The sequence below is a fragment of the Hydrogenophaga crocea genome (assembly GCF_011388215.1).
In the GTDB taxonomy this organism is placed as follows: Bacteria; Pseudomonadota; Gammaproteobacteria; order Burkholderiales; family Burkholderiaceae_C; genus Hydrogenophaga; species Hydrogenophaga crocea.
Genome location: NZ_CP049989.1, coordinates 3786115 through 3895796 on the forward strand (window position 1 = coordinate 3786115; position 109682 = coordinate 3895796).

Annotated in this window: 109 protein-coding genes (2 of these 109 only partly in view); 27 read left to right on the forward strand and 82 right to left on the reverse strand. The window is 69.9% G+C overall.

The genetic code is table 11. The features are described 5' to 3' along the window. Positions 1–173, forward strand: the 3' portion of a protein-coding gene (locus G9Q37_RS17940; RefSeq protein ID WP_166229360.1) for an ABC transporter substrate-binding protein. The gene continues 559 nt to the left of window position 1, outside the view; only the last 173 of its 732 coding nucleotides appear in the window; its start codon lies beyond the left edge, outside the window; the stop codon is at positions 171–173. Between the two features lie 21 nt (positions 174–194). On the opposite strand, the gene G9Q37_RS17945 is transcribed toward G9Q37_RS17940, so the two are convergent. From G9Q37_RS17945 to G9Q37_RS18000, 12 genes are all read right to left on the reverse strand, one after another. Then, on the reverse strand, positions 195–1124 hold the full coding sequence (locus G9Q37_RS17945; RefSeq protein WP_166229362.1) for a hypothetical protein: 930 nt from the start codon (positions 1122–1124) through the stop codon (positions 195–197). Beyond that, on the reverse strand, positions 1114–1581 hold the full coding sequence (locus tag G9Q37_RS17950) for a Panacea domain-containing protein (protein ID WP_166229364.1): 468 nt from the start codon (positions 1579–1581) through the stop codon (positions 1114–1116). Before G9Q37_RS17950 ends, G9Q37_RS17945 begins: the two co-directional genes overlap by 11 nt. A gap of 101 nt (positions 1582–1682) precedes the next feature. Then, complete coding sequence (locus tag G9Q37_RS17955; protein ID WP_166229366.1) at positions 1683–3239, reverse strand: ArnT family glycosyltransferase; 1557 nt, start codon at positions 3237–3239, stop codon at positions 1683–1685. Beyond that, positions 3236–3607 (reverse strand): SMR family transporter, encoded by a 372-nt coding sequence (locus tag G9Q37_RS17960; protein WP_166229368.1) that lies wholly within the window; start codon positions 3605–3607, stop codon positions 3236–3238. The genes G9Q37_RS17955 and G9Q37_RS17960 overlap by 4 nt, the downstream gene beginning before the upstream one ends. A gap of 3 nt (positions 3608–3610) precedes the next feature. Continuing rightward, positions 3611–5065: a UbiA family prenyltransferase gene (locus G9Q37_RS17965; RefSeq protein WP_166229370.1), complete on the reverse strand. Its 1455-nt coding sequence runs from the start codon at positions 5063–5065 to the stop codon at positions 3611–3613. 60 nt (positions 5066–5125) lie between these two features. Beyond that, a complete protein-coding gene (locus tag G9Q37_RS17970) occupies positions 5126–5761 on the reverse strand; it encodes an exopolysaccharide biosynthesis protein (RefSeq protein WP_166229372.1) in 636 nt (211 codons plus the stop codon). A gap of 102 nt (positions 5762–5863) precedes the next feature. Further along, the gene (locus tag G9Q37_RS17975) at positions 5864–6868 is read right to left on the reverse strand and encodes a sulfate/molybdate ABC transporter ATP-binding protein (protein WP_166229374.1); all 1005 of its coding nucleotides are present in this window, start codon (positions 6866–6868) and stop codon (positions 5864–5866) included. After that, a complete protein-coding gene (cysW, locus tag G9Q37_RS17980; protein WP_166229376.1) occupies positions 6865–7755 on the reverse strand; it encodes a sulfate ABC transporter permease subunit CysW in 891 nt (296 codons plus the stop codon). The genes G9Q37_RS17975 and cysW overlap by 4 nt, the downstream gene beginning before the upstream one ends. Further along, on the reverse strand, positions 7752–8627 hold the full coding sequence (cysT, locus tag G9Q37_RS17985; protein ID WP_166229378.1) for a sulfate ABC transporter permease subunit CysT: 876 nt from the start codon (positions 8625–8627) through the stop codon (positions 7752–7754). Before cysT ends, cysW begins: the two co-directional genes overlap by 4 nt. A 2-nt stretch (positions 8628–8629) precedes the next feature. After that, positions 8630–9622: a sulfate ABC transporter substrate-binding protein gene (locus tag G9Q37_RS17990; RefSeq protein ID WP_166229380.1), complete on the reverse strand. Its 993-nt coding sequence runs from the start codon at positions 9620–9622 to the stop codon at positions 8630–8632. An 81-nt stretch (positions 9623–9703) separates the two neighbouring features. Next, positions 9704–10276 (reverse strand): RBBP9/YdeN family alpha/beta hydrolase, encoded by a 573-nt coding sequence (locus tag G9Q37_RS17995; RefSeq protein ID WP_166229382.1) that lies wholly within the window; start codon positions 10274–10276, stop codon positions 9704–9706. Positions 10277–10441: 165 nt separating this feature from the next. Then, positions 10442–12850 (reverse strand): hypothetical protein, encoded by a 2409-nt coding sequence (locus G9Q37_RS18000; protein ID WP_166229384.1) that lies wholly within the window; start codon positions 12848–12850, stop codon positions 10442–10444. A 92-nt stretch (positions 12851–12942) separates the two neighbouring features. Between G9Q37_RS18000 and G9Q37_RS18005 the strand changes: the two genes are divergently transcribed. Further along, the gene (locus G9Q37_RS18005) at positions 12943–14106 is read left to right on the forward strand and encodes a putative sulfate/molybdate transporter (protein WP_166229386.1); all 1164 of its coding nucleotides are present in this window, start codon (positions 12943–12945) and stop codon (positions 14104–14106) included. Here the strand turns inward: G9Q37_RS18005 and G9Q37_RS18010 are convergent, their stop codons facing one another. Beyond that, positions 14107–15171 (reverse strand): cytochrome-c peroxidase, encoded by a 1065-nt coding sequence (locus G9Q37_RS18010; RefSeq protein WP_166229388.1) that lies wholly within the window; start codon positions 15169–15171, stop codon positions 14107–14109. It lies immediately after the preceding gene. Between the two features lie 13 nt (positions 15172–15184). Beyond that, positions 15185–15988, reverse strand: coding sequence for a transporter substrate-binding domain-containing protein (locus G9Q37_RS18015; protein WP_166229390.1), 804 nt, complete (start codon positions 15986–15988; stop codon positions 15185–15187). A 235-nt stretch (positions 15989–16223) separates the two neighbouring features. Between G9Q37_RS18015 and G9Q37_RS18020 the strand changes: the two genes are divergently transcribed. The 4 genes from G9Q37_RS18020 to G9Q37_RS18035 are packed head-to-tail and all read left to right on the forward strand — an operon-like array spanning position 16224 to position 19385. Beyond that, positions 16224–17285, forward strand: coding sequence for an ABC transporter substrate-binding protein (locus G9Q37_RS18020; RefSeq protein WP_166229392.1), 1062 nt, complete (start codon positions 16224–16226; stop codon positions 17283–17285). Then, a complete protein-coding gene (locus tag G9Q37_RS18025) occupies positions 17282–18121 on the forward strand; it encodes an ABC transporter permease (RefSeq protein ID WP_166229394.1) in 840 nt (279 codons plus the stop codon). The genes G9Q37_RS18020 and G9Q37_RS18025 overlap by 4 nt, the downstream gene beginning before the upstream one ends. A gap of 14 nt (positions 18122–18135) precedes the next feature. Beyond that, a complete protein-coding gene (locus G9Q37_RS18030; protein WP_166229396.1) occupies positions 18136–18912 on the forward strand; it encodes an ABC transporter ATP-binding protein in 777 nt (258 codons plus the stop codon). Further along, positions 18912–19385, forward strand: a complete 474-nt coding sequence (locus G9Q37_RS18035; protein WP_166229398.1) for a tetratricopeptide repeat protein — start codon at positions 18912–18914, stop codon at positions 19383–19385. The genes G9Q37_RS18030 and G9Q37_RS18035 overlap by 1 nt, the downstream gene beginning before the upstream one ends. Here the strand turns inward: G9Q37_RS18035 and G9Q37_RS18040 are convergent. From G9Q37_RS18040 to G9Q37_RS18140, 21 genes are all read right to left on the reverse strand, one after another. Further along, positions 19336–20814, reverse strand: a complete 1479-nt coding sequence (locus G9Q37_RS18040; RefSeq protein WP_166229400.1) for an FAD/NAD(P)-binding protein — start codon at positions 20812–20814, stop codon at positions 19336–19338. The two genes, G9Q37_RS18035 and G9Q37_RS18040, sit on opposite strands and share 50 nt — an antisense overlap. After that, positions 20811–21773: a CysB family HTH-type transcriptional regulator gene (locus G9Q37_RS18045; protein WP_166229402.1), complete on the reverse strand. Its 963-nt coding sequence runs from the start codon at positions 21771–21773 to the stop codon at positions 20811–20813. The genes G9Q37_RS18040 and G9Q37_RS18045 overlap by 4 nt, the downstream gene beginning before the upstream one ends. Before the next feature lie 8 nt (positions 21774–21781). After that, a complete protein-coding gene (locus G9Q37_RS18050; RefSeq protein WP_166229404.1) occupies positions 21782–23056 on the reverse strand; it encodes an NAD(P)/FAD-dependent oxidoreductase in 1275 nt (424 codons plus the stop codon). 19 nt (positions 23057–23075) lie between these two features. Next, positions 23076–23378 (reverse strand): c-type cytochrome, encoded by a 303-nt coding sequence (locus tag G9Q37_RS18055; protein ID WP_166229406.1) that lies wholly within the window; start codon positions 23376–23378, stop codon positions 23076–23078. A 38-nt stretch (positions 23379–23416) separates the two neighbouring features. Continuing rightward, on the reverse strand, positions 23417–24217 hold the full coding sequence (locus G9Q37_RS18060) for a MetQ/NlpA family ABC transporter substrate-binding protein (protein ID WP_166229408.1): 801 nt from the start codon (positions 24215–24217) through the stop codon (positions 23417–23419). Positions 24218–24260: 43 nt separating this feature from the next. Then, positions 24261–24860 (reverse strand): methionine ABC transporter permease, encoded by a 600-nt coding sequence (locus tag G9Q37_RS18065; protein ID WP_476702849.1) that lies wholly within the window; start codon positions 24858–24860, stop codon positions 24261–24263. Between the two features lie 82 nt (positions 24861–24942). Further along, positions 24943–25986, reverse strand: a complete 1044-nt coding sequence (locus G9Q37_RS18070; RefSeq protein WP_166229412.1) for a methionine ABC transporter ATP-binding protein — start codon at positions 25984–25986, stop codon at positions 24943–24945. Beyond that, the gene (locus tag G9Q37_RS18075; protein ID WP_166229414.1) at positions 25986–26201 is read right to left on the reverse strand and encodes a TOBE domain-containing protein; all 216 of its coding nucleotides are present in this window, start codon (positions 26199–26201) and stop codon (positions 25986–25988) included. The genes G9Q37_RS18070 and G9Q37_RS18075 overlap by 1 nt, the downstream gene beginning before the upstream one ends. 35 nt (positions 26202–26236) lie before the next feature. Then, positions 26237–27046, reverse strand: coding sequence for an ATP-binding cassette domain-containing protein (locus tag G9Q37_RS18080; protein WP_166229416.1), 810 nt, complete (start codon positions 27044–27046; stop codon positions 26237–26239). Positions 27047–27050: 4 nt separating this feature from the next. Continuing rightward, positions 27051–28013, reverse strand: a complete 963-nt coding sequence (locus G9Q37_RS18085; RefSeq protein WP_166229418.1) for an aliphatic sulfonate ABC transporter substrate-binding protein — start codon at positions 28011–28013, stop codon at positions 27051–27053. A gap of 125 nt (positions 28014–28138) precedes the next feature. Next, a complete protein-coding gene (gene ssuC / locus G9Q37_RS18090) occupies positions 28139–28921 on the reverse strand; it encodes an aliphatic sulfonate ABC transporter permease SsuC (RefSeq protein ID WP_166229420.1) in 783 nt (260 codons plus the stop codon). 12 nt (positions 28922–28933) lie between these two features. Continuing rightward, positions 28934–30097 carry an FMNH2-dependent alkanesulfonate monooxygenase gene (gene ssuD / locus G9Q37_RS18095; protein ID WP_166231467.1) on the reverse strand — a complete coding sequence of 388 codons (1164 nt, stop codon included), beginning with the start codon at positions 30095–30097 and terminating at the stop codon, positions 28934–28936. A gap of 17 nt (positions 30098–30114) precedes the next feature. Continuing rightward, positions 30115–31068 (reverse strand): sulfonate ABC transporter substrate-binding protein, encoded by a 954-nt coding sequence (locus G9Q37_RS18100; protein ID WP_166229422.1) that lies wholly within the window; start codon positions 31066–31068, stop codon positions 30115–30117. 38 nt (positions 31069–31106) lie between these two features. Next, positions 31107–31301: a hypothetical protein gene (locus tag G9Q37_RS18105; RefSeq protein ID WP_166229424.1), complete on the reverse strand. Its 195-nt coding sequence runs from the start codon at positions 31299–31301 to the stop codon at positions 31107–31109. Between the two features lie 126 nt (positions 31302–31427). Next, positions 31428–32012 carry an NADPH-dependent FMN reductase gene (gene ssuE, locus G9Q37_RS18110; RefSeq protein WP_166229426.1) on the reverse strand — a complete coding sequence of 195 codons (585 nt, stop codon included), beginning with the start codon at positions 32010–32012 and terminating at the stop codon, positions 31428–31430. Between the two features lie 39 nt (positions 32013–32051). After that, a complete protein-coding gene (locus tag G9Q37_RS18115) occupies positions 32052–33074 on the reverse strand; it encodes a sulfate ABC transporter substrate-binding protein (RefSeq protein WP_166229428.1) in 1023 nt (340 codons plus the stop codon). A gap of 98 nt (positions 33075–33172) precedes the next feature. Beyond that, entirely contained in the window at positions 33173–36520 is a 3348-nt protein-coding gene (locus G9Q37_RS18120; protein ID WP_166229430.1) for an AAA family ATPase, read from the reverse strand. A gap of 14 nt (positions 36521–36534) precedes the next feature. Beyond that, positions 36535–36990, reverse strand: a complete 456-nt coding sequence (locus G9Q37_RS18125; protein WP_166229432.1) for a hypothetical protein — start codon at positions 36988–36990, stop codon at positions 36535–36537. Between the two features lie 108 nt (positions 36991–37098). Then, entirely contained in the window at positions 37099–40293 is a 3195-nt protein-coding gene (locus tag G9Q37_RS18130; protein ID WP_166229434.1) for a hypothetical protein, read from the reverse strand. A gap of 10 nt (positions 40294–40303) precedes the next feature. Beyond that, entirely contained in the window at positions 40304–40789 is a 486-nt protein-coding gene (locus G9Q37_RS18135) for a hypothetical protein (protein ID WP_166229436.1), read from the reverse strand. A 111-nt stretch (positions 40790–40900) separates the two neighbouring features. Beyond that, a complete protein-coding gene (locus G9Q37_RS18140; protein ID WP_166229438.1) occupies positions 40901–41863 on the reverse strand; it encodes a LysR family transcriptional regulator in 963 nt (320 codons plus the stop codon). 111 nt (positions 41864–41974) lie between these two features. On the opposite strand from G9Q37_RS18140, the gene G9Q37_RS18145 reads away from it, so the two are divergent. Both G9Q37_RS18145 and G9Q37_RS18150 read left to right on the forward strand, forming a co-directional pair. Beyond that, positions 41975–43492 carry a CoA-acylating methylmalonate-semialdehyde dehydrogenase gene (locus G9Q37_RS18145; RefSeq protein ID WP_166229440.1) on the forward strand — a complete coding sequence of 506 codons (1518 nt, stop codon included), beginning with the start codon at positions 41975–41977 and terminating at the stop codon, positions 43490–43492. A gap of 70 nt (positions 43493–43562) precedes the next feature. After that, a complete protein-coding gene (locus G9Q37_RS18150; protein WP_166229442.1) occupies positions 43563–45224 on the forward strand; it encodes a GMC family oxidoreductase in 1662 nt (553 codons plus the stop codon). Positions 45225–45635: 411 nt separating this feature from the next. Here G9Q37_RS18150 and G9Q37_RS18155 read toward each other — a convergent pair whose 3' ends face one another. Then, the gene (locus G9Q37_RS18155; protein ID WP_166229444.1) at positions 45636–45959 is read right to left on the reverse strand and encodes a hypothetical protein; all 324 of its coding nucleotides are present in this window, start codon (positions 45957–45959) and stop codon (positions 45636–45638) included. Positions 45960–45966: 7 nt separating this feature from the next. Beyond that, entirely contained in the window at positions 45967–47295 is a 1329-nt protein-coding gene (locus G9Q37_RS18160; protein ID WP_420810296.1) for an ammonium transporter, read from the reverse strand. 346 nt (positions 47296–47641) lie between these two features. Between G9Q37_RS18160 and G9Q37_RS18165 the strand changes: the two genes are divergently transcribed. From G9Q37_RS18165 to G9Q37_RS18180, 4 genes are read left to right on the forward strand one after another with little or no spacing between them, the layout of a single operon-like run. Continuing rightward, on the forward strand, positions 47642–47983 hold the full coding sequence (locus G9Q37_RS18165; protein ID WP_166229448.1) for an ArsR/SmtB family transcription factor: 342 nt from the start codon (positions 47642–47644) through the stop codon (positions 47981–47983). A 14-nt stretch (positions 47984–47997) separates the two neighbouring features. Beyond that, positions 47998–48507, forward strand: coding sequence for an arsenate reductase ArsC (locus G9Q37_RS18170; protein ID WP_166229450.1), 510 nt, complete (start codon positions 47998–48000; stop codon positions 48505–48507). Further along, positions 48504–49532, forward strand: a complete 1029-nt coding sequence (gene arsB, locus G9Q37_RS18175) for an ACR3 family arsenite efflux transporter (protein ID WP_166229452.1) — start codon at positions 48504–48506, stop codon at positions 49530–49532. Before G9Q37_RS18170 ends, arsB begins: the two co-directional genes overlap by 4 nt. Positions 49533–49574: 42 nt before the next feature. Continuing rightward, on the forward strand, positions 49575–50339 hold the full coding sequence (locus G9Q37_RS18180) for a TSUP family transporter (protein ID WP_420810297.1): 765 nt from the start codon (positions 49575–49577) through the stop codon (positions 50337–50339). Positions 50340–50360: 21 nt separating this feature from the next. Here the strand turns inward: G9Q37_RS18180 and mrdA are convergent, their stop codons facing one another. The 4 genes from mrdA to G9Q37_RS18200 form a co-directional block, all read right to left on the reverse strand. Further along, complete coding sequence (gene mrdA, locus G9Q37_RS18185; RefSeq protein ID WP_166229454.1) at positions 50361–52334, reverse strand: penicillin-binding protein 2; 1974 nt, start codon at positions 52332–52334, stop codon at positions 50361–50363. 106 nt (positions 52335–52440) lie between these two features. After that, a complete protein-coding gene (gene mreD / locus G9Q37_RS18190; protein ID WP_166229456.1) occupies positions 52441–52971 on the reverse strand; it encodes a rod shape-determining protein MreD in 531 nt (176 codons plus the stop codon). After that, positions 52968–53873 (reverse strand): rod shape-determining protein MreC, encoded by a 906-nt coding sequence (gene mreC / locus G9Q37_RS18195; protein ID WP_166229458.1) that lies wholly within the window; start codon positions 53871–53873, stop codon positions 52968–52970. The genes mreD and mreC overlap by 4 nt, the downstream gene beginning before the upstream one ends. A gap of 40 nt (positions 53874–53913) precedes the next feature. Then, on the reverse strand, positions 53914–54957 hold the full coding sequence (locus tag G9Q37_RS18200; RefSeq protein WP_166229460.1) for a rod shape-determining protein: 1044 nt from the start codon (positions 54955–54957) through the stop codon (positions 53914–53916). A gap of 291 nt (positions 54958–55248) precedes the next feature. Between G9Q37_RS18200 and gatC the strand changes: the two genes are divergently transcribed. Genes gatC through gatB form a run of 3 tightly spaced genes read left to right on the forward strand, consistent with a single transcriptional unit; the run spans position 55249 to position 58534 of the window. Then, positions 55249–55548, forward strand: a complete 300-nt coding sequence (gatC, locus tag G9Q37_RS18205; protein WP_166229462.1) for an Asp-tRNA(Asn)/Glu-tRNA(Gln) amidotransferase subunit GatC — start codon at positions 55249–55251, stop codon at positions 55546–55548. Beyond that, positions 55545–57047 (forward strand): Asp-tRNA(Asn)/Glu-tRNA(Gln) amidotransferase subunit GatA, encoded by a 1503-nt coding sequence (gatA, locus tag G9Q37_RS18210; RefSeq protein ID WP_166229464.1) that lies wholly within the window; start codon positions 55545–55547, stop codon positions 57045–57047. The genes gatC and gatA overlap by 4 nt, the downstream gene beginning before the upstream one ends. A gap of 2 nt (positions 57048–57049) precedes the next feature. Beyond that, positions 57050–58534 (forward strand): Asp-tRNA(Asn)/Glu-tRNA(Gln) amidotransferase subunit GatB, encoded by a 1485-nt coding sequence (gene gatB / locus G9Q37_RS18215; RefSeq protein ID WP_166229466.1) that lies wholly within the window; start codon positions 57050–57052, stop codon positions 58532–58534. A gap of 21 nt (positions 58535–58555) precedes the next feature. Here gatB and G9Q37_RS18220 read toward each other — a convergent pair whose 3' ends face one another. Both G9Q37_RS18220 and pyrE read right to left on the reverse strand, forming a co-directional pair. After that, positions 58556–59212: a DUF4124 domain-containing protein gene (locus G9Q37_RS18220; RefSeq protein ID WP_240936429.1), complete on the reverse strand. Its 657-nt coding sequence runs from the start codon at positions 59210–59212 to the stop codon at positions 58556–58558. A 14-nt stretch (positions 59213–59226) separates the two neighbouring features. Next, positions 59227–59925 (reverse strand): orotate phosphoribosyltransferase, encoded by a 699-nt coding sequence (gene pyrE / locus G9Q37_RS18225; RefSeq protein WP_166229468.1) that lies wholly within the window; start codon positions 59923–59925, stop codon positions 59227–59229. Positions 59926–59937: 12 nt separating this feature from the next. Here pyrE and G9Q37_RS18230 point away from each other — a divergent pair, with 12 nt between their 5' ends. Then, positions 59938–60732 (forward strand): exodeoxyribonuclease III, encoded by a 795-nt coding sequence (locus G9Q37_RS18230; RefSeq protein WP_166229470.1) that lies wholly within the window; start codon positions 59938–59940, stop codon positions 60730–60732. A 1-nt stretch (position 60733) separates the two neighbouring features. Continuing rightward, positions 60734–61375, forward strand: a complete 642-nt coding sequence (locus G9Q37_RS18235; protein ID WP_166229472.1) for an MBL fold metallo-hydrolase — start codon at positions 60734–60736, stop codon at positions 61373–61375. 95 nt (positions 61376–61470) lie between these two features. On the opposite strand, the gene G9Q37_RS18240 is transcribed toward G9Q37_RS18235, so the two are convergent. The 7 genes from G9Q37_RS18240 to G9Q37_RS18270 are packed head-to-tail and all read right to left on the reverse strand — an operon-like array spanning position 61471 to position 68509. Next, positions 61471–62454, reverse strand: a complete 984-nt coding sequence (locus G9Q37_RS18240) for a Bug family tripartite tricarboxylate transporter substrate binding protein (protein ID WP_166229474.1) — start codon at positions 62452–62454, stop codon at positions 61471–61473. A 43-nt stretch (positions 62455–62497) separates the two neighbouring features. Further along, positions 62498–63097, reverse strand: a complete 600-nt coding sequence (locus tag G9Q37_RS18245) for an SRPBCC family protein (protein WP_166229476.1) — start codon at positions 63095–63097, stop codon at positions 62498–62500. A gap of 17 nt (positions 63098–63114) precedes the next feature. Beyond that, complete coding sequence (locus G9Q37_RS18250; RefSeq protein WP_166229478.1) at positions 63115–63849, reverse strand: enoyl-CoA hydratase/isomerase family protein; 735 nt, start codon at positions 63847–63849, stop codon at positions 63115–63117. Between the two features lie 32 nt (positions 63850–63881). Further along, positions 63882–64703, reverse strand: a complete 822-nt coding sequence (locus G9Q37_RS18255; RefSeq protein ID WP_166229480.1) for an alpha/beta fold hydrolase — start codon at positions 64701–64703, stop codon at positions 63882–63884. Positions 64704–64705: 2 nt separating this feature from the next. Beyond that, entirely contained in the window at positions 64706–67120 is a 2415-nt protein-coding gene (locus tag G9Q37_RS18260; protein ID WP_166229482.1) for a xanthine dehydrogenase family protein molybdopterin-binding subunit, read from the reverse strand. After that, positions 67117–67608, reverse strand: a complete 492-nt coding sequence (locus G9Q37_RS18265) for a (2Fe-2S)-binding protein (protein ID WP_166229484.1) — start codon at positions 67606–67608, stop codon at positions 67117–67119. The genes G9Q37_RS18260 and G9Q37_RS18265 overlap by 4 nt, the downstream gene beginning before the upstream one ends. Positions 67609–67621: 13 nt before the next feature. Then, positions 67622–68509, reverse strand: coding sequence for an FAD binding domain-containing protein (locus G9Q37_RS18270; protein WP_166229486.1), 888 nt, complete (start codon positions 68507–68509; stop codon positions 67622–67624). A 191-nt stretch (positions 68510–68700) separates the two neighbouring features. Here G9Q37_RS18270 and gcvA point away from each other — a divergent pair, with 191 nt between their 5' ends. Beyond that, complete coding sequence (gcvA, locus tag G9Q37_RS18275; protein WP_166229488.1) at positions 68701–69648, forward strand: transcriptional regulator GcvA; 948 nt, start codon at positions 68701–68703, stop codon at positions 69646–69648. 33 nt (positions 69649–69681) lie between these two features. Here the strand turns inward: gcvA and G9Q37_RS18280 are convergent, their stop codons facing one another. After that, positions 69682–70548 (reverse strand): M48 family metallopeptidase, encoded by an 867-nt coding sequence (locus G9Q37_RS18280; RefSeq protein WP_166231476.1) that lies wholly within the window; start codon positions 70546–70548, stop codon positions 69682–69684. Positions 70549–70606: 58 nt separating this feature from the next. Here G9Q37_RS18280 and G9Q37_RS18285 point away from each other — a divergent pair, with 58 nt between their 5' ends. The 3 genes from G9Q37_RS18285 to G9Q37_RS18295 all read left to right on the forward strand — a co-directional run bounded on the left by G9Q37_RS18285 (position 70607) and on the right by G9Q37_RS18295 (position 74618). Continuing rightward, a complete protein-coding gene (locus G9Q37_RS18285; RefSeq protein ID WP_166229490.1) occupies positions 70607–71968 on the forward strand; it encodes an AmpG family muropeptide MFS transporter in 1362 nt (453 codons plus the stop codon). Between the two features lie 192 nt (positions 71969–72160). Continuing rightward, positions 72161–72835 carry a hypothetical protein gene (locus G9Q37_RS18290; RefSeq protein ID WP_166229492.1) on the forward strand — a complete coding sequence of 225 codons (675 nt, stop codon included), beginning with the start codon at positions 72161–72163 and terminating at the stop codon, positions 72833–72835. A 97-nt stretch (positions 72836–72932) separates the two neighbouring features. Next, positions 72933–74618 carry an ATP-binding response regulator gene (locus G9Q37_RS18295; protein WP_166229494.1) on the forward strand — a complete coding sequence of 562 codons (1686 nt, stop codon included), beginning with the start codon at positions 72933–72935 and terminating at the stop codon, positions 74616–74618. Positions 74619–74654: 36 nt separating this feature from the next. On the opposite strand, the gene G9Q37_RS18300 is transcribed toward G9Q37_RS18295, so the two are convergent. After that, positions 74655–76151: a class I adenylate-forming enzyme family protein gene (locus G9Q37_RS18300; RefSeq protein WP_166229496.1), complete on the reverse strand. Its 1497-nt coding sequence runs from the start codon at positions 76149–76151 to the stop codon at positions 74655–74657. A gap of 108 nt (positions 76152–76259) precedes the next feature. Here G9Q37_RS18300 and G9Q37_RS18305 point away from each other — a divergent pair, with 108 nt between their 5' ends. Next, positions 76260–76979 carry a response regulator gene (locus G9Q37_RS18305; protein ID WP_166229498.1) on the forward strand — a complete coding sequence of 240 codons (720 nt, stop codon included), beginning with the start codon at positions 76260–76262 and terminating at the stop codon, positions 76977–76979. Positions 76980–76994: 15 nt separating this feature from the next. After that, positions 76995–78230 carry a HAMP domain-containing sensor histidine kinase gene (locus G9Q37_RS18310; RefSeq protein WP_166229500.1) on the forward strand — a complete coding sequence of 412 codons (1236 nt, stop codon included), beginning with the start codon at positions 76995–76997 and terminating at the stop codon, positions 78228–78230. A 215-nt stretch (positions 78231–78445) separates the two neighbouring features. Here G9Q37_RS18310 and G9Q37_RS18315 read toward each other — a convergent pair whose 3' ends face one another. From G9Q37_RS18315 to radA, 29 genes are all read right to left on the reverse strand, one after another. Further along, a complete protein-coding gene (locus G9Q37_RS18315; RefSeq protein ID WP_240936430.1) occupies positions 78446–80413 on the reverse strand; it encodes a polysaccharide biosynthesis protein in 1968 nt (655 codons plus the stop codon). Further along, on the reverse strand, positions 80410–81003 hold the full coding sequence (locus G9Q37_RS18320) for a PglD-related sugar-binding protein (protein WP_240936431.1): 594 nt from the start codon (positions 81001–81003) through the stop codon (positions 80410–80412). Before G9Q37_RS18320 ends, G9Q37_RS18315 begins: the two co-directional genes overlap by 4 nt. Before the next feature lie 41 nt (positions 81004–81044). Beyond that, positions 81045–81605: a sugar transferase gene (locus G9Q37_RS18325; RefSeq protein ID WP_166229504.1), complete on the reverse strand. Its 561-nt coding sequence runs from the start codon at positions 81603–81605 to the stop codon at positions 81045–81047. Then, positions 81602–82558 (reverse strand): NAD-dependent epimerase/dehydratase family protein, encoded by a 957-nt coding sequence (locus G9Q37_RS18330; RefSeq protein WP_205710674.1) that lies wholly within the window; start codon positions 82556–82558, stop codon positions 81602–81604. The genes G9Q37_RS18325 and G9Q37_RS18330 overlap by 4 nt, the downstream gene beginning before the upstream one ends. 2 nt (positions 82559–82560) lie before the next feature. Beyond that, positions 82561–83325 (reverse strand): glycosyltransferase family 2 protein, encoded by a 765-nt coding sequence (locus tag G9Q37_RS18335; RefSeq protein WP_166229507.1) that lies wholly within the window; start codon positions 83323–83325, stop codon positions 82561–82563. Beyond that, the gene (locus G9Q37_RS18340; RefSeq protein ID WP_166229509.1) at positions 83322–84512 is read right to left on the reverse strand and encodes a glycosyltransferase family 4 protein; all 1191 of its coding nucleotides are present in this window, start codon (positions 84510–84512) and stop codon (positions 83322–83324) included. Before G9Q37_RS18340 ends, G9Q37_RS18335 begins: the two co-directional genes overlap by 4 nt. Before the next feature lies 1 nt (position 84513). Beyond that, positions 84514–85470 (reverse strand): NAD-dependent epimerase/dehydratase family protein, encoded by a 957-nt coding sequence (locus G9Q37_RS18345; RefSeq protein ID WP_166229511.1) that lies wholly within the window; start codon positions 85468–85470, stop codon positions 84514–84516. Between the two features lie 6 nt (positions 85471–85476). Then, the gene (locus G9Q37_RS18350) at positions 85477–86343 is read right to left on the reverse strand and encodes a class I SAM-dependent methyltransferase (RefSeq protein WP_166229513.1); all 867 of its coding nucleotides are present in this window, start codon (positions 86341–86343) and stop codon (positions 85477–85479) included. Further along, positions 86333–86917, reverse strand: a complete 585-nt coding sequence (locus G9Q37_RS21970; RefSeq protein WP_166229515.1) for an acyltransferase — start codon at positions 86915–86917, stop codon at positions 86333–86335. The genes G9Q37_RS18350 and G9Q37_RS21970 overlap by 11 nt, the downstream gene beginning before the upstream one ends. Next, complete coding sequence (locus tag G9Q37_RS18360) at positions 86914–88005, reverse strand: glycosyltransferase family protein (protein WP_166229517.1); 1092 nt, start codon at positions 88003–88005, stop codon at positions 86914–86916. Before G9Q37_RS18360 ends, G9Q37_RS21970 begins: the two co-directional genes overlap by 4 nt. Positions 88006–88023: 18 nt before the next feature. Next, positions 88024–89442, reverse strand: coding sequence for an oligosaccharide repeat unit polymerase (locus G9Q37_RS18365; protein ID WP_166229519.1), 1419 nt, complete (start codon positions 89440–89442; stop codon positions 88024–88026). Continuing rightward, positions 89439–90539: an N-acetyl sugar amidotransferase gene (locus G9Q37_RS18370; protein ID WP_205710675.1), complete on the reverse strand. Its 1101-nt coding sequence runs from the start codon at positions 90537–90539 to the stop codon at positions 89439–89441. Before G9Q37_RS18370 ends, G9Q37_RS18365 begins: the two co-directional genes overlap by 4 nt. Positions 90540–90571: 32 nt before the next feature. Then, on the reverse strand, positions 90572–91333 hold the full coding sequence (locus G9Q37_RS18375) for a HisA/HisF-related TIM barrel protein (RefSeq protein ID WP_166229523.1): 762 nt from the start codon (positions 91331–91333) through the stop codon (positions 90572–90574). After that, the gene (gene hisH, locus G9Q37_RS18380) at positions 91330–91944 is read right to left on the reverse strand and encodes an imidazole glycerol phosphate synthase subunit HisH (protein ID WP_166229525.1); all 615 of its coding nucleotides are present in this window, start codon (positions 91942–91944) and stop codon (positions 91330–91332) included. Before hisH ends, G9Q37_RS18375 begins: the two co-directional genes overlap by 4 nt. After that, a complete protein-coding gene (locus G9Q37_RS18385; protein WP_166229526.1) occupies positions 91941–93476 on the reverse strand; it encodes a lipopolysaccharide biosynthesis protein in 1536 nt (511 codons plus the stop codon). The genes hisH and G9Q37_RS18385 overlap by 4 nt, the downstream gene beginning before the upstream one ends. Continuing rightward, positions 93473–94579, reverse strand: coding sequence for a DegT/DnrJ/EryC1/StrS family aminotransferase (locus G9Q37_RS18390; RefSeq protein WP_166229528.1), 1107 nt, complete (start codon positions 94577–94579; stop codon positions 93473–93475). The genes G9Q37_RS18385 and G9Q37_RS18390 overlap by 4 nt, the downstream gene beginning before the upstream one ends. 22 nt (positions 94580–94601) lie before the next feature. After that, complete coding sequence (locus G9Q37_RS18395) at positions 94602–95726, reverse strand: acyltransferase family protein (RefSeq protein WP_166229530.1); 1125 nt, start codon at positions 95724–95726, stop codon at positions 94602–94604. 5 nt (positions 95727–95731) lie between these two features. After that, positions 95732–96205, reverse strand: a complete 474-nt coding sequence (locus G9Q37_RS18400; RefSeq protein WP_166229532.1) for an acyltransferase — start codon at positions 96203–96205, stop codon at positions 95732–95734. Then, complete coding sequence (locus G9Q37_RS18405; protein WP_166229534.1) at positions 96202–97260, reverse strand: Gfo/Idh/MocA family protein; 1059 nt, start codon at positions 97258–97260, stop codon at positions 96202–96204. The genes G9Q37_RS18400 and G9Q37_RS18405 overlap by 4 nt, the downstream gene beginning before the upstream one ends. 44 nt (positions 97261–97304) lie before the next feature. Further along, positions 97305–98435, reverse strand: a complete 1131-nt coding sequence (gene gmd, locus G9Q37_RS18410; RefSeq protein WP_166229536.1) for a GDP-mannose 4,6-dehydratase — start codon at positions 98433–98435, stop codon at positions 97305–97307. Continuing rightward, positions 98428–99417 carry a GDP-L-fucose synthase gene (gene fcl, locus G9Q37_RS18415; protein ID WP_166229538.1) on the reverse strand — a complete coding sequence of 330 codons (990 nt, stop codon included), beginning with the start codon at positions 99415–99417 and terminating at the stop codon, positions 98428–98430. Before fcl ends, gmd begins: the two co-directional genes overlap by 8 nt. Beyond that, the gene (gene rfbC, locus G9Q37_RS18420; protein ID WP_166229540.1) at positions 99414–99992 is read right to left on the reverse strand and encodes a dTDP-4-dehydrorhamnose 3,5-epimerase; all 579 of its coding nucleotides are present in this window, start codon (positions 99990–99992) and stop codon (positions 99414–99416) included. Before rfbC ends, fcl begins: the two co-directional genes overlap by 4 nt. Then, positions 99989–100894 carry a glucose-1-phosphate thymidylyltransferase RfbA gene (rfbA, locus tag G9Q37_RS18425; protein ID WP_166229542.1) on the reverse strand — a complete coding sequence of 302 codons (906 nt, stop codon included), beginning with the start codon at positions 100892–100894 and terminating at the stop codon, positions 99989–99991. The genes rfbC and rfbA overlap by 4 nt, the downstream gene beginning before the upstream one ends. Further along, complete coding sequence (gene rfbD, locus G9Q37_RS18430) at positions 100891–101787, reverse strand: dTDP-4-dehydrorhamnose reductase (protein ID WP_166229544.1); 897 nt, start codon at positions 101785–101787, stop codon at positions 100891–100893. The genes rfbA and rfbD overlap by 4 nt, the downstream gene beginning before the upstream one ends. Continuing rightward, positions 101784–102848, reverse strand: coding sequence for a dTDP-glucose 4,6-dehydratase (gene rfbB, locus G9Q37_RS18435; RefSeq protein ID WP_166229546.1), 1065 nt, complete (start codon positions 102846–102848; stop codon positions 101784–101786). The genes rfbD and rfbB overlap by 4 nt, the downstream gene beginning before the upstream one ends. A gap of 57 nt (positions 102849–102905) precedes the next feature. Continuing rightward, positions 102906–103112 carry a zinc-finger domain-containing protein gene (locus tag G9Q37_RS18440; protein ID WP_166229548.1) on the reverse strand — a complete coding sequence of 69 codons (207 nt, stop codon included), beginning with the start codon at positions 103110–103112 and terminating at the stop codon, positions 102906–102908. 2 nt (positions 103113–103114) lie between these two features. After that, positions 103115–104053 carry a branched-chain amino acid transaminase gene (locus tag G9Q37_RS18445; RefSeq protein ID WP_166229550.1) on the reverse strand — a complete coding sequence of 313 codons (939 nt, stop codon included), beginning with the start codon at positions 104051–104053 and terminating at the stop codon, positions 103115–103117. Positions 104054–104114: 61 nt separating this feature from the next. Beyond that, positions 104115–104528, reverse strand: a complete 414-nt coding sequence (locus G9Q37_RS18450; RefSeq protein WP_166229552.1) for a glycerate kinase — start codon at positions 104526–104528, stop codon at positions 104115–104117. 33 nt (positions 104529–104561) lie between these two features. After that, positions 104562–105941, reverse strand: coding sequence for a DNA repair protein RadA (radA, locus tag G9Q37_RS18455; RefSeq protein ID WP_166229554.1), 1380 nt, complete (start codon positions 105939–105941; stop codon positions 104562–104564). Between the two features lie 42 nt (positions 105942–105983). On the opposite strand from radA, the gene G9Q37_RS18460 reads away from it, so the two are divergent. Continuing rightward, positions 105984–107114 (forward strand): coiled-coil domain-containing protein, encoded by a 1131-nt coding sequence (locus G9Q37_RS18460; protein WP_166229556.1) that lies wholly within the window; start codon positions 105984–105986, stop codon positions 107112–107114. Here G9Q37_RS18460 and G9Q37_RS18465 read toward each other — a convergent pair. Further along, positions 107098–108147, reverse strand: coding sequence for an NAD(P)H-dependent flavin oxidoreductase (locus G9Q37_RS18465; RefSeq protein ID WP_166229557.1), 1050 nt, complete (start codon positions 108145–108147; stop codon positions 107098–107100). The genes G9Q37_RS18460 and G9Q37_RS18465 overlap by 17 nt on opposite strands. Before the next feature lie 100 nt (positions 108148–108247). Here G9Q37_RS18465 and hpaR point away from each other — a divergent pair, with 100 nt between their 5' ends. The 3 genes in view from hpaR to G9Q37_RS18480 are tightly spaced (each overlapping or abutting the next) and all read left to right on the forward strand, a layout consistent with a single transcriptional unit that may run on beyond the window. Then, on the forward strand, positions 108248–108733 hold the full coding sequence (gene hpaR, locus G9Q37_RS18470) for a homoprotocatechuate degradation operon regulator HpaR (RefSeq protein ID WP_166229559.1): 486 nt from the start codon (positions 108248–108250) through the stop codon (positions 108731–108733). Beyond that, positions 108730–109374, forward strand: a complete 645-nt coding sequence (locus tag G9Q37_RS18475; RefSeq protein ID WP_166229561.1) for a fumarylacetoacetate hydrolase family protein — start codon at positions 108730–108732, stop codon at positions 109372–109374. The genes hpaR and G9Q37_RS18475 overlap by 4 nt, the downstream gene beginning before the upstream one ends. After that, positions 109371–109682: the 5' end (the start) of a fumarylacetoacetate hydrolase family protein gene (locus G9Q37_RS18480; protein ID WP_166229563.1), read on the forward strand. The gene runs 456 nt beyond the window's last position; the window shows 312 of its 768 coding nt (coding positions 1–312); the start codon lies at positions 109371–109373; its stop codon lies off the right edge, out of view. The genes G9Q37_RS18475 and G9Q37_RS18480 overlap by 4 nt, the downstream gene beginning before the upstream one ends.

A 109682-nucleotide genomic window follows, 5' to 3' on the forward strand; every position in this document is an offset into this window, starting at 1 on the left:
TGCCCGGCCACTTCATGGTGATCCGCCAGGCCATGGGCTGCCCGCGCGGCCGAGGCGAGGCCGCCGCGCGCTACCTGAGCGATTACGTCGAGGCCATGAAGGCCGGGGGGTTCGTGGCGGCGGCGCTGCAGCGCCACGGCATCGAAGGCGCGGCGGTGGCGCCCGCGGCCTGAGGGCGGCCGCGCCGCGCGGGCTCAGTCGTCGTCGACGTCCAGCCGCAGGTGGGCGTAGCGCGTGTCGCGGATCGCGGTGTTGAAGCGCCGCGCCAGCCAGTCGGTCTTGCGGTACCAGTTGGGCGTGTCGGCCGCTTCTTCCATGTGGTGGGCGATCGCGTCGCGGAACTGGCGCGCTTCGGTCAGGTGGTCGCGCGCGAGCGCCAGCCCGTTGCGGCGCAGGTGCGCGAACACGTCGATGCAGTGCGGGCCGTCGGCGCAGCGGCGCACCAGCTGGCGCACGAAGCGCCCCGCGGGCGCGGCCTGCTCGGCGAGCTGGTCGCATTCCTTGCGCACGGCCTGCGACAGCACGATGCGCGGCAGGTCGGCCACCTGGCTTTCGAGCTTGTAGGCGCTGAGGAAGGCGGGCCCGAAGACCATGGGCGCGGCCCCGGGCTCGAGGCGGTGCAGCACCTGACCGCGCGCGATGCCGCCGCGGCTCAGGTACTTCTTGGACAGCCACTCGCGCGAGATGTCGAACGCGGTGAACAGCACCGTGGCCAGGCCGGCGGGGGTGGCCGGCGCGGTGGCCACCACGAAGTCCGAGAAGGTGTGGACCCGGAGCGCGTTGTCGCCGAGGCTGCCGAGGTCGAGCGTGTCCAGGAAGTCGTCGACCACGCCGCCCAGGCCGTCGAAGTGCCAGTCGAGCGCCTGGAAGATCGCCGACACGCTGCCGTGCAGCGGCGGGTTCTCGCCCGCGGACTGGTGGATGAGTTCGCTGAAGCCCAGGATGTCGATGAACAGGACGTAGCGGTCTTCGTAGGCGGTGAAGCCCTTGGGCGCGTCGTCCTCGCGCAGCTCGGGCGCGGGATCGGTGTCGCCGGTGGCCGCGGGCAGCGGACGGAACACGGGGCCGAGGCCCGTGCGGCGGGCCGTGCGCCGGGCAGGCGTGGGGCCGGTCTTACGCGGCATCGACGAGGTACTGGCGGAAATAGTCCTCGATGCTCTCGTCGCTGATCTCGCTCGACGCGGTGTCGGCCGTGTAGACCCGCTCCCAGGGGCCCTGGGGCGCGTGCGAGAGGTTCACCAGGCCGCTGCTGGACATGCGGCCGAACTGCGCCAGCACGTCGGCGATGGCGCGCCGCGCGTCGGCGGCGTCGGCGGGCAGTTCGGGCCAGGGCTTGATGAACGGGTCGTCGGCCGACATGGCGTCGGTGCCGAAGACCTTGATGCGGTGGTAGAGCGATTCGAGCACCGGGCCGTACTTCCAGGCCTTGAAGGTCTCGTTGACCAGGGGCCGCCCGTGCCGCGCGAGCATGAGGCCGTGGGCCAGGTACAGCAGCTTCTGCAGCTTGAGGTTGGTGAGCGCCAGGCCCGCACGGTCCGCTTCCACGAGCATGGTCTTGGCGGCGGTTCGGGGTTCGTGCATGGCGGTGGGGGGTGAAGCGGCCGGGCGCGGGCCAGGGATGATCGCCCATTTCGTTCGCACCGAACAGCCCGGGGGTATGCGGACCCCACCGCCGCCAGGGTTCAGCGCCCCGGGGAGCAGGCCGCGAAGCCGTAGCGTTCGCAGAAGGGGTTGCCCAGCACCGGCAGCCAGCGCGGGATGTCGTGGAAGTCGCGCGCCACGGCCGCGAGCACCTCGTCGCGGTAAGGCTGGTAGCGGAAGCCCTCGCCGTCCACATACCAGAAGCGCACGCCGTCGACCTCGTAGGACTGCTTGCGCACGCGCTCGAAATACGGCGCGTAGCGCGCGAGATCGGGCTCGTCGTAATGGAACACGCGGATGGGCCGGCCGTCGTAGGTGCGGAAGTCGACGATCTGGTCGTCCTGGCGCGCGTGGTGGCGGCCCGGGCCGAACACCGGGATGTACACGCCCGCGCGGAACGCGAGCATGGCCGCGGGGTTGTAGGCCTGGGCCATGAGCGTGGCGCCGGCCGGCAGGCCCTGGCGCAGGCCCGCGACCACGGCCGCGTTCTCGCGCAGGAACACCGCGCGGTCGGCCCACTTGGTGTGCGCGAACCACGACAGCGGCGCGAGCGCGATCAGCAGCACCGCCACGAGGTGCGGCAGCGACAGCAGCGTGGTGTAGGTCAGCAGGCGGCGCAGCGGGCGCACGTCGGTGCGCAGGCCGGCCCACACCACGAACACCGGCACGAAGCCCAGCACCCAGTGCAGGCCGATGGTGCGGCGCATGGCCAGCAGCGCGAACACCGCGAACGGGAACAGCCACAGCACCGCGAGCGTGGTGCGCGCGGTGCGGCTCACGCCCTCGGGCGCGCGCGAGCGCGCGGCGCGCCAGAGCCACCAGGGCGTCACCAGGTAGAGCGCCATGGCCACGTAGGTGAGCCAGGTGGTGAGCGACCAGGCCGAGGCCTCGTTGCGGTTGAACACGTTGAACATCACGTGGCTCCAGCCGTGCGTGGCGTTCAGGTACAGGTTGGCCGCGATCGCAGGCAGCGCGGTGGCGAAGACCAGGAACGGCGCCCACCAGCGCTCGCGCCGCCAGCCCCAGGCGTGGGCCGCGTAGGCAAAGCCCAGCAGCGCGGCGAAGTACTTGCTGAAGAAGGCCGCGCCGAGCAGCGCGCCGCACAGCAGGTACCACGCGGTCGCGCGGCCGCCGGCGTCGGCGGTGTCGGCGCCGTCGGCGCGCACATAGGCCCAGAACGACAGCGCCATGAACAGGATCAGCAGCGTGTCCGTGGTCACGAGCACGAACATCCAGCTCCAGGGCATGGCGAGGTAGACCGCGCCCGCCAGCCAGGCCTGGGCCTCGCGCTCCTCGGGCAGCAGGCGGCGCAGCAGGTCGACCACCAGCAGCGCGATCGCGCTCGTCACGAGCAGCGTCACGCTGCGCAGCACCAGGGGCGCGTCGCTCACCGCGTGCAGCAGCGCGAGCAGCCAGCCCACCAGCGGCGGGTGGTCCGAGTAGTGCCAGGCCGGGCGCACGCCCCATTGGTAGAAGAAGGCCTCGTCGCCGGTGAACGGGAACACGCCCGCGAGCAGCAGCTTGAGCGCGAGCGTCGCCGCGAACACCCACCAGAAGACACGGCGCGCGGCCGCGAGGGTCAGGGTGTCCCGGCTCACGCGCGTGTGTCCAAGGCGAGCAGGCTCACGCCCAGCACGATCAGCGTGCAGCCGGCCACGCGCACCCACGAGAAGGGCTCGCCCAGCCAGAGCACGCCCAGCAGCATGGTGACCACGAAGCCCAGGCTCACCAGCGGGTAGGCCAGCGACACATCGAGCCGCGACAGCACCCACAGCCAGAGCACGGCGCTGGCGCCGTAGAGCACCAGGCCCAGCCACACCATGGGGCTGGTGAAGGCCTGCACGTAGGTGCCGGCCACGTCGGCGCCGGCGCCCGAGCCCGGGGCCAGGCCGCGTTTCATGGCCAGTTGCGCGGCCGAGGAGAGCAGCACGCAGAAGACGGCGAGCGACAGGGCGATGGTTTTCATGCGTCAGAGTCCCACGGTGGCCAGCAGGCCGATGCCGATCATCACGGCCAGCGTGGCCCAGCTGAACGGGTCCTTGAGCGCGAAGGCCAGCGGGTCTTCGCCGTGCAGCTCGCGCCGCCCGGTCTTGAGCCACACGCGCATGATCCACAGCAGCAGCACCGGCGCCGCGGCCCACAGCAGGTCGGGCTGGTGGTAGAGCGCGCGGCTGTTGGGCGAATCGATGTAGAGCGCGAGCACCATCACCGCCATGAAGCCGCTGGACATGCCCATGGCGCGCAGCGAGGGCAGGTCGCGCGGCTGGTAGCCGCGGCCCGGTGCGGGGGCCTTGTCGGAATCGACCGCTTCCTCGAGCTCGGCGCAGCGCTTGACCAGCGCCAGGCTCAGGAACAGGAAGATCGAGATCGCGAGCAGCCAGTTCGACAGGTCCACCCGCGTGGCCAGCGCGCCGGCGCCGATGCGCAGCGTGTACAGCGTGGCCAGCAGCAGCACGTCGAACAGCGCGATGCGCTTCCAGCGCATCGAATAGCCCAGCGTGAGCGTGGTGTAGAGCGCGAGCATGGCGGTGAACGGCCAGCCCACCCAGACCGCGAGCGCGAAGGCCACGGCGATCATGCCCAGGCCCAGCGGCACCGCAGTGGCGATGCGCACCGTGCCCGCGGCCAGCGGGCGCAGCCGCTTGATGCGGTGCACGCGGTCGTTGGGCAGGTCGAGCAGGTCGTTGACCAGGTAGGTGGCCGAGGCGCACAGGCCGAAGGCCACGAAGGCCACGATCACCTGCCCCCACAGCACCGGGTCGAGCGAGTGCGCGGCCAGCAGCGGCAGGAAGATCAGCCCGTTCTTGGACCACTGCTTGAGCCGGATCGCGCGCAGCAGCGTCTTGAGCGAGGGCGAGCGGTGCTCGAAGGTGTGGGCCACCGGCTGGCGCGCGCGCAGCGTGCGCAGCACGCCCGCGGGCGTGTTCACCGCGATCGCCTGCGCGCTGCCTTCCCACACCGGCAGGTCGTCGGCGCTGTTGCCCGCGTAGGCCCAGCGCTCGTGGCCGTTCGCGCGCGCGTGCGCCGCGATGGCCTCGCGCTTGTTCGCGCGGCTCAGGTTGTGCTGGCCGTCGGACGTGCCCAGCACGTCGCTGAAGAAGCCGAAGTGGTCGGCCACGCGCTGCACGATGCGGCGGTCGGCCGCGCTCGCCAGCACCAGGGTGCGGCCGCGCGCGTGCTCGGCGCGCAGGAAGGCCACGAAGTCTTCGCGCCAGGGCAGGCCCTCGGGCTCGGGCACCACGGCGTCGGCCAGCGCGCGCTTGAAGCCGGCCTTGCCGCGCGGCAGCCAGCCGATCATGCGCAGCAGGTTGCCCGGGTGCTGGCGCAGGAACAGCATCACCGACTCGTGCAGGGTGTCGCTGGGCGTGAGCGAACCGTCCAGGTCCACGTACAGCGGACAGTCGTCGGGCGAGGGCGTTTGCATGCGGCGGGGGAGTATCAAGGGGGGTCGGGCGATTCTAGGGGGCCCCCTTGACACGGCCGCCTACCCGAACAGCCAGTTCCACCCCCGTTGTGTGAGATCGATCGCGACCTGGCCGAACGCCACCGTGTAGGCCACGGCGCCCACGCCCGCCGCGCTGGCCGCCAGCAGGGCCAGGCCGTCGCGGAACATCCAGCCCAGGCCCAGCAGCACCAGGCTCAGGCTGGGCAGCACGTTGCCGAAGGGCAGCGGCAAAAAGATGATGAAGGCCATGACCGCGATCCACGCGCCCCACCAGCCGCGCGTGCCTTCGTGGCGCCAGGCCTGCCAGCGCGGGCGCAGCCAGCGGTTGGCGCGCTGGTAGAGCCAGGCCAGGCCGTGCAGGCTGCGCAGCGACCAACGCTCGTTGAGCGAGAGCCGGCCCAGCGAGGCCGGCAGCGCCACCTGCTCGCGGCCGCGGGCCCAGTACCAGCCCAGCGCGCCGATGAAAAAGCTCACGAACCAGCCCGCACCGCCCACCGGGATCAGGGTGAACAGCGACAGCAGCATCACCAGCACCGGCAGCGAGCCCTCGCCGTGCAGGCTCAGGAGCTCGGCCAGCGACAGGCGCAGCGGGCCGTCGGCGGGGCCGGGCGTGCGCGCACGCCGCTCGTGCCGGATGGCGGCGCGGCGCAGGTGGCGGGCGAGTGGTGACTTCATGGGGCGGCGATGCTGGTGTGCTCCCATGACCCTTTGAAGACGCGCGAGGTTCCCGCGCGCGCCTGTCGCGCCCGCGCCACGCTGGCGCGGGCCACGGCGCGGTCAGGCCAGCGCGGCGTCGGCCGCGCTGCTCGCGCGGCGTGGCGTCACCAGCACCTGTTCACCCTCGCGCAGGCCCAGGGCCTGGAACTGGGCCGTGCCCAGCCGGGCCTCGATCAGGTCGTGCCCGCCCGAGGCCGGTTCGAGCTCGAGCCACACCACCGGGTCGAGCACCAGGGCGCGGCGCAGCGTGGCCACCACGCCGCCGTTGCCGGCCTCGCCGGGCTGCAGGCGGCGCACCTCGAGCTCGTGCGGGCGCAGCGGGCGCGTGCCGTCGCCCACCAGCGGCACGCCGCCGAGAAAGCGCGCCACGAAGGGCGTGGCCGGGTGTTCCCAGACCTCGCGCGGGCTGCCCACCTGCTCGATGCGGCCGCGGTTCATCAGCACCACGCGGTCGGCCACCTCGAGCGCCTCCTCCTGGTCGTGCGTCACGAAGATGCTGGTCACGTGCAGCTCGTCGTGCAGGCGGCGCAGCCAGCGGCGCAGCTCCTTGCGCACCTGGGCGTCGAGCGCGCCGAAGGGCTCGTCGAGCAGCAGCACCTTGGGCTCGACCGCCAGCGCGCGCGCCAGGGCGATGCGCTGGCGCTGGCCGCCCGAGAGCTGCGCGGGGTAGCGGTCGGCCAGCCAGTCGAGCTGCACCAGCTTGAGCAGCTCCTGCACCTTGGCGCGGATCTGCTTCTCGCTGGGGCGTTCGCCGCGCGGCTTCACGCGCAGGCCGAAGGCCACGTTGTCGGCCACCGTCATGTGGCGAAACAGCGCGTAGTGCTGGAACACGAAGCCCACGTTGCGCTCGCGCACGTGCACGTGCGTGCTGTCTTCGCCGCTGATCACGATCTGGCCCGCGTCGGCCGTTTCCAGGCCCGCGATGATGCGCAGCAGCGTGGTCTTGCCGCAGCCCGAGGGGCCGAGCAGGGCCAGCAGCTCGCCGCTCTCGATGTCGAGCGAGATGTTGTCGAGCGCGTGGAAGTTGCCGAAGTGCTTGGCGATGTTCTGGACGTTGATGCTCATGGGTGGACTCCGGCGATGGCGGGCGCGTCGGTGCGCGGGCGTTCGGGCGGCAGCTCGGCCAGGGCCTTGAGCTCGCGCTCCATGCGCCACTCGGCCACGGTCTTGATCACCAGCGTGACCAGGGCCAGCAGCGCCAGCAGCGAGGCCACCGCAAAGGCCGCCACCGACTGGTATTCGTTGTAGAGCACCTCGACGTGCAGCGGCATGGTGTTGGTCTGGCCGCGGATGTGGCCCGAGACCACCGAGACCGCGCCGAACTCGCCCATGGCGCGCGCGTTGCACAGGATCACGCCGTAGATCAGGCCCCACTTGATGTTGGGCAGCGTGACATGCCAGAAGGTCTGCCAGCCGCTGGCGCCCAGCACCTGCGCGGCCTGCTCTTCGTCGTTGCCCTGGGCCTGCATCAGCGGGATCAGCTCGCGCGCGATGAAGGGAAAGGTCACGAACACCGTGGCCAGGATGATGCCGGGCACGGCGAACACGATCTTGATGTCGTGCGCGGCCAGCCAGGGGCCCAGCCAGCCCTGCGCGCCGAACACCAGCACGTAGATCAGGCCGGCCACCACGGGCGAGACCGAGAACGGCAGGTCGATCAGCGTGGTGAGGAAGGCCTTGCCGCGGAACTCGAACTTGGCCACGGCCCAGGCCGCGGCCACGCCGAACACCAGGTTGAGCGGCACCGCGACCGCGGCCGTGAGCAGCGTGAGGCGGATCGCGGCCCAGGCATCGGGCTCCTTGAGCGCTTCCCAGTAGGCGTCCCAGCCCTTGCGCAGCGCCTCGGTGAACACGGCCGCCAGCGGCAGCACCAGGAACAGCGCCATGAACACCAGCGCGAGGCCGATCAGCGTGCGGCGCACCCAGGGCGCCTCGTTGCGAACCACGCTCATGCCATGGCCCCCCCGGAGCGCTTGCGCTGCCAGGCCTGCAGGCCGTTGATGACCAGCAGCAGGATGAAGGAGATGCCCAGCATCACCGAGGCCACGGCCGTGGCGCCCGCGTAGTCGTACTGCTCGAGCTTGGCGATGATGATCAGCGGCGTGATTTCCGAAACCATGGGCATGTTGCCGGCGATGAAGATGACCGAGCCGTACTCGCCCACGGCGCGCGCGAAGGCCATGGCGAAGCCCGTGAGCAGCGCGGGCGCGATGCCCGGGAAGATCACGCGCGAGAAGGTCTGCCAGCGCGTGGCGCCCAGGCAGGTGGCGGCCTCTTCGAGTTCCTTCTCGGTGTCTTCGAGCACCGGCTGCACCGTGCGCACCACGAAGGGCAGGCCGATGAAGATCAGCGCGATCACCACGCCGTTGGGGTTGAACGCGAGCTGGATGCCCAGCGGCGCGAACACCTGGCCCACCCAGCCGTTGTCGGCCAGCAGGGCCGTGAGCGAGATGCCGGCCACCGCGGTGGGCAGCGCGAACGGCAGGTCCACCAGCGCATCGACGATCTTCTTGCCCGGGAAGCGGTAGCGCACCAGCACCCAGGCCACGAGCAGGCCGAACACCACGTTGACCAGCGCCGCGATCAGCGAGGCGCCGAAGGTCAGGCGGTACGAGGCGAGCACGCGCGGCGAGGCCACGGCGTCGACGAACTGCGCCCAGCTCATCGAGAAGGTCTTGAACAGCAGCGCCGACAGCGGGATCAGCACGATCAGCCCGAGGTAGAACAGCGTGTAGCCCAGCGTCAGCTTGAAGCCCGGCAGCACGCGGCGCGTGGCGCGCCGCGCGCCGGGCGCTGCCGGCAGGGGCAGCGTGGCGGCGGTCATGGTCAGCGCACCGTGTAGAGCTGGTCGAACTTGCCGCCGTCGTTGAAGTGCACTTTCTGCGCTTCACCGAGCGAGCCGAAGTACTGGTCGACGGTGAACAGCTTGATCGGCTTGAAGGCGCTCGCGTATTTCTTGAGCAGCGCTTCCGAGCGCGGGCGGATGTTGTGCTTGGCGGCGATCTCCTGGCCGGCCTCGGAATAGAGGAAGTCGAGGTAGGCCTTGGCCTCGGCGGCCGTGCCCTTCTTGGCCACGGTGCGCTCCACGATGGCCACCGGGTTCTCGGCCACGATGCTTGCGCTCGGGTGCACCGCGTCGACCTTGCCGGCGCCGAATTCCTTGTCCACCGACACCACCTCGGACTCGAAGGTGATCAGCACGTCGCCGATGTTGCGTTGCAGGAAGACGCCGGTGGCGTCGCGGCCGCCGCGCGCGAGCACCGGCACGTTCGCGTAGAGCTTCTTCACGAACTCGGCGGCCTGCTCGTCGCTGCCGCCCTTGGCGCGCACCTGGCCCCAGGCCGCGAGGTAGGCCATGCGGCCGTTGCCGCCGGTCTTGGGGTTCACCACCACCACCTGCACGCCGGGCTTGATCAGGTCGTCCCAGTCCTTGATGTTCTTGGGGTTGCCGTTGCGCACCAGGAACAGCATGGTCGAGGTGGTGGGCGCGGCGCCGTTGGGAAACTTCTGGCGCCAGTCCTTGGCCACCACGCCCTTGTCGGCGAGGAAGTCGATGTCGGTGGTGGTGTTGAAGGTCACCACGTCGGCGTCCAGGCCGTCGGCCACGGCGCGCGCCTGCGCGCTCGAACCGGCGTGCGACTGGTTCACCACCACGGTCTTGCCGGCCTTCTTCTGGGCCTCGACGAAGGCGGTGTTGATGTCCTTGTAGAACTCGCGCGCGACGTCGTAGGACACGTTGAGCAGCGTGGTCTGGGCCGAGGCCAGGGTGCTGAGGGCCAGGCCGAGGGCGGCCACGGTGGAGCGAAGAGCGGTGTTCATGGTCGTTGCGCGGTGTTTCCGGGAAGGACGCGGATTCTGGAAGCGCAGGCCCCAAAACCCAACGAACTTGTTTTTGTGTCCTTATGCCGCTGAGGCATGTAGCACGGCGGGCGCCGCGGGCTGCGGCACCTCGGCGCCCAGCGACTGCAGCAGCGCCAGGCCCAGCGGCCATTCGCCGAAGCCCGAATCGACGTTGATGTGGCCGGCGCCGGGCAGGCGCACGAACTCGCTGCCCCAGGCGCGCGCATAGGCCCCCGCCAGGCGCACCGGGCAGAAGGGGTCGTTGTCGCTGGCCACGAGGATGTGGCGGTAGGGCAGGCGCTGGTAGGGCACCGGCGCGAAGTCGGCCAGCGCGCCGCGGCGCTCGGGGTCGGCCGGGGCCACCAGCAGCGCGCCGCTGATGCGCTGCGCCACCTCGGGCGGCAGGTGCGCGGTGGCGATGCAGCCCAGGCTGTGCGCCACCACCACCACAGGGCCTTGCGCACGCAGGATGGTTTCGCCCAGCCGCGCCACCCAGGGCGCGCGCAGCGGCGAGACCCAGTCGTCCTGCTCCACGCGCAACACACGGGGCAGGCGCGCGGCCCACAGGCTCTGCCAGTGCGCCGGGCCGGAATTGCGCCAGCCCGGCACGATGACCACGGTGGGGGCGTTCATGTTCGGGAATGCTCTTGAGGTGATGGGCCGGCCATTCTGTTGGCCGGGCCTGCGTTCACCAACGACCGTGTTTTTATTTGCTTATGTGATCCGGCGCCGGGCCGCCCCAAGCCGGATCAGCCCCCTCGGGGGGCAGCGACCCGCGCAGCGGCGGAGCGTGGGGGCTCACGCTTTCAGGGCATATGCGGGCAGCGGCGGTTCGCAGGGAAACGGCGCGCCGCTGGCCGATTCGGCGGCGTCGTCGAACGGGGGCGGCTCGACGCTGGTGCCGGGTTCGTCGTCGGGGGCCGACGGCAGCAGCGGCTCCCACCAGGGGTCGGCCGCGCCGCGCTCGCGCCGCACCACCGGCTCCAGCGTGCGCGCCAGTTGTGCGAGCTGGCGCTGGCGGCGCGCGATCGCGCGCCCGCTCGCGCGCAGTTGCGGCGAGGCCAGCAGTTCGTCGGCCGCGCCGTCGCAGGCCCGGGCCAGCGCGGTGAGCCGGCGCGAGAGCCGCTCCACGCTGTCGCCGGCGGGCGCGGCTTCGCCGGCCGGCAACTGGGCGATCCATTGCAGCAGCAATGCACGCAGCAGCGTGTCGTGCGCTTCCTGCGCGCTCGCGCCGCCGCGCGCCTCGAGCGCGCGCAAGCGCCGCAGCACGCGGCCCGGCGTGGCCAGGCGGTGCCTGCCGGCGTGGCGCAGTGCGCCCCAGGCCGAGTGGCGGCGGTCGTTCGCGTCCAGCGCCTTGAGCGCGGCCATCAGCGGCGAGGCCGGCGCCGAGACCGCGCGGGGCGCGCCGGGCGGCGCGTCCAGCGGCACCACGGGCGGGTGCGGCCAGGGCGGCGCCGGGTCGGCGCCTTCGGTCGGGGCCTCGTCGAACAGCCGCAGCCCGAAGCGGTCGGCCAGCACCGCGCGCAGCAGGCGGCGGTGGCCGTCGGCGGGCAGCACCTGCGCGGCGTCGCGCAAGGCCTCGAGCGTGTCGGGCGGCAGGTCGAGCCCGCGCAGCAGGTGCTCGCTCGCGCAGGGCGCCGTGCCCTTCGGCGCCAGGGCCACGGCGTGCAGCTGGTGCAGGTGCCATTCGAGGCTGAGGTAGGGGTTGTGGCACAGGGCCTCGCGCGCCGCGCCATCGAGCGCGGGGTCGGCGTCGAACTCGCCCAGGCAGAGGCGTTCGATGGCCTGGGGCCCATGTGCCTGCACGAAGCGCAGCGCCGCGCGCTGCTGTGCGCGCGCGCGCCGCTCCTCGCGGTGCAGGTGCCACGCGAACGCGCCGAGCGCGAACATGAAGCCGGCCGCCATCACGCCCCCGATCAGCGCCCCGGGCAGCGTGGCCAGCGAGGCCACGCCCGCCAGGGCGAGCGCGCTGCCCACCACCACCAGCGGCAGGTTGAGCGCGCCCACCAGGCCCTTGAGGCGGCGCAGGCGGCCCACGGCACCCAGCCGGCGCTGGGTGCGCCAGCGCCGCGCGCGTGCGTGCGCCAGGTTGTCCAGGGTCTGGCGCAGCATGGCGCGCCGCAGCGGGTCGGGATCGGCCTGGTGCCACTGGCGCAATGCCACCAGCCGGGCCACTGCATCGTGTTCGGCGAGCGCGAGGCGGCGCGCGCGGCGGTTCAGGCGCGCGCCGCCCTGCACGTCGAGCCAGGCGCTCAGCGCGCTCAGGGGCGCGAGCACGCAGGTGATGCCGCCGGCCGCGCCCGCGAGATCGCCCGCCAGCGGCGCTGCGGCCGTGGCCTGCACCGCCTTGGCCGCGAGGCTGCAGGCGATGCCCGTGAGCTCGGCCGGGGTCTTGGCGGGCTGCAGGCGGCCGTCGCGCAGCAGCACGAGCTGCTCGTCGCTGAGGTGCTCGAAGGGCCCGTGCTTCAGGCCGCGCAGGCGCTGCGGCAGCGGCACCCGCTGCGTGGCGTCGAGCGCGGCGATCTGTTCGGCCAGGGCGTCGCGCTCGGCCGCGGCGTCGCACGCGGCGCGCTCGCGGGGGGCCTCACCGGGCCGCTCGAGCCAGGCCGCGCGCAGGCACAGCGCGCGCTCGGCGAGCACCAGGTGGTCCAGCCGCAGGCCGCGCAGCCGCGCGGCCGCTTCGCGCTCACGTTCGGGCAGCAGAGCCTCTTCGAGGCCCGCGAGCAGGCGCAGCAGCACCTGTTGGTTGAAGCGCCCCACGCCGAGCGCCGCGGCGAGCGCGGGTTCGGTGTCGCCGCCGTCCACGCGCTGCTGCAGCCGGTGCAGCAGCAGGTGCTGGCGGCCCAGCAGGGCGCAGAAGCGGCGGTGCTGCTGCTCGGCGTCGTGGTGGCTGCGCTGCGTGAGCCAGCTGTCGTAGAGCGAGAACAGCGCGCTCGTGACGCCGAACACCCCCGCCACCCAGGCCTCGCCCGCGGCCGCGCCGAGGCGCGTGGCCACCACGCTGCCGCCCCAGCTCGCGCAGGCCGCCGACATCACCCCGAGTTGCCGCAGCAGCCCGTGCGAGACGGCCGTGGTGCTGACGACCAGGGCCTGGCCGGTGACCAGGCGATCGGCGGCGCGTGCGGGCGGCGGGTCGAGTTCGACCAGGGCCGACGCGGCACGCGGCCGGGCGGCGCGGGCCGGGCCCGACGGCGGTGACTTCATCATGGTGGACGTCTCCTGGGTGGGGGCGGCAGGGCCCGGCGCTGCGCATGAGTGGCCGCGCGCCGTGTCTCGTCATCGACCAGAATGGCGCCCGCATGCCCACGCCACGCCCGTCCGCACCGCGCAACCGCTACGACCGCCTCGAATGGGCCGGCGCCTTCGGCGACCTCGGCACGCTGATCCCGTTCGTGGCCGCCTACATCGGCGTGCTCGGGATCGACCCCTTCGGCGTGCTGTTCGCGTTCGGCCTGTCCATGGTGGCGTGCGGCCTGGTCTACCGCACGCCCTTTCCGGTGCAGCCCATGAAGGCCATCGGCGCGGTGGCCTCGATCCAGGCGGTGCAGAGCGCGGTGGTCACGCCCGCCGCGGTGCACGCCGCGGCCTTCGCCACCGGGTTGCTGTGGCTGCTGCTGGGGCTGAGCGGGCTGATGGCCCGGCTGGCGCGCTGGGTGCCACCAGCGGTGGTGATCGGCATCGTGCTGGGGCTGGGCATGGGTTTCATGCTGCAGGGTGTGCGCATGGCGCTGGGCACGCCGGGGCAGTGGGGCGTGGCCGCGGTGGGCGCGGGGCTGCTGCTGGCGCTGCGTGGCCAGCGCCGCGTGCCCGCGATGTTCGTGCTGCTGCTGTTCGGCGTGGGCGTGGGCGCGTGGCAGCGGCCCGAGCTGCTGCAGCAGCTCGCCACCTTCTCGCCGTCGCCGCGGCTGCCGGCCTTTGCGCTCGGCGGCGTCGGCGCCCAGGAGCTCTTCGTGGGCGTGGTGCTGCTCGCGCTGCCGCAGCTGCCGCTCACGCTGGGCAACGCGGTGATCGCGGTGACCGCCGAGAACAACCGGCTGTTTCCGCAGCGGCCGGTGAGCGAGGGCCGCGTGGCCGTGTCCACCGGCCTCATGAACCTGTTGGGTGGCGCGGTGGGCGGCGTGCCCATGTGCCACGGCGCGGGCGGCATGGCCGCGCACGTGGCCTTCGGCGCGCGCACCGGCGGCTCGGTGGTGATCCTGGGCAGCGTGCTGCTGGTGCTCGCGCTGGGCTTCAGCCACGCGGTTCAGACCTTGTTCGCGCTGTTCCCGCCCGGGGTGCTCGGGCTGATCCTGTTCGCCACCGGCCTGCAGCTCGCGCTGGGCAGCAGCGTGCTGCCCGCGGCGCGCGGCGAGCGCGCGGTGGTGCTGGCGTGCGCGGGTCTGTGCCTGTGGAACGTGGCCGCGGGCTTCGGCGTGGGCCTGTTGCTGCATGCGCTGTGGCGGCGAAGCGGCGGGCGCGGCTGATCACAGCGCGCGCAGGAAGGCCAGCAGGGCCTCGGTGTCGGCGGCGTCGAGCGCCACCGGCCGCAGCAGCGGCGAGAGCGTTTGCGCGCAGGCGTGCAGCGGGTCGCGCTGCGCTTCGGGCCGCCCGCGCGGTTCGCCACCGCCGCGCGTGTACAGGTGCAGCACGCCGCGCAGCGAGCCGAACAGGCCGTGGTGCATGTAGGGCGCGGTGAGCGCCACGTGGCGCAGACCCGGCGTGCGAAAGCGCCCCACGTCGTCGCAAGCGCCGGTCACGCTGTGGCGGCCCGTGTCCTGCGAGGGCTCGCCGATGAAGGCGATGCCCAGGGTGTGGAAGCGGCCGTCGCTGAGCGTGGGGCCGAAGTGGCAGTTGGCGCAGCGCGCGCGGGTGCGGAACAGGTGCAGGCCGCGCAGCGCGGCGTCGCCGAGCGCGCGCGCATCGCCCTGCGCGAAGCGGTCGAAGGCGCTGCGGCGGTGCAGGCCGCGCTGGTAGGCCGCGAGCGCTTCGCCGAGCAGCGCCGGGCCGTTCGCCGCGTCGGCGCCCAGCGCGCGCCAGCGTCGCGCATCACCGGGCGCCTGTGCCACGGCGCGCCACGCGGCCGCGAGCGAGGGCTGGCCCATCTCGCGCGCATCGGTGAGCGCACGCAGCGACTGCGCCGCGAGCGAGTCGCTCGCGCCGTCCCAGCCCCAGGACGCGCGGGCCGCGACGTCGAGCAGGCCCGGCGGGTTGCGCAGGCCCCGGCGGCCGTGCACACCCGCGGCGCGCGCTGTGCGCACGGTCCAGCCCTGGTCGGGGCGGTGGCAGCTGGCGCAGGCCACGCGGCCCGTGGCCGACAGGCGCGGGTCGTGGAACAGGCGCTCGCCCAGGCGCGCGAGCGCGGCCTCCCGGCCGGTGGGCGCAGGCGGTGCGGGCAGCGCGCCGAGCTCCACGAAGGCCACGCCGGGGTCGATCGTGGGCGCGGGCCAGGTGGCGGGCGGGCCCGCGTAGGCGCGCCGCAAGCCCTCGTCGGCCGGTGCCGCCGAAGCGCCGCACAGCAGCGCGAGCGCGCAGGCCAGGGGCTTGAACACGGCGGTGCGCGCCTCAGTGGCAGTCCGGCCCGGTCTGGTCGAAATAGACCTCGAAGGCCACGTTCGAGGCCCAGGTCTGGCGCCGCCGCGCCCACTGCGGCGGGTCGTCGAGCGCGGCGACGGCGGCGCGCACCGGCACGTCGAGCGCTGCGCGCGCGGGCGACAAGCGCAGCCAGAGCGCGTCCGGCGCGGTGGCGGGCAGGCCGGCCGCGAACTTGGCCCATTCCTTCTGCGACAGCAGCGGCGCGAGCTGTGCGTGATCGAGCAGGGCCGCGTCGCAGCCGCCCGTGCGCACCTGCACCAGCGCCTGTGCAGGCGCGGCGAGCACGCGCAGCCGGGCGCCCAGGCGCTCGGCCCGGGCTTGCGCAGCGCGGTTGTCGGCCGAGGTGCAGACCACGCGCCCGCGCAGGTCCTCCCAGCGGCGCACCGGCGTGTCGGCGCGCATGGACACGCCCAGGCCCGAGCGGTAGCCCGTGGCGATGCCCGTGGCCGCGTGCGCGTCGCCGCGCCCGAGCACCAGGTCGACCTCGCCGCGCTGCAGCGCGGCGGCCTGTGCCTCGGGCGCCAGCGGCACCAGCGTGAGCGCGGCGCCCAGGCGCTGCGCGAGTTCCTTCGCGTAGACCGCCTCGAAGCCGCCGCTGGTGTAGTCGCGCTCGCCGGTGCTCACCGGCAGCGCGCCGGGGGCCACGCCCACGCGCAGCGTGGCCGGCGGTGGCGCGGGATCGGGCGCGCGCGCGGCCACGGCCAGCGCGGCGAGGGCCGCGGCCGCCGACAGCCAGGGCAGCGCGCGGCGCAAGAAGGGGATGGGGCTCGTCATGGCGCGGCGAGTGTGGGGCGCGGCGCGTGCGGGCCCAAGCGCGTTATGCGCATATGCAATCGCGGCGCTGATTCGCGCAGCAGCATGGGCGATTTGCTTCGTTGGCGCGGCGCGCCCGGCCACGAAGAATGGCCGCCAGCCCCGGGCCCGTGTGGGCCGGGGGGAGGAGGCGGCGTGGCGCGTGTGGGGCGCGCCACGCCCGCGTCTGACCACACCCCTGTTTCTGGAGAGACCCATGACCCATCCGCTTTTCCGCCGCGCCGCCGCCGCGCTCGCGCTCGGCCTCATCGCCCCCCTGGGCACGGCCAGCGCCGAGGTGCTGCCCTCGATCAACCTGCAGCTCACGCCCTGGACCGTGGTGGCGCGCGAGAAAGGCATCTTCAAGGAGGAGTTCGGCAAGGTCGGCACCCGGGAGGTCAACCTGATCGCCTCGGGCGGCGCCGAACTCATCGGCGCGGAAACCGCGGCCGTGAGCAAGGGCGCGATCTCGATCGCGCAGCGCATGATCTACCCGGCCACGGTGCACCGCGCCAACGGCCTGGACGGCGTGATCGTCTGGGTGTCGGAGCCATCCAACCGCTACCGCGCGCCGGTGCTGGCCGCGGCCTCGAACAAATCGGTGAACACGCTGGCCGACCTCGACGGCAAGAAGTTCGGCAGCAGCCGCATCAGCTGCTACTGGTCGGCGCCCACCGAGGCGCTCAACGCCGTGGGCCTGCCGCTGGACACGCGCCAGACCAAGGGCCGCGTGCGCTACGAGTCGATCGACAACGCCTCGGTGGCGCTGTCGGCCGTGCTCTCGGGCGCGACCGACGCCACCACCACCCACCTGGCCGCGGGCAACGCCACCGGCGCGTGGCTCTCGGGCAAGTTCAAGGTGGTGGGCCACGTGCCCGACGACGGCGTGTACGTGAACCACGCGGGCCGCGTCACCTACTTCGCCAAGCGCGAGTTCGTGAACAAGTACCCCGAGGCGGTGAAGGCCTTCCTGGCCTCGCGCGAACGCGCCATGGCCTGGACCCTGGACAACGTGGACGAGGCCGCGAAGATCGTGGCGCGCGAGCTGCGCCTGCCGATCGAGGTGGCCAAGTTCCAGATCACGCACCTGGGCCAGTGGGAGTTCATGTCGGGCGAGCCCAATGCCGAGCGCGCCCGCCACTCCATCAAGACCTTCATCGACTATTACGTGAAGCAGGGCGACGACATCCTCGGCGAGCGCCGCCTGACCCCGCAGCAGATCGACGCCTTCGTCGACGGCCGCTTCTTCGTCGGCGGCACGCACTCGATCTACCAATGAGCAACAGCCTCGCTTTCGACCTGGGCGATCCCGCGCTCGCCCGCCCCGTGCCGCTGCTGCCCCGGCTGCGGCGCTGGTTCCACCCGGGCCGCCTGATCGGCTTCGTGCTGCCGCTGGGCGTGCTGCTGCTGTGGCAACTCGCGGCCAGCCGGCAGTGGATCGACCCGGTGTTCCTGCCCGAACCGGCGAAGGTGGTGCAGGCCTTCTTCAAGATGCTGGCCGAGCAGAAGCTGCTGCTCGACTTCGGCGTCAGCCTGGCCATCGTGTCGCAGGGTTTCGCGTACGGCGCGGGTGCCGCACTGCTGCTGGGCATCGGCGCGGGCCTGTCGCGGCGCTTCGAGCAATTCCTCTCGCCCACCTTCGACACCATCCGCCACATCCCGGGCATCGCCTGGTTCCCGCTGATCGTGCTCTGGCTGGGCCTGGGCGCACCGGCCAAGATCCTGGTGATCGCCAAGTCGGTGTTCTTCCCGGTGTTCCTCAACACGCTGCAGGGCATCCGCAACGTGGACAAGGCGCACATCGAGCTCGCGCAGGTGCTCACGCTCACGCGCTGGCAGCTGGTGCGCAAGATCGTCCTGCCCTCGGCCATGCCCACCATCCTGGTGTCGCTGCGCTACGCGGCGGGCCTGGCCTGGGCGCTGGTGGTGGTGGCCGAGGGCCTGAGCGGGCTCGAAGGCCTGGGCTTCCTGATCTTTCGCGCACAGGGCCTGCTGCTGACCGACCAGTTGCTGGTCTGCATGGTGGTGATCGGCCTGGTGGGCTTCGCGATCGACCGCGGCATGTTCCTGCTGCAGCGCCGCGTGCTGCGCTGGAAACAGGGCTTCGAAGGCTGAAAAAGGAGATTGCCATGGCAGAACCCGGTCGCCTCGAAGTCAAGGGCGTCTCCAAGCGCTACACCACCCCCGGCAGGCCGCCGCTCGACGTGCTCGTGAACGCGGGCTTCGACGTCGAACCCGGCGCCTTCGTGTCCATCGTGGGCCCGAGCGGCTGCGGCAAGTCCACGCTGCTGCGGCTGATCGCGGGCCTCGACCCCGATCACCAGGGCGAGATCCGGCTGCACGGCGAGCGCATCGTGGGCACCAGCCTGTCGCGCGGCATCGTGTTCCAGGACCACCGCCTGCTGCCCTGGCTCACGCTCGAACAGAACGTGGGCCTTGCGCTGATCAACGCGGGCCTCACGCCAGGGCAGCAGCGCCAGGCGGTGCAGCAGCACATCGACCTCGTGGGCCTGCAGGGCTTCGAGAAGGCCTGGCCGCACCAGCTCTCGGGCGGCATGGCGCAGCGCGGCGCGATCGCGCGCGGTCTGGTGGGCCAGCCCGAGATCCTGCTGCTCGACGAGCCGCTGGGCGCGCTCGACGCGCTCACGCGCGTGCGGCTGCAGGAGGAGCTGCAGCGCATCTGGCGCGCCGAGGGCGTGACCATGATCCTCGTGACGCACGACGTGGACGAGGCGCTGTTCCTGAGCGACGAGGTGATCGTGATGAACGCCAACCCCGGCCGCATCGTGAAGCAACTGCGCGTGGACCTGCCGCGCCCGCGCGACCGCGTGAGCCCGGCCTTCGCGGCGCTCAAGCGCGAGGTGCTCGAGGCCATGCACGAGCAGCCCGCGCCCGTGGCGGCCTGATGCGCTGCCCGACCCGGCGCACCGCGCGGGCCGCGGCGTCCGCGGCCCTGCTCGCCGCGGCCCTGTCGTGTGCGCACGCGGCCGGGCCGCCGCCTTCGTCGGACCTGCCCGACCTCGCGCCGCTGCGCGCCCAGGTTTACGCGGGCGAGTACGCGCGCGCCTGGCCGCGGCTCACCGCGCTTGCGCGCACCGTGCACCACGCCGAGCTCTACAACCTGCTGGGCTACACCGCGCGCCAGATGCGCCGCTTCGACGAGGCCGCGCACTGGTACCGAGAGGCCCTGCTGTACGACCCCGAGCACCGCGGCGCGCTCGAGTACCAGGGCGAGCTGTTCCTCGCCCTCGGCGATGTCGCGGCCGCGCAGCGCAACCTGCGCTACCTGGAGCTGCTGTGCGGCACCGGGTGCCGCGAGTACCGGCTGCTCAGGCAGGTGCTGGACGCCGCGGTGCCGTCCGCGCCGGCGGCGCGCTGACCGAGCCCCCCAGCGCGGCCAGCAGCCCCGGCACCATGCGGTGGATCTGCGCCGCGATGTACATCGCGCCGCCCGGGTCGCCGAAGGTGCCCAGCGTGGGCGGGCCGACCAGGCGCAGGTGCTCGCGCGCCGCGCCGTCGCGGCCGATCGGGCGGCATTGCGCGTCCACCGCATAGCCCACGCCCACGGCGTCGGCTTGCAGCCAGCCCTGGGCCACGAGCGAGCGCAGCAGGGGGTTGCCCGCGGTGCGCGAGGCCACGTCCAGGCCGGTGCAGTTCACCACCGCGTCGAAGCGCGCCGGGTGCGGCGCGTCGGCGCACGCGGCCTGCAGCTGCGCCACCAGCGTCCGGCCCTCGGCACGCAGGCCACGCAGTCGCGCGGCCAGCGGCTGCACCCGGCCCGCGGCGATGGCCGCGTTCACGATGGCCTCGGTGGGCGGCGGCGAGCGGAAGCGGTGCACGTCGTACCAGGGCCGCAGTCGGCGCAGGAAGCGCTGCTGCTGCGCCAGCGGCAGGCGCGGCCAGAGCTGCCACACGGTGTCTCGCAGCGCGTCGAAGTCGGGGTACCAGTGACCACCGGCCGCGCGCACCTGGGCGCGCAGCGCGCGGAGCCAGGCGCGCGCGCTGGGCTCGGCCTGCAGCAGCCAGTCGGGCGCGGGGCCGAGCACACGGTCGAGGTTGTCGCGGCCCTCGGGCACCGGCAGCGGGCCGCTGAAGGGCGGCTGCGGGCGCGGCCGCAGGCCGCGGCGCGACAGCAGCACCGCGCCGCCCGCGTGCCCCTGGCGCTCCAGGGTGCAGACCACGTCGAGCGCGGTGAGCCCGCTGCCGATCACGAGCACGCGCGCGCTGCGCGGGATGTGGCGCAGGCGCTCGGTGTCGAGCGGGTTCTCGATCACGCCCGGGTGCGCGGCCAGCGCCGGTTCGAGCGGCGCGGGCAGGCGCGGCAGCGCATTGCCGGTGGCCAGCAGCAGCAGGTCGGCGGCGATGGTCTGGCCCTGGTCGGTGAGCACCACGGTTTCGGCGCCGCGCTGCAGCGCGCCGATCGCGCGCGCCTGCACCGTGTGCAGCGTGCTGCCCGAGGGTGTGGCCTGCGCGTGCACGCGCACCTGGTCTTCGAGGTAGGCGCCGAACACGGCGCGCCGCACGAAGGCCGCCCCGCTGGGCTGCCGCGCGCGCGGGTCGTGGTCGAACACGCCGTGCGCCTCGCACCAGCGCGTGAAGTGGCCGCCGTCGAGCGGGTCCACCGAGTGCACCCAGGTCGGTCCGTTGAGGCGGTGGTCGGGGTCGTGCGTGGCATAGGCCAGGCCCGGCCCGATCCGCTCGCGCGCCTCGATCAGCGTGATGGCCAGCGGCGCCGGGCTGCGCCGCACGAGCTGCACCGCCGCGCTCACGCCGGTGAAGCCGCCGCCCACGATCGCGATGCGCTTCATGCGCTGGTCACCGCTTCGGTCGTCGCCTCGGCGCCGATGGCCAGCGCCAGCGCGTCCTCGACCACCGCGCGGGTGAGGCTGGGCGCGAAGTGCTCGATGAAGGCGAACGCGTAGCCGCGCAGCAGGCTGCCGCGGCGCACCGCGAGCCGGGTCACGTTGATCTCGAACAGGTGGCGGGCGTCGATGGCCTGCAAGGGGCGGTCGCGCTCGGGATCGACCGCGATCGAGGCCACGATGCCCACACCCATGCCGAGCTCCACGTAGGTCTTGATCACGTCGGCGTCCATGGCGGTGATGACCACGTCGGGCCGCAGGCCCGCGCGCGCGAACGCGTCGTCGATGTGCGAGCGGCCGGTGTAGCCGCGGTCGTAGGTGATGATGGGAAAGGCGGCGAGCCGCTCCAGGCTCGGCGGCCCGCCGTGCAGCAAGGGGTGGTCGTGCGGCACCACGATGCTGTGCGTCCAGCGGTAGCAGGGCAGGGTCACGAGCTGCGGGTAGCCCGCGAGCGCCTCGGTGGCGATGCCGATGTCGGCCTCGCCGCCGAGCAGCATTTCGGCCACCTGCTTGGGCGAGCCCTGGTGCAGGTTGAGCGTGACCTGCGGGTAGTGCTGACGGAAGTCGCGCACCGCGTGCGGCAGCGCGTAGCGCGCCTGCGAGTGCGTGGCCGCGATCGAGAGCGTGCCCTCGGCGCGGTCCACGAACTCGCGCCCCGCCACGCGCAGGTTCTCGGCCTCCTGCAACAGCCGCTCCACGATGGGCACGAGCACGCGGCCGGGCTCGGTGAGGCCGGTGAGCCGCTTGCCCGCGCGCGCGAAGATGGTGATGCCGAGCTCGTCCTCGAGTTCGCGGATCTGCCGGCTCACGCCGGGCTGCGAGGTGTAGAGCATGGCGGCCACCTCGGTGAGGTTGAAGCCGCAGCGCACCGCCTCGCGCACCGAGCGCAGTTGCTGGAAGTTCATCGGGCGGCTCAGAGCAGGGCGTCGGCCCAGATGTTCTGCGCCCACGAGCGCGCATAGCGGCCTTCGAGCGCGTTCGCCTGCGCCGACAGGCCGCCCGCGCCGGTCACCGGCGTCAGCGTCTTCTGCTCGGCGTTCCACTGGTGCACCGAGGCCACGTGCACCACGTCGTCCGCGCTCACGAAGCTGTAGCAGGTGTTGGCGATCACGGGCTCGGCATTCACCGGGCGGCCCTGGATCAGCGCCACCACCGCGTCGGCCGCGACCTTGCCGTGGTTGTTGGCCATGAAGCCCGACTTGGGCATGCCCGGCGCCGACAGCGTGGCGTCGCCCAGCACGTGGATGCGCGGCGCCACGGTGGACTCGAAGGTCTGGAAGTTCACGCCGCACCAGGCGTTGTTGGCCGTGATCAGGCCCGCGGTCTGCGCGATGCGGCCGGCCTGCTGCGGCGGCACCACGTTGAGCACGCCCGCGCGCACCGTGTCGAACTGCAGCTCGATCGTGTTCGTGGCCGCGTCCACGCGCACCAGCTCGCTGTTGGGCCGGTACTCGATCAGGCCCGGGTAGCGTTCGTTCCAGGCCTTGAGGAACAGCGCCTTTTTCGAGGTGATGTCGGGGTTGGCGTCGAGCACCAGCACCTTGGCGCGCGGCTTGTGCCGCTGGAAGTAGCCCGCCACCAGCGAGGCGCGTTCGTAAGGCCCGGGCGGGCAGCGGTAGGGCGCCTTGGGGATGTGCAGCGCGTACACGCCGCCATCGGGCAGGGCCTCGAGCTGGCGGCGCAGCGCCACGGTTTGCGGGCCGGCCTTCCAGGCGTGCAGCACGCGCGCCTGCGCCTCGGCGCTCTGCAGGCCGGGCACCTGGTCGAAGCGGAAATCAACGCCCGGCGAGACGATGAGGCGGTCGTAGCGCAGCGTGTCGCCGCGCGCGAGCCGCACTTCCTGGCGCGCGGCGTCGATGGCCACGGCCTCGTCGCGCACCACGCGCACGCCGTGCTTTTTCTGCAGCGTGTCGTAGCCGGTGGTCAGGTTGCCGATCTGCTCGTGGCCGGCCAGCACCAGGTTGCTCAGCGGGCACGAGACGAAGGCCGCTTCGCGCTCGACCAGCACCACCTCGATCTCGGGCGCCCACAGGCGGATGTACTTGGCGGCGGTGGCGCCGCCGAAGCCGCCGCCGATCACGACCACGCGGGCCTTGGGTGGCGAGAGGGCGGCGCAGCCGGGCAGGGCCAGGGCGGCGCTGGCGCCGCCGAGGGCGAGCAGGGTTCTGCGGTTGAGGGTGGGGTTCATGGCTGGGTCCTCGGCGGGCTCATCGGGGCAGGCGCGCGAAGTGCGCGGCCAGGCGTTCGAGCTGCGCGTCGCTGTAGCCCTTGGCGTGCTGGTGCATCACGGTGGCGGGCAGCTGGTCGCGCTTGTAGGCCAGCAGCTTGGTGAGCAACACCTGCTTGTCCTGGCCGTTGATCGAGGGAATGGCGCCGCTGCTGCGGCCGTCGGTGCCATGGCAGGCCGCGCAGGACGCGGCCCAGGCGCGCGCCTGCAGGTCGGGGGTGGCGGGCTGGGCATGGGCCGCGCCGCACAGGGCGAGCGCGGCCAGGGCCAGGGGTCGGTTCATCGGGGGCCTCCTTCGTCGGGGCGCTCGGGGGCGGGCGTTCAGAAGCCGGCCAGCACCGAGCCCTTGAACTCGGTCTGGATGAACTGCCGGATCTCGGGCGACTGGTAGGCCTTCACGAGCTTGGCGACCCAGGGCTTGTCCTTGTCGGCCTCGCGCACCGCGATCAGGTTCACGTAGGGGCTCTTGGCGCTTTCCTGCGCGATCGCGTCCTTGCCCGGGTTCAGGCCGGCCGAGAGCGCGTAGTTGGTGTTGATGGCCGAGGCGTCGAGGTCGTCGAGCGAGCGCGGCAGTTGCGCGGCGTCGAGCTCCACGAAGCGCAGCTTCTTGGGGTTGCTCACCACGTCGAGCGGGGTGGCGCGCAGGCCGACCTCGGGCTTGAGCTTGATCAGGCCCTGGTCCTGCAGCACCAGCAGCACGCGACCGCCGTTGGTGGGGTCGTTGGGAATGCCCACGCGGCCGCCTTCGGGCAGGTCTTTCAGGCTCCTGACCTTCTTGCTGTAGATGCCGATGGGGAAGTTCACCGTGTAGCCCACGGGCACGAACTTGTAGCCCCGGTCCTTGATCTGGTTGTCCAGGTAGGGCTTGTGCTGGTAGCTGTTGGCGTCGAGGTCGCCCGCGGCGAGCGCGGCGTTGGGCTGCACGTAGTCGCTGAACTCGACGATCTGGATCTTCAGGCCGTCTTTCTCGGCGATCTTCTTCACCTGCTCGAAGATCTGCGCGTGCGGGCCGGCGGTGACGCCGACCTTGAGCGGCTTGTCCTGCGCGAGCGCGCCGGTGGTGAGGGCGGCGGCGATGGCCGCGGCCAGGGTGGTCTTGAGCAGTTGCCGTTTGTTGAGCATGGGTCTTCCTTGAAATGGCGTGAAGGGAAAAGGGAAAGGCGCGTCAGCGGTGGTTGAGGCGGCGCACCAGCGCGTCGCCCGCGCTTTGCACCGCCTGCACGAACACGATGAGGATCAGCACCACGGCCAGCATCACCTCGGGCAGGAAGCGCTGGTAGCCGTAGCGGATGCCGAGGTCGCCCAGGCCGCCGCCGCCGATGGCGCCGGCCATGGCGGAGTAGCCGGTGAGGCTCACCAGGGTGATGGTCAGGCCGGCCACGATGCCGGGCACGGCCTCGGGCAGCAGCACCTTGAAGACGATCTGCGGCGTGGTGGCGCCCATGGCCTGGGCGGCCTCGATCAGGCCGGCGTCGACCTCGCGCAGCGAGGCCTCGACCAGGCGCGCGATGAAGGGCGCGGCCGCGATCGTCAGCGGCACCACGGCGGCCGCGGTGCCGATCGACGAGCCCGTGATCCAGCGCGTGAACGGGATGATCGCGACCAGCAGGATGATGAAGGGCGTGGAGCGCACCGCGTTCACCACGCCGCCCACGGCGCGGTTGAAGGCCAGGTTCTGCAGCACGCCGCCGTGGTCGGTGAGGCGCAGCAGCACGCCCAGCGGGATGCCGATGAACGCGCCCACCAGGCCCGAGAGGCCCACCATGACGGCGGTCTCGCCGAGCGAGGTGAGGAAGAGCTCGCGCAGCGGCGCGGGGAACCAGGTGTCGAGCCGGGTGAGCAGGGTCTCAAGCATGGGCGATCTCCTGCACCTGCACGCCGGCGGCGCGCAGGTGGCCGATGGCGGCCTGCAGCTGGGCCTGCGCGCCGCGCGCGAGCACCGCGAGCGAGCCGAAGGGCAGGCCCTGCACCTCGTCGATCTGGCCGTGCACGATGTTCAGGTCGAGCCCGAAGCGGCGCACCAGATCGGACAGCAGCGGGCGGTCGCCGTCGGCGCCGGCGAACACCAGGCGCAGCAGGCTCGCGCCGCCGTGGCCGCCGGTCGGGGCGAGCAGCGCGCGCACGCGCTCGAGCACGTGGGCCGGCAGTTCGCGCGGCACCACGTCGTCGAGCAGGCTGCGCGTCATCGGGTGCGCGGGCCGGCTGAACACCTGCAGCGTCTCGCCCTGCTCCACCACCTCGCCGGCCTCGAGCACGGCCACGCGGTGCGCCACCTGTTTGATGACCTGCATCTGGTGCGTGATGAGCACCACGGTGAGCTGGAGCTCGCGGTTGATCTGCCGCAGCAGCGCCAGGATGGCGCGCGTGGTCTCGGGGTCGAGCGCCGAGGTGGCCTCGTCGGACAGCAGCACCTGCGGCCGGCTGGCGAGCGCGCGCGCGATGCCCACGCGCTGCTTCTGGCCGCCGCTGATCTGCGCCGGGTAGCGGTCGGCCAGGCCCGACAGGCCCACGAGCTCGAGCAAGGGGCCCACCCGCGCGCGGATCGCGGCGACGTCCAGGCCTTCGAGTTCGAGCGGCAGCGCCACGTTGCCGAACACGGTGCGCGAGCTCAGCAGGTTGAAGTGCTGGAACACCATGCCGATGCCGCGCCGCGCCTCGCGCAGGCCGCGGGCGTCGAGCGCGGTGAGTTCGCGCCCGGCCACCGTGACGCGGCCCTGCGTGGGCCGGTTGAGCAGGTTGATGGTGCGCACCAGCGAGCTCTTGCCCGCGCCGCTGCGGCCGATGACGCCGAAGACCTCGCCGCGCGCCACCTGCAGGTCGATGCCGCGCAGCGCGTGCACCGGGCCCTGCGGGCCGCGGTAGGTCTGGTGGATGCCCTCGAGTTCGATCATCAGAGCTTGGCGATCGAGACTTCGGTGGACTTCACCAGGGCGACCACCTCGGAGCCGACCTGCAGGCCCAGGTCTTTCACCGAGCGGGTGGTGATGACCGAGGTGACGATGCCCCAGGGCGTCTCGACGTCGACCTCGGACACGACGTCGCCGAAGATGATTTCGCGCACCTTGCCTTTGAACTGGTTGCGCACGTTGATGGCTTGAATGGACATGGGAATCTCCTGAAAGGGGGGGATGAAGAAAGGGATCAGATGGCCCAGCGCAGCGCGTGCGCCGGCGTGGGCAGCCACCGCGGCTCGTTCGAGGGCGGCGCGGCATCGGGTTGTTGCAGGACACGGTCGAGGATGCGTTTCTCGATCGCGGCGAAGGCCGCGTCGCCGCGCGAGCGCGGGCGCGCCAGCGGCACGCGCTCGTCGAGCGCGATCGCGCCGTCCTCGATCAGGATCACGCGGTCGGCCAGGGCCACGGCCTCCTGCACGTCGTGCGTGACCAGCAGCGCGGTGAAGCCGTGGCGTTTCCACAGCCCTTCGATGAGTTCGTGCATCTCGATGCGCGTGAGCGCGTCGAGCGCGCCCAGCGGTTCGTCGAGCAGCAGCAGGCGCGGCCGGTGCACCAGCGCGCGCGCGAGCGACACGCGCTGGCGCTGGCCGCCCGAGAGCCGGGCCGGCCAGTCGGCGAGCCGGTCGCCCAGGCCGACCTGGGCCAGCACGGCCTCGGCGTCTGGCTGGCGCTCGGGCGGCAGGCCCAGGGCCACGTTGTCGCGCACGCGTTTCCAGGGCAGCAGGCGCGCGTCCTGGAACATGATGCGGGTGTCCTCGCGCAGGCCCTGCACGGGCTGGTCGTCCACGCGCAGCTCGCCCGCGCTGGGGGTTTCCAGGCCCGCGACCAGGCGCAGCAGCGTGCTCTTGCCGCAGCCGCTGCGGCCCACGATGGCCACGAACTCGCCGGGCTCGATCACCAGGTGGTTGTCGCGCAGCACCTCGCGCGGGCCGAAGCGCTTGGAGAGACCGCGCAGTTCCAGGCGCAGGCCGCCCGCTGTCAGGTCCGGGTTCGCCATCGCCTCAGCCCTGCGGTTGGAACAGGCCGATGTCGAGCGCGTCCACGCGCCGCGGCAGCAGCTTCTCGGCGAAGAAGGCGTCGGCGATCTTCTGCTGCTCGGCGATGTTCTGCGGCGTGGCCGCGCGCACCGCGTAGCTGCGGCGCGCATTGGCGCGCTCGACGATGGCCGGGTCCAGGCCCCAGAAGGGCGCGAGCAGGGCCGCGGCCTCCTTGGGCTGGGCCTTGACCCAGCGGCCGGTTTTTTCGAGCTCGGCGTAAATCACGTTGAGCACGTCGGGACGCGCCTGCGCGAAGCGCGTGCTCGCGAGGTAGTAGCGCGTGTACGAGGCCAGGCCGGTGCCGTCGGCGAGCACGCGCGCGTTGGCCTGGACCTGCGCGGCCGACAGGAACGGGTCCCACACCACCCAGGCGTCGATCGCGCCGCGCTCGAAGGCGGCGCGGCCGTCGGCCGGCGTGAGGTAGGCCGGCGTGATGTCGGCGAACGACAGGCCGGCTTTTTCGAGCGCGGCGATCAGCAGGTAGTGCGCGCCCGCGGCCTTGGCGAAGCCCACGCGCTTGCCCTTGAGCTCGGCCACGGTCTTGAGCGGCGAGTCGCTGCGCACCAGGATGGCCTGGGCGGTGGGCGAAGGCGCTTCCTGGGCCACGAAGCTGAGCCTGGCGCCCGCGGCCTGCGCGAACACCGGCACGGTGTCGGCGACGTCGGCGCTGAAGTCGAGGTTGTCGAGGTTGAGCGCTTCGAGCAGCGGCAGGCCGCTGGTGAACTCGTGCCAGCTCAGCGACACGCCCAGCGGCGCCAGCCGCTGCTCGAGCGTGCCCTGCAGCCGCAGCACCGCGATCAGCGTGGACGATTTCTGGTAGCCGATGCGCACGGTGCGCGGGGCGCTGCCCTGCGCGAACGCCAGGCCGCCGGCGAGGGCCGCGAGCGCACCGAGCGCGCCGCGGCGGGGAAGGGAGGGGAGGGACATGGTGAGCTTGTCAGAAGAAACGTTGGAGAAAAGGGCGTGGTTCGAGGGGCCGCGCGGATCCGGCTTCGCCGGTCCCAGCGGCCGCCCCCCTGGGGGGGTGACGCCGAAGGCGGCGCAGGGGGGCTTCACGCTTGGTAGCCGGGGTGCCAGCGCAGCCACGCGCGTTCGAGCGTGCGGGCGAACACGTCGGCGAGCTTGCCGAGCGCGGCGTAGAGCAGGATGCCCACGAGCACGATGTCGGTCTGCAGGAACTCGCGCGCGTTCATCGTGAGGTAGCCGATGCCCGACTGCGCCGAGATGGTCTCGGCCACGATCAGGATCACCCACATCAGGCCGAGCGAGAACCGCAGGCCCACCAGGATGGACGAGAGCGCGCCCGGCAGGATCACCTGCCAGTACAGGCCCCAGCGCGACAGGCCGTAGGTGCGGCCCATCTCGATCAGGCCCGGGTCGACGTTGCGGATGCCGTGGTAGGTGTTGAGGTAGATCGGGAAGAACACCGCGACCGCGATCAGGAACAGCTTGGCCGCCTCGTCGATGCCGAACCACAGGATCACCAGCGGGATCATGGCCAGCGCGGGGATGTTGCGCACCATCTGCACCGTGGAGTCGAGCAGGGTCTCGAAGAAGCGCACCGAGCCCGTGAGCAGGCCCAGCAGCAGGCCCAGGCCGCCGCCGATGGCCAGGCCCGCGAGCGCGCGGCCCGCGCTGACCTTCACGTGCTTCCAGAGCTCGCCCGATTCGGCCAGCGCCCAGAAGGCGCGCAGCACATCCCAGGGCGCGGGCAGCACGCGCGTGGACAGCCAGCCCTGCAGCGAGGACAGCTGCCACAGCGCGATCAGCGCCAGCGGCACCGCCCAGGGCAGCAGCCGCTGCGCGGCGTTCGATGAAGCGAGTCGCACGCTCATGGACTCCACCGCTCAGCTCTGCGCCGCGCGCGGCACGTACACATTGGCCACGGTCTCGCCGAAGGGGCCGTTGAGCACCTGGCCGGGCAGCTTCTCCTGCAGCGCGCGCGGCAGCAGCGGGAACACCAGCTCGGCGAAGCGGTAGGCCTCTTCGAGGTGCGGGTAGCCCGAGAAGATGAAGTTCTCCAGCCCGAGCGCGGCGTATTCCTGGATGCGCTCGGCCACCTGCTGCGGGTTGCCCACCAGCGCGGTGCCGGCCCCACCACGCACCAGGCCCACGCCGGCCCAGAGGTTGGGGCTGATCTCGAGGTCGGCGCGCGAGCGCTTGGCGCCGCCCGCGTGCAGCGCGGCCATGCGGCGCTGGCCTTCGGAGTCCATCTTCGCGAACGCGGCCTGCGCGCGCGCCACCACCTCGTCGTCGAGCCGGCTGATCAGGCGCTCGGCGTCGGCCCAGGCCTCTTCTTCGGTCTCGCGCACGATCACGTGCAGCCGGATGCCGAACTTCACCGTGCGGCCGTGCTTCGCCGCGCGGGCCTTCACGTCGGCCACCTTCTTCGCGACCTCGGCCGGCGGCTCGCCCCAGGTGAGGTAGGTCTCGACCTGCTCGGCCGCGAGCTCGTGCGCGGCCTCGGACGAACCCCCGAAGTACACCGGCGGGTGCGGCCGCTGCACCGGCGGGAACAGCAGCTTCGCGCCCTTGACCTGCAGGTGCTCGCCCTCGTAATCGAAGGCCTCGCCGCGGTGGCTGCGCGCGAGGATCTCGCGCCAGATGCGGATGAACTCGGCCGACTGTTCGTAGCGCTGCTCGTGGTCGAGGAACACGCCGTCGCCTTCGAGCTCGGCGCGGTCGCCGCCGGTGACGAGGTTGATCAGCAGCCGGCCGTTTGAGAGGCGGTCGAAGCTCGCGGCCATGCGCGCGGCGAGCGCGGGCTGGTGCAGGCCGGGGCGCACGGCCACCAGGAACTTCAGGCGCTGCGTCACGGGCAGCAGGCTCGCGGCGACCACCCAGGGGTCTTCGCACGAGCGGCCGGTGGGGATCAGCACGCCTTCGTAGCCGAGGTTGTCGGCGGCCTGGGCGACCTGCTTGAGGTAGCCGTGGTCGAGCGCGCGCGCGCCCTCGGCCGTGCCGAGGTAGCGGCTGTCGCCGTGCGTGGGGATGAACCAGAAAAGTTTCAAGGACATGGCGGGTGCTCTCAGACGGCGGCTTCCAGCACGTTGATGCGCTTGGGGATGAGCTTGAGGTTGAAGAAGGTGTCGGCGATGGCCTGCTGCTCCTGCAGCACGGCGCGCGTGATGGGGCCGGTGCCGTACTGCGCGCGGCCCACCGAGCGATCGACCGCGGGCCGCGGCAGGCCCCAGAGCGGCGCGAACTCGGCGGCCAGCGCGTCGCGGTTCGCGCTGCCCCACTGGTCGATCTGGTTGATCTCTTCGATCAAGGCCTTGATCACGTCGGCGTTCTTCGCGGCGTAGTCGAGCGAGGAGAAGAAGTAGCCGCGGTTGTTCACCACACCCGTGGCGTCGGCCAGGATGCGGCCGTTCAGGCCCACCTCGGCGGCGGCCAGGAAGGGGTCCCAGATCACCCAGGCGTCGACGGCGCCGCGCTCGAAGGCGGCACGCGCGTCGGCCGGGGGCAGGAAGACCGACTGCACGTCCTCGTACTTCAGGCCGTGCTTCTCGAGCAGCTTCACGAGGAAGTAGTGCACGTTGCTGCCCTTGTTGTAGGCCACGCGTTTGCCCTTGAGGTCGGCCACGGTCTTGATGGGCGAGTCCTTGGGCAGCAGCACGGCCTCGGCCGCGGGGCGCGGCACGGTGGCGGCCACGTAGGCCAGCGGCGCGCCGGCGGCCTGCGCGAAGATGGGCGGGGCCTCGCCCACGTCGCCGAAGTCGATCGAGCCGACGTTGAGGGCTTCGAGCTGCACCGGGCCGGCGGTGAACTCGGTCCAGCTGAGCTTCACGCCCAGCGGCGCCAGGCGGCGTTCGAGCGTGCCGCGGCCCTTGAGCAGGCTCAGCAGGCCTTTCTGGTGGCCCACGCGCAGCACGCGCGGGGCGCTGGCGGGCGACTGGGCGAAGGCCGGCAGCGCGGTGGTGGCGGCGGCGGCCGCGCCGGTGAGCACGAAGCGGCGGCGGTTGGGTTGGAAGAGGGTCATGGCGAGGCTCCTGGTTCGAGGAAGGGCGTGAAGCGGGTTCAGGGCGTGGGCACGGGCAGCAGCAGCAGCGCGAGGCCGAAGGCCCCGATGACCGCGGCGAGCGCGGCCCAGGCCCAGCGCGTGAAACGCGCGCTCAGCGGCGCGGGCGCCTCGGCTGCGGCCGGGGTGGCGTGGTCGTGCGTGGGCCAGGGGCCGGCTTCGGCCTGGGCCAGGTGATCGAGCAGTTGGCTCATGGGCGGTCCTTTCGGAGGGGCGCAGGCGCGAGCGGGCAACGGCCGTCCCGGCCACCCGCGCGGTGGCTGAAAACAAAGGGGGGAGGGGATCGGTGAAGACGCGGCGCGGCGGGCGTGCCGCGGGCGTCAGACGCTACATCGCACCTGCGCGAAGGGCACCGGTGCGAAGGCGCCCGAGGGCGGCATTCGCAGGCCGTCCTGCAGCAGGTGGTGCACGGCCTCGTCGAGGCGCTGGTCGAGCTCGGGCGTGCTGCCGTAGTCGCCGTTGTCGCCCTTGGGCAGTTGGGCGTCGCTGGCGTAGACGCCGGGCAGGATGTGGCGCGCGCCCAGCGACTGCAGCACGGGGCGCAGCGCGTAGTCGAGCGCGAGCATGTGGTGCGGGCTGCCGCCGGTGGCCAGCGGCAGCACCGCCTTGCCCTTGAGCCCGCTTTGCGGCAACAGGTCGAGGAAGACCTTGAGCACGCCGCTGTAGGCGGCCTTGTAGACCGGCGTGGCCACCACCACGGCGCGCGCCGATTCGACCTGCGCCAGCGCGTGCTGCACCGACTTGTGCGTGGTGTCGGCCAGCAACAGCGCCTGCGGCGAGAGGTCGCGGATGCGCAGCCGGTCGATCAGCGCCTGGCGCAGGCCCAGGCGCTGCGCCACGGCGTCGAGCAGGGCGGCGGAGCGAGAGTGCTCGGACGGGCTGCCGGCGATGAGGAGGACGGACACGGTGAGGCTTCCCTGGGGTGTGTGACAGCGCGGGGCTTCTTACTTCTTGGTGTAGATCTGGTCGAACGAGGCGCCGTCGGCGAAGTGCGCCTTGGCCGCCTTGTCCCAGCCGCCGAAGGCCTGGTCGATGGTGAACAGGTTGAGCTTGGGCAGCTGCTTGGCGTACTTGGCCTGGGCCTTGGTCGAGACCGGGCGGTAGAAGTTCTTGCCGATGATGTCCTGCGCCTCTTCGGTGTAGAGGTACTCGAGGTAGGCCTGGGCCACGGCGCGCGTGCCCTTCTTGTCCACGTTCTTGTCGACCACGGTCACCGCCGGCTCGGCCAGGATGGACAGCGAGGGGTAGACGAAGTCGAACTTGGTGCCGAACTCTTTCTCGAGCAGGTAGGCCTCGTTCTCCCAGGCGATCAGCACGTCGCCCTGGTTGCGCTGGGCGAAGGTGATGGTGGAGCCGCGCGCGCCGGTGTCGAGCACGGGCACGTTGTTGTAGAGCTTGGCCACGAAGTCCTTGGCCTGGGCGTCGCCGCCGAGCTTGCGCTTGGCGTATTCCCACGCGGCCAGGTAGTTCCAGCGCGCGCCGCCCGAGGTCTTGGGGTTGGGGGTGATCACCTTGACGTCGGGGCGGATGAGGTCGTCCCAGTCCTTGATGTTCTTGGGGTTGCCCTGGCGCACGGCCAGCACGATGGTGGAGGTGTAGGGCGAGCTGTTGTGCGGCAGGCGCTTCTGCCAGTCCTTGGGGATCCACTGGCCGTTGGTGTGCAGGGCGTCGGTGTCGCCGGCCAGGGCCAGGGTGGCGACGTCGGCGTCGAGGCCGTCGATGATGGAGCGGGCCTGCTTGCCCGAGCCGCCGTGGGACTGTTTGATGGTCACGTCCTGGCCGGTCTTGGCCTTCCACTGCTTGGCAAAGGCCTGGTTGATCTCGACGTAGAGCTCGCGCGTGGGGTCGTAGCTCACGTTGAGCAGGGTCACGGGGGCGGGCGCCTGGGCCTGGGCGGTGCCCAGGCCGGCGGTGAGCGTGAGGGCGCTCAGGCCCAGGATGTGCAGGAGGTGGCGGCGGGTGCTCATGGGGCGTTCCTTCGGTGGGGTCCAGCGGGGCTGTGATCGACAAGGCCGCGATGTTCCCGGCAAGGCCCGGGAAAAGGAACGAATACGTTGTTGGTTGCTTATGCGCGAAACATCTGTAGCTCGTCGCCGGCCGGGTTGCCCGCGAGCTCGCCGATCAGCAGCTCGCACAGCGCGACCGTGTCCTGCAGGCGCTCGGAGAGCCGCCGGTCCTTGGTGGGCGCGGCCTCGCGGCCCATGCGCAGCGCCTGCAGGCGGCGCAGCTCCAGCGCTTCGAGCACCTGCCCGGCGGTGGTCTTCACGCTCACGAGCAGCGGGGGCCGGCCGTCCGGCCGGGTCTCCCCGGCCGCCGTGTCGCCCAGGCCATCGGCATCGCAGCGCGCCGCGAAGGCCGACACGATCCGGGCACACAGGGCACTGCGCTGCGGCGCCGGGGCTTCGCGCAGATGCGCCAGGGCGCGCCCGGGCGTGGCCAGGGGGTTGGGGCCGGTCTGGCGCACGCGTTTGACCACCTTGCGGCCCCAGCGGCGCCAGGGCTGGGGCGTGCCGCCGGGCGGCAGGGCCGGCTGCGCGGGCCCGGGCGCGTCGGGCGTGTCGTCGCGCGTGTCGTCGCGCAGGCGGTCGCCGATCTGCTTGAGCACATCGCCCAGGCGGGCCAGCCGCGCTGCGCCGGGCGATGGCGAGCCGGCGCCGGCCAGCGCCGGCTCGGGCTGCGGGGACACGAGGCTGGGGTCGGCCAGCATCTCGAGCAGCAGGGGCCCCCAGGGGCGGGCCAGCAGATCGCCCTCGGCCGGGGACCCGCCCGCGGCCCCCGTGGCCAGCGCGCCCTGCAGTTGCAGCAGGTCGTGCGGACCGATGAGCTGGTCCTGCAGCCCGTCGCGCACCTCGGCGAGCATGTTGAGCAGCGCGTTGCGCGTGGCCCGGTCGTTGCGGTTGAGCCAGTCGACGCGCTGATCGGCAGGCCGCAGCATCAGCGCGCCGAGCCAGTCCGAGGCGCGCGCCTTCATGTCCGGCGACAGGCGCTGCTGCCAGGCCTGCGACAGCAGCTGCTCCACCCGGTGCGCGATCGCCGAGGGCTGGCGCTGCAGCCGGCCGAACAGGCGCCGGCTCGGGTACAGCCGCGCCGGGAAGAAGGCCGCGATGCACTGGCGCGCCGACTGGCGGTGCTGCTCGGGCGTGGCCCACACGCCCAGCCCGCCGAGCAGGTGGGCCAGCGTGTCGGCCGACATGCCCAGGCACTGCAGCAGCTCGGCCGCGGCGCAGGGGCCGGTGCGGGCGTCGGCGGCGTGCCGGTGCAGGGCCTCGGCCAGGTACTCGATGGCGAGGAATTCGTTGTCGCGCAGGTGCGCCGCGAGCAGCAGGTGCGGCTCGATCTCGAACTCGGCCTCGTCGACGACCTCGCGCCGCTGCGCGCGCCAGGCTTCGAACCAGTCCTGCCAGAGCTGCCGCAGCCGCGGCGTCCAGCGCCCGATGCGCTCGGGGTCGTCGCTGTCCATGTCGGCGTAGAAGTCGAGGATGGTGTCCACGCCGTGGCGGCGCACGAAGGCCTCGGCCGCCGCGGCGCGCGACTTGAGCTGGTCTTTGTCGTGCTGGCGCTGCAGCGCACGCACCGCGACCGAGCCGACGTAGACGGTGCCGTTGAAGCCGCCCGGCAGGCTCACGAAAGGCAGCGCGGCGAGCGAGGCGCCGGCGGTGACGGGCGCCAGCCCGAGCGAGACCGCGCCGCCGAGGATGGCGGTGACCACGGTGGCGTAGCTCGCCATGCCCTTGGTGCGCCGGATCTTGGCCTGCCCCGTGGCGCGGTGCAGGGTGCGCAGCGCGCGTTGCTGGGTGGTGATCATGGCGCCGCCCACGGCCCGGTGCAGGGCCCGGGTGTGCGGGTCGTCCAGGTGCGCGCTGTCGCGCAGCAGTTCGGCCGCGTGGCACAGGCGCTCGGTGGCCGCGCTCTTGGCCGCGCGCGCGTTGATCTGCTCGCGCTTGCCGTCCTTGTTGTCGGCGCGCGCCATGAACCCGAGCAGGCACTGGCTCACGGCCGACAGGCCGAACAGGCCGAACTGCGCGCCCACGATTTCCACCGCGAGGCCGGCGAGTGCGAGCGCCGTGTGGGCGCTTTCGATCGCCGCGCGCGGCAGCTGGATGTGCACGTCGCGCAGGCGTTTGATGTCCTGGTGCGCGAGGCCGTCGAACGGACGGAATGCGTCGGTCCAGGCGCGGCCGAAGGCCTCGATGGCCTGTTTCAGGTCGCGCTCGAGCGCGAGCAGCGCCTCGGTGCCGGACGGATCGCCGCTGTCTTGCGCCTCGGCCAGCCGCTTCTGCACCGCCTTGAGTTCGCGCTGCGCGGCCTTGCGCAAGGCCTTGCGGCTGAGCAGGCGGTCCACGCGATCGAACAACTGGTCGACCTCGTCGCCGAGCGTGAGCATGCGCTGCGCGACGCGCTCGCGTTCGGCTTCGAGCGCCTCGAGCGGGCACTCGACCTCGAGCAGGCCTTCGGGCCCGCGCTGCGCGGCGATGCGGGCCAGCAGGGCTTCGTGGTGCGCGGTGAGCCCGTCGACCTCGGCGTGCTTCTGCGCCACCGTGGCCGCGGCCTGCTCGATCTGCCGGCGGATGCCCGCGAGGTAGGGCTGGTGCGAGGCGGGGTAGTAGGCGCGCTCGAAGTTCTCCTGCAGCCGCGTGAGGGCGCGGATCTGGAAGCCGAGCTGGGAAATCAGCGTCGGCTCGACCGCCTCCCCCAGCGCCTGCGCGGCCTCCAGCGAGCGCAGCCAGGCCTGCTGGCGCACCAGCAGCACGCTGGCGCTCAGGTAGTCGTGCCGGGCGTGGCGCGCGTCTTTCTCGGCGCTGTAGCCGTCGAACAGCATGCCGATGGTGGCCATGATCGCGAACAGCGCGGCGGCCTCGGGCGATCCGCCGAGGTTGCTGAGCGCGCGGCCCGCCACGCCCGCGGCCCATTCGCCATAGAAGAAGCCCTTGCCGCCGTCGGTGAGGCCCGCGCGGTGGCTGACCGCGCGCTCGGCCACGAGGCCCTCGGGCGTGAGCGCCGGGGCCTCGCGGCCGAACTGGGGGCTGTGTTCGTGCGACAACAGCAGCGCCTTGCGGTGGGTGACGCGGCGCGGCGAGCGTTGCAGCGAATCGCCGCGCGCGCCGAGGCTGCGTACCACCAGCTTGCGCGGGCTGCCGCTGGGGCTGTCGAGCGAGAGCGGCGGCGACGAGGCCGGGTCCGACAGGTTCAGCAGCACGCTGCCGCGCGGCGAGGACGAGTCCGACAGCCGCACCAGGGGCTCGTCGCGCGGCGAGACCGGCGCGGTCTGCGATGCCACCGGTGCGGCGGGCCGCGGTACCTGCCCGCGCCGGCCCACCTGCACGGGCGTGTCGGGCGGCGCCGGGTCGATCAGGCGCAGCAGCGGCACGGTGAAGACCGTGTCGGCGCGGTCGGCTTTGGCGGTGCGGTTCATGGCGGTGGCCTGCCTCAGGCGCGCAGCAGCGTGGCGGGCGCCTGGGTCTGCTCGGCCAGCACCTGGGTGCAGCACTCGATCCAGACCCCCTGCAGGTCGTCGTGCACCTCGACCAGCAAGGTCTTGAGGCCCTGGGCATCGAGCGTGGGCGACGCGGCCAGCGAGGCCATGCCCACGGTCTGGCCCAGGGCCTCGATCACGCCGAAGCCCAGGCGGTCCGTGCCGCCGGCTTCGCGCCATTGCCAGGCCAGCAGCGCGCGGTACAGGCGCAGGCGGCTGTCGTCGTCGTCGTCGAGCAGCTCGGGCAGGGGCACGGTGAGTTCAAAACGTTGGGCCTCGGCGTCCCATTCGACATTCACGAGCGTGTCGCGGATGCGGACCTCGGTGGCGTCTTCGATCACCGTGCTCGGCCGCACCAGGTGTTCGTCGCCCAACGCGATCATGAGCGTGTGCATCTGCGACCGTGTCATCGCGGAACCTCCCAGAAGAGGCCGCATGGTCGCAGCGCGCGGATACCCCCAGCCTCATCCGGATGGCTGGTCCGAACTAAGCCGCTCGGTCGGACTACTACCGACGTTCTAGCGCTCGGGCGCGGGCCCGCGCAGGCGTTCGCGCAGGGCCTGTGTCTGCAGGCTCTGGCGCAGCAGCCGGCTCAGGCGCGCCGTGGCGCGCAGGCGTTCGATCAGCCGCCGGTGCCGCTCGGGCAGGGGGCCGGCGCCGAGCTCGCTGGCGCGGCGCGTGTGCTCGGCCTGCACGCCCGCCGCGCTGTCCTCGGCCACGACCTCCACCGCGCGCAGGCTGCGCTCGAGGAGGTCTTCGGGGTCCAACCCCGGGCTGCCGGGCGGTGCATCGGACAGGTGCAGGAATTCGAGCAGGATGCGCGCGCACAGGTCCACGCGCTGCTCGGGGCGGTGCTCGCGCCGCAGCAGCGCCAGCGTGCGGGCCGGCGTGGCCAGGGGGTTGGGGCCGGTCTGGCGCAGCCGCTTGCTCACGCTGTCGGTCTGCCGCCAGGCGCTCCGCTGCAGCTCGCGCACGAGGGCGGCGCTGGTGTGCCGCAGCCGCCAGCGCTCGGGGTCCAGGCGCCCGCTGGCGCGCTGCGCGCTGGCGCCGGGCCGCCTGCCGAGCCGCGCGTTGGTGGCGCGCTCGTGATCGCGCAGCCGGCGGCCCGCGGTCTTCATGGCGGCCATCAGCCGGGCCAGCAGCGCCGGGCCGGCCTGGCGCACCGCCGGTGGCGGCGGCAGCCGCAGCGCCACGCTGGTGTGCAGGGTGCCGGGGTCGGCGAGCAGCTCCAGGCACAGCGGTCCGATGGGCTGGTTGAGCAGCGTGAGGCCGCGCCGGCCCAGGCGCTGCCGCGCCGTGGCGTCGCCGGCGTCCAGCAGGGCCTGTTGCAGCGCGAACAGCTCCACCGGGCCCACGAAGCGCTGGTGCAGGGCCTCGCGCACCGTCTGCATCCAGGACCGCAGCGCGGCCAGCACCTCGGGCGGCGCCAGCGTGAGCAGGGCGATGCCGCGCGAAGGCTGGGCATGCAGGGCTTCGAGCAGGCCCAGCACCGCGTGGGCATGGGTCAGCGGGCGCAGGGCCCCGTGCAGCAGCGCGTCGACCCGGCGCACGATGTGGCGCGGCGAGCCCCGCACGTGGGCCGGCAGGCGGTGGTCGGGAAAGAGCCGCAGCCCCATGAACGCCGCCACGAGCTGGCGGGTCGAGGCCCGGTGCCGGGCCGGCGTCTCGAAGGCGCCGTGGTGCTGGAGCAGGTGCTTGAGCGTGTCGGCCGACATGCCCAGTTCACCGAGCAGCTGGGCCGCGGCGCTGCCCTGGCCCTGACCCTGTCGGCGTCCGCGCGCGTGGCGGTGCAGCAGCTCACCCAGCAGGTTGAGCGCGAGGAAGTCGTTGTCGAGCAGCCGCGCGCAGCCGAGCTCGTCGGGATCGATGTCGCGGAACTGCTGCACCTCGTCGATCAGAGGGTTCGTGAAATCGTCGGCCCCGTACCAGGCGTGCAGGAGCTGCTGCAGCCGTTGCTGCCAGGCGTGCAGCCGGGCCGGGTCGCGGCTGTCCATGTCGGTGTAGAAGTCGAGGATGGCGTCGATGCCGAAGCAGCGCACGAAGGCCTGGGCCACCGCGGCCAGGGCCTTGTCGCGGTCCTTGTCGTGCTTGCGCTCCAGCGCGTGCCAGCCCACGCTCACCAGGTAGGGTCCGCCCACCAGCGCGGCCGGAATGCCCATGAAGGGCAGGGCCGCGCCGCCGGTGCCGAGCGCGATCGCGCCACCCACCACGGCGAGCGCGTTCACCAGGTAGCTGAGCTCGCCCTTGGTGCGCCGCGTCTGGGCCTGCCGCGTCGCGCGGTGCAGGGCGGCGAGCGCGCGCTCCTGGCGCACGATGAAGGCGCCGCAGACCGCCCGGTAGAGCGCCCGCCCGCGCGGGTCTTCGAGCAGCGCGCCGCGCTCGCGCGCCTGCGCGGCCAGGCACAGCCGGCTCCAGGTGGCTTCCTTGGCGGCCGATGCCCGGCGCTGCTCGCGCTTGCCGTCCTTGTTCTCGCCGCGCGCGATGTAGAGCGAGAACAGGCTGCTCAGCGCGGTGAGGCCATAGCCGCCGAAGGCCGCGCCGATGAGGTGGGCCGCGAGCGAGGCGATGGTGAGTGCGGTGCTCGAGGCGTCGACCGCGGCCTTGGGCAGTTGCAGCGCGGCGTCGCGGAAACGCTTGGTCTCGGCATGGCCCATGCCCCGGTAGGGCGAGAACGCGGCTTCGCGCCAGGGCCGCTTGAACGCGTCGATCTGCCGCTGCAGCTCGGCCAGTTCGTCGGCCGCGTCGGCGCCGCGCTGCGCGCGCAATTGCCTGTACTGCGCCTTGGCGCGGCGGCGCAGCCGGCGCCGCGAGAGCAGCCGGTCGACGTCGAGCAGGCGCGGCTGCAAGCCCGCTTCGAGCGCGCCCAGCTCGCGCGTGAGCGCTTCGATGCGCGCCTCCAGCGCGGCGCGCTCGGCGGGGTCGACCCGCCGGTCGAGATCGCGCGCCAGCGCGAGGCGTTCGCCGGCCAGTCGGTCGAACCGCAGCAGGTCGTCGGCGATGGCGCGCGCCGACTGCTCGATCTGGGCGCGGATCTGAACCATGTAGGGCAGTTGCCGCCGCGGGTAGTACGCGGTCTCGAAGTTCGCCAGCATGGTTTCGAGCGCGGCGATGGTGAAGTCGAGCTGCTCGAGTTCCAGCGTTGGTGCGGACCGCGCGGTGTCGCGCGCGCGTTGCCGCAGCGCATGCCGCAGGGCCAGCGCCTGGTGCAGCAGGATCGATCCCATGAGGTAGTCGTGCCGCGCGCTGCGCGCGTCCTTGATCACGCTGTAGCCGTCGAACAGCAGCGCGGCCACGCTCGCGATGCCGAACGCCGCCTGGCCCTCGGCGAATCCCAGCGCGGCGCTGAGGCTGCGCGCTTCGAGCGCCAGGCCCCACTGCGTGTAGACGCCGGCCTTGTGCGTGTGCGTGAGCAGCGCGTGCTGCAGCACGGCGCGCCGGGCCTGGTGGTCCTCGGGCCTGAGCCCCAGCACGGGCCAGGGGTCTTCGTGCTGGGGCAGGTGCGAGATCTGCAGCCGGCTGCGGTCGCTCACGCGCGGCAGGCGCGCCGAGCGCGCGGCCGGACGCGCCGGCAAGGCGCGCGCCGGCTGCAGCGGCGAGGACACGGCCGATGGCTCGGTGGGCCAGGGGGGCGGCGCAGCGCTGCTGCCCAGGGGCGGGAAATGCGGTTGCGAACGGCTGCGCGGCCGGCCGCTGCCGCCGGTGCTTTTGTCCACCGGGCGCCGTTCAGACCGCGAGCACGGGCCCGGTGGGCACGGCCGCCGCGCAGGCCGTGTCTTCGATCACCTGCGCGCCCAGGCGCACCCAGACGGCAAACAGCGCGTCGTGCGCCTGCTCGATGGCCGCGTAGAGCGCCTGGGCGTCGTGCAAGGGCTGCGCCTCGATCGAGGCCAGTCCCACGACGGCGTCGTCGGTGCCGTGGGGGGTGATGCCGAAGCTCAGGTGGTTCGCGCCCGTGGGCTCGGCCCATTGCCAGGCCAGCAGGGTGCGGTACAGGTGGCAGCGCGCGGCCTCGCTGCAGCCCGCGTGCAGCGGGTCGGGCAGGGGCACGGTGAGCTCCAGCCGCTGCTCGGGAGCGTTCCATTCGACACAGACCGGGTGCCGGTGCACCTCGACCTCGGTGGCGTCTTCGGTGGTGGCGCTGGGGCGGACCGGGTGGGTGTGGGCGAGGTCGCGCAACAGCGCCTGCAGCTCGGCGAAGGTCGCTGGCATCCAATCTCCTGAAGGGGCGGGCATCGGCGCAGCGCCGACGCGAACAGGCGTGTGTGCACGGTGCCGGGCCGCCGTTCCGGCCCGGGGGCAACCGTGATCGAACCGTGTGGCTCAGGCGCGCAGCGGAAAGCCCTCGGCGAGCGCCGTGCGCAGCCAGGCCACGAAGGCCGTGACCGCGCGCGGCACGTGGCTCGCGTAGGGCCGGATGGCGTAGATGCGGTCGCTGAACACCCCCACGGGCTCCCAGGCGTCGAGCACCGTCACGAGCTTGCCCGATTGCAGTGCCGACTGCGCGCTGAAGTCGGGCAGCAGCGCGATGCCCAGGCCCGCAATGGCGGCGTCGCGCAAGGCCTCGCTGTTGTTGGCGCTGAACGGGCCGGCGACCGGCACCGTGGTGCGCGGCTCGCGGGCTTTGCCGCGGGCCCGGCCGCGCGGCTCGACGGCCTCGAAGTGCCAGGTGGGCGTGTCCTGGCCGCGCGGGTAGGGCAGGCAGTCGTGCTGCGCGAGTTCGGCCGGCGTGGCCGGCGTGCCGCGGCGGCGCAGGTAGGCGCGGCTGGCCACCAGCACCGAGCGCGTGTGGCACAGCGTCCAAGCCACGTGGGTGTCGGGCGGGGCCGCGGTGTGGCGGATCGCGAGGTCGAAGCCCTCGGTGGCCAGCGGGCGCAGGCGGTCGGACAGGTCGAGCTCGAGGCGCACCTGCGGGTGCTGGCGCGCGAAATCGGCGATGCGCGGCACGAGCTGCTGGCGCGCGAAGGCGACCGGCGCGGTCACGCGCACGCGGCCTGCCGGCCGCTCGGCCAGGTCGCGCACGCTGGTGAAGCCCTGGGCGATGCGCTCGAAGGGCTCGCGCAGCTCGTCGACCAGGCGCTGGCCCGCTTCGGTGAGGCGCACGCTGCGCGTGGTGCGCTGCACCAGCGATACGCCGGCGGCGCGCTCGAGCTCGCTGATGCGCTGGCTCATGGCGGCCTTGCTCACGCCCAGGCGCTGCGCGGCCGCGGTGTAGCTGCCCTGCTGCGCGAGCACGGTGAGCCAGTGCAGGTGGGCCCAGAGCTGCTCCACTTTTCCGGTGTTCATGAGCCTATTGTTCACCAACGCGAACAATGCGTTCAAGCCAGCGGTCTTGGCATGCCGCCAGGCGCTGCCTAGACTGGTCCGATTCCCCCATTCCCCGCACCGGAGCCCCCCATGCCGTCCCCCGTCCAGCCGATCGATCACTTCATCCAGGGCCAGCGCGCCGCGGGCCAGTCGCCGCGCCACCAGGACGTGACCAACCCCGCCACCGGCGCGGTGACGGGCCGTGTCGCCCTGGCCCACGCGGCCGACGTGGACCGCGCCGTCGCCGCCGCGCAGGCCGCCTTCCCCGCCTGGGCCGACACGCCGCCGATCCGCCGCGCGCGGGTGATGTTCAAGTTCCTCGAGCTCGTGAACCAGCACAAGGACGAACTCGCGCGCCTGATCACGGCCGAGCACGGCAAGGTGTTCACCGACGCGCAGGGCGAGGTCTCGCGCGGCATCGACATCATCGAATTCGCCTGTGGCATCCCGCAGCTGCTCAAAGGCGACTTCACCGACCAGGTCTCCACCGGCATGGACAACTGGACCCTGCGCCAGCCGCTGGGCGTGGTCGCGGGCATCACGCCCTTCAACTTCCCGGTGATGGTGCCCATGTGGATGTTCCCGGTGGCGATCGCCGCGGGCAACACCTTCGTGCTCAAGCCCAGCCCGCTCGACCCCTCGCCCTCGCTGTTCATGGGCGAGCTGCTCAAACAGGCCGGCCTGCCCGACGGCGTCTACAACGTGGTGCAGGGCGACAAGGAAGCGGTGGACGCGCTGCTCGTGCACCCCGACGTGAAAGCCATCAGTTTCGTGGGCTCGACGCCGATCGCCAACCACATCTACGAAACCGGCGCGCGCCACGGCAAGCGCGTGCAGGCCCTGGGCGGCGCCAAGAACCACATGGTGGTGATGCCCGACGCCGACCTCGACCAGGCCGTGGACGCGCTGATCGGCAGCGCCTACGGCAGTGCCGGTGAGCGCTGCATGGCCATCAGCGTGGCGGTGCTGGTGGGCGATGTGGCCGACAAGATCATGCCCAAGCTGATCGAGCGCACCAAGACGCTCCAGGTGCTCGATGGCATGAACCTCGCGGCCGAGATGGGCCCCATCGTGACCGAGGCGGCGCGATCGCGCATCACCGGCTACATCGAGGCCGGCGTGAAGGAAGGCGCGAAGCTGCTGGTCGACGGCCGCGGTTTCGACGGGGCGCAGGCCGGCGCGGGCTGCGAGCAGGGCTTCTGGCTCGGCGGCACGCTGTTCGACCACGTCACCACCGGCATGAAGATCTACAAGGAAGAGATCTTCGGCCCGGTGCTCTCGTGCGTGCGCGTGCCCGATTTCGCGACCGCGGTGCAGATCATCAACGACCACGAGTTCGGCAACGGCGTGAGCTGCTTCACGCGCGACGGCAACGTGGCGCGCGAGTTCGCGCGCCGCATCCAGGTGGGCATGGTGGGCATCAACGTGCCCATCCCGGTGCCCATGGCCTGGCACGGTTTCGGCGGCTGGAAGAAGAGTCTGTTCGGCGACATGCACGCCTACGGCGAAGAGGGTGTGCGCTTCTACACCAAGCAAAAGAGCATCATGCAGCGCTGGCCGGAGTCGATCGGCAAAGGCGCCGAGTTCGTGATGCCGACGGCGAAGTAAGCTCCAGCCCGCAGACCGCGGGCGACCTTGCCCGCCTCGACCGACAACAAGCGACAGAGCGAGACAAGGCATGAGCAGCGACACCACCTTCGACCACATCGTCATCGGCGCGGGCACCGCGGGCAGCCTGATGGCGAACCGCCTGAGCGCCGACAAGACCAAGCGGGTGCTGCTGATCGAAGCGGGGCGCAAGGACGACTACCACTGGATCCACATCCCGGTGGGCTACCTGTACTGCATCGGCAACCCGCGCACCGACTGGCTCTACCAGACCGAGGCCGAGCCCGGTCTCAACGGCCGCTCGCTGCGCTACCCGCGCGGCAAGGTGCTGGGCGGCTGCTCGAGCATCAACGGCATGATCTACATGCGCGGCCAGGCGCGCGACTACGACCACTGGGCCGCGCTCACGGGCGACGAGGCCTGGCGCTGGGACAACGTGCTGCCCGACTTCAAGAAGCACGAGAACCACTACCTCGGCGACGAAGCCAACGCCGCGCAGCGCGACCCGCACTTCAAGGCCTACCACGGCCACGGCGGCGAGTGGCGCGTGGAGAAGCAGCGCCTGCGCTGGGACATCCTCGACGCCTTCGCGCAGGCCGCGCAGCAGGCCGGCCTGCCGCACAGCAGCGACTTCAACCGCGGCGACAACGAGGGCGTGGGCTACTTCCAGGTGAACCAGAAGGACGGCCTGCGCTGGAACACCGCGCGCGCCTTCCTGCGGCCCACCTGCTACGGCCGGCCCAACTTCGAGCTCTGGAGCAGTGCGCAGGTGATGCGCCTGAACACCGAACGCGACGAGACCGGCCGCCTGCGCTGCACCGGCGCGCAGGTGTGGGACGGCGAGCAGGTGGTGAACGTGCGCGCCACGGGCGAGGTGGTCCTGTGCGCGGGCAGCATCGGCTCGCCGCAGCTGCTGCAGCTGTCGGGCATCGGCCCCGCGGCGCTGCTGCAGCAGCACGGCATCGCGGTGCAGGCCGACCTGCCCGGCGTGGGCGCGAACCTGCAGGACCACCTGCAGATCCGCGCGGTCTACAAGATCCAGGGTGCGCCCACGCTCAACGTGCTGGCGTCGAGCGCGCTGGGCAAGGCGCGCATCGGGCTCGAGTACCTGCTCAAGCGCAGCGGGCCCATGAGCATGGCGCCCTCGCAGCTCGGCGCGTTCACGCGCAGCGACCCGTCGAAGCCGCACGCCAACATCCAGTACCACGTGCAGCCGCTCTCGCTCGACGCGTTCGGCGAGCCCTTGCACACCTTCCCGGCGTTCACCGCGAGCGTGTGCAACCTCAATCCCACGAGCCGCGGCACGGTGCGCATCCGCAGCGCCGACCACCGCGATGCGCCGCTGATCGCGCCCAATTACCTGAGCACGGCCGAAGACCGCCAGGTCGCGGCCGACAGCCTGCGCGTGACGCGCCGCATCGTGGCGCAGCCGGCGCTGGCGAAGTTCCGGCCCGAGGAGTTCAAGCCCGGCCCGCAGTACCAGACCGACGAGGAGCTCGCGCGGCTCGCGGGCGACATCGCGAGCACCATCTTCCACCCCGTGGGCACCACCAGGATGGGCCGCGACGACGACCCGATGGCGGTGGTGGACAGCCACCTGCGCGTGCGCGGCGTGGCGGGTCTGCGGGTGGTCGACGCGGGCGTGATGCCGACCATCACGAGCGGCAACACCAACAGCCCGACGCTGATGATCGCGGAGAAGGCGGCGGGCTGGATCCGCGCGGGGGTTTGAGATTTTCTTGCGGGGCGTTGGCTCAGGGCCGATGGAGCGGGTGCCCGTGCTCCGGCGTGCTCGCGGGCGGCTGCTTGTGCGAGCAGACAGCGCTCCGTCAACGCCGTGATCGAGACGCCCCTTCTGGGGCAACCGCGAATGGCGCCTGCGCACGGGCACCCGCTCCATCGACCCCGGCGAAGGGCAGGCACACCAGCGCTGGTGCGCCCATGCTGCTTCGGGGCGGGTGGTGGGGTTCGTGGGCGCAGGCGCCATTCGCGGTTGCCCCAGAGGCTGCGCACCAACCAATGCGTTGACGAAGGGCTGTCTGCGCGCATGGGCAGTCGCCCGCGAGCACGCCGGAGCCCGCGAACCCCACCACCCGACCTCGCGAGGTTCCCGCGCGAAACCTCAGCGCGCGAACCCACCCCCTCAACGCAAGCCGCCCACGTACCGGTCCTCGCCCCCGGCGTCCGGCGACGCGGCGGGCGAGCGCAAGGCCTCGGCCGCCACCTCGAGCAGGGTCCGCCGCGGCGACGCGCCCATCGCGAAGATCGCCGCCTCCAGTTTGTCGGCCAGCGGCAGCAGATCGGCGTGGCCCTCGCTGCGCGCCTTCTCGCGCGTGAAGCGCACGATCTCGCGCGCGTACTCCGGGTTCACCGTGAGCCACTCGGTGTCCGTCACCCGGCCCGTCTTGCGGCGCAGCAGCACATGCAGGTGCGCCGCCACCGCGAACAGCTCGTTGCTGCCGCTCATGCCGCGCTCATCCCCCCAGCTTCTCGTTGTGCAGCGACAGGTCCAGGCCCTGGCGCTCCTCGCCTTCGCGCACCCGCAGGCCCGCGAAGCGCGACACGATGAACAGCACCAGCGTGGTCATGACCAGGCTGTAGGCCAGCACCGCCACGCAGGCGATGAGCTGCGTGAGCACGCTGCCCGAGGCCCCGCCGATCGCCGGGTCGGCGAAGACGCCGGTGAGAATGGCGCCCACCAGCCCGCCCACGCCGTGCACGCCGAACACGTCGAGCGAGTCGTCGGCGCGCAGCAGGCGCTTGAGGCCGGTGGCGCCCCAGTAACACGCCAGCCCGGCCAGCACGCCGATGGCCAGCGCCGCGCGCGGGCCCACGAAGCCCGCGGCCGGCGTGATGGCCACCAGGCCCGCGACCACGCCCGAGCACAGGCCCAGCAGCGTGGCGCGCTTGCGCGCCCACCATTCGGCCGCCATCCAGGCCAGGGCACCCGCGGCCGCGGCGATGTGCGTGACCGCGATCGCCAGGCCCGCGCGGCCATCGGCCGCGAGCGCCGAGCCGCCGTTGAAGCCGAACCAGCCCACCCACAGCAGGCCGGTGCCGGCCATGGTCAGGCCCAGGTTGAAGGGCAGAAAGGGCTCGCGCCCGTAACCCTGGCGCGGGCCCAGCGCATAGGCGCAGACCAGGGCCGCCGCGCCCGCGTTGATGTGCACCACCGCGCCGCCCGCGAAGTCGAGCGCCCCCAGTTGCGCGAGCCAGCCGCCGGGCTCCCACACCCAGTGCGCGATCGGCGCATAGACCAGCACCAGCCACAGCCCCATGAAGCCCAGCAGCGCGCCGAACTTCATGCGCTCCACCAGCGCGCCCACCACCAGCGCGCAGGTAATGACCGCGAAGCTGAGCTGGAACATGGCGAACACCGATTCGGGCAGGTGCGGTGCCACGTGGCTCACCGCCACCTGGCCCGCACTGCCGAGGAACTCCAGGCCCGAAAAGCCGATGCGCTCGAAGCCGCCGATGAAGGCGCCGGCCGCGCCGCCGGGCGTGAAGGCCAGCGAGTAGCCGAGCGCAAACCACAGCAGGCTCACGAGCGCGGCGATCGCGACCACGCTGGCCAGGGTGTTGATGACGTTGAAACGCCGCACCATGCCGCCGTAGAACAGCGCGATGCCCGGCAGGGTCATGAGCACCACCAGGGCGGTGCTCACCATCACCCAGACGGTGTCGGCGCGGTTCAGTGTGTCGGCCGTGGCCAGGCCCGGGCCGGTGCTCGCCGGGGCCTGCGCCAGGGCGGGCAGGGCGAGCGCGCCCAGCACGAGCGCCGCGCCGGGTGCGGCATGCTTCACGAATCGGAGCAAGGATCCCAGACAGGACGAGGCTTTGCGGCCAGAAGCTTGCGTTTGGTGCATGCACTATCCCCCAAGTGTGTGGGGCCGCGGCCAGCATTTCCTGTGCCAGCGGCCACCGCGGTGCAAGGGAAACCCCGGATGCACCTGCTCGGTGCGAACGGCTACATTCCATGTATTCGCTGGTTCCCCCTGGGGTATCTGGCGCTTGGAGACCGAGGAGACACCAACAGCCGGCACCGCCGGTCGTGCCCACAGGCACCCCACACGACAGAAAGAGCCGACCCAAAAGGTCGGCTCTTTTTCTTGGTGTTGATATTTCGACTTTTCTCGTATGATCGTATCTATGCCCGACGATCCCCAACGCGACCAAGCCGTCCGCTCCCTCGCCGCCCTCGCCCACCCGGTGCGCCTCGACGCCTTCCGGGCGCTGGTGGTGGCCGGCCCCGACGGCCTCACGCCCGGCGTGCTGCAGGAACGCCTGGGCATTCCCGGCACCACGCTGTCCTTCCACCTCAAGGAGCTGGCCGGCGCCGGCCTGGTGAGCGTGGAGCGCGCGAGCCGCAACCTGGTCTACCGCGCGGCCTACGCGCACATGAACGGCCTGCTGGCCTACCTCACCGCCCACTGCTGCCAGGGCCAGCCCTGCGCCGTGACCGCTGCCGGCGCTCCCGCCTGCGAATGCTGAACCGACCGATCCCCATGAACACGCCCTTGAACGTCCTGTTCCTTTGCACCCACAACTCGGCCCGCAGCATCCTGGCCGAGGCCACGCTCAACCACCTGGGGGCGCCGCGCTTCAGGGCGTTTTCGGCGGGCAGCAGCCCGCGCGAGAACCAGCAGCCGAACCCGCTGGCGATCGAGGCGCTGCAGCGCGCGGGCATCGCCACCGAGGGCTTGCACAGCAAGAGCTGGGACGTGTTCGCCGGCCCCGACGCGCCGCGCATGGACCTGGTCATCACCGTGTGCGACAACGCCGCCGGCGAGACCTGCCCGTATTGGCCCGGCCAGCCGGCCACCGCGCACTGGGGCTACGCGGATCCGTCCGAGGTGCCGGGCACGCACGGGCAGCGGCTCGAGGCCTTCCGCCACACCCTGCTGGCGATCCGCCGCCGGCTGGAGCTGCTGGTGAACCTGCCCCCCGATCGCCTGGACCGGCTGGCCCTACAGCACAGCGCGCGCGCGCTGGCGGGCGAAGAGGCCCGCGCATGATCGGCTTCTTCGAACGCTACCTCACGCTCTGGGTGGCGCTGTGCATCGTGGCGGGCGTGGCGCTCGGCCAGCTCGCGCCGGGCGCTTTCCAGGCCGTGGCCGCGCTCGAGGTCGCGCGCGTGAACCTGGTGGTGGGGCTGCTCATCTGGGTGATGGTCGTGCCCATGCTGCTGAAGATCGACTTCGGCGCCCTGGGCCAGGTGCGCCGGCAGGCGCGCGGCATCGGCGTCACGCTGTTCGTCAACTGGGCCGTCAAGCCGTTTTCCATGGCCCTGCTGGGCTGGCTGTTCGTGCGCCAGCTGTTCGCGCCCTGGCTGCCCGCCGACCAGCTCGACAGCTACGTGGCCGGCCTGATCCTGCTGGCCGCCGCGCCCTGCACCGCCATGGTGTTCGTGTGGAGCCAGCTCTGCCGCGGCGACCCGTACTTCACGCTGTCGCAGGTGGCGCTCAACGACGCCATCATGGTCGTGGCCTTCGCGCCCATCGTGGCGCTGCTGCTGGGGCTGTCGTCCATCACCGTGCCCTGGGACACGCTGCTCGCCTCGGTGGTGCTCTACATCGTGCTGCCCGTGATCGTGGCGCAGTTCTGGCGCCGCGCGCTGCTGCGGCGCGGGCCGGCACGCCTGCAGGCCGTGGCCGCGGCGCTCGGACCATGGTCGATCGCGGCGCTGCTGCTCACGCTGGTGCTGCTGTTCGGCTTCCAGGGCGAGGCCATCCTGGCGCAGCCGCTGGTGATCGCGCTGCTCGCGGTGCCCATCCTGATCCAGGTGGTGCTCAACGCGGGCCTGGCCTACGCGCTCAACCGCCGGCTCGGCGTGGCGCACTGCGTGGCCGGGCCCTCGGCGCTGATCGGTGCCAGCAATTTCTTCGAGCTCGCGATGGCCACGGCCATCGGGCTCTTCGGCTTCCAGTCGGGCGCGGCGCTGGCCACGGTGGTGGGGGTGCTGATCGAGGTGCCCGTGATGCTCGCGGTGGTGGCGGTGGTCAACCGCAGCCGCGGCTGGTACGAGGCCGGCGCGGCCTGAGCCGCGGCGGAGCGTGGGGGGCCCGGCAGCGACAATCGCCGCATGCCCCTGGACCTGCTGCTCGCTTCCGCCGCCTCGCTGCTCGCCGGCTTCATCGATGCGATCGTGGGCGGTGGCGGTCTGGTGCTCGCCCCCGCGCTGTTCGCGATCTTTCCCAACACGCACCCGGCCACGCTGTTCGGCATCAACAAGGGCGCGGCCGTGTGGGGCACGGCCGTGGCCACAGCGCAATACGCGCGGCGCGTCGACATGCCCTGGGCCGCGCTGCTGCCTGCGGCCGCCATGGCCTTCGCGGGCGCCATGGCCGGGGCCTGGACGGTGACCGTGGTCTCGCCGGGCTTTCTGCGCCGCGCGCTGCCCTTCATCCTCGGCGCGGTGCTGCTCTACACCCTGATGCGCAAGGAACTGGGCCGCGAGCACGCGCCCGCGTTCTCCGGCGCGCGCCAGGCCGCGGCCGCCAGCCTGCTCGGCGCCACCATCGGCTTCTACGACGGCTTCTTCGGCCCGGGCACGGGCAGCTTCTTCGTGTTCCTGTTCGTGCGCTGGCTGGGCTTTGATTTCCTGCACGCGAGCGCGAGCGCCAAGCTGCTCAACACCGCGTCCAACGGCGCGGCGCTGCTGCTGTTTGCGTGGAAGGGCCACGTGTGGTGGCACTACGCGCTGGTGATGGCGGTGGCCAATGTGAGCGGCAGCCTGCTCGGCACGCGGCTGGCGCTCAGGCACGGCAGCGGCTTCGTGCGCGGTGTGTTCATCGTGGTGGTGAGCGCGCTGATCCTCAAGACCACCTACGACGCCTGGCTGCGCTGAGCGCGGCCCCACTGCCCGGCTTCATTGCGCGGCCGAGGCCCCCGTGGGCAGCGGCGGCCAGGGCACGTCGGCCACCGCGCGCGGCGTGCCGATCGGCGGGCCGCCCTGGCCGGCCTGCAGCGCCGCAATGTCCTGCTCGCTCGGGTACTTGTCGAGCAGCAGGTAGTCGAACACGCGCCGTGCGATGGGCGCGGCCGCGGCAGCGCCAAAGCCCGCGTTCTCCACGATCAGCGCCACCACCACGCGCGGCGCATCGGCCGGCGCGAAGGCGAGGTAGAGCGAGTGGTCGCGCTGGTGCTCTTCGAGGTTCTTGGCGTTGTAGCGCTCTTTCTGGCCGATGGTGACGGCCTGCGCCGTGCCGGTCTTGCCGCCGCTGGTGTAGCCCGCGCCCGCGAACACGCGCGCCGAGGTGCCCTCGGTGGTCACGGCCTGCATGGCGCTGAGCACGGTGCGGATGTGTTCGGGCTTGTAGCCCAGGCTCTCGCCGGGCGGACGCTCCACCGGCTCGACCTGGCCCGACAGCGGGTTGCGCCGCGCCAGCGTGAGGTGCGGCGTGTGCTTGACGCCGCCGTTGGCCAGCGTGGCCATGGCGTGCGCGAGCTGCAGCATGGTGAAGTTGTTGTAGCCCTGGCCGATGCCCAGCGAGATGGTCTCGCCCGCGTACCAGCGCTGCGCCTCGGGGCGCTTGTAGGTGGCGCGCTTCCAGGCCTGGCTGGGCAGCACGCCGCGCAGCTCGCCCTTGAGATCGATGCCGGTGATCTGGCCGAAGCCCAGCGGCTTCATGAAGTCGTGGATCGCGTCCACGCCCATCTCGTTGGCCAGCGAGTAGTAGTAGACGTTGCTCGACTTGACGATGCTGCGCCGCATGTCCACCGCGCCCAGGCCGCCGTCGCCGTGGCTGCGGAAGCGGTGGTTGCCGAGCATCCAGTAGCCGGGGTCGTTGATGACGGTCTCGGCCTTGCGCGCGCCGGTCTCGAGCGCGGCCATGGCCATGAAGGGCTTGTAGGTGGAGCCCGGCGGGTAACTGCCGCGCAGCGCGCGGTTGAGCAGCGGCTTGTCGATCGACTCGTTGAGCGCGCGCCAGTTGTCCACGTCGATGCCATCGACGAAGAGGTTGGGGTCGAAGGTGGGCTTGGACACCAGCGCCAGCACCTCGCCGTTGCGCGGGTCGAGCGCCACCAGGGCGCCGCGGCGCTCGCCATACAGCGTCTCGATCAGGTGCTGCAGCTTCACGTCGATGGTGAGCATCACGGTGTCGCCGGGCGTGGGCGCGGTGGCCGCGAGCGAGCGCACCGCGCGCCCGCCGGCCGAGGTCTCGACGCGCTCGAAACCGGTGGTGCCGTGCAGGGTCTGCTCGTGCTGCTGCTCGACGCCGAGCTTGCCGATGTATTCCGTGCCGCGGTAGTTGGCCTGCTCTTCCTCGGGCCAGTCGGCGATGAGCTCTTTCTCGCGCTGGTTGATGCGGCCGATGTAGCCCACCACGTGGCTCGCGGTCTCGCCCTGCGGGTAGCTGCGCAGCAGCCGCGCGCGCACCTCGACGCCCGGGAAGCGGTAGCGCTGGGCCGCGAAGCGCGCCACTTCCTCGTCGCTCAGCCGGGTGCGGATGGGCAGCGAGTCGAAGCGGTGCGATTCTTCGAGCAGCTTGCGAAAGCGGCGCTCGTCGCGCGGCGTGATGTTCATGAGCCCGCGCAGCTCGGCGATGGTGGTGTCGAGGTCGCCGGCCTGCGAGGGCGTGATCTCGAGCGTGTAGGCCGAGTAGTTGCTCGCGAGCACGCGGCCCTGGCGGTCGGTGATCTGGCCGCGGTTGGGCACCACCGGCAGCACCGCGGTGCGGTTGCTCTCGGCCTGCGCCATGAAGCGCTCGTGCTGCGCCACCTGCAGCCACCACATGCGCGCCACGATCAGGCCGAAGGCGAACAGCACCGCGAGCGCGATCACGATCACGCGCGTGCGGAACTGGGACAAGTCGGCTTCGACGTTGCGCAGTTCGGTCATGTGGCCCCCACGCTCCGCCGCTGCGCGGGTCGCTGCCCCCCAAGGGGGCTGTTTCGCCTTGGGGCGGCCCGGCGGCGAAACGGCATGGCGCGGCTGCGGGTGTTCATCACAACGGTCGGTTGTCGTCCGGGTTCGGCGCGCGGCGCTGCGGGGCCAGCAGCATCACCGTGACCACGGGCCACAGCATGGCCTCGATCAGCGGCGCCAGCAAGTGGTTCCAGCCCGGGAAGGTGCCGCCCGCGAGCAGGCGGATCACCAGCGTGAGCACCGAGGCCACCACGAACAGCGGCAGCACCTGCAGCGACTGCGCGGGCACCGGAAACCACAGCAGCCGCCGGTGCATGGCGACCGCGCCGAAGGCCATGGCGGTGTACGACAGCGCGTGCTGGCCGAGCAGCGCGCCCTGGTGCACGTCCATGGCCAGGCCGAAGAAGAAGGCGGTGCCCACGCCGATGCGCAGCGGCTGGTGCACGCACCAGAACACCAGCACCACGGCGAGCAGGTCGGGCACCCAGGCGGCGCGGCCGAACAGGCCCATGTTGAGCAGCATGTTCAGCGCCAGCGCGGTGATCAGGCTGAACCAGATGAAGACCGGGTTGGCGGGCAGCAGCAGCTGCTGGCCGGGGCGCATGATCACGAGGCGCTCCCTTTGGCGGCGGGCGCCGGCGGCGGGGGCGGCAGGCTGTCGCCCGCGGGGTTGAGCACCAGCACGTGCAGCGTGCCGTCCATGCGCGCCGTGGGCTCGGCGCGCACGCGCAGGAACGAGGACCCGCTCTGGCGCTCGACCAGCGCCACGCGCGCCACCGGCAGGCCCGGCGGGTAGACACCGTCGACGCCGCTGGTGGTGAGCACGTCGCCCTCGCGGATGTCGGTGCCCACGGGCGTGTAGCGCAGCTCCAGGCCGTCGCCCGCGCTCGAGGGCTGGCCATAGGCCAGGCTGCGCACGCCCGAGCGCGCGTTCAGCACCGGGATGGCCTGCTCGCGGTCGATCAGCAGGCTCACCTCGGCGATCAGCGGGTACACGCGCGTGACCTGGCCCAGCACGCCGGCTTCGTCGATCACGGGCGCGCCGGCCTTCACGCCGTGCGTCTGGCCGCGGTCGATCACCACGCGGCGCGAGTACGGGTCGGCCGCGTCGTAGATCACCTGCGCACCGATCGCGCCCGTGGCCACGCGCTCGCGCATGGACAGCAGTTCGCGCAGGCGCTTGTTTTCGTTGAGCAGTTCGTCCACCTGCAGGCTGCGCTGGGCCTGCACGGCCAGGCGTTCGCGGGCCTCGGCCTCGCTGCGCTGGGCGCTGTGCAGCGATTGCAGGTAGCCCCCGGCGAGATCCACCACATGCACCGGCTGCAGCACGGCCCACTGCACCGGGTAGAGCGCCGTGGCCAGCGCGGCGCGCAGCGGATCGGCCACGCGAAAGCGCAGATCGGCGACCATGAGGAACAGCGCCACGGCGCTGAAGACCACCAGCTTGGACAGGGCCGAGGGGCCCTGCTTGAAGAACGGCGGCGGGGTGCGGTCCAGCGTGCCCAGTGGCATGGCGGCGAGGCCCTGTTCAGGCGGGCGCGGCGCGCTCGGTTTATTCGCTGGTGAAGATCGTGCCCAGGCGCTCCATGCGCTCCAGGGCCATGCCGCAGCCGCGCACCACGCAGGTCAGCGGCTCTTCGGCCACCAGCACCGGCAGGCCGGTTTCTTCGGCGAGCAGGCGGTCGAGGTCGCGCAGCAGCGCGCCGCCGCCGGTGAGCATCATGCCGCGCTCGGCGATGTCGGCGCCCAGCTCGGGCGGGGTCTGCTCGAGCGCGTTCTTCACCGCGCTCACGATCTGGTTCAGCGGCTCGGTGAGGGCCTCGAGCACCTCGTTGGAGCTGATGGTGAAGCTGCGCGGCACACCCTCGGAGAGGTTGCGGCCCTTGACCTCCATCTCGCGCACCTCGGAGCCCGGGAAGGCCGAGCCGATTTCCTTCTTGATGGCTTCGGCCGTGGGCTCGCCGATGAGCATGCCGTAGTTGCGGCGGATGTAGGCGATGATGGCGTCGTCGAACTTGTCGCCGCCCACGCGCACGCTGCCCTTGTAGACCATGCCGCCCAGGCTGATCACACCCACCTCGGTGGTGCCGCCGCCGATGTCGACCACCATGGAGCCCGAGGCGTCGGAGACCGGCAGCCCGGCGCCGATGGCCGCGGCCATGGGTTCCTCGATCAGGTAGACCTCGCTCGCGCCCGCGCCCAGCGCCGATTCGCGGATCGCGCGGCGCTCGACCTGGGTCGAGCCGCAGGGCACGCAGATGATGATGCGTGGGCTCGGCTTGAACATCGAGCGCGGGTGCACCATCTTGATGAACTGCTTGAGCATCTGCTCGGTGACGGTGAAGTCGGCGATCACGCCGTCCTTCATCGGGCGGATGGCCTCGATGTTGCCGGGCACCTTGCCCAGCATCGCCTTGGCTTCGCGGCCCACGGCCTGGATGGTCTTCTTGCCCTGGGGACCGCCTTCGTGGCGGATCGACACGACCGAGGGCTCGTCGAGCACGATGCCCTTGTGGCGCACGTAGATCAGGGTGTTGGCGGTGCCGAGGTCGATGGCCAGGTCGGTCGAGAAACTCCGACGGAACGCTTCAAACATGGTGGGTGGATCCTGTGGGATGCGCGCGGTCACGCGAACGCGTGCAGCCGGGGGTGGGGCCGTGGAGCGGGCCGGGCATCGGAAGCTTCGGGGAGCTAAGTGGTTGATTCGGTGGCGAAAAGCGGGCGCAAAAGCCCCTTTTGCTGAACGCAGGATAATACCCGACTCCCTGTGCACAACCGCACGAAAACAGGCCCGTTTGCCCGGCAAACGGGGCGATCCGGGCGCGTTTTTGCATCCGGTTGCAGGCCGGGCCGCCTCCCGCGGGCCCGCCGAGTCTTTCCCAGCACCATGTCACTGACCCTCCACGACATCGATCGCATCGCCAACCTGGCGCGCCTCGACCCGGCTCCCGAGCAGCGCGAGCGCCTGCTGGGCCAGCTCAACGGCTTCTTCGACCTCGTCGCGCAGATGAACGCGGTGGACACCACCGGCGTCGAGCCGCTGGCCCATCCCACGGCCGTGCTCGAAGACGTGCAGCTGCGCCTGCGCCCCGACGTGGTGAGCGAGCCCAATGCGCGCGAAGCCAACCAGCAGAGCGCCCCGGCCGTGGAGCGCGGCCTGTTCCTCGTGCCCAAGGTGATCGAATGAGCGCCGCCGCCACCGACCTCCACGACCTGGGCGTGGCCGAGCTCGCGCAGGCCATTGCCGAAGGCAGGACCAGCAGCGTGGAAGCCACGCAGCACCTGCTGGCGCGCGCGCAGCAGCACCAGCACCTGGGCGCCTTCCTGGCCTTCAACGAAGCCGCCTCGCTGGCGCAGGCCAAGGCCGCCGACGCGCGCGTGGCCGCCGGCGAGCGCACGCCGCTGCTGGGCGTGCCCCTGGCGCACAAGGACATCTTCGTCACGCGCGACTTCCCGACCACCGCCGGCTCCAAGATGCTCGAGGGCTACCGCAGCCCCTTCGACGCCACCGTGGTGAGCAAGCTCGCGCAGCAGGGCGCGGTCACGCTGGGCAAGCTCAACTGCGACGAGTTCGCCATGGGCGGCAGCAACGAGAACTCGGCCTACGGCCCCGCGCGCAACCCCTGGGATCCTTCGCGCGTGCCGGGCGGTTCGTCGGGCGGTTCGGCCGTGGCCGTGGCCGCGCGCCTGGCGCCGGCCGTGACCGGCACCGACACCGGCGGTTCGATCCGCCAGCCCGCGAGCTTCTGCGGCGTGACCGGCATCAAGCCCACCTACGGCCGCTGCTCGCGCTACGGCATGGTGGCCTTCGCGTCCAGCCTCGACCAGGCCGGCCCCATGGCGCGCAGCGCGGCCGACTGCGCCACGCTGCTCACCGCCATGGCCGGCCCCGACATCGACCGCGACTCCACCAGCCTGGACCGCCCCGCCGAGGACTACGGCCGCCTGCTCGGGCAGCCCCGCGAAGGCGCGAGCGCCGCGCAGCCGCTCAAGGGCCTGCGCATCGGCCTGCCGCGCGAGTTCTTCGGCGACGGTGTGGCCGCCGACGTGCTCACGCCGGTGCGCGCCGCGCTCGCCGAATACGAGAAGCTCGGCGCCACGCTGGTCGAGGTCTCGCTGCCGCGCACCGAGTTGGCCATTCCCGTCTACTACATCATCGCGCCGGCCGAGGCGAGCTCGAACCTGAGCCGCTTCGACGGCGTGAAGTTCGGCCACCGCGCCGCGCAGTACAACGACCTGGTCGACATGTACAAGCGCTCGCGCACCGAGGCCTTCGGCCCCGAGGTGCAGCGCCGCATCATGATCGGCACCTACGTGCTCAGCCACGGCTACTACGACGCCTACTACCTCAAGGCGCAGCAGATCCGCCGCCTGATCGCGCAGGACTTCCAGCAGGCCTTCACGCAGTGCGACCTGATCGCCGGCCCCGCCGCGCCCACCGTGGCCTGGGCCCTGGGCGAAAAGGCCGACGATCCCGTGGCCAACTACCTGGCCGACATCTTCACGCTGCCCGGCAGCCTCGCGGGCCTGCCCGGCATGAGCCTGCCGGCGGGCTTCGGCGCCGGCGGCATGCCCGTGGGCCTGCAGCTCATGGGCAACTACCTGAAAGAAGCCGAACTGCTGCAGGCCGCGCACGCCCTGCAGCTCGCCACCGACTGGCACCGCCAGGCGCCCGCGGGGATCTGACCATGAGCAAGACCACCACCTCCCTGCTGGTGCAAGGCTACGAAGTCGTGATCGGCTTCGAGACCCACGCCCAGCTCGCCACGCAGTCCAAGATCTTCAGCCGCGCGGCCACCGCCTTCGGCGCCGAGCCCAACACCCAGGCCTGCGCCGTCGACCTGGCCCTGCCCGGCACGCTGCCCGTGATGAACCGCGAGGCCGTGGCCTGCGCGATCCGCTTCGGCCTGGCCGTGGGCTCGCACGTGGCCGAGCGCAGCGTGTTCGCGCGCAAGAACTACTTCTACCCCGACCTGCCCAAGGGCTACCAGATCAGCCAGTTCGAGATCCCGGTGGTGCAGGGCGGCGCGGTGAGCTTCTTCCTCGGCGACGAGAAGAAGACCGTGCGCCTGGTGCGCGCCCACCTCGAGGAAGACGCGGGCAAATCGCTGCACGAAGACTTCATCGGGCAAAGCGGCATCGACCTCAACCGCGCGGGCACGCCGCTGCTCGAGATCGTGACCGAGCCTGACATCCGCTCCAGCGCCGAGGCCGTGGCCTACGCCAAGGAGCTGCACAAGATCGTGACCTGGATCGGCATCTGCGACGGCAACATGCAGGAGGGCTCGTTCCGCTGCGACGCCAACGTGTCGGTGCGCAAGCCGGGCCAGCCGCTGGGCACGCGGCGCGAGATCAAGAACCTGAACTCGTTCAAGTTCATGCAGCAGGCCATTGACTACGAGGTGCGCTGGCAGATCGAGCAGATCGAAGACGGCCATGCCATTCAGCAGGCCACGGTGCTGTTCGACCCGGACAGCGGCGAGACCCGCGCCATGCGCACCAAGGAAGACGCGGCCGACTACCGCTACTTCCCCGACCCCGACCTGCCGCCGCTGGTGATCGCGCGCGACTGGGTGGCCCAGGTGCAGGCCGCCATGCCCGAGCTGCCGCGCGCCATGGCCGAGCGCTTCGTGGCGCAGTACGGCCTGCCCGAGTACGACGCCACCACGCTCACGCAGAGCCCTGCCATGGCGGCCTACTTCGAAACCGCGGCCCAGGCCAGCGGCCAGGCCAAGATGGCCAGCAACTGGGTGATGGGCGAGGTCTCGCGCCGGCTCAACGCCGAAGAGCGCGGCATCGCCGAGGCGCCCGTGAGCGCGGCGCAGCTGGGCGCGCTGCTGCAGCGCATCGCCGACGGCACGGTGTCGAACAACGCGGCCAAGCAGGTGATGGACGCGCTCTGGAGCGGCGAGGGTGCGAGCGGCCAGGTGCAGGACGCGCGCGCGCAGATCGACGCCGTCATCGAGGCCAAGGGCCTCAAGCAGGTCAGCGACAGCGGCGCGATCGAGAAGATCATCGACGAGGTGATGGCCGCCAACGCCGAGATGGTGGCGCAGTTCCGCGCCGGCAAGGACAAGGCCTTCAACGCGCTCGTGGGCCAGGTGATGAAGGCCAGCAAGGGCAAGGCCAACCCGCAGCAGGTGAACGACCTGCTGCGCCAGAAACTCGGCTGAACAGGCTCCCGGCCCGCCGCTTCAGCGGTTGGCCGGGACCTGCGCGCTCCAGAGCTGCTGGAGCTTGGCGAGTTCTTCGTCGAAGCGCTGCGCCACGCGCTTCTTCTCCTGCTCCTGCTCGGCCAGGAAGCGCTTCTGCAGTTCCATCTGCTTCTCGTTGTCGTCGCGCTTGCGCTTGAGCCAGGCTGGCGCCTTGGCCGGGTCGGCCTTGTAGAACTCGAACTCGGTGTCGATCTCCTTGCGCTGCGCGGCCAGCGCGAGCTCGCGCTTGTTCACGGCCGCGATCACCTCGTCGATCTGCGACAGCGCTTCCTGGCGCTCCTTGTCGTGCACCGCGGCCGAGGGGTAGCGGATCAGCAGCGCGCGGTTGCGGCGCTTCTCTTCGGCCAGGCGCGCTTCCTTCTCGGCCTCGGCGCGGCGCTGGGCTTCCACACGCTCGCGCTCCTCGCGGGTGTAGCTCGGCGGAATGGTCTCGCGCACGGTGCCGGTGCGGCCCATGCGCTGCTGTTCGCGGTCGAGGCAGTCGGTGATGGGCCGGTCGGAGGTGATGCGCCGGCCCTTGCTGTCGGTGCAGGTGTAGATGCTCTGCGCCGCGGCCATGCCCGACACCAGCGCGCCCAGCGCGAGGACGGCGGCGGCGCGCATCAGGGTCGGGGGCAGCGGGGCAGGTCGGTGCATGGTGGTGTTCGGTCCTAGACGCCGTAGCGTTCGCGGTAGGCCAGCACCCGTTCGCGGTGGATGGCGATCTCGCCACCGGCCTGACCGTCCAGATACTGGAGCAAATCCTCCAGCCTCGCAATCGCACAAACCTGCAGGCCGAGCTGGCGCTGCACGTATTGCACGGCACTGTGATCCACGTCGCGGACCACGCCGTCGGTACCGACCTCGGTGGCCTTTTCCTGGCGGTCCAGCGCGATCGCCACCGCGCTGGGCGTGGCGCCCGCGGCGCGGATCAGCGCGATCGACTCGCGCGCGGCCGTGCCCGCGCTCATCACGTCGTCCACGATCAGCACCCGCCCCCGCAGCGGCGCGCCCACCAGGGTGCCGCCCTCGCCGTGGTCCTTGGCCTCCTTGCGGTTGTAGGCGAAGGGCACGTTGCGGCCCAGCCGCGCGAGCTCGATCGCCACCGCCGCGCCCAGGGGAATGCCCTTGTAGGCGGGACCGAAGATCATGTCGAAGGCGATGCCGCTGTCGATCAGGGCGCGTGCATAGAATTCCGCGAGCCGGCCCAGCTTGGCGCCGTCGTCGAACAGGCCTGCGTTGAAGAAGTAGGGCGAGAGCCGGCCGGCCTTGGTCTTGAACTCGCCGAACTTCAGCGCGCCGGCCTCGACGCAGAACTTCACGAATGCCTGTGCCAGCGCTTGCTCGGCCGGGGCGACTGCCTTCACCATGGAAATGTCCTTGTGTTCAACCTGACCAGCCTCAACCTCAACGGCATCCGCTCGGCCACCACCAAAGGGCTCGAAGCCTGGGTCGCCCAAAGTGCGCCGGATTGTATTTGCGTGCAGGAAGTCAAGGCCCAGGCGGCCGACGTCGCCGGTCGCTTCGAGACCCTGGCCGGGCTGCGCGGCCATTACCACTTCGCCGAGAAGAAGGGCTACGCGGGCACCGCGGTGTTCACGCGCCATGAGCCCAGTGACGTGCGGACCGGCTTCGACGGCGGCGAATTCGACACCGAAGGCCGCTACACCGAGCTGCGCTTCGACACGCCGCAGCGCAGGTTCTCGATCCTCAGCGTGTACTTTCCCAGCGGCTCCTCGGGCCCCGAGCGCCAGGAAGCCAAGTACCGCTTCCTCGCGGCCTTCCTGCCGCACCTGATCTCGCTCAAGGCCGAACGCGAATTCATCCTGTGCGGCGACGTGAACATCGCGCACACGCAGAACGACCTCAAGAACTGGCGCAGCAACCAGAAGAACAGCGGCTTCCTGCCCGAGGAGCGGGCCTGGATGTCGCACCTGCTCAGCGACGACGTGGGCCTGATCGACGTCTACCGCCGCCTGCAGCCCGACACCACCGACGCCTGCTACACATGGTGGAGCAACCGCGGCCAGGCCTGGGCCAACAACGTGGGGTGGCGGCTCGACTACCACCTGGCCACGCCCGCGACCGCGGCGCTCGCGCGCACCGAGTCCATCTACAAGGCGCAGCGCTTCTCGGACCACGCGCCGATCACCATCGGCTACGACATGACGCTCTGAGATGCTGCGCTACCTCACCGTCCCCGTCACCGCCTTTGCCCAGAACTGCTCCATCGTGTGGTGCGACGCCACGCTGGAGGCCGCCATCGTCGACCCGGGCGGCGACCTCGATCGCCTGCTCGCCGAGGTGCAGCGCCTGGGCGTGACGCTCAAGGCCATCTGGCTCACGCACGCCCACATCGACCACGCGGGCGCCACGGCCGAACTCGCGCAGCGCCTGTCGCTGCCCATCGTGGGCCCGCACGAGGGCGACCGCTTCTGGATCGACGCGCTGCCACAGCAGGGCGCGATGTTCGGCTTTCCGCCGAGCCAGGCCTTCACGCCCACGCGCTGGCTGCACGACGGCGACACGGTGCAGATCGGCCATTGCACGCTGGCCGTGCGCCACTGCCCGGGCCACACGCCGGGCCATGTGGTGTTTCACTCGGCCGAGGCGCAGCGCGCCTTCGTGGGCGACGTGCTGTTCGTGGGCAGCATCGGCCGCACCGACTTCCCGGGCGGCAACCACGCCGAACTGCTGGCCAGCATCCGCGAGCGGCTCTGGCCCATGGGCGACGAGACCGTGTTCATCCCCGGCCACGGGCCCGAGGGCTCGTTCGGGCAGGAGCGGCGCTTCAACCCCTACGTGGGGGAGCGCGGCTAGAGCCGCGCGATCCGGCGCCGGGCCGCCCCAAGCCGGATCAGCCCCCTCGGGGGGCAGCGACCCGCGCAGCGGCGGAGCGTGGGGGCCCGTTGGTTTCAGTCCAGGGTGACCTTGCTCTGGCGCACCACCTCGCCCCAGTGCGCGTACTCGCTGCGCATGTAGGCGGCGGCCTCGGCCGGGCTCGCGCTGAAGCGCGGGATGGCGCCGATCTGCAGCAGGCGGGCTTCCACCTCGGGCGTTCGCATGGCCTTGTTCATGGCTTCGAACGTGGCCTGCACCAGCGCCTTGTCGGTGTTGGCGGGGTAGATCAGCATGAGCCAGGTGCTGGCGCTGAAACCCTCGAAGCCCTGTTCCGCGATGGTGGCCACGCCGGGAAAGGCCGCCATGCGCTGCGGCGTGCCCGTGCCCAGCGCCTTGAGCTGGCCGGACTGCACGAAGGGCCGCACCGCGGCCGCGGTTTCGAGCGCCACCGAGACCTGGCCGGCCACCACGTCGGTGAGGCCGGGCGCGCTGCCGCGGTAGGGCACGTGCAGCATGTCGATGCCCGCGCGGCGCTTGAGCGCTTCCATGGCCAGGTGCGACACCGTGCCGTTGCCCGATGACGCGTGCGTGAGCCGGCCCGGGTGGGCCTTGGCGTAGCGCACCAGGTCGGCCACGTTCTGGAAGGGCAGCGAGGGGTGGCACACGAGCACGAAAGGCAGGTCGCCGAGCAGGCCCACGGCCTCGAAATCCTTGAGCGCGTCGTAGGGCACGGACTTGTACATGTGCGGCGTGGCCGCGACCGCCGACATGTGGGTGAGCATCATCACGCTGCCATCGGCCGGCGATTTGGCGACCTGGCCCATGGCGATGCTGCCGCCCTGGCCGGGCTTGTTGTCCACGATGTAGGTGTCGCCCGTGACGCCCTTGAGCTGGTCGGCCAGCAGGCGCGCCACGATGTCCGTGGCCTGGCCCGGCGGAAAGCCGACCACGATCTTCACGGCGCGCGCGGCGCGGCCTTGCGCGCCGGCGGCCGATGCCAGCGTGGCGCCCGCGGTGGCCAGCACCAGGGTGCGGCGGTTGATGCCAGGGGTTTTCATGTTGGTGTCTCCTCTAGGGGGGTGGGTTGTCGCGCAAATCGGCTCAATGCGCCAGCGCCAGGCCGACCGTGGCGGCCAGGGCGCCCGCCAGGGCCGCCGCCAGCAGCCAGCCGCCCGACAGCCGGCGCACGGGCTTTGGAGGGGTGGGGGTATGTGGCACGGCGCGGGGTGCGAGGTCCGCCGCGGCGGCCGGGGCCGGCGCGGCCGCGGCGAGCTGGGCCGTGAAGGCCTCGAAGAAGTCGCCGGCCATCTTGCGCGCCACGCTCTCGATCAGCCGCGAGCCCACCTGCGCGAGCTTGCCGCCGACCTGGGCCTGCGCGCTGTAGCGCAGCTCGGTGCCCTCGGCGACCGGGTCGAGCCACACGTCGGCGCTGCCGCGGCCGAAGCCGACCGCGCCGCCCTGGCCTTCGAAGCGCAGGGTGCACGAGGCGGGGACGGTCGCGTCGTCGATGTGCAGCTGGCCGTTGAAGCGCGCGCGCAGCGGGCCGATGGTGGCGGCCATGACCAGCTCGAAGCGCTCGGGCGCGGCGCGCACCACGGACTCGCAGCCGGGCAGGCAGCGCTGCAGCACCGCGGGGTCGTTGAGGGCGTCCCACACGCGCTCGCGCGGGCTGGGAATGGAGCGGTTGCCGGTGATGTTCATGCGGGTCTCGTGGGCGGTCAGTGGGCTTTCTTCTTCATGGCGCTCGCGGTGTTCACCATCGAGTGCAGGCTGCGCGCGTAGTCGATCGCGCCCTGTTCGTCCATGCGCGGCGCCACGCGCAGGTATTCCTTGAGACCCAGCAGCGCGGGCCGCGGCCGCGACAGCAGCAGGCCCAGGAATCGCTCGACCTCGGCATCGAGCTGCGCGGCGGGCACCACCTGGCTCACCAGGCCGTAGGCCAGCGCGCGTTCGGCGGCGATGAAGTCGGCGCTGTAGGCCATCCACAGCACGGCGTTGCGGTTCATGCGGTCGTACAGCGCCGACATCACCATGGTCGGCATCACGTTGTGGCCGATCTCGGGGATGTTGAAGCGCGCGCTGTCGGCCGCGAAGCTCACGTCGCACAGCGCGGCGATGGCGGCGCCGAAGCCCATGCAGCGGCCTTCGATCACGCCCACGATGGGCACCTTGGCGCCGCGCATGGCCTGGTAGCTGCCGAAGATGCCGTCGTACTCGTCGCGGCGCAGGTAGGCCTCGGCGGTGGGCGGCGTGGTGCCGGCGTCGCGCACGCGGCCGGTGCAGAAGTCGGGACCGGCGCTGCGCAGCAGCACCGCGTCGGCGCGCTCGTGCGCCGTGAGCAGCAACTGCGAGAGCGCGCTGGCCATGCTGTCGGAGACGCCGTTGTCTTCGGTGCGGTTGAGCGTGATGCGCAGCAGGCGGTCTTGTGCTTCGATGAGCAGGTGCGGGTGCATGGGTTCTCCGGTGGGGTGGGCGAAGGGATGGCTCAGTGGCCGTGGCGGCGGAAGTGGCGCAGCAGGGACTCGTTGAAGGCGCGGGCCTGCTCGATGTTGGGCAGGTGTCCGGCGTCGGCGATCACGTCGAGCGAGGCGCGCGGCATGCGCGCCTGGATGTCGCGCATGGCCTCGGGCAGCACGCCGTCGCGCGCGCCGACGATCAGCGTCGTGGGCGCGGCGATGGTGTGCACGCGGGGCAGGTAGTCGAGCCCCTGGATGGCGCGCGCGCAGCCGATGAAGCCCGAGACGGTGGTGTGCGCCGCGAGCTGGCGGAAGGTCTGGGCCACCTCGGGGTGGGTGTCGAGGTAGCGGTCGCCGAACCAGCGCTGCACCGTGGCGCGCGCCAGCGGCTGGCAGCTGTTGCTCTGCAGCGCCTGCTCGATGCGCTCGCTCCAGGGCGCGGCCACCTCGGGGGGCGCGTCGGCGCGCGCCGCGCACAGCACCAGGCTGATCACGCGGTCGGCGTGGTGGATGCCCAGGCCGAAGCCGCTCATGCCGCCGAGCGACAGGCCCACGTAGTGCGCGCGTTCGATGCCCAGCGCGTCGAGCACCGCGACCGCATCGGCCGCCAGCCCGTTCATGGTGACGGCCGCCATCGGGGCGGCCGAGGCGCCATGGCCGGTGGCGTCGACGCGCACCACGCAGTAGCCCTGGGCGAGCAGCTGCACGGCCTGGCTTTCCCACAGCGCGCTCGAGGTGAGGATGGAATGCCCCATCAGCACCACGGGGTCCTGCAGGTCGCCCTGGATCTGGACCGACAGCTCGCCATGGACGCCGGGCACGCGATGGCGCTGGATGCACAGACAGCTCATGATCAACTCCTGGTGGGGCGCGCGGCCTGCAGGGCGCGCCAGATGGCTTGCGGGGTCATGGGCAAGGCGTCGATGGCGGCGCCGGCCGGGGCCAGCGCGTCGTTGACGGCGCTGGCGATGGCGGCGGGGCCGCCGAGGTAGCCCGCTTCGCCCGAGCCCTTCTGGCCGAAGGTGGTGAGCGGGGAGGGGGTGCAGTGGTCGACGATGGTGATGGCCGGCACCTCGGCGGCGCTGGGCAGCAGGTAGTCCATGAAGGTGCCCGACAGCAGCTGGCCTTCGGGCGAGTAGGCGAACTTCTCGAACAGGGCCGCGCCCAGGCCGTGCGCGACGCCGCCCAGGGTCATGCCGTGCACGACGTCGGGGTTGATCATCACGCCGCAGTCGTGGCCCACCACGTAGCGGTGCAGCCGCACCTGGCCGGTCTGCGGGTCGAGGCTGGCGAGCACCAGGTGCGATTCGAACGAGTGGCACGGGTACATCTGCACGCGGCCGTCGGCCGTGGGCAGCTGCCCGCCCGTGGGCACCTCCCAGCAGAACTTCTCCTGCAGGCCCGGCTCCATGCCCGCGGGCATCTCGTGGTAATGGCGGTGCGCGATTTCCACCAGTTGCGCCCAGCCGATGCGGCGCGCGGGATCGGCCTGCACGAACACGTCGCCGTCTTCGTACACCAGGGCCTCGGGCGCCACGCCGAAGCGGTGCGCCGCGATGGCCAGCAGCTTGCTGCGCAGCAGCCGCGCCGCGCCCGCGGCCGCGCCGCCGAGCATGATCGCCATGCGGCTGCCCACGGGGCTGTTGGAGGGCAGGGCGTTGAGCGAGTCGGCGTGCAGCACGCGGATGCTGTCGGGGTGGCGCTGCAGCACCTCGCCCACCACGGTGGACACCAGGGTCTCGTGCGCCTGGCCCGCGCTCGACGTGCCCATGAGCGCGGTCACCGCGCCGTTGAGGTCGATGCGCACCAGGCAGGCGTCCATCCAGGTGGTGGTGAGGTTCTTGGGGTTGAACAGCGGCTCGAAGGCCGAGTTGCCGCCCGAGGGTTCGAGGCAGGTCGACAGGCCGATGCCCGCGAGCAGGCCCTGCGCGCGCAGCGCGTCGCGCTCGCGGCACAGCTCGGCGTAGGGCGCGGCGGCCAGCGCCTTGTCCATCACGGTCTCGTAGTCGCCCGAGTCGTAGTGCGTGCCGCTGGGGATGAGATAGGGAAAGGCGTTGGCGGGGATGAGATTGCGCCGGCGCAGCTCGATGCGGTCCATGCCCAGGAAGCGCGCGACCTTGTCCATGCCGGTCTCGATCGCGTAGTTGGTGGGCGACTGGCCGAAGCCGCGCACCGCTTCCTGCGGCGTCTTGTTCGTGAGCACCGCACAGGCGTCGTAGGTGACGCTCTCGATCGTGTAGGGGCCCACGATGGCGCCCACCGGCTTGCCCAGCTGCAGCGGCGAGCGGCCCGAGTAGGCGCCGATGTCTTCCAGGGCGCGCATGCGCATGGCGCGCACGCGGCCGTCGCCGTTGAAGGCGAGCTCGACGTCGAACAGCCGGTCGGGGCCCTGCATGTCGCCGCCGCGCATGTTCTCGAGCCGGTCCTCGAGGAAGCGCACCGGGCGGCCCAGCCGCTTCGCGAGGTAACCCACGAGGATGCTGTGCTTGAGGCCGCGCTTGACGCCGTAGCTGCCCCCCACGTCGACGTCGAAGTGCACGCGCACCGCGTTGCCGGGCAGCTGCAGGCAGGCCGCGAGCAGGTCGGGGTACTTGGGCATCTGGATCGAGGCCCAGACGTCGAGCATCTGCGTGGCGTCGCTCCACAGGCCCGTGACCACGAAGGTCTCGATCGGCACCGTGGCGCTGCGCGACCAGCGCACGCGGTAGGCCAGCGTGTGCTCGGCGGCCGCAAAGTGCGCGTCCACCGGGCCCCAGTCGAAGCGGCGCTGCCAGATCACGTTGCTGCCGTGCGCGGGGTGCACCAGCGGCGCGCCGGGCGCCATCGCGGCCTCGGGGTCGACCGCGTGCGGCAGCGGCTCGTACTCCACGTGCACGAGCTCGGCCGCGTCTTCGGCCAGCGCCCGCGACTCGGCCACCACGGCCACCACCCATTCGCCCGCGTAGCGCACCACGCCGCGCGCCAGCGGGTAGCGCGTGACGCTGGGCGCGTCCACGCCGGGCAGCATGGGCTTGATGGCGTCGTTCATCTGCTCGCCCGTGAGCGCGGCGTGCACACCGGGCAGTGCGAGCGCGGGCGAGGTGTCGATGGACACGATGCGCGCGCTGGCGTGCGGGCTGGCCACGATGGCCACGTGCAGCAGGCCGGGCAGGTGCACGTCGGCCGCGAAATGGCCCTGGCCCAGCACGAAGCGGCGGTGCTCCACCGCCCGGCGCGGCCGGCCGATGTACTTGAAGGCCTCGTAGGCCGGGTGGCGCGGCGCGCTCATTTCGACACCTCCGCCGCGGGCGCGGTGGCGCGCTTCACCGCGTCCACGATCTGCTGGTAGCCGGTGCAGCGGCACAGGTTGCCGCCGATGGCTTCGCGGATCTCGGCCTCGCTCGGGTGCGGCGTGCGCTCGATCAGCGCGTGGCACGCCACCAGCATGCCGGGTGTGCAGTAGCCGCACTGCAGCGCGTGCGCTTCGCAGAACGCGTCCTGCAGCGTCGAGAGCTGGCCCCGCTGCGGCGCCAGGCCTTCGACCGTGGTCACGGCCATGCCCTTGGCCTGCACCGCGAACAGGCAGCACGAGCGCACCGGCTCGCCGTCGAGCAGCACCGTGCAGGCGCCGCAGACGCCGTGCTCGCAGCCCACGTGGGTGCCGGTGAGGTGCAGGTGGTCGCGCAGGAAGTCGACCAGCGTGGTGCGCGCTTCCACCGTGCGCGGCTGGATCACGCCGTTGACGGCGATGTCGATGGAGACGAGCGGTGTGGCCATGGCGGGTGCGGTATCAGGGTTGAAGGGCGGCGGTGTGGCCTTGCGCGGCCTGCTGCAGCACGCGCGAGAGCGTCACCACGCCGAGGTGGCGCCGGTAGTCGGCGCTCGCGTGCAGGTCGGTGCCGGGCTCGGTCTGCGCCACGGCGGCGTGCGCGAGCTCGTCGGCCAGCCGCGCATCGATGCGTCGGCCCACGAGCTGCTGCGCGAGTTCGGGGAAGGCGCGCGGCGTGCCGTCGAGGCCGCCGAGGCCGAAGCTCGCGCGGCGGCACACGCCGTCGGCGTCGAGCTGGAGCTGGCAGGCGGCCGCGGCCATGGCGAAGTCACCGTGACGCATCGAGACCTCGCTGAAGGCCGTGCGAATGCCCTCGCCGGACCACACGGGCCAGTGCAGGTCGACCAGGCATTCGGTCTCGCCGGTGGCGGTGAACATGGGGCCGAGGAAGAAGTCGCGCGCGGCGATGCGGCGCTCGCCGCCGGCGTGGCTGCGCAGGTGCAGCGAGGCGTCGAGCACCACGGCGGCCAGCGGCAGCTCGGCCGCCGGGTCGGCGTGCACCAGGCTGCCGCCCACCGTGCCGCGGTTGCGGGTCTGGATGTGGCCGACCCAGCGCAGCGCATCGCGCACCAGCGGCAGCGCGCGCGCGAGTTCGGCGCTGTGCTCGACCACGCGCTGCGGCGTGGTCGCGCCCATCTGCACCCCGCCCGGCCGGACCGCGAGCTGGCGCAGCTCGGACAGGCGGTTGATGTCGAGCAGCACCGCGGGACGCGCCAGCCGCATGGCCATCATGGGCACCAGGCTCTGGCCGCCGGCGATGGGCTTGGCCTCGTGGCCGTGGCGCTCGAGCAGCTCGAGCGCGTGCGCCAGCGAGTCGGCCAGGATGTATTCGAACGGGGCGGCTTTCATGGCGGTGCGGCGTGGATGTTGCGGTGCAAAAAATTCACGAACGGCTTGCGGGTTTCCCGGGCTCCTGGGAACATCGGTTTTCCCTGCTGCCTTGGGGAAAATTCTCGGCTTCGAGCCCCTGTCCAGCAATCGATCAAAGCTGGCGTAGCGTGAGAAAAACTCACGCTAAAACCACCCCACCCGAGCACCCGATGAGACGCCTGCCCCCCATGAACGCCGTGCGCGCCTTCGAGGCCGCGGCCCGCCACGTGAGCTTCACCAAGGCCGCCGACGAGCTCAACGTGACCCACGGCGCGGTGAGCCGGCAGGTGGCGCTGCTCGAGGAATGGCTGGGCACCGCGCTGTTCCACCGCGCGGCCTCGCAGCTCACGCTCACGGCCGACGGGCGCGCCTTCGCGACCGAGCTCACGTCCATGCTCGACCGGCTGGCCGTGCTCACCATGCACATGACGCAGAAGGCCGCGCCGACGGCGCTGGGCGTGAGCGCGCCGCCGACCTTCACCATGCGCTGGCTGATCCCGCGCATGTCGGGCTTCCAGCGCCGCCGCCCCGAGACCGAGGTGCGGCTCACCACCTCGCTGGCACCGGTGAACTTCCAGGAGCACCCTTACGACATCGCGATCCGCGGCGCGCTCGAGCCGCTCGCGGGCTGCCATTCGGTGCCCTTCATGACGGAAATCATCGTGCCCGTGTGCCACGCCGATCTGGTCGAGTCGGGCGGGCTGCGAACGCCCGCCGACCTGGCGCGCCAGACCCTGCTGCACTACGCGACCGAGCCCTACCCCTGGTCGGCCTGGCAGCGCGCCGCGGGCCTGGCGCCCACCGCGGGCGCGAGCGCGCTCAACTTCGAGCAGATGTACTTTGCGCTGCAGGCCGCGGCCGAAGGCCTGGGCGTGGTGCTGGTGCCGCTGTTCCTGGTGGCCGACGACATCGGGGCCGGCCGGCTGGCCGCGCCCTTCGGCCTGCAGGGCGCGATGCAGCGGCGCTACTACGCGAACACGGCGCTGGCCTCGGCGCGCAACCCCGCAGTGGCCGAGTTCCTGGCCTGGCTGGCCGAGGAGGGCCGCAGCACCGAGCGCTTCATCGCCGAGTGGGCGAAAGAGATGGGCTGGGCCCTGCCGTCGGCCGCGCCGGCCTGAGCCGCGGCCCCAACCCCGGTGTCAACCCCGGTGTCAGCCGCGCCGGGCCTGCTCGTACAGGCCCTGCACCTTGGGGATGTTGGCCTGCAGCTGGCGGATGCGGTCGGGGCCGCTGGGGTGGGTGGACAGGAAGCCCGGGGCCGCACCGCCGCCGGCCGCGGCCATCTTCTGCCACAGCGTGACGCTGGCCTGCGGCTCGTAGGCCGAGCGCGCCGCGAGCTCCAGGCCCACGAGGTCGGCCTCGGTCTCGTCGTCGCGGCTGTATTTGAGGCTGAGCAGCTGCGTGCCGAGGTTGGCCGCCACGTCGCCGAGCTGGCCCAGGCCCAGCAGCTGGGCCGCGATCGACAGGCCCATGCCGGTGGCGTTGGTCTTGGCCACGCGCGAGCGCGCGTGTTCGCGCAGCGCATGCGCCATCTCGTGGCCCATGATCATCGCGGCCTCGTCGTCGCTGAGCTGGAGCTTGTCGAGGATGCCGGTGTAGAAGGCGATCTTGCCGCCGGGCATGCAGAAGGCGTTGATCTGCTCGCTGCGGATCAGGTTGACCTCCCACTGCCAGCGCTTGGCGCGGTCGTTCCAGGGCGCGGCGTGCGGGATCTGGCGGCGCGCGATGTTGCGCAGGCGCTGGAGCTGCGGGTCGCTGGCGGGGGCCAGCGCGCCCTTGGCCCGGGCCTCGGCCATCATCTGGTCGTACTGCTTGTCGGCGGCGTTCTCGAGCTGCTCGGCAGGCACCAGGTTGCGCAGGGCCGACCCCTGGCCCACGTCGACCTGGGCGAGCGCGGGCGCGGCCGCGGCGGCACCGGCGGCGAGCACGAAGGCGCGGCGCGCCGACCACACGGGGTCGGGCCGGGGCCGTGCGGGTTCGGGAGCGAGGCGGGTCTTGAGGTCGCAGAGCAGGCACATGCGCGAATAATAGGCAAAGCCGATCACCCGTGCGTGACGGCCACACACCACCCATCGCATGCCGCCCGACCACGCCACCCCCGAGCCCGCCCCTCCCACCCGCCCGAGCTGGGCCCAGGCGCTGCGCGTCTACCTCGAGCCCGCGAGCCTGCGCATGTTCGCGCTCGGCTTCGCGGCCGGCCTGCCGTTGCTGCTGGTGCTGGGCACGCTGAGCTTCAGGCTGCGCGAGGCGGGCATCGACCGCACCACCATCGGCTACCTGAGCTGGGTCGGCCTGGCCTATGGCTTCAAGTGGTGCTGGGCGCCGCTGGTGGACCGGCTGCCGATCCCGCTGCTCACGCGCGCCCTGGGGCGGCGGCGCAGCTGGCTGCTGCTGTCGCAGCTGTGCATCGCGGCCGCGCTGGTGGGCATGGCGCTGGCCGATCCACGCCAGGGCCTGGAGGTGGTGGTGTGGTGCGCGCTCGCGGTGGCCTTCGCCTCGGCCACGCAGGACATCGCGCTCGACGCCTTCCGCATCGAGTCGGCCGACGCGCAGCGCCAGGGCGCGCTGGCCGCCACCTACCAGACCGGCTACCGGCTGGCCATGATCTGGGCCGGCGCGGGCGTGCTGTGGCTGGCCGCGCGCAACGAGATCGCGGGCGCGGGCTACCAGCAGGCCGGCTGGAGCACCGCCTACCTGGTGATGGCCGCGAGCATGGCGGTGGGCGTGGTGACCGTGCTGCTCTCGCGCGAGCCCGCGCGCGTGGAACTGCCGCCCGCGCGCAGTGCCGCCGAGTGGCTGCGCGGCGCGCTGATCGAGCCCTTTGCCGATTTCCTGCGCCGCTACGGCAAGCAGGCCGTGCTCATCCTCGCGCTGATCGGCGTCTACCGCATCAGCGACGTGGTGATGGGCATCATGGCCAACCCCTTCTACGTGGACATGGGCTACACCAAGGACCAGGTCGCCGCGGTGAGCAAGGTCTACGGCGTGATCATGACCCTGCTGGGCGCTTTCATCGGCGGGGCCATGGCCATGCGCATGGGCGTGATGCGCGTGCTCATGCTGGGCGCGGTGCTCTCGGCGGGCAGCAACCTGCTGTTCGCCTGGCTCGCCGGCGAACTGGGCCACAGCGCCAGCCTGACCGCGCTCATCTTCGTGATCTCGGCCGACAACCTCAGCGCGGGCGTGGCCTCGGCGGCCTTCATCGCCTACCTCTCGAGCCTCACCAACGTGAGCTACTCGGCCACGCAGTACGCGCTGTTCAGCTCGATGATGCTGCTTGCGCCCAAGTGGCTCGCGGGCTATTCGGGCGCCTTCGTCGATGCCCACGGTTACGTGCCTTTCTTCCTGGGCACGGCGGCGCTGGGCCTGCCGGTGCTGCTGCTGGTGTGGCTGGCCACGCGCTGGGTGGCGCGGCCGGCGCGTGGCCCAATTCTCTGAGGCGGCAGCAGAAGCGTCTGCGATAAGGGTCTCGTAGCGCCTGCTTCATGCGAGCGGCGCAGCCCTCCCGCGCCCGTTCATCTCCTGATCATTGCAACGCTGATTGCGCAGAGCGCGCAGGGTTTCCTGTCCCGAACAATGGGTCGGTGTCCATGGAAGGCACGCCCCGTTTGTATCCATCAGGAGACCATCATGTCGCACATCGCATCCAAGGCTCTCTCTTACGCCGCGCTCACCGCAGGCGAACCATCCCTGTTCCAGCGCACATTGCGCACCCCAGAGCAGCGCACGTCCATCGCGGAACTGCGCAAGCTATCAGCATCTGCGGTGGAAGAGGATCTTCGGCTAGGGCTGGGGCATGTGGATATCGTGAGAGACCAGATCGGAATGGTGTTCGCTTACGAGCGTGAAGGCCGCGTCGTGGCAACTTTGCGATTCGTGCCCAGTGGGCACGGCCTGACGGGTTTGGAGCGCCTGGCTGGAAGGGTAAAACTGCCTCTTGGCATCGTGGCCCCGGGCAGCTGGGAGGTAGGCCGTGTGGTGGTGGCTCCCGAGGCGAGGCACCCCGATCTCCTGGGGCAATGCTTTTCCCTGGCCTTGGTTGAAATCGTCCGCGCGCAAAACGCTCGCCGCTTTTATGCCATTGCAACACCTCTGATCGCTCGCTTGTGGCGGCGCTATGGGATGCAGGAGACGGCCGCGATTCGCGGCGTCAGCGGCAAGGAATACAAGATCATGCAAGGGCGTCCGGTCGACGTGGGAGCGGCGCTGCATATGCCCGCTGGCCTGTTGACGTCGGCAACCGGACCGACCTCGGTTCGCACTGTTAAGGCATTGCCTTCGTGCCCGGCGGTGCCCTTGGGCTGAGTCGTCATCGCGCCCATCGGCGCTTGCCAGACGCAGGAACTGAGGGGGAGTATGAGTCTCGCGCCTTCCCTATCGTCTCGCGCAAAGGAGGAAGGCGATGCGTGCATTGATTCGGCGTCTCTCAGAGAGCTACCGTTCCTACCATGAGAGCAACAAATCTCTGCTCGAATGGATTGGCGTGGTCGGTGCAATTGCCTTCCCGCTTCTGTATGCCTTGAGGCTCACAGGAAAGTTGCCGCCGCTGTACGACGACTTCGCCCTGCGTACGGTGGCGACGTTGTGCTGTTTGCTGCTGGCCCTGCGCCGATGGTGGCCTGAGCGCTTGCAGCCAAGCTATGCCTTGTTTTCCTACGGTGCGGTGCTGTATTGCCTCGCGTTCATGTTGCCGCTTACGTTGCTGCACAACCGCGCCACCACACCCGTGGCCGTAAACATGGTGGTAAGCGTGGTGCTGGTGGTGCTGCTCACGGATTGGCGCAATACCTTGGTCATGCTGACGTGCGGCTACACGCTCAGCGCGATCACCTACTGGTTCACTGCAGCCGATCCCCGCTGGCCCGTCGACTTTCTGCTGTGGTGGTTTCCAGTGTGTGGCGTGCTGGTTGCGGGGGGTGGGATCGGCAAGCACGTGGAAAAGCAAGCCGAGCTCGAGAGATTGCGCCGCCTCTATGCAGGCCTTGCTGGTTCGATCGCTCATGAGGTGCGTACCCCCCTGGCCCAGATTCAGCAGGTCATCGATTTGGCCGTTGCCCGCCTGCCTCCCGCATCCGATGCCGCCACTCTGCTTGTGCAAGGCCAGCAGGCCGTGCGCCGCGGCCTCCAGGCCGTGACGATCACGCTGCAGCAAATCAGCGGTAAGCCCTTGGACCCCGCGGATTTCAAGGTCCTGTCAGCGGCGCATTGCCTGCGCAAGATTCTCGATGCCTACGCCTACGACACGGCGTTGGCCCGTGAGCGGGTTCATCTGCAGGTCGAGGAGGACTTCTGCTTCCGAGGCGACGAAACCGCCTTTGAGCTGACCGTGTTCAACCTGCTCAAGAATGCTCTGTACTACCTGCCGTTGCATCCGCAGATGGACGTACAGATCCGGGTCTTGCGGCACCCGCAGCCGTGCGTCGTGGTGCGCGACAGCGGCCCGGGCATGGATCCTTCGCTGCTGCCGCGTCTGTTCGGCGAATTCGAAACCCGTGGAAAGACCGAAGGCACCGGCCTGGGTCTGGCCTTTTGCCGCCGGGTGCTGGACGCGTTCGGGGGCAGTATCCAGTGCCGCTCCCAACGCGGTGTGTTCACCGAGTTCATGTTGAGCCTGCCTGCGTGCACGGCGTCCGAGAGTGCGCGGGCTTGCCTGCCCGATCCAGAGCCAGGTGGGCTCAGGGGACGCACCTTGTTGGTGGTGGACGACCAGACATTCAATCGCGTGGTCGCCAAGACCATGCTGACCCGCCTTGGAGCCTATGTGTTGCAGGCGGAGCACGGTGAACAAGCCCTCGGCCTGCTGCGCGGTGGTTGTGTGCCCGACGCCATCCTGATGGACGTGAGCATGCCCGGCCTGGACGGCATGGCCACGACGCGCTTGTTGCGCGCGATGCCGGGTCCGGCGGGCAGGGTGCCGGTGTTGGCCCTGACCGCCAACGATTCCACCGCCCAGGAAAGCGCGGCCCACGCGGCCGGGATGCAAGGGGTGCTGGGCAAGCCGATCGATGCCCAAGCACTCGAGCACGCGCTGCTCAGGATTTGCCGACAGCGCTTGGCAATGCCTTCAGGGCATGCTTCCGGGGCCTGAGGGCAGGCTCCGCCGCGTGCGGCCTGGGGCGCTCGCTCAGCGCTGGCTCACCAGCCAGGCCCGGATCGCCGGCTTGACCAGCTTGCCCAGCGCGGTGCGCGGCAGCGCGTCGACGCGGCGCCACTGGCGCGGCCACTTGTAGCGCGCCAGGCGGCCGTGCAGCGCGGCCTCCACGCCGCTCACCCAGTCGTCGGGCGCGCCTTCGCGCAGCACCACCACGGCCACGCAGACCTCGCCCCAGCGCTCGTCGGGCTGGCCCACGACCGCGCACTCGGCCACCCAGGGGTGCTCGGCCAGCAACTGCTCGATCTCGGCCGGGTAGATGTTCTCGCCGCCCGAGATGATCATGTCCTTGGATCGGCCCACGACCACGTAGTGGCCTTGCGGCTCCTGGCGCGCGAGGTCGCCGCTGTGGAAGAAGCCTTCGGTGTCGACCGCGTCCACGTCGGGCCAGTACAGCGCGACCACGTTGGGCCCGCGCACGCAGATCTCGCCCACGCGGCCGCGCGCCACGGGCTCGCCCTGCGGGTCGACCAGCTTCACCTCCACACCCGGCGCGGGCCAGCCGCAGGAGCCCGCGAATTCCTGCGCGTGCTCGGGGCCGAGCGCGATCGAGAACGGGCCGGTTTCGGTGCTGCCGTAGACGTTGCACACCGGCACGCCGCGCGCGTGGCAGGCGCGCAGCAGCTCGGCCGGCAGCAGGCTGGAGCCGGCCCAGATCGCGCGCAGGCACGACAGGTCGACCGCGCCCCAGTGCGGGTGCTGCACCAGGGCCTGCAGCGTGGCGGGCACCTGCAGCGTGAGCGTGGGGCGCTCGCGCGCGATCGTGTCGAGCACGGCGCCGGGGTCGAAGCGGCGGTGCAGCAGCACGCGCGCGCCCACCGACAGGGCCGGCAGGGTCTGGATGCACAGGCCGCCGACGTGGAACAGCGGCAGCGCCGTGAGCACGGTGTCGCGCTCGCTCAGGCCCTGGGCGGGCGCGGCGATCGCCAGGTTGGCGAGCAGGTGGGCCTGGGTGTGCACCGCGCCCTTGGGGTTGCCCGTGGTGCCCGAGGTGTAGACGATGAGCGCGGCGTCGCCCGGGCGGCCCTGGTCGGGCAGCGGCTCGACGGGCGTGGTGTCGAGTGTGTCGACCGCAATGGCGCGCAGGCCTTCGGTGGCCGCGAGCGCGCGCGCGGGTTCGGCAAAGGCCTCGTCGTGCACCAGGCACAGGGGCGCGCAGTCGTCGAGGATGGCGGCCCATTCGGCCGGCGAGAGGCGGTGGTTGAGCGGCACCAGCACCGCGCCGCGCAGGGCCAGCGCGAACAGCAGCGCGATCTGGGCCGGGTGGTTGAAGCCGAGCCAGGCCACGCGCAGCCCGCGCTCCACGGGCAGGGCCCGCGCCAGCGCGTGCGCGCGTTCGGCCAGGGTGGCGTAGTCCAGCCGCTGCCAGCGGGCGTCGGCGCCGTCCCATTGCAGGGCGGTGTGCCGCGGATGGGCGGCGGCGCGCTGCGCGAGCAGGGCGCCCAGGGTGCTTGCGGGTTCCAACGACATTTACCGGACTTTACGTGGGGCTCAAGCGGCGGACACCGCCACTGGTCAGCATCGCGATACTGCGCGCGGCGCCCGCGCCCGCGCAACCCCGTGGCTACACTGATCCGCATGACGCCCCACCGACTCCTGATGATCGAAGACGATGCGCGGCTGGCCCACATGGTGCAGGAGTACCTGGGGCAGTCGGGCTTCGAAGTGACGCACGCCCCCGACGGCGAACAAGGCCTGTCGCAGCTGCCGCTGGTGCAACCCGATCTGGTCATCCTCGACCTGATGATGCCCGGCATCGACGGCCTGGAGGTGTGCCGGCGCATCCGCGCGCTGAGCAACGAGCAGGCGCGCGTGCCGGTGCTCATGCTCACCGCCAAGGGCGATCCCATGGACCGCATCATCGGCCTGGAGCTCGGCGCCGACGACTACCTGCCCAAGCCCTTCGAGCCGCGCGAGCTGCTCGCGCGCGTGCGCGCGGTGCTGCGCCGCCGCGCCGAGGGCGGTCCGGCCGGCGCGTCGCGCACCACGCCGGTGCTGCGCTTCGGCTCGCTCGAGATCGACCGCGATGGCCGCACCGTGACGGTCGCCGAGCAGCCGGCCGAACTCACCTCGTACCAGTTCGACCTGCTGGTGGCCATGGCCGAGCGCGCGGGCCGCGTGCTCACGCGCGACCAGATCATGGAGGCCGTGCGCGGCCGCGAGCTCGAGGCCTTCGACCGCTCGATCGACGTGCACATCGGCCGCATCCGCAGCGCGATCGAGGTGGACAGCAAGAACCCCAAGCGCATCCTCACGGTGCGCGGCGTGGGTTATGTGTTCGCCAAGCAGCAGGACTAGGGACGACCGCGTCCGATGAGCATTCCCGTCTTCGCCCAACGCCTGTACCTGCGCATCTGGCTGGCGGTGGTGGCTGCGGTGACGGTGCTCACGCTGGTGGTGGGCTGGCTCTGGCAGCAGGCGCTGGAGAGCGACCGCGAGGAGCGCGAGGCGCGCGTGATGCGGACCATCGTGGTGCAGAACACCGCGGGCGACGTGCTCGGCGACGCGCCCGCGCGCGCCGAGCGCCTGCCCGGCGAGGGCTGGCGCTTCGAGGTGGTGATGAAGGACGGCGACAAGGTCTATGTGCTGCTGCCCTTCTCCAACCGCGGTGCGCCCAGCAACCCGGGCAGCCGCGCGCCGGCCTGGCTGCTCACGCCGGCGGGCTTTGCCTGGCTGCTGGGTCTGGTGGCCTTCGCGGTGGCTCTGGGCGCCTACCCCATCGTGCGGCGCCTGACCAAGCGGCTCGAGTTCCTGCAGAAGGGCGTGGAGCGCTGGGGCACCGGCGATCTCTCCTCGCGCATGCCGGTGAGCGGCGAAGACGAGGTGGCCTTCCTGGCCGAGCGCTTCAACGCGGCCGCCGAGCGCGTGCAGTCGCTGCTGCAGGCGCACAAGCGGCTGCTGGCCAACGCCTCGCACGAGCTGCGATCGCCGCTGGCGCGCATCCGCATGGGGCTGGCGCTGATCGGCAACGACCCCGCGCACGCGGCCCAGCGCGCCGAGATCGCGCGCAGCATCGACGAGCTCGACCAGCTGATCGACGAGATCCTGCTGGCAAGCCGGCTCGACCTGCGCGACGCGGCCGACCCGGTGGCCTTCGGCCCGCAGGAGGACGTGGACTTGCTGGGGCTGGCGGCCGAGGAGTGCGCGCGCCTGGACGCCGACCTCGACGTCGCGCCCGACGTGGGGCACGTGGTGGTGCAGGGCCACGCGCGGCTGCTGCGCCGCGTGGTGCGCAACCTGCTCGAGAACGCGCGCCGGTACGGCCGTGCCGGCGCGGGCGAGGCCGAGGTGAGCCTGGGCCTGCGGCGCGATGCGGCGCATCACCAGGTGCTGCTCACCGTGGACGACTGCGGCCCGGGTGTGCCCGCGGACCTGCGCGAGCGCATCTTCGAGCCCTTCTACCGCCTGCCCGGCGCGAGCGAGCGCGAGGGCGGCGTGGGCCTGGGTCTGTCGCTGGTGCGCACCATCGTCGAGCGCCACGGCGGCAGCGTGCATTGCGAGGACCGGCCCGGCGGGGGCGCGCGCTTCGTCGTGGCCCTGCCGGCCTGACCGGCGTCATACCCCCTAGGGGTTCCCACAACTGGGGGATGGCACTGGACGCCCTGGCCAGGGAAAATCCCTGTGTTGCTGTCACAACAGCCCCGTCGTCGGGGCCAGCCAGCCATTGAGGCGCTCTTCAGCGGCGTCCGGGGATGATCAGGTCTCCCAACGACGTCCTTCCAAGGACTTGAGAAAGCCACCGCGAGGTGGCTTTTTTTTGCCGCTCACAGCGGCGCGGGCCGGCTCTGGCCCTCGCCGGGCGTGGTGTGCAGCCAGTCCACCACCTCACCCGCGGGCTGGTAGCCGTGCACGGCGCGCTGCAGCAGCGCGCGCAGGCCGGGCACGTCGTTGGCGAGCAGGGTGCGGTCGAGCTGGGCCAGCAGGGCCATGAGCTCGTCGTGCTCGAGCCGCACCTCGCGCGCGCGCCAGATGCGCGCGTGCGGCGTGGGCTGCGGGTCGTCGCCGATCAACAGCTCTTCGTAGAGCTTCTCGCCAGGGCGCAGGCCCGTGACCTGGATCTCGATCTGCCCACCGGGCTGTTCGGGGCTTTTCACCTGCAGGCCCGAGAGCTCGACCATGCGCATGGCCAGGTCCATGATGCGCACGGGCTCGCCCATGTCGAGCACGAACACGTCGCCGCCCTCGGCCATGGCGCCGGCCTGGATCACGAGCTGCGCGGCCTCGGGAATGGTCATGAAGAAGCGCGTGATGTCGGGGTGGGTGAGCGTGATGGGCCCGCCCGCGGCGATCTGCTGGCGAAACAGCGGCACCACCGAGCCGCTCGAGCCCAGCACGTTGCCGAAGCGCACCATGCTGAAGCGCGTCTGCTCGGCGTGGCGCTCGGCCAGGGCTTGCAGCACGAGCTCGGCCAGGCGTTTGCTCGCGCCCATGATGTTGGTGGGGCGCACCGCCTTGTCGGTGCTGATCAGCACGAAGTGGCGCACGCCCGCGGCCAGCGCCGCGCGCGCGGTGACCCAGGTGCCCCAGACGTTGTTGCGCAGGCCCTGCACCGCGTTGTGCTCCACCAGGGGCACGTGCTTGTAGGCCGCGGCGTGGTAGAGCGTGTGCGGGTGCCAGGCGCCCAGGATCTGCACCATGCGGGCCTCGTCCTGCACCGAGGCGAGCAGCGGCACGATCTCGACCGCGTCGCCGTTGGCGTGGCGCTGCAGCTCCTGGTGGATGGCGTAGAGCGCGTACTCGCTCTGGTCGATGAGCAGCAGCGTGCGCGGGCGCAGCGCGACGATCTGGCGGCACAGCTCGCTGCCGATGCTGCCGCCCGCGCCGGTCACGGCCACCACGCGGTCGCGGATCAGGCGTTCGAGCAACGCCGGGTCCGGCGCCACGGGCTCGCGGCCCAGCAGGTCTTCGATATCGAGCTCGCGCAGGTCGCTCAGGTCGGTCTTGCCCGAGGCCAGATCGGACACGCCCGGCAGGGTGCGCACGTGCAGCGGCAGGCCGCGCAGCGTTTCGAGAATGGCGCGGCGCCGCTGGGGCGTGGCCGAGGGCAGGGCCAGCAGCACGTCGGTGGCGCCGATGGTCTGCACGAGTTCGGCCAGGCGTTGCGGCGGGTAGACGGTGCGGCCGTCCAGGCTGTTGCCCTGCAGCGCGGGATCGTCGTCGATGAAGCCGATCAGGCGGTGCTGGGGGCTGCGCAGCAGCGCGGCCGCGAGCTGGCGGCCCGCGCTGCCGGCGCCGTAGATCAGCACGCCCGGCAGGGTGCGGCGCGCAAGCAGGTGGCGGTAGAGCCCCCCCAGCCACACCCGCACGAACAGGCGGCTGAGCGCGACGAACATGAACAGCAGCAGCGGCTGGATGATGCCCACCGAGCGCGGCACGCCGGGCACGCCGAACACGGTGAACACCGTGGCGTAGAGCAGGCCGTACAAGGCCATGGCCTGGCCCAGCGAGAGCGTGGCGTTCCAGCCCGCGTAACGGAAGATGGCGCGGTACAGGCCGAAGCGCACGAACAGCGGGATTGCGATCAGCACCGCGCCGATGGCGGGCCAGAGGTAAGGCGGCTCCAGGCGCAGCCAGACCTCCAGGCGCAGGTAGAGCGCGATCCAGACGGCGAGCACGCACAAGGCCATGTCGACGGCGACGGCAAGCGCGCGCTTGGCCGGGCGCGGGATGGCGAGCAGCGTGCTCGCCAGGCTGTCGTCGTCGTTGCCGGACTCGGGGTGCATGGGCCTCATGGGCGGCCCTCTCCGGGGGCGACGACGGTGTCGTCGGGCAGGTGGGTGTGGTAGCCGAGGGCGCTGCCGGCCTGCAGCCAGGCGCGCGCGCCGATCGAGGTGCCCCCGGCCATGGTGGCGTTGGCGCCCAGGTGGCCGTGGTCGCCGACGCGCGCGTGGTGGTCGACCACCGCCCCGACGTTGACGATCACGCCATCGCCGAGCTGCGCTTCGGTGCCGATCACGGCCAGTGCCATGACCACGCAGCCCGTGCCCAGGCGGGCGCTGGGCGATACACAGGCGCGGGGGTGCACCAGGGTAGCGGCCTGCAGGCCGGCCTCGCGGACGCGCGCCAGCAGCGCGGCGCGCGTGGGGTTGTGGCCGATGGCCACGTGCACCGCGGTGACGCCGCGCTCGGGCAGCCGCGGCAGTTCGGCCGTGCCGCCCCACACGGGCACGCCCAGCACCTCGGTGCCGGGCGGCAGCTGGTCGTCCAGAAAGCCCGCCACCGTGTGCGTGCCGGCCAGTTGCACGAGCTCGCTCACGCTGCGCCCGTGCCCGCCGGCGCCGACGATGACCAGCGGCGTGGGTGTCTGTGCGGTGTTGCTCACGTGTTCTTGTCTCCCCGGGAATGCCGATGCCATGCGGCCCTTCAGTGTTGCACGCCCTCGCGGCGCAGCACCTTGATGGCGGTCAGCCAGAGTATGCGCAGGTCGAAGCCCAGGCTTCGCCGGCGCAGGTACTCGGCGTCGAGCGCCACCTTCTGCGGGATCGGCAGCTCGTCGCGGCCATTGACCTGGGCCCAGCCGGTGAGCCCGGGCACAAGTTCGTGCACACCGGCTTCGGTGCGCAGCGCGATGAGGTCGTGCTGGTTGAACAGCGCGGGCCGCGGGCCGACGAAGCTCATGTCGCCCTTGAGGATGCTCCAGAGCTGGGGCAGCTCGTCGAGGCTGCTCTTGCGCAGGAAGGGGCCGATGGGCGTGAGCCAGCGCCGGGGGTCTTCGAGCAGGTGCGTGGCCACGGCGGGCGTGTCGGTGCGCATGCTGCGGAACTTGGGCATGCGAAAGAGGCGGTTGTGGCGGCCCACGCGGTCGCTCCAGTAGAGCGCGGGGCCCGGCGAGGTGAGGCGCACGGCCAGCGCCACGAGCGCGATGGGCACGAGCAGGAGCAGGGCGGCGGGCACGGCCAGGGCGAGGTCGAACAGGCGCTTCATGGGGTTTGCAGCCCGGCCACGGCACGGCGCAGGCCATCGTCCACGGACAGGGGCGGTGTCCAGCCGAGCGTGTCGCGGGTGTGGGTGATGTCGACCTGCAGGTTGCCCAGCAGGCGCTGGGCCATGTCGCGTTTGCCCAGCAGGGCGGCGCCGGCCTGCAGCAGCGCCGGCGGCACCGGGAGCAGCCGTGCAGGCCGGTTCATCGCGCGGCCCAGGCGGCGCAGCAGATCGGCGGTGGAGAGGTCTTCGCCATCGCTCACCAGGAAGGTCTGGTTGGCGGCTGCGGGGTGGTCGATGCAGGTGATCAGCAGGTCGACGAGGTTGTCGAGGGCGACGAAGCTGCGGCGGTTCTGGGTGACGCAGGCCAGGGGGAGGGGTAGGCCGCGTTGCACGGCGCGCAGAAGCACGCCGAAATTGCCGGGCGCCTGCGGTCCGTACACGAGCGGCGGCCGCACCACGGTCAGCTCCAGGCCGGTGTCGTTGCGCACTGTGGCCAAGCCACTTTCGGCGGCGGCTTTGGATCGGCCGTAGGGCGTTTCGGGCGCGATGGCGCTGTGTACGCTTAGGGCCGTGTCTCCCGTGCCGTGACCATGCACGCCGATTGAACTTGCAAAGACAAAGCGCTGCACTCTCGCGCGGGCTGCGGCCTTCGCGCAGGCGATCGAGTTCAGGACGTTGGCCGAGTGAAAGGCCAAGTCCGGGTCCTCATGGGATTCGCGCAACACATGCGCGCGGGCTGCGAGATGGATGACGTGGGTGCACCCATGCATCGCATCGGCCCAGTCCGCGGCTGCCAGTCCCTGGGCGTGAACCTGCGCGTAGCTGGCATCGGCGACGGCAGGAGTGCCGCTTGCATGTCGCAATGCAACACGCACGGGAACTCGGCGTCGCAAGAGTTCGGACACCAGCCGCCGACCCACGAAGCCCGATGCACCGGTGACCAGGATCCGCATGGTCAAACGCCTGCGCGCGAACTGGCCCAGCGCTGCCAGACCCGACTGGCCACCTTGCGCACGAAGAACACCAGGCGTGAATAGGAAATGCGGTTCTTTTCGAGCGCGTCGAAAATCTCCAAGTTCTGCTTGGCGATGTTGCCAAGACTCCGATTGGTGGCGCCTCCCACCCGCATTCGGACCTGTACTTGCGGGATGTAGACCGATCGAACTCCGCTTCGCTCGAGGTAGCGGATCATGAATTCGGTGTCGGCGGCCAATCGGTACGTCAGATCGAACGGCCCCAGCCGTTCGAGCGCTGAACGGCGGATGTAGAAGGTCGGATGTGCGGGGCACCAGCCGCGCGCAAAGCTCCCCTTGCGATATGGCCGAGACTTCCAGTACCGCACGACGCGGTCGTTGTTGCCCGTGACGTACACAAGATCGCCGAAGCAAGCCTCCACGGAGGGGTCTTCGAACGCGGTCGATACCCGAGCGAGGACCTCGTTGTCGGCGAAGAGATCGTCCGCGTTAAGGAATCCGATCACCTCTCCCCGCGCGAGGCGAAAGCCCTTGTTCATCGCGTCATAAATGCCTTTGTCGGGCTCGGACACGATGACAGTGTCCGGTGTGCTGTGGGCCCTTGCCACGGCCACGGTATCGTCCTTGGACGCACCATCGATGACCAGGTGTTCCTTGTCTGAGTAAGACTGCCTGGCAACGGAATCCAGGGTGTCGCCGATGGTCGCGGCGCTGTTGTAGGCAACGGTGATGACGGTGATTTTCACGTGGCGGCTTCCGGTTCGCGAGGGGGCTTTCCGGCAACGCGTCGCACCAAGTCGACAAAATCGTCTGCAAAGCGTTGAACCGGGTCGGCATCGGGCGTGTGTTGTGCGCCAATGCCTGGCATCACGTGTTGTGGCTCACGCCAGACATCGAGCAGCACATTCGCCAGAGAGGCCGCGCTCGTGCGGTCGAAGAAGTGGGCGATGCCCGCGGCCTGTTCGCGGTGCACGGCCAAGTCCGACAGCACCATGGGCACCGCGAGCGCCCTCGCCTCTTCCACAGTGGTGCTCCATCCTTCGAAGAGGGAAGGATTCAGAACGGCCACGCTGCCCACCATCAGCGGAGCAATGTGCTCATAGGGAATCAACCCCAGCAGGCGGAACCGCTCTTCCAGGCCGGCCGCTTTCAAGCGCGACAAGATCCGCTGAAAATGCCCGGGCTTGTACGGGTCAAGCTGCTTGCCCGACGCGACGACGACAACATCGTGGCCAGCCTGCTTCAGCAGGGCCAGTGCCTCGATCACCAACAGATGGTTCTTGTGCTGCCAGAATTGGTTGGGCAAGTAAAAGTAACGTTCAGGAAGGCCATGGGCTTCAAGTGCCCGGCGGACCATGGCGGCATCGGGTCGGGAAATTGGGGGGACGGCGAAACGCACCACATGGGTTCGTCCTACCGTGGCAGGGTAGTGGCGCTCACATGCGTCGCGCGCATCGGCGCTGCTGAGCATGATGGTGCGGCCCGCGCGGATCTGCGCCCGAAATCCCAGCTCCCGCTTCCACCATGCCGCCCTTGAGAACAGATGGGGCAACTCGCGGTGCTGAAAATCAGGAATCCAGGCGATCGCTGGAATTCCCAGGCGTGCCCCATGGAATTGGGCGTTTTCAAACACGACATCAATCCGGTGTTCATGCAGCAAACGCCGTATCTGCGGGTCGGCGCCCAACACCAGGCTTCGAGCCAGCGCTGGCAGGCGCCTGTGCAGGTTGAACGCTGGTGAAGTAACGATTTCAACACCCTCCAGGGTTCGGAAGGGACGCTCATCTTCGGCATCGGTGTCAGTGCCGAAAAACAAAACGGGCTGCAGGGCGCCTGGATGGCGCGCTGTGATCACGCGCAGCAAGTTGAGCAAGTAGTTGTACCCACCTGTCCATGACTTGCCACCGATCAACGTGAAAGCGATACGAATCATCTCAACGTGCGGTGGCATGGCGGAACCAGTCCACATAGCCGCTGATACCGGTCGCCAGCGGTGTCTGCCAAGCGTGGCCCAGCGCCATCAATCGCTGAGGATCCGCCACGAGGCTGAAGGGATCGCCCGCTCGCGACTGGCCAGAGAAGCGCAAGGGCGTTGGACCTGATCTCCCGGAGTTGTTGCCATACCAAGCATCGATCAGAAGCTGTGCGATCTCGTGCACGGGCACCCCGGTGCCCGTACCAATGTTGAAGGTCTGGTCTGCTTGCACTGGAGCGTCATTCTGGGCGATGAGCGCTAGGGCCGCGACCACGTCGCGAATATGGGTCCAGTCTCGGATCTCCTGTCCCGTTCCACCAAGGGTCAGCGGGCTTTCTCCCGCGGCCAGCCGCGTGCACATGTCCCATAGCAACTGCTTTTTCAGCTCGGGCCCGTAAACGGAGAAAAGGCGCGCGACCCGAAAGTCGAGTCCATAGCTGTCTCCGTAAGACCGGCACAGCATTTCCATCATTCGTTTATGGTGGCCGTAGGGCGAATAGGGAACGCCGGCAGCGCATTCTGAAATCGGTCCCAAAGTACCGGCACCGTAGATGGCTGCGCTTGAGACGGCAATCAGGCGTGCGCGTGGCAGATCCTGCCGCATCCATTCGAGCAATTCGACCGTGCTCGCGACGGTGCGGAAAAAATCCTCGCGAGGGTTCGCGATGGCTGCACCAACGGTCGATCCGCCAGCCAGATGGAAGACCAGGTCGGGTTCATTGCGGGCCTGGAGCGCACGCAGGTTGGCCGTGTGCACATCCCCATTCGTCCAGTCTGCTACTCCCCACATAGAGGCTTCCGACGACGGCCAGATGCCATGGCCCAACCCGCTCACATGGTGTCCCAGTGAGGCCAGGTGCTTGGCGAGGTGTTTGCCAATGAAGCCGTGGGCTCCGGTGATCAGAATGCGCTGCATGAAGCGTTAGCAAGGGCGGTTGGCCACAAACGAATAAAGGCGCCCGGGTCGATGGTCGACGCGGGCAAGCAGTGGCCGCACCATCGACCAGATGCCTGGCCAGCCGAGCGCTGTGCTAACGGCCGTTTCGATCCAAGGCAAGCCGCGGCTCGCCTTGGCTGCAACTTCTCTTTGCAGCGACTCGAGGGTATGCGGCGCAAAGTTCACGGCGCTTTCCAGAGGGTCGTAAATTTGCTCGATTTGAAAGCCCGCCGCGCAGATAGCTGCTTCATATTGTTCTAGCAGGAATGCGTTTTCGCCACCATATAAATGGTGCAGCGGGTGCAGTTTCAGAAAAGCGTCCAGATCCGCAGGGCGCGAGATGACGTGTTCACGAACGGCCAGCAAACGGCCCCCAGGTTTGAGTACTCGAAAAAACTCTTTGCAGGCTGCGGTCAGGTCGCGCGTGTGATGCAGCACGGCGCGTGCAAACACCAAGTCGAAGCTGCAGTCCGCATACGGCAACCGCTCAGAGAATTCCTGCGTGACCTCGATGGGCAGGCCCGAGTGGGCGGCCAGCGAGCGAATGGCCTCAGCGCCCACCAAGGCACTGGCGTCGGGTTCCAGCGCCGTTACTCGATAACCTTCGTGGGCGAGTGCGTAGCTCGCGATGCCTCGGCCAGCACCCACGTCGAGTGCCTGTGTACGCGCCGGGGGAAGGAGCGCGCGGATTGCAGTCCATTCTTCGCTTAGCCGGTAGCGCTCCGCCGCAGCGGGCAGCGGATCGTCGTAATAGGCGGCCAGCACCAGCTCGCGTTGTTCTGGTCGGTCGCGCAGCCATTGGACGGCCTCTTCCCAACTGGCGAATCGCGGAGGGGTGACTTCAGTTTGCATTATTGGCATTTTCGTGGATTCGCTTGATCACGTTGGCCGGGTTGCCAGCGACCACCGTAAAGGCTTCAACGTCCTTGGTCACGACGGCACCGGCCCCGACGATCGAGCCCTCTCCGATCTCCACGCCTTTGAGAATCGTTGCGCCAAAGCCGATCCACGCCTTGTCTCGAATGACCACAGGGCGCACTTGAATATGCGTCCAGTCCTTCCGTCCTTGGGCCCAGTCGACGACGTCAGATTGCCGATGTTCCCAGTCCAGCGCGTGGGAATTGTGATCGACGACCGTGACTCCCCACGAGATGACTACGTCATCGCCGATGGTGATCCTTTCCCGGCAAACAAGATGACTCTTACCGATAAAGCAGCGATTGCCGATATGCACACTTCCGTCGGGGCCGTCGAAATCGATTCGGCAATTGATGATGCATTGATCGCCAATGGCCAACTGACCTTGGCTTTGGCCAAGCAAGCCGGCCCAGCGCACCCGGGTGTTCGAGCCAACAACCACACGAACACGGCGTTTCACCGCCAAAGCGGCGACCGAATGAAACAGCCAGCGAACGACGGATTTCATGCTGCGGCCGCCAACTGCACGAAGGCCTTCCACTGCTCGGCTTTGGAGTATGCCGTCGCCACCATGTGATGACCGCTGTCGGCGATGCGTTTGAGTCGGAGAGGGTCGCCCAGCAGCGCGCGGATATGCCTAACTGCCTCAGCAGGCGAGGAATAGGTGACCATACTTTCTCCGTCGCACATGCCCTTTGGATAATTTCCAGCATCGCTGAGCATAAGTGCACCACATCCAAGCGCTTCGAAGCACCTCATGTTTCCCCTGTCATTACCAGCCATGTCGATCGCTCCATTCAGGACTATTTTTGCTGAACCCAGCGCTGCGTAGAGGTCTAGCCCGAAGACGGGATCGAGCGCTAATGATTGAATGGAGCGAGGACGTCGGTGCTGCTTCACCGGCAACAACAAGCCTAGTGGCGACTCGGCGAGGCGAGTCATTCGCGAGTTGTCTAAGTGGAAACGCAACTCGAAATCGCCTGCAAGGTCTGCTACCGCTTCCAGTAGCGCAGCACGCCGAGAGTGATGCCTGGAATATCCACCGACAAAAACCACATCAACCGGGCGCTCGCTCTGCATCGCGAAACGGTCCATAGCGGGGTCGTGAGCTGGTGAGAAGTATCTCGCTCGCCAACCTCTGTCGGCATAGGATTTCAGAATACTCGGGAAGTTACACAGCACCAGATCATATGCGCTGAAATCAGCGCCAGGTGACGGAGCCGCTCGCCAAGCGAAGCTTAAACGCACGCTGCCAGGCAATTTTCGTACGAAATCGCTGCCGTAACGCATGGGATCAAGATTGTAAAAAATCTCGGTCCGGTGGTGCTCTATCTGGGCCAAAAGGATTGCCTCTAGCGACTGCCCGTTCGGAAGTCCTTGTTCTTTTGCCCAAAGGCGTTGTGCTGATTCGTCGTCCCCATTGGTGAAAAAGGCGTTTGCTGCCCCCTGCAAAACCGGCTGGAGATAGTGCGCTGTTCCGTATCGATCAGCGAGGAAAGCAGACATCCATTCTGCGTAGCCACGCTGGTGCTTGCGTAACGCCTCCAATCTATGCCGGTAGGCAGGATACAGACCAGAATTCTGAAAAATTCGCATGTAATTCAGGGGTGGGGGTCAGTCGTGGTCGGCGTGGCCTCGCTCTGGCCAAGGCCATTTGCATTCCAGCAACGCCACCATCGGCACGATTAGGAGCAGGCCCCCGGTCAGCAAAGAGGTTTGAAACGCCGTCGACATTCCAATAAAGACGCCGTGGTGGCCAAGCCCCAAACCCGCTATCGTGGTGCCCGTGCGACCACGTTTGACGATGAGCTGGACATCTATCCATCGCAACAAGCATCCGAAAATGAAGGCACAGGTCACTATGCCGGCCCAGGAAAAAGCAGCCCACGCATCCGCCATGAACATGGCTGTAGTTGTAGAGCCAGGCGCGCCGCGCATCAGCTCAGCGACGCGCCAGAAGCTGGGTTGCAATGGCTCGACACCCTTCAGTATCGCCAGCCAACGAATGTCGTTCCCCAGTGTGTGCGGCAGTTGGCCCGGAAATATAGCGAAGTACTCAACCAGACTTTCATTGGGAATCATGCAGACCCGGTAAAAGAGAAACAGCAACGACTCTCTCGCGCCCCCGAGATCTGAATTCGCTACGAAAGTCATTATCGAAAAAAGAGTCAGCGCGACAAGACCCAGTGTAATCGCCTGTCGGACCGTAAAGTCCAGCGAACCTCGCGCAATTTCAAGTGCCATCAACTGCAGGACGAAGATAGCTGCGGGCGCCTTGCTCAAGGTTGCCAGTTTTGCAGTGACCACGAGAACCAGCATTGCGGTTGCGAGGCCGCCCACGCCTTTTCCTCCCCCCTCTCGCCACCACGTCCACAAGGCGAAAGCAACAAATGGCAACAACGTGCTCAGCAGCAAATTGAAGAGGTAGCTGGGACTGCCGCCCATTTCTCTCCGCATAGCGATCTTTTCGAATTCGCCGGCGGCTGTCGCAAAGTAAACGTACACCTTTGGCAGTTGGTTGTCGTGAAAAAAAAAGTACAACAAGACAACAAAGGCGAGTCCTGTCATTGACAGCAGTTGTTTTGACCGATGTGGGGCCATCGGCAGAAAAGCCTGCTCATGCCATCGGCGCAATGCCTCGTCGTGAACCCGCGGCGGGCACTTAAGTATCCTGTCGGTTAGCCATATCCCCAGGCAGAAACAAGCGAACGTCAAACCCACCGCGAAATCTAGCGACTGCATCACCTCTGTGTTGCGAACCGCTGCTGAGAGGCTCGAATAGAACTGCGAACTCGCGGTATGCAGCGCATCGCCGGCGCCGCTGTGTTCTGGCCAGGCCTCTCGGTAGAGATCAAATGCTGAGCCTTCGCCCAAGGCCCAGCGCCGCGTGTAATACCAGAAAGCCGGGCCATGGAAGAAAAGCAGCAAACTCAGGGCGGTCGAACTGAGGGACAGTGTCGGCCGCACATAAAACCATAGGAACGCGGCAGTGGCCGCGCAGCTAAGAACGAAAAAGGACAGACTGAGCGTCACTGTTTGCCTCGTGTAAAGGAAGCGCGCAGCAGTGTCTTGAGATCCCTGGAGGCATTGAATAAGTGAAGGTTGTTTGGATAGTCGGCGTGTTGTCGTGCCGGAGCATCCACGAGTTCAATCAACTCCGTCGGCGTAACCCCCAGTTTTTTGGCAACGAATTTGATGTCGCGTTTGATTTGCTGCTCGGTGATGGGGGGCTCTGACAGTTCCGCCAGCGCCGCCTCGCGAGTCATCTGTCCCGCTACGATCAGACTGGACAGGTGCAGCCGTCTCTTGTCGAACCCAAACTTTCGAGGCAGATAAATGTCTTGATAAAACTTGGTGAATCGAGATTCGCTGTGTTTGCCACCATAATCGCGCCAGCCATAAATGGTTTTGAGCTGGGCTTGGGCTGACTGCTTGTCGTACTGGATGAAGTTCAGCGGTCGGTGAATCGTTAGTTGGCGCCGCGCACGAGTCATCCAGAGGTACTCCCACACCCCCATGATGGGGTAACTCTCCAGCGAAGATTTGCCAAACAGGTTATGGATTGCGCGGATGTGTCTGCCGTCGATCGATGGGTAGCCGAAGTTGGGCGGCACAATACTTTCGGAAGCAAAGTTGACCCCACTCAAAAAATCGCGAATGCCGAACCGCGCCGCTGTTCTGTACAGCGTGGCGAAGAAGGCGTGGTCCTGCGGCATATCCTGATTGAGAACAGCAGCCTTGAGGAACGCGACTTGAAGGTCTCGCATCTCGTGCCACTCAATCACGTGTGTGTGGAAATCAATGTCCAGGCCACGAACGATGGACTCGATGTTGGCCACTGCCGGCTCGGAGTTCCAGCCCCCATCCACGTGCACCGCGAGCAATCTCAGTCCATGCTGTCGACTGGCAAGGTGGGCAAGGTAGGCGCTGTCGATACCCCCACTGAGCCCGATCATGGCGTCATAGGTTTGGCCCTTGCCTCGCTCCTTCAGATGCTCGACGAGCTGGGCCATACGCATTTCGCCCTCAGGACCTGGCCACCATTCGCTTGGTCGTCGAGCAAGTGCGTCGCGGCAGCAGTTGCATTGCCCTCGCTCATCAAACTGGATGGCGGGATTGCTGTCATCCATGACGCAAAACGTGCAGGTTCTAGCCTTCGTGATCATGACAGCGAGTCGTTTAATGCGTCCATATGAAGCATGCTGGGATAACTAACCAGCACCGCACGAAGCCTGCCGATGAACACAAAGGCACTGCCGGATGCAGCGGCCGAGGCGCCGGCGTGCAGGGCCTGTGCAAGATGAATCGCTTCACCTGCTCCGCCCAGGGCGACAGTGGGAACCGATAAATGGGGTGCCACGGCCCGGATGAGGTCAAGGTCATATCCGTTTCGTGTGCCATCGCGATCGATGGACTGGAGGATGATTTCGCCCGCTCCGGCGTCTTCGAGTCGTTTGCAGTGGTCCAGAGGATTCAGCGAAACGCCGGGTCTGCCTGCTTGCACAACATGTCTCGTTGCCTTTGAGTCGTTGGCCACGTCGACGCACGCGACCGTGGCTTGACTACCGAAGGTGCTGGCGAGTTCGCGGACCAGCCCGAGGTCCGAGGCCGATCTGCCGAGAACGAACTTTTCGATACCTGCGCGATTGAGCGATTCGCACTGGCAAGCTGCTGTGATGCCTCCGCCATAGGCCATGGGCATAAAACACTCACTGGCCAGCTCGCGGAGAAAGCCGAGATCGGGACTGCGGCCCAGCGGGCTCGCGTCGATATCGAGCACGCAAATCTCGTCAACCTCCTTTTCATTGAATAGACGAATGACATTGAAAGGATCGCCGACATAGGTCCTCGGCCCGAAGCCTATGGTCTTCACCAAGCGGCGGCGCTGGTCAACCAGCAGCACGGGGATGATTCGCTTCCTCATGTCAGTTGCTCAAAGCTTTTCAGCAGCCGCATGCCGAAGCGGTGGCTTTTTTCGGGGTGGAACTGCACACCGAAGACGTTGGCCTGTTCCAGTGCGCAGCACAGCTCAGCGCCATAGGCAAAGGTTGCGCTCACGGCTTGTGAGTCTTCGCAAACCACGTGGTAACCATGGTCGAAGTAGAAGCGCTCTGGGCCCTGCGCGGTGCCAAAAAGCTGGCCTCGGCCAGCCGGCTTGACTTCCATCCAGCCGATATGCGGCACCTTCAGTCCGGAATCTTGCGGAACCTTGATGCGCTTCACTTCGGCGTCAATGTAGCCAAGTCCGTCCTCCTGGCCCTCCTCACTTCGGCGTGCGAGCAGTTGCATACCCAGACAGACCCCCAGCACAGGAACGCGTCGAACGAGGACCGCGGTGTTCAGCGGATCGATCAGTCGCCTCTCGCGCAGTGTCACCATGGCCTTGTCGAACGCTCCAACGCCAGGAAGTATCAGTTTTTCAGCGACGACGATCTCTTCGCTGTCACTGGATGCCTGGGCATCGATGCCGAGGTAGTCCAACATGTTGAGAATGGCGCCAACATTGCCGACGCCGTAGTCAACCACTGTGATCATGGCTGGTCTCTCCGAATGGATCGAGCAAAGCGAACAATGATGCCCCGCCCGGTCGATGTCACGCCCGTCACGAGCAGGCAGGTCAGTCCAACCACGAGGGACAGCCCCCCATACATAATCGCCAGCTGCGTCCATCCGTCAGCGTGCAATTGGAAAAAACTGCGAAACAAGGCGGCGAGTCCGCAACCCACCAACAGGGGTAGCGCGGTGCTGACGAGTAGTGCCGACCATTCGAGGTCTGTGAAAAACAGTCGCTTGGTCAGAACCATTGAAGCCAATACGCGGGCGACACTGGCCAGTAGCAGACCCGCACCAGCCGCTGCCACGCCGAATACAGCCACCAGCAAGATCGTCGAAATCACCGTGAGCGCCGAGAAGAGCACCGAAACACCGGCGACGGGCTTGTTCCTGCCCATGCCCATGGCGTAATAGGTGAATACATTGGTGGCTGAGCCCACCACTCCACCCAGCACCAGCACGAACAACATGTGATCGGCGCCCTTGGCCACCTCAGCCCCTACCCAGAGTGAAAGCACGCTTGAGGCCAGAACTGCCAACGGAACGAGCAGGGCAGCGCTGATAGTGCCGAGCCCCCAGGACGCCAATTGGAAGAATGCGAGTCGATCGGCAAACGAGTCGCTGCTCATCGTGCCAAAGCGCGGAAAGAGCACTTCACCTGCCTTGATAACACCGATGTAGGCAGCCTCCTGTAGGCGGTTCGCGACCGTGTATTGGCCCACGACCGATACCGGGGTCATGGCCCCCAGTGCGTAGCGATCGATCTGGTTGCCCAGCACGCCCGCGAGTTGGGCGACGCCCTGCCAGCGGCTGAACCGCAGTAAGGCGGCGGAGGCCTCACGGGCTCGGCTGGAAAACACCGTGCGCCAACACAACATTGATCGCCACCGCCAAAACCACACGGCTGCGACGAGTACAAAGCCAGCGGCCACGCCCGCCAGATAGCCCTGCGCTTGCGGCCACATCCAAGTGATGCCTAGCGTGACGGTGCTGCCCGCCAGTGCTGTGTAAAGTGCCATGCGCGCGATCGTCTTGTAGTCTTGCTTTGCTGCACTGACACTCTGAAGCACCAAGCCCACTTGTTGCGCCACCGCGCCTGTGGCACCAATCAGCAGCGCTGGCCCCAGGCCTGTAGTGGCGGCATCACTGATGAGCAGGCGGGCCATTGCGGGGCCGAATACCGCCAGAATGCACCAGCCCGCCATGCAGGCAACCATGCACCAGCGCATTGCCACACTGGTGAATGCCTGCATTGAGGCAGGCGCCTGATCGGCCTTGTTCCTGGAAGCGAGTTCGCGGATCAGCGCTTGGCCAAGCACGGTGCCCACCAAGCTCAGGGGTGCGCACAGGGCAAGAACCACGGCCGCAGCCCCGAATGCGTCGAGACCGATCCATCGAACAACAAGTGGGACGGTAAGGAACTGAGCGGCCAGCCCGGCGCCGAAGGCAACGAGATTCCACCGGGAGTTCGACAGTACGCCTCCCGTGGAGTTGTCGGCCCCCTGGACTGTCATCTGCCCACGAACTCGCGAATGCCGGCGACCACCGCTTGGACCTGTGCATCGAGCATCTCAGGAAAGATGGGAATGGAGAGGATGCGAGATTGGTTGTGGTACGCGTTTGGGAAATCTTCTGGCTGGTAGCCCATGTGCGCGTAGCAAGGCAGAAACGGCAGCGCCACCGGATAGTTGATGACAGTCTGGATACCACGCGCATTCAGGTGGCGCGCCAACTCGTCTCGCCGGTCGTGGCGAATGACGTACAGGTGATAGACATGCTCGCGGTCCGGGAAGGTTGCAGGTGTCGTGATGCTGGGGACGTCGCCCAGCAGGGCGTCGTACTGTCGCGCGATTTGCTGACGCCGCTGTGTCCAGCCCGGCAGATGGGGAAGCTTGACGGACAAGATGGCCGCTTGAAGGCCATCGAGCCGGCTGTTGATGCCTTCGATTTCGTGCTCGCCCTTGTTAATTCCGCCGTGACGAGCCAGCATGGCCATACGGCGTGCCAGTGCCGCATCGTCGGTGGTGAGCGCACCTGCGTCTCCCATGGCACCGAGGTTTTTGCCGGGGTAGAAAGAATAGGAAGCGGCATTGCCGAAGCTGCCCACCATTTGGCCCTTGTAGCGAGCCATGTGGGCCTGCGCACAGTCTTCGATGACCCAGAGCTTGTGTTTGCGTGCGATCGCCATGATCGCGTCCATGTCCGCCGGCTGTCCGTAGAGGTGAACAGGGATGATCCCCACCGTGCGCGTGGTGATGCGATCTTCGATTCTCTGAGGGTCGAGCGTGTAGGAGAACCCGTCGGTGTCGCAGAAGACCGGCGTGCCGCCCGCCTGGCTGATGGTCTCGCTGCTGCTGATCCACGAGTGGGCGGTGGTGATGACCTCGTCGCCCGCTTTCACGCCGAGGGCGCGCATAGCGATGTAGAGCGAGTCGGTACCGTTTGCGCAGGACACGCAGTGGCTCGCCCCGGTGGCTTGAGCAAACGCCTCTTCGAACTTCTGAACGAAGGGGCCACGGATGAACGACGAAGTCTTGATGACGGCCGCGATGGCTTCGTCAATGCCTTCGCGGATGGTCAGGTACTGGCTGTGCAGATCGGCGAACGGAACATTCATGTGGTGGTCTTGGTTGGGGTAGTCAATAGCGGAGCTTGCGGCCGGCTTTGGTGAGCGGACGCTCTAGGAACTTGAGGCTGAAAGCTGCCCAGATGAGGGTCGCGCAAAGCGCTGCTGCAGCCAGCCCTGCGTCGTAAAGTGTGGAGACGCGCTCAGGCCGGCGAGCAATAAGGAACGCACAAGCCAGGAAGAGCGGGTGAAACAGGTACACGGTGTATGAAACCGCGCCCAGCCGCGTTAGCCATGCTTGTCGCAAGGCGCCTATGCCTCCCCGGTCCAGTCGCTTAAGGATCAATAGCACGGCCAGCGCGTAGACGACCGTCAGGTACGAATGCCCCCAGAGCGCCATGTTCAAGGGCAAATTGATCCGAATCGCGATCAGGAACAACGGGATCAACCACAGCAGGCGCGTGAACAGCCGCTGCAGGGCCGCACCGTGTCGGGTCATCCAGGCCTCGAAGCCCTGGTGCCGGCAGGCCCACGCAATGACTGCTCCGGCGGCCAGGCCGTCGAGGCGGCTGAGGGTGTGCACATACATGGTGAATGCACTGTCGTGCAGTAGCCAAGCCATGGCGCGGAAAACTGCCGATCCCAGCGCAATGGCGAGCAGCAGAACCGGCAAACGCTTGTAAGGCGTCAGAAGCACCATGAGTGGAAACGCCAGATAAAACTGTTCTTCTATGGCGACTGACCATGTCACCGAAATAGCCGATGGTCCCCACCGATCGTGTTCAGCCATCCACCAGTTCTGCGTGAAGGTGAGGTGGTGCCAAAGGGGTGTGTCGCTGTTGAACACGTCGTTGCGTGCACCAGCTGCTACTGCGGCCCAAAAGATGGCAACAAGCACCAAGTAGGAGGGGGCAATTCGCAACAGCCGTCGAACGTAGAAGCTTTGCAGAAAGCGCGCAGGGCTCTGGCGCCGGTCGAGCAAGATGCCGGTGATGAGAAAGCCCGACAGCACGAAGAACAGATCGACGCCAGTGCGACCGAAGATGGTGAGCCCATAGACCAGCTTGGTCCAGCCGCCCAACCCCTGATCGATCAGCGCACCCACAAAATGCCAGACCAGAACCATACCGACCGCGATCCCTCGCAGTCCATCCAGTTCGGCAATCCGCCGCTCGGAGACCATGTGCGTCGATATCACGGTGTTCAGCCGGCCGAGATGGTCCGGATCAGCCGCGCGGGATTGCCGGCGTAGATGCCGGGCTCGGTGATGTTCCGAGTGACAACTGCCCCGGCGCCGATGACCACGTCGTTGCAGATCGACACCGGAAGCAAAGTGGCGTTGGAGCCAATCGACACGCGATCGCCGATGCGGGTCGACCGCCAGAGGCTGCGGTCGCCGCGAGCCGGACCGCCTTTGGCGAATATATCGTTGGTGAACATCACCCCATGACCGACGAAGCAGTCTGCGCCGATCTCGACCAGCTCACAGATGAAGGCGTGCGACTGGATCTTCGTGCGGGGGCCGATGCGCACGCCTTTCTGGATTTCGACGAACGGGCCAACGAAGCAGTTGTCGCCAAGTTCGCATTCGTAGACGTTGGCCGGTTCCACGATACGAACGCCTTCGCCGGCGGTCACGTCGCGTACCTGGGCCCTGAGCAGCGTGGGGGTATTCATGTGCGGCCCAGCTTGCAGTGCTCGACTTTCAGGGGCAGCGTCACTTCACGCCCGGAAGCGATGGACTCGTACAACGCCATGATCAGCTCCAGGCTTTGACGGCCCTGGTGCCCGTCCACGAGGGCCTCTGTCCCGTTGGTGAAGCAATCGACCACATGCTCGTAGTACGCCTGATGGCCGAACCCGTACACATTGGGTGGATTGACCGAGAAGCGCTCCACCACATCGGCATCGGAGGCCAGTGGGTTGGTGAACTGCCATGTCCGGATCTTGTTGACCGAGAACCCTGCAATTTCGACCGCTCCCGTGGAGCCCAGCACCGACAACGATCCCTCCATGTCTTTGGGTCGTGCCGCCGAGGTGGCTTCAATGATGCCGAGCGCACCGTTGCGGAATTTGATCGTGGCGACAGCAGTGTCTTCGGCTTCGATTCGCGCCAGGGCGGTGACGCCGCGGGCATGCACGCTTTCGACATCGCCCATGAACCAGCTCAGCATGTCCACGTGGTGGCTTGCCTGGTTGGACAGCACGCCGCCATCTTGGGCCCAGGTGCCGCGCCAGTTGTCATTGTCGTAATAGGCTTGGTCTCGGCACCAGCGCACGCGCACGGTGCCCAGCACAAGCTTGCCGAAACGGCCTGCGTCCAGGGCTTCCCGCGCCTTCACCACCGGCACGTTGAAGCGGTTCTGCTTGACAACGAACAAGCGCACGCCATTGGCGTCGCAGGCCTCGATCATCGCGTTAGCGTCGTCCAGGGTCAGCGCCATGGGCTTCTCCACGACCACGTGCTTGCGGGCCTTGGCAACGGCGATCGCGTGTTCGGCGTGCATGCCACTGGGCGTGAGTATGGACACCACATCGATGGCGGAATCCATGAGCATCTCGTCCAGGGTGTGGTAGGCCGGCACGTTGTAAGTGGTACCGAAGCGATCAGCACGATCGGTCTGGATGTCGCAGACAGCCGCCAGGCGCGCGCCCGCGATCTGGCCGGTGCCCAGCAGCTCGGCGTGGCGTTTCGCGATGCGGCCGCAGCCCAGAATGGCAAAGTTGATCATGGTTCTAGAGGCAATGGATCGGTAAGGAAGAACGCTGCAGCGCGTTACTCGGCGCTGACGTTAACGGCATAGCCATGGCGCTTCAGAAGCGCGTGCTGCTTGGCCTGGGCAAGGTCAGCGCTGACCATCTCAGCGCACATTTCTCGGGCTGTGATCACGGGTTCCCATCCAAGCTTCTCGCGCGCCTTGGTTGGATCGCCCAGCAAGGTTTCGACCTCGGCGGGCCGGAAATAGCGAGGGTCGATCTGAACCACCGGTTGGCCGGCGGCTCGTCCCAGCGCGGCTGGGGCATTAACCCAGTACGCGCGCTCTTCGACGCCCTGACCCTCCCAACGCAGCTGCATACCCAGTTCCTCGGCAGTCCAGCCAATGAACTCGCGGACGCTGTACTGTTTGCCGGTCGCGATAACGAAGTCTTCCGCCTGATCCTGCTGCAGCATGAGCCACTGCATGCGCACGTAGTCTTTGGCATGGCCCCAGTCGCGCAGCGCGTCGATGTTGCCCATGTACAGGCAACTCTCGAGACCCTGTTGGATGTTGGCCAGGCCACGCGTGATCTTGCGCGTCACGAACGTCTCGCCGCGGCGCGGGCTTTCGTGGTTGAAGAGGATGCCGTTGCAGGCGTACATGCCATAAGCCTCTCGGTAGTTCACCGTGATCCAGTAAGCGTAAAGCTTCGCCACCGCGTAGGGACTGCGAGGGTAGAAAGGCGTGCTCTCTTTCTGTGGGATCTCCTGCACGAGACCATACAGCTCGCTGGTGCTGGCCTGGTAGAAGCGGGTCTTCTTCTCCAGCCCCAGTATGCGGATGGCTTCCAGGATCCGCAGCGTGCCCACCGCATCGACGTCGGCGGTGTACTCGGGACTTTCGAAGCTCACCGCCACATGGCTTTGCGCGCCGAGGTTGTAGATTTCGTCCGGTTGGGCTTCTTGGATGATGCGCACCAGATTACTTGTGTCGCTGAGATCGCCGTAGTGCAACTTGAAGCGCGCATTCTCGATGTGCGGGTCCTGGTATATGTGATCGATGCGTGCCGTGTTGAACGACGACGCCCGGCGCTTGATGCCGTGTACGGTATATCCCTTCTCGAGAAGAAACTCGGCCAGGTAGCTACCGTCCTGGCCCGTGATGCCCGTTATCAATGCCGATTTCGTGGAGGTCGTGGTCTTAGTCATGTCGGTTCTGCGAGCGATTCAGGAAGTCTTGGTAGGCCGATACGAGGCCGGTTTCCAGCGTGATTCGGGCCTTCCACCCCAGCGCCTCCAGCCTGGCACTGCTCATGAGTTTGCGCGGCGTGCCGTCGGGCTTGGTCGAGTCGAAGCTGAGGCGGCCGCTGTAGCCCACCACGCGGGCCACCAGCTGGGCGAGCTCCGCTATCGACACGTCGTCCCCATACCCAACGTTGAGGTGACTTTGCATGGGCTTGACCTGATCACGCCAGGTGCCCGGGTCCAGGTCCATCACGTGCAGGCAGGCGGCCGCCATGTCATCCACGTGAAGGAACTCTCGTCTCGGCTTGCCCGTGCCCCAGACCGTCACCGCAGGAGACCGCTGTAGCTTGGCCTCGTGGAAACGCCGGATAAGACCGGGCACCACGTGGGAATTGTCGGGGTGGTAGTTGTCCCCGGGGCCGTACAGATTGGTGGGCATAACGCTGCGGTAGTCCACGCCGTGGCTCTCGCCATATTGGCGGTTGTAGCTTTCACACAGCTTGATGCCTGCGATCTTGGCGATGGCGTAGGGCTCGTTCGTGGGTTCGAGTGGTCCGGTTAGCAACGCCTCTTCGCGCATGGGCTGCTCGGCGAGCTTGGGATAGATACAACTCGATCCCAGAAAGAGCAGGCGCCTGACGCCCTCCCGGAAAGCTGCATCGATCACGTTCGCCTGAATCATCAGGTTCTGATAGATGAAATCGGCGGGGTAGGTGTTGTTGGCGTGAATGCCTCCCACCAGTGCTGCTGCCAGGTACACCTGGTCGGGCTTTTCGGTCTGCATGAAGTGCCGCACGGCGGCCTGATCGGTCAGATCGAGCTCCTGATGTGTGCGCAAGACGATGTTGCTGGGATCGTGCTTGCGGGCCAGCAATTGGCGCACGATCGCAGAGCCCACCATGCCGCGATGGCCTGCGACGTAGATCTTCTGAGGAGCGGACTTCATGGGGTAGTGGTGGCCTCTGGCCCGGTGAAGCAGTAATCGGAAAAGCGGCCACCTGCCTTGTCCTTGGTCGACAACAACACCTCGCCAAGCGGCCAATTGATGGCCAGCATCGGGTCGTTCCAAGCTAGGCAGCGTTCCGCGTGCGGTGCGTAATAACTGGTGGTCTTGTACAGAAAATCCGCGCTCTCGCTCGTCACGAGAAACCCGTGCGCCAACCCCGGCGGAATCCACAGCTGCCGCTGGTTCTCCTCGCTCAGCGCCACCCCCACCCACCGCCCGAACGTGGCCGACCCGCGCCGGATGTCCACCGCCACGTCGAACACGCTGCCGCGCACCACGCGCACCAGCTTGCCCTGCTCGTGGGGCGGCAGCTGGTAGTGCAGGCCGCGCAAAACGCCCTTGGCCGATCGGCTGTGGTTGTCCTGCACGAATGTCAGGTCGAGACCGGTCGCTTCGTTAAAGGCGCGCTGGTTGAAGCTTTCGAAAAAGAAGCCGCGAGCATCGCTGAACACCCGTGGCTCGAGGATGAGCACGTCGGGAATCGCGGTGGGCGTGACCTTGAGTGCATCGCTCATGCGTGACCTCCCCCGAAAACGCGGGCTTCGAGCAAGCGCAGCAGGTACTGCCCATACCCGTTCTTCTTCAACGGATCCGCCAGCCGCTGCAGCTGCTCCGCACCGATCCACCCGTTGCGCCAGGCGATCTCTTCGGGGCAGGCGATCTTGAGCCCTTGCCGGTGTTCGAGCGTGGCGATGAACTGGCCCGCGTCGAGCAGGCTGTCGTGTGTGCCCGTGTCGAGCCAGGCATAGCCGCGCTGCAGGATCTGCACGTTGAGCTGGCCGCGCTCCAGGTAGGCCTGGTTCACCGCGGTGATTTCGAGCTCGCCGCGCGCGCTCGGCTTCACGGCCTTCGCGATGTCGACCACCTGCGCGTCGTAGAAGTACAGGCCGGTGACGGCGTAGCTGCTCTGGGGCTGCGCGGGTTTCTCTTCGATGCTGGTGGCCTTGCCCTGGGCGTCGAAAGCCACCACGCCGTAGCGCTCGGGATCGGTCACGTGGTAGGCGAACACGGTCGCGCCCTGGGGCTGCTGGTCGGCCTGGCGCAGCAGGCTCGCGAAGTCGTGGCCGTAGTAGATGTTGTCGCCCAGCACCAGCGCGCTCGGGCCCTGGCCCACGAAGTCGGCGCCGATGATGAAGGCCTGGGCCAGACCGTCGGGGCTGGGCTGCACCGCGTACTGCAGGTGCATGCCCCAGGCGCTGCCGTCGCCCAGCAGCTGCTGGAAGCGCGGCGTGTCCTGCGGCGTGCTGATCACCAGCACCTCGCGGATGCCCGCGAGCATCAGCGTGCTCAGCGGGTAATAGATCATGGGCTTGTCGTACACCGGCAGCAGCTGCTTGCTGATGGCCAGCGTGGCCGGGTGCAGGCGTGTGCCCGAGCCGCCGGCGAGGATGATGCCCTTGCGTTGCATGGTCGTCATGGTGCGGTGAGGATTTCCGCGAGCATACGACGCACCCCGTGCTCCCAGGGCGGCAGCCGCAGCCCGAACGCGGCCTGCAGCCGGCCGGTGTCGAGCCGCGAATTGAGCGGCCGCTGCGCCGGAGTGGGGTAGTCGCGCGTGGGGATGGGCTCGATGCGTTCGACCTGCCAGGGCAGCTCGGGCCGCAGCGCGCGCGCGGTGTCGATCGCGAAGCGCGCCAGCCCGTGCCAGCTGGTCTCGCCCGCCGCGGCCACGTGGTAGGTGCCCGCGAGCCCGGCCTCGGCGCGCAGGCGGCGCAGCGCGTGGGCGGTCACGTCGGCGAGCAGTTCGGCGCCCGTGGGCGCACCCACCTGGTCGTCGATCACGCGCAGCTCGGGCCGCTGCTGCGCCAGCCGCAGCATGGTCTTGGGAAAGTTCTGGCCGCGCGCCGCATAAACCCAGCTGGTGCGCAGGATCAGGTGTCGCGCGCCGCTCTCGCGCACCGCCTGCTCGCCCGCGAGCTTGGTGCGGCCGTACACGCTCAGCGGCGCGGTGGGCGCGTCTTCGGCGCGCGGCTGGTGGCCGCTGCCGTCGAACACGTAGTCGGTCGAGTAGTGCACGAACAAGGCGCCGCGTTCGACCGCCGCGCGCGCGAGCACGCCGGGTGCGGTGGCGTTGAGCGTGTGCGCGAGCGCGGGCTCGCTCTCGGCCTTGTCCACCGCGGTGTGCGCGGCGGCGTTCACGACCACGTCGGGGGCCACGCGGTCCACCAGGGCCGCGAGCGATTCGGGCCGGCTGAAATCGGCCGGCTCGGGCGTGTCGTGGTCGAGCGCCACCAGCTCACCCAGCGGCGCGAGGCTGCGCTGCAGCTCCCAGCCCACCTGGCCGTTGGCGCCGAGCAGCAGCAGCCTCAAACCGCCCCCTGGTACTGCGTGTCCACCCACGCGCGGTAGGCGCCGCTCTGCACCTCGGCCACCCAGTCGGCGTGGTCCAGGTACCACTGCACGGTCTTGCGGATGCCGGTCTCGAAGGTCTCGGCGGGGCGCCAGCCCAGCTCGCGTTCGATCTTGCGCGCGTCGATCGCGTAGCGGCGGTCGTGACCGGGGCGGTCCTTCACATGCGTGATCTGCGTGGCGTACGACAGGCCGTCGGCGCGCGGGCGCAGCTCGTCGAGCAGCGCGCAGATGGTGTGCACGATCTCGATGTTGGGCTTCTCGTTCCAGCCGCCCACGTTGTAGGTTTCGCCCACGCGGCCGGCCTCGAGCACGCGGCGGATCGCGCTGCAGTGGTCGCCCACGTAGAGCCAGTCGCGCACCTGCAGGCCGTCGCCGTACACCGGCAGCGGCTTGCCCGCGAGCGCGTTGACGATCATCAGCGGGATCAGCTTCTCGGGGAAATGGAACGGCCCGTAGTTGTTGCTGCAGTTGGTGGTGAGCACCGGCAGGCCGTGCGTGTGGTGCCAGGCGCGCACCAGGTGGTCGCTGGCGGCCTTGCTCGCGCTGTAGGGGCTGTTGGGCTCGTAGGCGTGCTGTTCGGTGAAGGCGGGGGCGTCGGGCGCCAGGCTGCCGTAGACCTCGTCGGTGCTCACGTGCAGGAAGCGAAAGGCCGCGCGCTCGGCCTCGGGCAGGTCGAGCCAGTGGCCGCGCACCGCTTCGAGCAGGCGGAAGGTGCCCACGATGTTGGTCTGCACGAAGTCTTCGGCGCCGTGGATGGAGCGGTCCACGTGGCTTTCGGCCGCGAAGTTGAGCACCGCGCGCGGCCGGTGCTCGGCCAGCAGGCGCGCCACCAGGCCGCTGTCGCCGATGTCGCCCTGCACGAACACGTGGCGCGCATCGCCTTCGAGCGCGGCGAGGTTGCGCCGGTTGCCCGCGTAGGTGAGCTTGTCGAGGTTGAGCACCGGCTCGTCGCTTTGCGCGAGCCAGTCCAGCACGAAATTGCTGCCGATGAAGCCGGCGCCGCCGGTGACCAGAATCATGGAGGTGTCCTCTCTGTGCGGTGTCGTGTGCCCGTCACCGCCCACCTGCCGGTATGTTCAATGGCCTTGGGCGACGTGCTCGCCCGCGGCGAGCCGGTAGACCGTGCCGCAGTACGGGCACTTGGCCTCGCCGGTCTTGGCCACGTCCAGGTAGACCTTGGGGTGGCTGTTCCAGAGCTTCATTTCGGCCAGCGGGCTGGGGCAGAAGACCCCGCCGTGCTGGTTGAGGTCGCTGGCCTTGAGTTCGACGACTGCCTTGCTCATGTTCAGACCTTGGTGAGCCAGTGCGCGTACTTCGGGTTGCGGCCGTTCACGATGTCGAAGAACGCGGACTGGATCTTCTCGGTGATGGGGCCGCGGCTGCCGGCGCCGATCTCGATGCGGTCGAGTTCGCGGATCGGGGTGACCTCGGCCGCGGTGCCGGTGAAGAAGGCCTCGTCGGCGATGTAGACCTCGTCGCGCGTGATGCGCTTCTGCACGATCTCCAGGCCCAGGTCCTTGGCGATATGGAACACGGTGTTGCGCGTGATGCCGTTGAGCGCGCCGGCCGAGAGGTCGGGCGTGTAGATCACGCCGTTCTTGATGACGAACAGGTTCTCGCCCGCGCCTTCGCTCACGAAGCCGGCGGTGTCGAGCAGCAGGGCCTCGTCGTAGCCCTCGTCCGTGGCTTCCATGTTGGCCAGGATGCTGTTGGTGTAGTTGCTCACCGCCTTGGCCTGCGTCATGGTGATGTTGACGTGGTGGCGGGTGTAGCTGCTGGTTTTCACGCGGATGCCGCGCTTCAAGCCCTCGTCGCCCAGGTAGGCGCCCCAGGCCCAGGCCGCGACCATCAGGTGGATGGTGTTGCCCTTGGGGCTCACGCCGAGCTTCTTGTCGCCGATCCAGGTGAGCGGGCGGATGTAGCAGCTCTCGAGCTTGTTCTCGCGCACCACCTGCTTCTGTGCCTCGTTCACCTGCTCGGGGGTGAAGGGAATCTTCATGCGCAGGATCTTGGCGCTGTTGAACAGGCGCTCGGTGTGTTCCTGCAGGCGGAAGATGGCCGTGCCGTTGACCGTGTTGTAGGCCCGCACGCCCTCGAAGGCGCCGCAGCCGTAGTGCAGCGTGTGGGTCAGCACGTGGATCTTGGCGTCGCGCCAGTCCACCAGCTGGCCGTCCATCCAGATCTTGCCGTCACGGTCGGACATCGAGGGCGGGGTCGGGCTCATGGGAATCCTTGGGGTGTGGGGGTATTCGGGACAACCGGCGATTTTACGGCCGCGTGCGGGCTCATTCGTTGCCCGATGTGTCGGCCTCGGGGCGCTTGAAGCCCCAGTCGGTGAGCTTGCCGTGGGTGAAGCGGGCCAGCACGCTGGCGCCGCCCGGGTCGGTCCAGCGGTAGACCTCGGGCTGCTCGTCGGCCGGCGAGGTGAGTTCGCCCAGCGCGCGCGTGAGGCCGATCACCGCGACCAGCGGCATGCCGGCGTGCAGCTTGGCGTTGAGCATCACGGCGCTGTCCACGTGGCCGATGGGGCGCTGGGCAGCGCGCCGCATCACGGTCATGAGGCGGGTGAAATGCAGCAGCAGCCACATCATCAGGCCGCCGGCCACGGCGGCCACGCCGGCCCAGCCGAATTCGGTGTAGCCCCAGTACAGCAGGGCGGCGGCCACCAGGGCCAGGGCGATCTTGATCAGGAATCTCATGGGGGGCGATTGTCGCGGAGGGGGCAGAAGCGGTCAGTCCAGGTCGCGCAGCGCGGCCAGCGCCTCCTCGATGCGCTCCACCGCCACGATCTTCAGTCCCTCGAAGGCGCGCGCGCCGCCCTTGGGCGCGTTGGCCTTGGGCACGATGGCCACCGAGAACCCGAGCTTGGCCGCTTCCTTGAGCCGTTCCTGGCCGCGCGGCGCGGGCCGCACCTCGCCCGCCAGGCCGACCTCGCCGAAGGCGATGAAGCCCTTGGGCAGGGCCCGGCCGCGCAGGCTGCTGGTGATGGCCAGCATCACCGCCAGGTCGGCCGCGGGCTCGCTGATGCGCACGCCGCCCACCGCGTTGACGAACACGTCCTGGTCCATGCAGGCCACGCCCGCGTGGCGGTGCAGCACGGCCAGCAGCATGGCCAGGCGGTCGCGCTCCAGGCCCACGCTCAGGCGGCGCGGGCTCGGGCCGCCGCTGTCCACCAGGGCCTGCAGCTCCACCAGCAGCGGGCGCGTGCCTTCGAGCGTCACCATCACGCAGCTGCCCGGCACCGGTTGGGCGTGCTGCGACAGGAAGATGGCGCTGGGGTTGCTCACGCCCTTCAGGCCCTTGTCGGTCATGGCGAACACGCCGATCTCGTTGACCGCGCCGAAGCGGTTCTTGATGGCGCGCACCAGCCGGAAGCTGCTGTGCGTGTCGCCCTCGAAGTACAGCACCGTGTCCACCATGTGTTCGAGCACGCGCGGGCCCGCGAGCGCGCCCTCCTTGGTCACGTGGCCCACGAGCACGATGGCCGTGCCCGAGGCCTTGGCCGCGCGCGTGAGGTGGGCCGCGCACTCGCGCACCTGGGCCACCGAGCCCGGCGCGCTGGTGAGCTGCTCGGAGTACACGGTCTGGATCGAATCGATCACCGCGATCGCGGGCTTGACCGCGTCCAGCGTGGCCAGGATCTTCTCGAGCTGGATCTCGGCCAGCACCTGCACCTGCGAGCCCTCGATGCCGAGCCGGCGCGCGCGCAGCGCCACCTGGGCGCCGCTTTCTTCGCCGGTGACGTAGAGCGTGCCCTGCCCGGCGCGCTGCAGGCTGTCCAGCGCCTGCAGCAGCAGGGTCGACTTGCCGATGCCCGGGTCGCCGCCGATCAGCACCACGCCGCCCTCGACGATGCCGCCGCCCAGCACGCGGTCGAGCTCTTCGTGGCCGGTGGGCGTGCGCTGCACGTCGCGCGCCTCGATGCTGGCCAGCGGCATCACCTCGGCGGTCTTGGCCAGCGCCGCAAAACGGTTCTTGGGCGCCGCGCCGCCGCCCTCGGCCACCGACTCGGTGAGCGTGTTCCAGGCGCCGCAGGCCGGGCACTTGCCCAGCCAGCGCGGGCTGGTGCCGCCGCATTCGTTGCACACGTAGATCGTCTTGTCTTTGGCCATGGCGGGTCGCTGAGTCGGGTGGGCAATATAGTCGAGCGCCCCGTGACCGCCCGCCCTCCCACCTCCACCCCGGCCCCCCTGCCCACCGCGCTGCCGCCCGGCGAGCCGCCGCTGTCGCCGGCCGCGCGCGCGCACCGCCTGCAGCGCCAGCGGCTGGACACCCTGCGCGCGCAACTGGCCGAACTCGACGCGCTCGAGCAGTCCGCGCGCCAGGAGCACATGGCCTGGGTGGCGCCGCTGCAGGCCCGCCAGGTGCAACTGCAGAAGGCGCTGGTGCAGGCCCTCGACGCCGCTCTCGACGCCGCACTCGACGCCGACGCGTTGCAGCGCCCCCTCAGCCCCGCCCAGCGCGCCACCGCGCGCGAGCGCCTGTGTGCCCTGGCCCAGGCCCTGGCCGAAGACGGCCACGCCGACATGGCCGCCCTGCACGACCGCCACAGCCCGCAGACCCTGGCGCAGAAGCGGCAGGCCCGCGCCGAGGCCCTGCGCGCGCAGTTCGAGGCCGCGCTCGGCGCGCCCATCGAGGGTCTGGACGGGGCCTCACCCGAGGCCGTGCTGCGCGCGGGCTGGCAGCGGCTGCAGGCGGCCGACGAGGCACGCCGCCAGGCCCGGCAGGACAAGCGCGAGAAACGCGAGCAGCGCCAGCAGCGCAGGAAGACCGACACGGCCCCGGGCGCGCCCGGCCTGCCGCCGCCCGATCCCGCGGCCGATGCCGACCGCCTGTTGCGCCAGGTGTTCCGCCAGCTCGCGAGTGCCCTGCACCCCGACCGCGAGAGCGACCCGGCGCGCCGCGCCCACAAGACCGCGCTCATGGCCGAGGCCAACACCGCCTACGCGCGGCGCGACCTGATGGCGCTGATGGACCTGCAGCAGCGCGCCGCGCTGGCCGACAGCGGGCCGGCCGCGGCCCCGTCCGACGAGCGCCTGGCCGCGCTCACCCTGCTGCTCAAGCAGCAGGTGGCCGCCCTGGAGCGCGAACGCGCCGCGCGCCAGGCCGCGCTCGGCCAACTGTTCGAGCTGCCCGCGGGCGTGAGCGCCAACGCCAACACCCTGCGCCAGGCGCGGCTCGACGCGGTGCAGCGGCTCGACGCGGCGATCGCCGCGCTCGAACACGCGCTCGAGCAGACCGGCGACGCCGCGCGCCTGAAGCGCTGGCTCAAAGACCCGGGCTGAAGCCCTCGGCCAGGGCCGCGGTGATCGCCGCCGCGGACGCGCTGAGGCAGCCGCTGGCGTTCTGCCCCGACCACAGCGGCGTGAAGTCGCCGCGGCCTTGCGCCTCCCAGTGCGCGCGCAGCGGCGCGATGGCCGCGGTGGCCAGCGGGAAGGCCGGCGCGGCCGGGTTCAGGGCGCCGAGCTCACGCATCGCGCGGTTGACGATGCCGCGCGCGGGCCGGCCGGTGAACAGCGTGGTGAGCTGCGTATGCCGGGCGGCTTCGCTCTGCAGCGCCGCGCGGTGCAGCGCGCTGGTGGTGGCCTCGTCGCTGCACAGGTAGGCCGTGCCCACCTGCACGCCATCGGCGCCCAGGGCCATGGCCGCGCGCACGCCCGCCGCGTCGGCAATGCCGCCGGCCGCGATCACCGGCACGCGCACGGCGGCCTTCACCTGCGGCAGCAGCGCGAAGGTGCCGCTCTGGCGCGTGAGGTCGTCGCTCAGGAAATGGCCGCGGTGGCCGCCGGCCTCCAGGCCCTGGGCGATCACCGCGTCGGCGCCGTTCGCTTCGAGCCAGCGCGCCTCGTCCACCGTGGTGGCCGAGGCCAGCACCACCGCGCCCCAGGCCTTCACGCGCGCCAGCAGCTCGGGCGCGGGCAGGCCGAAGTGGAAGCTCACCACGCGTGGGCGGAAGGCCTCGAGCACTTCGGCCGCGGCGGCGCCGAAGGGCAGGCGGCCGGGGCCCGCGGCGATGGTCGCCGGGTCGAGCCCGATCTCGGCGTGGTAGGGCGCGAGCGCGGCGCGCCACGCGGCCTCGCGCGCCGCGTCGGGCGTGGGCGGCGCGTGGCAGAAGAAGTTCACGTTGTGGGGCAGGCCGCTGGCCGCGAGCCGCTGCAGCTCCTGCCGCATCGCCTCGGGCGCGAGCATGGCGCAGGGCAGCGAGCCCAGCGCGCCCGCGCGGCCCGCGGCGAGCGCGAGCGCCGCGCCCTGCACGCCGGCCATGGGCGCCTGGATCAAGGGGAGGGCCGTGCCCAGCAGGTCGGTGAGTCGGTTCATGCGCGGATTGTGGAGCGCATGGGGCGCTCCGGGTAAACACCCATGCGGCCCAGGGTCGGGGACGTTGCCGTTTTATTTAACTTGTTAAATAATGCGGCCCATGTCGGCCCCGCCCACCCACGCGTTCACGCACCGCAACCTGCCGCGCCTGCTGCTGCAGGCGCGCGAGGCCGTGATGCAGCACACCCGCCCGAGCCTGCGCGAGCACGGCCTGAGCGACCAGCAATGGCGCGTGCTGCGCGTGTTGGGCGAGCACGCGCGCGACCCCGCGGGCATCGAGACCGGCCGCATCGCGCGCGAAGCCTTCCTGCTCGGCCCCAGCCTCACCGGTGTGCTCGCGCGCATGGAGCGCGACGGCCTGATCGCGCGCGAGCGCTGCAGCCAGGACGCGCGGCGCACCGTGGTGCGCGCCACGCCCGCGGGCCTCAAGCTCGTGCGCAAGCTCTCGGCCACCATCGAGGCGCACTACCAATGGCTCGAGCAGCGCCTGACCAAGGCGCGGCTGGCCGAGCTCTACGACCTGCTCGACGAGGTCATCGCCCTCGAGGGCGGTGTCGACGAGCCCCTGAACGAGGAAAACGAATGAGTTGGACCCCCGGCGGCACCGTGTACGGCACGCTGCTCAACTTCCAGCGCGAATGGGCGCTGTGGCGGCCGCGCATGGACGACAAGCCCTACCTCGCGCCGCCGAAAGCGCCCGTGCTCTATGTGAAAACGGCCAACACCTTCACGCCGCACGGCGGGCGCATTGCGCTGCCCGCGGGCGAGGCGGTGGAGGTCGCGGCCAGCCTGGGCCTGGTGATGGGCGCGCACGGCGCGCCCACGCACGCGGTGCTGGTGAACGACGTGAGCGTGGCGCACGACAGCTACTACCGCCCCGCGATCCGTTTCCGCAACCGCGACGGCTTCCTCGGCCTGGGCGCCGAGCCCACGCCGATCGAGGCCCTGGGCGGCATCGAAGGCCTGGCCGGCCTCGAGATCGAGCTGCGCATCCACGGCGTGCACAAGCAGACCACCGCGCTCAAGGACCTGGTGCGCGGCGTGCCGCAGCTGCTGCTCGACGTGGCGGAATTCATGTCGCTGCAGCCCGGCGACCTGCTGCTCGTGGGCAGCGAGGCGCTGGCCGACGGCACGCGTCCGCGCGTGGTGGCGGGCGACGCGGTGGAGATCAGCGCGCCCGGCCTCAAGCCCGCGGTGCAGGTGTTTGAAGAAGAGGTGCTGTCTTGAAACGCGCACGCATCGCCTGGGCCGGCGCGGTCCACGACGCCATCGAGCGCGATGGCCAGCTCGAACTGCTCACGCCCGCCTTCAAGGGCCGGCGCCTCTCGTTCGACGAGGTGGTGTGGCTGCCGCCGCTCGCGCCGGTGGCGCGCGCGCGCACCGTGCTCGCGCTGGGCCTGAACTACGCCGACCACGCCAAGGAACTGGCCTTCAAGCCGCCCACCGAGCCGCTGGCCTTCGCCAAGGGCGAGGCCTCGCTGATCGGTCACCGCGCCTTCACCGTGCGGCCCGCGGGCGTGCAGTTCATGCACTAC

What these genes read in the sequence shown, in the direction of transcription:
- G9Q37_RS17945 (WP_166229362.1), bottom strand. Translation starts at nt 1,124, where the DNA reads ATGCCGCGTAAGACCGGCCCCACGCCTGCCCGGCGCACGGCCCGCCGC.
- G9Q37_RS17950 (WP_166229364.1), bottom strand. Translation starts at nt 1,581, where the DNA reads ATGCACGAACCCCGAACCGCCGCCAAGACCATGCTCGTGGAAGCGGAC.
- G9Q37_RS17960 (WP_166229368.1), bottom strand. Translation starts at nt 3,607, where the DNA reads ATGAAAACCATCGCCCTGTCGCTCGCCGTCTTCTGCGTGCTGCTCTCC.
- G9Q37_RS17965 (WP_166229370.1), bottom strand. Translation starts at nt 5,065, where the DNA reads ATGCAAACGCCCTCGCCCGACGACTGTCCGCTGTACGTGGACCTGGAC.
- G9Q37_RS17970 (WP_166229372.1), bottom strand. Translation starts at nt 5,761, where the DNA reads ATGAAGTCACCACTCGCCCGCCACCTGCGCCGCGCCGCCATCCGGCAC.
- G9Q37_RS17975 (WP_166229374.1), bottom strand. Translation starts at nt 6,868, where the DNA reads ATGAGCATCAACGTCCAGAACATCGCCAAGCACTTCGGCAACTTCCAC.
- cysW (WP_166229376.1), bottom strand. Translation starts at nt 7,755, where the DNA reads ATGAGCGTGGTTCGCAACGAGGCGCCCTGGGTGCGCCGCACGCTGATC.
- cysT (WP_166229378.1), bottom strand. Translation starts at nt 8,627, where the DNA reads ATGACCGCCGCCACGCTGCCCCTGCCGGCAGCGCCCGGCGCGCGGCGC.
- G9Q37_RS17990 (WP_166229380.1), bottom strand. Translation starts at nt 9,622, where the DNA reads ATGAACACCGCTCTTCGCTCCACCGTGGCCGCCCTCGGCCTGGCCCTC.
- G9Q37_RS17995 (WP_166229382.1), bottom strand. Translation starts at nt 10,276, where the DNA reads ATGAACGCCCCCACCGTGGTCATCGTGCCGGGCTGGCGCAATTCCGGC.
- G9Q37_RS18000 (WP_166229384.1), bottom strand. Translation starts at nt 12,850, where the DNA reads ATGATGAAGTCACCGCCGTCGGGCCCGGCCCGCGCCGCCCGGCCGCGT.
- G9Q37_RS18005 (WP_166229386.1), top strand. Translation starts at nt 12,943, where the DNA reads ATGCCCACGCCACGCCCGTCCGCACCGCGCAACCGCTACGACCGCCTC.
- G9Q37_RS18015 (WP_166229390.1), bottom strand. Translation starts at nt 15,988, where the DNA reads ATGACGAGCCCCATCCCCTTCTTGCGCCGCGCGCTGCCCTGGCTGTCG.
- G9Q37_RS18020 (WP_166229392.1), top strand. Translation starts at nt 16,224, where the DNA reads ATGACCCATCCGCTTTTCCGCCGCGCCGCCGCCGCGCTCGCGCTCGGC.
- G9Q37_RS18025 (WP_166229394.1), top strand. Translation starts at nt 17,282, where the DNA reads ATGAGCAACAGCCTCGCTTTCGACCTGGGCGATCCCGCGCTCGCCCGC.
- G9Q37_RS18030 (WP_166229396.1), top strand. Translation starts at nt 18,136, where the DNA reads ATGGCAGAACCCGGTCGCCTCGAAGTCAAGGGCGTCTCCAAGCGCTAC.
- G9Q37_RS18035 (WP_166229398.1), top strand. Translation starts at nt 18,912, where the DNA reads ATGCGCTGCCCGACCCGGCGCACCGCGCGGGCCGCGGCGTCCGCGGCC.
- G9Q37_RS18040 (WP_166229400.1), bottom strand. Translation starts at nt 20,814, where the DNA reads ATGAAGCGCATCGCGATCGTGGGCGGCGGCTTCACCGGCGTGAGCGCG.
- G9Q37_RS18045 (WP_166229402.1), bottom strand. Translation starts at nt 21,773, where the DNA reads ATGAACTTCCAGCAACTGCGCTCGGTGCGCGAGGCGGTGCGCTGCGGC.
- G9Q37_RS18050 (WP_166229404.1), bottom strand. Translation starts at nt 23,056, where the DNA reads ATGAACCCCACCCTCAACCGCAGAACCCTGCTCGCCCTCGGCGGCGCC.
- G9Q37_RS18055 (WP_166229406.1), bottom strand. Translation starts at nt 23,378, where the DNA reads ATGAACCGACCCCTGGCCCTGGCCGCGCTCGCCCTGTGCGGCGCGGCC.
- G9Q37_RS18060 (WP_166229408.1), bottom strand. Translation starts at nt 24,217, where the DNA reads ATGCTCAACAAACGGCAACTGCTCAAGACCACCCTGGCCGCGGCCATC.
- G9Q37_RS18065 (WP_476702849.1), bottom strand. Translation starts at nt 24,860, where the DNA reads ATGGTGGGCCTCTCGGGCCTGGTGGGCGCGTTCATCGGCATCCCGCTG.
- G9Q37_RS18070 (WP_166229412.1), bottom strand. Translation starts at nt 25,986, where the DNA reads ATGATCGAACTCGAGGGCATCCACCAGACCTACCGCGGCCCGCAGGGC.
- G9Q37_RS18075 (WP_166229414.1), bottom strand. Translation starts at nt 26,201, where the DNA reads ATGTCCATTCAAGCCATCAACGTGCGCAACCAGTTCAAAGGCAAGGTG.
- G9Q37_RS18080 (WP_166229416.1), bottom strand. Translation starts at nt 27,046, where the DNA reads ATGGCGAACCCGGACCTGACAGCGGGCGGCCTGCGCCTGGAACTGCGC.
- G9Q37_RS18085 (WP_166229418.1), bottom strand. Translation starts at nt 28,013, where the DNA reads ATGTCCCTCCCCTCCCTTCCCCGCCGCGGCGCGCTCGGTGCGCTCGCG.
- ssuC (WP_166229420.1), bottom strand. Translation starts at nt 28,921, where the DNA reads ATGAGCGTGCGACTCGCTTCATCGAACGCCGCGCAGCGGCTGCTGCCC.
- G9Q37_RS18100 (WP_166229422.1), bottom strand. Translation starts at nt 31,068, where the DNA reads ATGACCCTCTTCCAACCCAACCGCCGCCGCTTCGTGCTCACCGGCGCG.
- G9Q37_RS18105 (WP_166229424.1), bottom strand. Translation starts at nt 31,301, where the DNA reads ATGAGCCAACTGCTCGATCACCTGGCCCAGGCCGAAGCCGGCCCCTGG.
- G9Q37_RS18115 (WP_166229428.1), bottom strand. Translation starts at nt 33,074, where the DNA reads ATGAGCACCCGCCGCCACCTCCTGCACATCCTGGGCCTGAGCGCCCTC.
- G9Q37_RS18120 (WP_166229430.1), bottom strand. Translation starts at nt 36,520, where the DNA reads ATGAACCGCACCGCCAAAGCCGACCGCGCCGACACGGTCTTCACCGTG.
- G9Q37_RS18125 (WP_166229432.1), bottom strand. Translation starts at nt 36,990, where the DNA reads ATGACACGGTCGCAGATGCACACGCTCATGATCGCGTTGGGCGACGAA.
- G9Q37_RS18135 (WP_166229436.1), bottom strand. Translation starts at nt 40,789, where the DNA reads ATGCCAGCGACCTTCGCCGAGCTGCAGGCGCTGTTGCGCGACCTCGCC.
- G9Q37_RS18140 (WP_166229438.1), bottom strand. Translation starts at nt 41,863, where the DNA reads ATGAACACCGGAAAAGTGGAGCAGCTCTGGGCCCACCTGCACTGGCTC.
- G9Q37_RS18145 (WP_166229440.1), top strand. Translation starts at nt 41,975, where the DNA reads ATGCCGTCCCCCGTCCAGCCGATCGATCACTTCATCCAGGGCCAGCGC.
- G9Q37_RS18150 (WP_166229442.1), top strand. Translation starts at nt 43,563, where the DNA reads ATGAGCAGCGACACCACCTTCGACCACATCGTCATCGGCGCGGGCACC.
- G9Q37_RS18155 (WP_166229444.1), bottom strand. Translation starts at nt 45,959, where the DNA reads ATGAGCGGCAGCAACGAGCTGTTCGCGGTGGCGGCGCACCTGCATGTG.
- G9Q37_RS18165 (WP_166229448.1), top strand. Translation starts at nt 47,642, where the DNA reads ATGCCCGACGATCCCCAACGCGACCAAGCCGTCCGCTCCCTCGCCGCC.
- G9Q37_RS18170 (WP_166229450.1), top strand. Translation starts at nt 47,998, where the DNA reads ATGAACACGCCCTTGAACGTCCTGTTCCTTTGCACCCACAACTCGGCC.
- arsB (WP_166229452.1), top strand. Translation starts at nt 48,504, where the DNA reads ATGATCGGCTTCTTCGAACGCTACCTCACGCTCTGGGTGGCGCTGTGC.
- G9Q37_RS18180 (WP_420810297.1), top strand. Translation starts at nt 49,575, where the DNA reads ATGCCCCTGGACCTGCTGCTCGCTTCCGCCGCCTCGCTGCTCGCCGGC.
- mrdA (WP_166229454.1), bottom strand. Translation starts at nt 52,334, where the DNA reads ATGACCGAACTGCGCAACGTCGAAGCCGACTTGTCCCAGTTCCGCACG.
- mreC (WP_166229458.1), bottom strand. Translation starts at nt 53,873, where the DNA reads ATGCCACTGGGCACGCTGGACCGCACCCCGCCGCCGTTCTTCAAGCAG.
- G9Q37_RS18200 (WP_166229460.1), bottom strand. Translation starts at nt 54,957, where the DNA reads ATGTTTGAAGCGTTCCGTCGGAGTTTCTCGACCGACCTGGCCATCGAC.
- gatC (WP_166229462.1), top strand. Translation starts at nt 55,249, where the DNA reads ATGTCACTGACCCTCCACGACATCGATCGCATCGCCAACCTGGCGCGC.
- gatA (WP_166229464.1), top strand. Translation starts at nt 55,545, where the DNA reads ATGAGCGCCGCCGCCACCGACCTCCACGACCTGGGCGTGGCCGAGCTC.
- gatB (WP_166229466.1), top strand. Translation starts at nt 57,050, where the DNA reads ATGAGCAAGACCACCACCTCCCTGCTGGTGCAAGGCTACGAAGTCGTG.
- G9Q37_RS18220 (WP_240936429.1), bottom strand. Translation starts at nt 59,212, where the DNA reads ATGCACCGACCTGCCCCGCTGCCCCCGACCCTGATGCGCGCCGCCGCC.
- pyrE (WP_166229468.1), bottom strand. Translation starts at nt 59,925, where the DNA reads ATGGTGAAGGCAGTCGCCCCGGCCGAGCAAGCGCTGGCACAGGCATTC.
- G9Q37_RS18235 (WP_166229472.1), top strand. Translation starts at nt 60,734, where the DNA reads ATGCTGCGCTACCTCACCGTCCCCGTCACCGCCTTTGCCCAGAACTGC.
- G9Q37_RS18240 (WP_166229474.1), bottom strand. Translation starts at nt 62,454, where the DNA reads ATGAAAACCCCTGGCATCAACCGCCGCACCCTGGTGCTGGCCACCGCG.
- G9Q37_RS18245 (WP_166229476.1), bottom strand. Translation starts at nt 63,097, where the DNA reads ATGAACATCACCGGCAACCGCTCCATTCCCAGCCCGCGCGAGCGCGTG.
- G9Q37_RS18250 (WP_166229478.1), bottom strand. Translation starts at nt 63,849, where the DNA reads ATGCACCCGCACCTGCTCATCGAAGCACAAGACCGCCTGCTGCGCATC.
- G9Q37_RS18255 (WP_166229480.1), bottom strand. Translation starts at nt 64,703, where the DNA reads ATGAGCTGTCTGTGCATCCAGCGCCATCGCGTGCCCGGCGTCCATGGC.
- G9Q37_RS18260 (WP_166229482.1), bottom strand. Translation starts at nt 67,120, where the DNA reads ATGAGCGCGCCGCGCCACCCGGCCTACGAGGCCTTCAAGTACATCGGC.
- G9Q37_RS18265 (WP_166229484.1), bottom strand. Translation starts at nt 67,608, where the DNA reads ATGGCCACACCGCTCGTCTCCATCGACATCGCCGTCAACGGCGTGATC.
- G9Q37_RS18270 (WP_166229486.1), bottom strand. Translation starts at nt 68,509, where the DNA reads ATGAAAGCCGCCCCGTTCGAATACATCCTGGCCGACTCGCTGGCGCAC.
- gcvA (WP_166229488.1), top strand. Translation starts at nt 68,701, where the DNA reads ATGAGACGCCTGCCCCCCATGAACGCCGTGCGCGCCTTCGAGGCCGCG.
- G9Q37_RS18280 (WP_166231476.1), bottom strand. Translation starts at nt 70,548, where the DNA reads ATGTGCCTGCTCTGCGACCTCAAGACCCGCCTCGCTCCCGAACCCGCA.
- G9Q37_RS18285 (WP_166229490.1), top strand. Translation starts at nt 70,607, where the DNA reads ATGCCGCCCGACCACGCCACCCCCGAGCCCGCCCCTCCCACCCGCCCG.
- G9Q37_RS18290 (WP_166229492.1), top strand. Translation starts at nt 72,161, where the DNA reads ATGTCGCACATCGCATCCAAGGCTCTCTCTTACGCCGCGCTCACCGCA.
- G9Q37_RS18295 (WP_166229494.1), top strand. Translation starts at nt 72,933, where the DNA reads ATGCGTGCATTGATTCGGCGTCTCTCAGAGAGCTACCGTTCCTACCAT.
- G9Q37_RS18300 (WP_166229496.1), bottom strand. Translation starts at nt 76,151, where the DNA reads ATGTCGTTGGAACCCGCAAGCACCCTGGGCGCCCTGCTCGCGCAGCGC.
- G9Q37_RS18305 (WP_166229498.1), top strand. Translation starts at nt 76,260, where the DNA reads ATGACGCCCCACCGACTCCTGATGATCGAAGACGATGCGCGGCTGGCC.
- G9Q37_RS18310 (WP_166229500.1), top strand. Translation starts at nt 76,995, where the DNA reads ATGAGCATTCCCGTCTTCGCCCAACGCCTGTACCTGCGCATCTGGCTG.
- G9Q37_RS18315 (WP_240936430.1), bottom strand. Translation starts at nt 80,413, where the DNA reads ATGAGGCCCATGCACCCCGAGTCCGGCAACGACGACGACAGCCTGGCG.
- G9Q37_RS18325 (WP_166229504.1), bottom strand. Translation starts at nt 81,605, where the DNA reads ATGAAGCGCCTGTTCGACCTCGCCCTGGCCGTGCCCGCCGCCCTGCTC.
- G9Q37_RS18330 (WP_205710674.1), bottom strand. Translation starts at nt 82,558, where the DNA reads ATGCGGATCCTGGTCACCGGTGCATCGGGCTTCGTGGGTCGGCGGCTG.
- G9Q37_RS18340 (WP_166229509.1), bottom strand. Translation starts at nt 84,512, where the DNA reads ATGATTCGTATCGCTTTCACGTTGATCGGTGGCAAGTCATGGACAGGT.
- G9Q37_RS18345 (WP_166229511.1), bottom strand. Translation starts at nt 85,470, where the DNA reads ATGCAGCGCATTCTGATCACCGGAGCCCACGGCTTCATTGGCAAACAC.
- G9Q37_RS18350 (WP_166229513.1), bottom strand. Translation starts at nt 86,343, where the DNA reads ATGCAAACTGAAGTCACCCCTCCGCGATTCGCCAGTTGGGAAGAGGCC.
- G9Q37_RS21970 (WP_166229515.1), bottom strand. Translation starts at nt 86,917, where the DNA reads ATGAAATCCGTCGTTCGCTGGCTGTTTCATTCGGTCGCCGCTTTGGCG.
- G9Q37_RS18360 (WP_166229517.1), bottom strand. Translation starts at nt 88,005, where the DNA reads ATGCGAATTTTTCAGAATTCTGGTCTGTATCCTGCCTACCGGCATAGA.
- G9Q37_RS18370 (WP_205710675.1), bottom strand. Translation starts at nt 90,539, where the DNA reads ATGGATGACAGCAATCCCGCCATCCAGTTTGATGAGCGAGGGCAATGC.
- G9Q37_RS18375 (WP_166229523.1), bottom strand. Translation starts at nt 91,333, where the DNA reads ATGAGGAAGCGAATCATCCCCGTGCTGCTGGTTGACCAGCGCCGCCGC.
- hisH (WP_166229525.1), bottom strand. Translation starts at nt 91,944, where the DNA reads ATGATCACAGTGGTTGACTACGGCGTCGGCAATGTTGGCGCCATTCTC.
- G9Q37_RS18385 (WP_166229526.1), bottom strand. Translation starts at nt 93,476, where the DNA reads ATGACAGTCCAGGGGGCCGACAACTCCACGGGAGGCGTACTGTCGAAC.
- G9Q37_RS18390 (WP_166229528.1), bottom strand. Translation starts at nt 94,579, where the DNA reads ATGAATGTTCCGTTCGCCGATCTGCACAGCCAGTACCTGACCATCCGC.
- G9Q37_RS18400 (WP_166229532.1), bottom strand. Translation starts at nt 96,205, where the DNA reads ATGAATACCCCCACGCTGCTCAGGGCCCAGGTACGCGACGTGACCGCC.
- G9Q37_RS18405 (WP_166229534.1), bottom strand. Translation starts at nt 97,260, where the DNA reads ATGATCAACTTTGCCATTCTGGGCTGCGGCCGCATCGCGAAACGCCAC.
- gmd (WP_166229536.1), bottom strand. Translation starts at nt 98,435, where the DNA reads ATGACTAAGACCACGACCTCCACGAAATCGGCATTGATAACGGGCATC.
- fcl (WP_166229538.1), bottom strand. Translation starts at nt 99,417, where the DNA reads ATGAAGTCCGCTCCTCAGAAGATCTACGTCGCAGGCCATCGCGGCATG.
- rfbC (WP_166229540.1), bottom strand. Translation starts at nt 99,992, where the DNA reads ATGAGCGATGCACTCAAGGTCACGCCCACCGCGATTCCCGACGTGCTC.
- rfbA (WP_166229542.1), bottom strand. Translation starts at nt 100,894, where the DNA reads ATGACGACCATGCAACGCAAGGGCATCATCCTCGCCGGCGGCTCGGGC.
- rfbB (WP_166229546.1), bottom strand. Translation starts at nt 102,848, where the DNA reads ATGATTCTGGTCACCGGCGGCGCCGGCTTCATCGGCAGCAATTTCGTG.
- G9Q37_RS18440 (WP_166229548.1), bottom strand. Translation starts at nt 103,112, where the DNA reads ATGAGCAAGGCAGTCGTCGAACTCAAGGCCAGCGACCTCAACCAGCAC.
- G9Q37_RS18445 (WP_166229550.1), bottom strand. Translation starts at nt 104,053, where the DNA reads ATGAGCCCGACCCCGCCCTCGATGTCCGACCGTGACGGCAAGATCTGG.
- G9Q37_RS18450 (WP_166229552.1), bottom strand. Translation starts at nt 104,528, where the DNA reads ATGAGATTCCTGATCAAGATCGCCCTGGCCCTGGTGGCCGCCGCCCTG.
- radA (WP_166229554.1), bottom strand. Translation starts at nt 105,941, where the DNA reads ATGGCCAAAGACAAGACGATCTACGTGTGCAACGAATGCGGCGGCACC.
- G9Q37_RS18465 (WP_166229557.1), bottom strand. Translation starts at nt 108,147, where the DNA reads ATGAACCGACTCACCGACCTGCTGGGCACGGCCCTCCCCTTGATCCAG.
- hpaR (WP_166229559.1), top strand. Translation starts at nt 108,248, where the DNA reads ATGTCGGCCCCGCCCACCCACGCGTTCACGCACCGCAACCTGCCGCGC.
- G9Q37_RS18475 (WP_166229561.1), top strand. Translation starts at nt 108,730, where the DNA reads ATGAGTTGGACCCCCGGCGGCACCGTGTACGGCACGCTGCTCAACTTC.